This window comes from Nonomuraea sp. NPDC003804 (assembly GCF_040610675.1).
Classification (GTDB): Bacteria; Actinomycetota; Actinomycetes; order Streptosporangiales; family Streptosporangiaceae; genus Nonomuraea.
The window spans coordinates 1-112,921 of sequence record NZ_JBEXMT010000009.1 but is presented as its reverse complement, the minus strand read 5'-3'; the positions used below and the strand labels follow the sequence as shown (position 1 = coordinate 112,921).

General features: G+C 69.9%; 109 protein-coding genes and 2 pseudogenes (1 of these 111 cut by a window edge). 61 read left to right on the top strand and 50 right to left on the bottom strand.

Going from position 1 to position 112,921, the window contains the following annotated elements; all coding sequences use genetic code 11:
• Positions 1-517 carry the start of an FAD-dependent oxidoreductase gene (locus ABZX22_RS14630; protein WP_354908569.1) on the bottom strand. The gene continues 1,043 nt to the left of window position 1, outside the view, so only the first 517 of its 1,560 coding nucleotides appear in the window; the start codon lies at positions 515-517; the stop codon falls past the left edge of the window.
• Positions 518-627: 110 nt separating this feature from the next.
• A complete protein-coding gene (locus tag ABZX22_RS14625) occupies positions 628-1,644 on the bottom strand; it encodes a hypothetical protein (protein WP_354908566.1) in 1,017 nt (338 codons plus the stop codon).
• A gap of 97 nt (positions 1,645-1,741) precedes the next feature.
• On the opposite strand from ABZX22_RS14625, the gene ABZX22_RS14620 reads away from it, so the two are divergent.
• The 4 genes from ABZX22_RS14620 to ABZX22_RS14605 all read left to right on the top strand — a co-directional run bounded on the left by ABZX22_RS14620 (position 1,742) and on the right by ABZX22_RS14605 (position 7,139).
• The gene (locus ABZX22_RS14620; RefSeq protein ID WP_354908563.1) at positions 1,742-2,395 is read left to right on the top strand and encodes a helix-turn-helix domain-containing protein; all 654 of its coding nucleotides are present in this window, start codon (positions 1,742-1,744) and stop codon (positions 2,393-2,395) included.
• 746 nt (positions 2,396-3,141) lie between these two features.
• Positions 3,142-4,566 (top strand): rifampin monooxygenase, encoded by a 1,425-nt coding sequence (gene rox, locus ABZX22_RS14615; RefSeq protein WP_354908882.1) that lies wholly within the window; start codon positions 3,142-3,144, stop codon positions 4,564-4,566.
• A gap of 171 nt (positions 4,567-4,737) precedes the next feature.
• Positions 4,738-4,941: an ArsR family transcriptional regulator gene (locus ABZX22_RS14610; RefSeq protein ID WP_354908560.1), complete on the top strand. Its 204-nt coding sequence runs from the start codon at positions 4,738-4,740 to the stop codon at positions 4,939-4,941.
• A 113-nt stretch (positions 4,942-5,054) separates the two neighbouring features.
• The gene (locus tag ABZX22_RS14605) at positions 5,055-7,139 is read left to right on the top strand and encodes a prolyl oligopeptidase family serine peptidase (RefSeq protein ID WP_354908559.1); all 2,085 of its coding nucleotides are present in this window, start codon (positions 5,055-5,057) and stop codon (positions 7,137-7,139) included.
• Between the two features lie 417 nt (positions 7,140-7,556).
• Here ABZX22_RS14605 and ABZX22_RS14600 read toward each other — a convergent pair whose 3' ends face one another.
• Positions 7,557-7,844 (bottom strand): Tn3 family transposase, encoded by a 288-nt coding sequence (locus ABZX22_RS14600; protein ID WP_354908557.1) that lies wholly within the window; start codon positions 7,842-7,844, stop codon positions 7,557-7,559.
• 310 nt (positions 7,845-8,154) lie between these two features.
• Between ABZX22_RS14600 and ABZX22_RS14595 the strand changes: the two genes are divergently transcribed.
• On the top strand, positions 8,155-8,739 hold the full coding sequence (locus tag ABZX22_RS14595) for a dihydrofolate reductase family protein (protein WP_354908555.1): 585 nt from the start codon (positions 8,155-8,157) through the stop codon (positions 8,737-8,739).
• 249 nt (positions 8,740-8,988) lie between these two features.
• On the opposite strand, the gene ABZX22_RS14590 is transcribed toward ABZX22_RS14595, so the two are convergent.
• Positions 8,989-9,996 (bottom strand): RNA polymerase subunit sigma-70, encoded by a 1,008-nt coding sequence (locus tag ABZX22_RS14590; protein ID WP_354908552.1) that lies wholly within the window; start codon positions 9,994-9,996, stop codon positions 8,989-8,991.
• A gap of 304 nt (positions 9,997-10,300) precedes the next feature.
• Here ABZX22_RS14590 and ABZX22_RS14585 point away from each other — a divergent pair, with 304 nt between their 5' ends.
• Positions 10,301-11,656 (top strand): hypothetical protein, encoded by a 1,356-nt coding sequence (locus ABZX22_RS14585; RefSeq protein WP_354908549.1) that lies wholly within the window; start codon positions 10,301-10,303, stop codon positions 11,654-11,656.
• Between the two features lie 150 nt (positions 11,657-11,806).
• Positions 11,807-12,628, top strand: coding sequence for a DUF4158 domain-containing protein (locus ABZX22_RS14580; RefSeq protein WP_354908547.1), 822 nt, complete (start codon positions 11,807-11,809; stop codon positions 12,626-12,628).
• Between the two features lie 105 nt (positions 12,629-12,733).
• Here the strand turns inward: ABZX22_RS14580 and ABZX22_RS14575 are convergent, their stop codons facing one another.
• Complete coding sequence (locus ABZX22_RS14575) at positions 12,734-13,786, bottom strand: hypothetical protein (protein WP_354908544.1); 1,053 nt, start codon at positions 13,784-13,786, stop codon at positions 12,734-12,736.
• Entirely contained in the window at positions 13,783-15,936 is a 2,154-nt protein-coding gene (locus ABZX22_RS14570; RefSeq protein ID WP_354908542.1) for a recombinase family protein, read from the bottom strand. Before ABZX22_RS14570 ends, ABZX22_RS14575 begins: the two co-directional genes overlap by 4 nt.
• On the opposite strand from ABZX22_RS14570, the gene ABZX22_RS14565 reads away from it, so the two are divergent.
• The 3 genes and pseudogenes from ABZX22_RS14565 to ABZX22_RS14555 form a co-directional block, all read left to right on the top strand.
• On the top strand, positions 15,912-16,394 hold the full coding sequence (locus tag ABZX22_RS14565; protein ID WP_354908539.1) for a hypothetical protein: 483 nt from the start codon (positions 15,912-15,914) through the stop codon (positions 16,392-16,394). The two genes, ABZX22_RS14570 and ABZX22_RS14565, sit on opposite strands and share 25 nt — an antisense overlap.
• A 53-nt stretch (positions 16,395-16,447) precedes the next feature.
• Positions 16,448-18,157, top strand: coding sequence for a chondroitinase-B domain-containing protein (locus ABZX22_RS14560; RefSeq protein WP_354908536.1), 1,710 nt, complete (start codon positions 16,448-16,450; stop codon positions 18,155-18,157).
• A 42-nt stretch (positions 18,158-18,199) separates the two neighbouring features.
• Positions 18,200-18,337: pseudogene (locus ABZX22_RS14555) on the top strand (recombinase family protein); the annotation flags it as partial.
• A gap of 119 nt (positions 18,338-18,456) precedes the next feature.
• Here the strand turns inward: ABZX22_RS14555 and ABZX22_RS14550 are convergent.
• Entirely contained in the window at positions 18,457-18,810 is a 354-nt protein-coding gene (locus ABZX22_RS14550; RefSeq protein ID WP_354908535.1) for a VOC family protein, read from the bottom strand.
• Between the two features lie 384 nt (positions 18,811-19,194).
• Here ABZX22_RS14550 and ABZX22_RS14545 point away from each other — a divergent pair, with 384 nt between their 5' ends.
• The gene (locus ABZX22_RS14545; RefSeq protein WP_354908533.1) at positions 19,195-19,422 is read left to right on the top strand and encodes a plasmid pRiA4b ORF-3 family protein; all 228 of its coding nucleotides are present in this window, start codon (positions 19,195-19,197) and stop codon (positions 19,420-19,422) included.
• A 320-nt stretch (positions 19,423-19,742) separates the two neighbouring features.
• Here the strand turns inward: ABZX22_RS14545 and ABZX22_RS14540 are convergent, their stop codons facing one another.
• Positions 19,743-20,702 (bottom strand): SDR family NAD(P)-dependent oxidoreductase, encoded by a 960-nt coding sequence (locus tag ABZX22_RS14540; protein WP_354908532.1) that lies wholly within the window; start codon positions 20,700-20,702, stop codon positions 19,743-19,745.
• Here ABZX22_RS14540 and ABZX22_RS14535 point away from each other — a divergent pair.
• From ABZX22_RS14535 to ABZX22_RS14525, 3 genes are read left to right on the top strand one after another with little or no spacing between them, the layout of a single operon-like run.
• A complete protein-coding gene (locus tag ABZX22_RS14535; RefSeq protein ID WP_354908530.1) occupies positions 20,695-21,306 on the top strand; it encodes a CGNR zinc finger domain-containing protein in 612 nt (203 codons plus the stop codon). The two genes, ABZX22_RS14540 and ABZX22_RS14535, sit on opposite strands and share 8 nt — an antisense overlap.
• A gap of 22 nt (positions 21,307-21,328) precedes the next feature.
• Positions 21,329-21,493 carry a hypothetical protein gene (locus ABZX22_RS14530; protein WP_354908527.1) on the top strand — a complete coding sequence of 55 codons (165 nt, stop codon included), beginning with the start codon at positions 21,329-21,331 and terminating at the stop codon, positions 21,491-21,493.
• Positions 21,453-21,734: a tyrosine-type recombinase/integrase gene (locus tag ABZX22_RS14525; protein ID WP_354908525.1), complete on the top strand. Its 282-nt coding sequence runs from the start codon at positions 21,453-21,455 to the stop codon at positions 21,732-21,734. Before ABZX22_RS14530 ends, ABZX22_RS14525 begins: the two co-directional genes overlap by 41 nt.
• A 135-nt stretch (positions 21,735-21,869) precedes the next feature.
• On the opposite strand, the gene ABZX22_RS14520 is transcribed toward ABZX22_RS14525, so the two are convergent.
• Positions 21,870-23,822 carry a serine/threonine-protein kinase gene (locus ABZX22_RS14520; protein ID WP_354908523.1) on the bottom strand — a complete coding sequence of 651 codons (1,953 nt, stop codon included), beginning with the start codon at positions 23,820-23,822 and terminating at the stop codon, positions 21,870-21,872.
• A gap of 508 nt (positions 23,823-24,330) precedes the next feature.
• Here ABZX22_RS14520 and ABZX22_RS14515 point away from each other — a divergent pair.
• The 3 genes from ABZX22_RS14515 to ABZX22_RS14505 all read left to right on the top strand — a co-directional run bounded on the left by ABZX22_RS14515 (position 24,331) and on the right by ABZX22_RS14505 (position 26,417).
• Positions 24,331-24,522, top strand: a complete 192-nt coding sequence (locus tag ABZX22_RS14515) for a hypothetical protein (protein WP_354908521.1) — start codon at positions 24,331-24,333, stop codon at positions 24,520-24,522.
• Between the two features lie 287 nt (positions 24,523-24,809).
• On the top strand, positions 24,810-25,016 hold the full coding sequence (locus ABZX22_RS14510) for a hypothetical protein (protein WP_354908519.1): 207 nt from the start codon (positions 24,810-24,812) through the stop codon (positions 25,014-25,016).
• A gap of 138 nt (positions 25,017-25,154) precedes the next feature.
• Positions 25,155-26,417, top strand: coding sequence for an MFS transporter (locus ABZX22_RS14505; protein ID WP_354908516.1), 1,263 nt, complete (start codon positions 25,155-25,157; stop codon positions 26,415-26,417).
• On the opposite strand, the gene ABZX22_RS14500 is transcribed toward ABZX22_RS14505, so the two are convergent.
• A complete protein-coding gene (locus tag ABZX22_RS14500) occupies positions 26,408-26,680 on the bottom strand; it encodes a hypothetical protein (protein WP_354908514.1) in 273 nt (90 codons plus the stop codon). The genes ABZX22_RS14505 and ABZX22_RS14500 overlap by 10 nt on opposite strands.
• A gap of 155 nt (positions 26,681-26,835) precedes the next feature.
• Between ABZX22_RS14500 and ABZX22_RS14495 the strand changes: the two genes are divergently transcribed.
• Entirely contained in the window at positions 26,836-29,478 is a 2,643-nt protein-coding gene (locus ABZX22_RS14495) for a Tn3 family transposase (RefSeq protein ID WP_354908512.1), read from the top strand.
• 69 nt (positions 29,479-29,547) lie between these two features.
• Here ABZX22_RS14495 and ABZX22_RS14490 read toward each other — a convergent pair whose 3' ends face one another.
• From ABZX22_RS14490 to ABZX22_RS14465, 6 genes are all read right to left on the bottom strand, one after another.
• On the bottom strand, positions 29,548-30,312 hold the full coding sequence (locus ABZX22_RS14490) for a recombinase family protein (protein ID WP_354908509.1): 765 nt from the start codon (positions 30,310-30,312) through the stop codon (positions 29,548-29,550).
• 273 nt (positions 30,313-30,585) lie between these two features.
• Positions 30,586-30,918, bottom strand: a complete 333-nt coding sequence (locus ABZX22_RS14485; RefSeq protein WP_354908507.1) for a YnfA family protein — start codon at positions 30,916-30,918, stop codon at positions 30,586-30,588.
• A gap of 73 nt (positions 30,919-30,991) precedes the next feature.
• Positions 30,992-31,366: a hypothetical protein gene (locus tag ABZX22_RS14480; RefSeq protein WP_354908505.1), complete on the bottom strand. Its 375-nt coding sequence runs from the start codon at positions 31,364-31,366 to the stop codon at positions 30,992-30,994.
• A 5-nt stretch (positions 31,367-31,371) separates the two neighbouring features.
• Positions 31,372-31,833: a MerR family transcriptional regulator gene (locus tag ABZX22_RS14475; RefSeq protein ID WP_354908503.1), complete on the bottom strand. Its 462-nt coding sequence runs from the start codon at positions 31,831-31,833 to the stop codon at positions 31,372-31,374.
• Positions 31,830-32,186 (bottom strand): rhodanese-like domain-containing protein, encoded by a 357-nt coding sequence (locus ABZX22_RS14470; protein WP_354908500.1) that lies wholly within the window; start codon positions 32,184-32,186, stop codon positions 31,830-31,832. The genes ABZX22_RS14475 and ABZX22_RS14470 overlap by 4 nt, the downstream gene beginning before the upstream one ends.
• An 11-nt stretch (positions 32,187-32,197) precedes the next feature.
• Positions 32,198-32,545, bottom strand: a complete 348-nt coding sequence (locus tag ABZX22_RS14465; protein WP_354908498.1) for a hypothetical protein — start codon at positions 32,543-32,545, stop codon at positions 32,198-32,200.
• Positions 32,546-32,652: 107 nt separating this feature from the next.
• Between ABZX22_RS14465 and ABZX22_RS14460 the strand changes: the two genes are divergently transcribed.
• The 3 genes from ABZX22_RS14460 to ABZX22_RS14450 all read left to right on the top strand — a co-directional run bounded on the left by ABZX22_RS14460 (position 32,653) and on the right by ABZX22_RS14450 (position 34,540).
• Positions 32,653-32,943 (top strand): hypothetical protein, encoded by a 291-nt coding sequence (locus ABZX22_RS14460; RefSeq protein ID WP_354908495.1) that lies wholly within the window; start codon positions 32,653-32,655, stop codon positions 32,941-32,943.
• A 347-nt stretch (positions 32,944-33,290) separates the two neighbouring features.
• Positions 33,291-34,121 carry an IS5 family transposase gene (locus ABZX22_RS14455; protein ID WP_354908493.1) on the top strand — a complete coding sequence of 277 codons (831 nt, stop codon included), beginning with the start codon at positions 33,291-33,293 and terminating at the stop codon, positions 34,119-34,121.
• Complete coding sequence (locus ABZX22_RS14450; protein WP_354908490.1) at positions 34,118-34,540, top strand: hypothetical protein; 423 nt, start codon at positions 34,118-34,120, stop codon at positions 34,538-34,540. Before ABZX22_RS14455 ends, ABZX22_RS14450 begins: the two co-directional genes overlap by 4 nt.
• A gap of 698 nt (positions 34,541-35,238) precedes the next feature.
• Here the strand turns inward: ABZX22_RS14450 and ABZX22_RS14445 are convergent.
• On the bottom strand, positions 35,239-35,376 hold the full coding sequence (locus ABZX22_RS14445; RefSeq protein ID WP_354908489.1) for a hypothetical protein: 138 nt from the start codon (positions 35,374-35,376) through the stop codon (positions 35,239-35,241).
• 513 nt (positions 35,377-35,889) lie between these two features.
• On the opposite strand from ABZX22_RS14445, the gene lanL reads away from it, so the two are divergent.
• From lanL to ABZX22_RS14415, 6 genes are all read left to right on the top strand, one after another.
• Positions 35,890-38,511, top strand: coding sequence for a class IV lanthionine synthetase LanL (gene lanL / locus ABZX22_RS14440; RefSeq protein ID WP_354908486.1), 2,622 nt, complete (start codon positions 35,890-35,892; stop codon positions 38,509-38,511).
• Between the two features lie 54 nt (positions 38,512-38,565).
• Positions 38,566-38,694, top strand: coding sequence for a hypothetical protein (locus tag ABZX22_RS14435; RefSeq protein ID WP_354908484.1), 129 nt, complete (start codon positions 38,566-38,568; stop codon positions 38,692-38,694).
• Positions 38,695-38,716: 22 nt separating this feature from the next.
• Positions 38,717-38,842: a hypothetical protein gene (locus ABZX22_RS14430; protein WP_354908483.1), complete on the top strand. Its 126-nt coding sequence runs from the start codon at positions 38,717-38,719 to the stop codon at positions 38,840-38,842.
• Between the two features lie 36 nt (positions 38,843-38,878).
• Positions 38,879-39,004: a hypothetical protein gene (locus tag ABZX22_RS14425; RefSeq protein ID WP_354908481.1), complete on the top strand. Its 126-nt coding sequence runs from the start codon at positions 38,879-38,881 to the stop codon at positions 39,002-39,004.
• A 76-nt stretch (positions 39,005-39,080) separates the two neighbouring features.
• Positions 39,081-40,757: an ABC transporter ATP-binding protein gene (locus ABZX22_RS14420; RefSeq protein ID WP_354908478.1), complete on the top strand. Its 1,677-nt coding sequence runs from the start codon at positions 39,081-39,083 to the stop codon at positions 40,755-40,757.
• Positions 40,754-42,439: an ABC transporter ATP-binding protein gene (locus tag ABZX22_RS14415; RefSeq protein WP_354908475.1), complete on the top strand. Its 1,686-nt coding sequence runs from the start codon at positions 40,754-40,756 to the stop codon at positions 42,437-42,439. Before ABZX22_RS14420 ends, ABZX22_RS14415 begins: the two co-directional genes overlap by 4 nt.
• 204 nt (positions 42,440-42,643) lie before the next feature.
• Here the strand turns inward: ABZX22_RS14415 and ABZX22_RS14410 are convergent, their stop codons facing one another.
• On the bottom strand, positions 42,644-43,585 hold the full coding sequence (locus ABZX22_RS14410; RefSeq protein ID WP_354908472.1) for a LysR family transcriptional regulator: 942 nt from the start codon (positions 43,583-43,585) through the stop codon (positions 42,644-42,646).
• Between the two features lie 115 nt (positions 43,586-43,700).
• Between ABZX22_RS14410 and ABZX22_RS14405 the strand changes: the two genes are divergently transcribed.
• From ABZX22_RS14405 to ABZX22_RS14385, 5 genes are all read left to right on the top strand, one after another.
• Positions 43,701-44,618 carry an NAD(P)H-binding protein gene (locus ABZX22_RS14405; protein ID WP_354908470.1) on the top strand — a complete coding sequence of 306 codons (918 nt, stop codon included), beginning with the start codon at positions 43,701-43,703 and terminating at the stop codon, positions 44,616-44,618.
• The gene (locus tag ABZX22_RS14400; RefSeq protein ID WP_354908468.1) at positions 44,608-44,973 is read left to right on the top strand and encodes a darcynin family protein; all 366 of its coding nucleotides are present in this window, start codon (positions 44,608-44,610) and stop codon (positions 44,971-44,973) included. Before ABZX22_RS14405 ends, ABZX22_RS14400 begins: the two co-directional genes overlap by 11 nt.
• Before the next feature lie 386 nt (positions 44,974-45,359).
• Positions 45,360-46,349 (top strand): MFS transporter, encoded by a 990-nt coding sequence (locus ABZX22_RS14395; RefSeq protein ID WP_354908466.1) that lies wholly within the window; start codon positions 45,360-45,362, stop codon positions 46,347-46,349.
• A 444-nt stretch (positions 46,350-46,793) separates the two neighbouring features.
• Positions 46,794-48,359 carry a serine hydrolase domain-containing protein gene (locus ABZX22_RS14390; protein ID WP_354908464.1) on the top strand — a complete coding sequence of 522 codons (1,566 nt, stop codon included), beginning with the start codon at positions 46,794-46,796 and terminating at the stop codon, positions 48,357-48,359.
• A gap of 153 nt (positions 48,360-48,512) precedes the next feature.
• Complete coding sequence (locus ABZX22_RS14385; protein WP_354908462.1) at positions 48,513-49,298, top strand: MerR family DNA-binding transcriptional regulator; 786 nt, start codon at positions 48,513-48,515, stop codon at positions 49,296-49,298.
• Positions 49,299-49,904: 606 nt separating this feature from the next.
• On the opposite strand, the gene ABZX22_RS14380 is transcribed toward ABZX22_RS14385, so the two are convergent.
• On the bottom strand, positions 49,905-50,438 hold the full coding sequence (locus ABZX22_RS14380) for a DUF1062 domain-containing protein (RefSeq protein WP_354908460.1): 534 nt from the start codon (positions 50,436-50,438) through the stop codon (positions 49,905-49,907).
• A gap of 612 nt (positions 50,439-51,050) precedes the next feature.
• On the opposite strand from ABZX22_RS14380, the gene ABZX22_RS14375 reads away from it, so the two are divergent.
• Together ABZX22_RS14375 and ABZX22_RS14370 are read left to right on the top strand one after the other, a co-directional pair.
• Positions 51,051-51,920 carry a GNAT family N-acetyltransferase gene (locus ABZX22_RS14375; RefSeq protein ID WP_354908458.1) on the top strand — a complete coding sequence of 290 codons (870 nt, stop codon included), beginning with the start codon at positions 51,051-51,053 and terminating at the stop codon, positions 51,918-51,920.
• A gap of 106 nt (positions 51,921-52,026) precedes the next feature.
• Positions 52,027-52,767, top strand: a complete 741-nt coding sequence (locus tag ABZX22_RS14370; protein ID WP_354908455.1) for an NUDIX domain-containing protein — start codon at positions 52,027-52,029, stop codon at positions 52,765-52,767.
• Between the two features lie 551 nt (positions 52,768-53,318).
• On the opposite strand, the gene ABZX22_RS14365 is transcribed toward ABZX22_RS14370, so the two are convergent.
• The 7 genes from ABZX22_RS14365 to ABZX22_RS14335 all read right to left on the bottom strand — a co-directional run bounded on the left by ABZX22_RS14365 (position 53,319) and on the right by ABZX22_RS14335 (position 60,680).
• Complete coding sequence (locus ABZX22_RS14365) at positions 53,319-53,597, bottom strand: prevent-host-death family protein (protein ID WP_354908453.1); 279 nt, start codon at positions 53,595-53,597, stop codon at positions 53,319-53,321.
• A gap of 25 nt (positions 53,598-53,622) precedes the next feature.
• Positions 53,623-54,375 carry a class I SAM-dependent methyltransferase gene (locus ABZX22_RS14360; RefSeq protein WP_354908451.1) on the bottom strand — a complete coding sequence of 251 codons (753 nt, stop codon included), beginning with the start codon at positions 54,373-54,375 and terminating at the stop codon, positions 53,623-53,625.
• A gap of 370 nt (positions 54,376-54,745) precedes the next feature.
• Positions 54,746-55,612, bottom strand: a complete 867-nt coding sequence (locus ABZX22_RS14355; protein WP_354908448.1) for an alpha/beta hydrolase — start codon at positions 55,610-55,612, stop codon at positions 54,746-54,748.
• A gap of 368 nt (positions 55,613-55,980) precedes the next feature.
• On the bottom strand, positions 55,981-56,748 hold the full coding sequence (locus ABZX22_RS14350) for a class I SAM-dependent methyltransferase (protein WP_354908447.1): 768 nt from the start codon (positions 56,746-56,748) through the stop codon (positions 55,981-55,983).
• 481 nt (positions 56,749-57,229) lie between these two features.
• On the bottom strand, positions 57,230-58,147 hold the full coding sequence (locus ABZX22_RS14345) for an alpha/beta hydrolase (protein ID WP_354908445.1): 918 nt from the start codon (positions 58,145-58,147) through the stop codon (positions 57,230-57,232).
• Between the two features lie 265 nt (positions 58,148-58,412).
• Positions 58,413-58,871, bottom strand: coding sequence for a hypothetical protein (locus tag ABZX22_RS14340; RefSeq protein WP_354908443.1), 459 nt, complete (start codon positions 58,869-58,871; stop codon positions 58,413-58,415).
• A gap of 672 nt (positions 58,872-59,543) precedes the next feature.
• A complete protein-coding gene (locus tag ABZX22_RS14335) occupies positions 59,544-60,680 on the bottom strand; it encodes an alkene reductase (RefSeq protein ID WP_354908440.1) in 1,137 nt (378 codons plus the stop codon).
• A gap of 118 nt (positions 60,681-60,798) precedes the next feature.
• Here ABZX22_RS14335 and ABZX22_RS14330 point away from each other — a divergent pair, with 118 nt between their 5' ends.
• Positions 60,799-64,239, top strand: a complete 3,441-nt coding sequence (locus ABZX22_RS14330) for a BTAD domain-containing putative transcriptional regulator (RefSeq protein WP_354908439.1) — start codon at positions 60,799-60,801, stop codon at positions 64,237-64,239.
• A gap of 336 nt (positions 64,240-64,575) precedes the next feature.
• Here the strand turns inward: ABZX22_RS14330 and ABZX22_RS14325 are convergent, their stop codons facing one another.
• Complete coding sequence (locus ABZX22_RS14325) at positions 64,576-67,293, bottom strand: TIR domain-containing protein (RefSeq protein WP_354908437.1); 2,718 nt, start codon at positions 67,291-67,293, stop codon at positions 64,576-64,578.
• Between the two features lie 114 nt (positions 67,294-67,407).
• On the opposite strand from ABZX22_RS14325, the gene ABZX22_RS14320 reads away from it, so the two are divergent.
• From ABZX22_RS14320 to ABZX22_RS14310, 3 genes are all read left to right on the top strand, one after another.
• Positions 67,408-70,245 carry a hypothetical protein gene (locus ABZX22_RS14320; RefSeq protein WP_354908434.1) on the top strand — a complete coding sequence of 946 codons (2,838 nt, stop codon included), beginning with the start codon at positions 67,408-67,410 and terminating at the stop codon, positions 70,243-70,245.
• Between the two features lie 131 nt (positions 70,246-70,376).
• The gene (locus tag ABZX22_RS14315; RefSeq protein WP_354908432.1) at positions 70,377-70,736 is read left to right on the top strand and encodes an ATP-binding protein; all 360 of its coding nucleotides are present in this window, start codon (positions 70,377-70,379) and stop codon (positions 70,734-70,736) included.
• Complete coding sequence (locus tag ABZX22_RS14310) at positions 70,733-71,407, top strand: response regulator transcription factor (protein WP_354908429.1); 675 nt, start codon at positions 70,733-70,735, stop codon at positions 71,405-71,407. The genes ABZX22_RS14315 and ABZX22_RS14310 overlap by 4 nt, the downstream gene beginning before the upstream one ends.
• Before the next feature lie 86 nt (positions 71,408-71,493).
• On the opposite strand, the gene ABZX22_RS14305 is transcribed toward ABZX22_RS14310, so the two are convergent.
• On the bottom strand, positions 71,494-72,240 hold the full coding sequence (locus ABZX22_RS14305; protein ID WP_354908427.1) for a class I SAM-dependent methyltransferase: 747 nt from the start codon (positions 72,238-72,240) through the stop codon (positions 71,494-71,496).
• Positions 72,241-72,523: 283 nt separating this feature from the next.
• Positions 72,524-73,291: an MBL fold metallo-hydrolase gene (locus ABZX22_RS14300; RefSeq protein ID WP_354908425.1), complete on the bottom strand. Its 768-nt coding sequence runs from the start codon at positions 73,289-73,291 to the stop codon at positions 72,524-72,526.
• A gap of 75 nt (positions 73,292-73,366) precedes the next feature.
• Between ABZX22_RS14300 and ABZX22_RS14295 the strand changes: the two genes are divergently transcribed.
• On the top strand, positions 73,367-73,864 hold the full coding sequence (locus ABZX22_RS14295) for a helix-turn-helix domain-containing protein (protein ID WP_354908423.1): 498 nt from the start codon (positions 73,367-73,369) through the stop codon (positions 73,862-73,864).
• 345 nt (positions 73,865-74,209) lie between these two features.
• Here the strand turns inward: ABZX22_RS14295 and ABZX22_RS14290 are convergent, their stop codons facing one another.
• The 3 genes from ABZX22_RS14290 to ABZX22_RS14280 form a co-directional block, all read right to left on the bottom strand.
• A complete protein-coding gene (locus tag ABZX22_RS14290; protein WP_354908421.1) occupies positions 74,210-75,196 on the bottom strand; it encodes a hypothetical protein in 987 nt (328 codons plus the stop codon).
• Positions 75,193-75,741 (bottom strand): sigma-70 family RNA polymerase sigma factor, encoded by a 549-nt coding sequence (locus ABZX22_RS14285; RefSeq protein WP_354908419.1) that lies wholly within the window; start codon positions 75,739-75,741, stop codon positions 75,193-75,195. Before ABZX22_RS14285 ends, ABZX22_RS14290 begins: the two co-directional genes overlap by 4 nt.
• A 630-nt stretch (positions 75,742-76,371) precedes the next feature.
• Entirely contained in the window at positions 76,372-76,890 is a 519-nt protein-coding gene (locus ABZX22_RS14280; RefSeq protein WP_354908417.1) for a pyridoxamine 5'-phosphate oxidase family protein, read from the bottom strand.
• A 269-nt stretch (positions 76,891-77,159) separates the two neighbouring features.
• On the opposite strand from ABZX22_RS14280, the gene ABZX22_RS14275 reads away from it, so the two are divergent.
• The gene (locus ABZX22_RS14275) at positions 77,160-78,209 is read left to right on the top strand and encodes a cobalamin-independent methionine synthase II family protein (RefSeq protein WP_354908415.1); all 1,050 of its coding nucleotides are present in this window, start codon (positions 77,160-77,162) and stop codon (positions 78,207-78,209) included.
• A 22-nt stretch (positions 78,210-78,231) separates the two neighbouring features.
• Complete coding sequence (locus ABZX22_RS14270) at positions 78,232-78,786, top strand: peroxidase-related enzyme (protein WP_354908412.1); 555 nt, start codon at positions 78,232-78,234, stop codon at positions 78,784-78,786.
• Between the two features lie 88 nt (positions 78,787-78,874).
• On the opposite strand, the gene ABZX22_RS14265 is transcribed toward ABZX22_RS14270, so the two are convergent.
• The gene (locus tag ABZX22_RS14265) at positions 78,875-79,264 is read right to left on the bottom strand and encodes a VOC family protein (protein ID WP_354908410.1); all 390 of its coding nucleotides are present in this window, start codon (positions 79,262-79,264) and stop codon (positions 78,875-78,877) included.
• A gap of 296 nt (positions 79,265-79,560) precedes the next feature.
• On the opposite strand from ABZX22_RS14265, the gene ABZX22_RS14260 reads away from it, so the two are divergent.
• The 6 genes from ABZX22_RS14260 to ABZX22_RS14235 are packed head-to-tail and all read left to right on the top strand — an operon-like array spanning position 79,561 to position 85,840.
• On the top strand, positions 79,561-80,346 hold the full coding sequence (locus tag ABZX22_RS14260; RefSeq protein WP_354908408.1) for a hypothetical protein: 786 nt from the start codon (positions 79,561-79,563) through the stop codon (positions 80,344-80,346).
• Positions 80,346-82,061, top strand: coding sequence for a peptidoglycan-binding protein (locus tag ABZX22_RS14255; RefSeq protein WP_354908406.1), 1,716 nt, complete (start codon positions 80,346-80,348; stop codon positions 82,059-82,061). The genes ABZX22_RS14260 and ABZX22_RS14255 overlap by 1 nt, the downstream gene beginning before the upstream one ends.
• Positions 82,054-82,728, top strand: a complete 675-nt coding sequence (locus tag ABZX22_RS14250; RefSeq protein ID WP_354908404.1) for an ABC transporter ATP-binding protein — start codon at positions 82,054-82,056, stop codon at positions 82,726-82,728. The genes ABZX22_RS14255 and ABZX22_RS14250 overlap by 8 nt, the downstream gene beginning before the upstream one ends.
• A 2-nt stretch (positions 82,729-82,730) precedes the next feature.
• Complete coding sequence (locus tag ABZX22_RS14245; protein ID WP_354908401.1) at positions 82,731-83,906, top strand: ABC transporter permease; 1,176 nt, start codon at positions 82,731-82,733, stop codon at positions 83,904-83,906.
• A gap of 15 nt (positions 83,907-83,921) precedes the next feature.
• Positions 83,922-84,611: a two-component system response regulator CseB gene (gene cseB / locus ABZX22_RS14240; protein WP_354908399.1), complete on the top strand. Its 690-nt coding sequence runs from the start codon at positions 83,922-83,924 to the stop codon at positions 84,609-84,611.
• Positions 84,608-85,840: a HAMP domain-containing sensor histidine kinase gene (locus tag ABZX22_RS14235; protein WP_354908397.1), complete on the top strand. Its 1,233-nt coding sequence runs from the start codon at positions 84,608-84,610 to the stop codon at positions 85,838-85,840. Before cseB ends, ABZX22_RS14235 begins: the two co-directional genes overlap by 4 nt.
• A 92-nt stretch (positions 85,841-85,932) precedes the next feature.
• Here ABZX22_RS14235 and ABZX22_RS14230 read toward each other — a convergent pair.
• The 3 genes and pseudogenes from ABZX22_RS14230 to ABZX22_RS14220 all read right to left on the bottom strand — a co-directional run.
• Positions 85,933-86,085 (bottom strand): annotated as a pseudogene (locus ABZX22_RS14230) (ABC transporter); the annotation flags it as partial.
• Positions 86,086-86,108: 23 nt separating this feature from the next.
• Positions 86,109-86,930, bottom strand: a complete 822-nt coding sequence (locus tag ABZX22_RS14225) for an ABC transporter permease (RefSeq protein ID WP_354908395.1) — start codon at positions 86,928-86,930, stop codon at positions 86,109-86,111.
• The gene (locus ABZX22_RS14220) at positions 86,927-87,871 is read right to left on the bottom strand and encodes an ATP-binding cassette domain-containing protein (protein WP_354908392.1); all 945 of its coding nucleotides are present in this window, start codon (positions 87,869-87,871) and stop codon (positions 86,927-86,929) included. Before ABZX22_RS14220 ends, ABZX22_RS14225 begins: the two co-directional genes overlap by 4 nt.
• A gap of 58 nt (positions 87,872-87,929) precedes the next feature.
• Here ABZX22_RS14220 and ABZX22_RS14215 point away from each other — a divergent pair, with 58 nt between their 5' ends.
• Positions 87,930-88,742 (top strand): TetR/AcrR family transcriptional regulator, encoded by an 813-nt coding sequence (locus tag ABZX22_RS14215; protein WP_354908391.1) that lies wholly within the window; start codon positions 87,930-87,932, stop codon positions 88,740-88,742.
• 201 nt (positions 88,743-88,943) lie between these two features.
• On the opposite strand, the gene helR is transcribed toward ABZX22_RS14215, so the two are convergent.
• From helR to ABZX22_RS14200, 3 genes are all read right to left on the bottom strand, one after another.
• Positions 88,944-91,094, bottom strand: a complete 2,151-nt coding sequence (gene helR / locus ABZX22_RS14210; RefSeq protein WP_354908388.1) for an RNA polymerase recycling motor ATPase HelR — start codon at positions 91,092-91,094, stop codon at positions 88,944-88,946.
• A 35-nt stretch (positions 91,095-91,129) separates the two neighbouring features.
• A complete protein-coding gene (locus tag ABZX22_RS14205) occupies positions 91,130-92,368 on the bottom strand; it encodes a glycosyltransferase (RefSeq protein WP_354908387.1) in 1,239 nt (412 codons plus the stop codon).
• Positions 92,369-92,580: 212 nt separating this feature from the next.
• A complete protein-coding gene (locus ABZX22_RS14200; protein WP_354908386.1) occupies positions 92,581-92,973 on the bottom strand; it encodes a VOC family protein in 393 nt (130 codons plus the stop codon).
• 80 nt (positions 92,974-93,053) lie between these two features.
• Here ABZX22_RS14200 and ABZX22_RS14195 point away from each other — a divergent pair, with 80 nt between their 5' ends.
• From ABZX22_RS14195 to ABZX22_RS14185, 3 genes are all read left to right on the top strand, one after another.
• On the top strand, positions 93,054-93,506 hold the full coding sequence (locus ABZX22_RS14195) for a MarR family transcriptional regulator (protein WP_354908384.1): 453 nt from the start codon (positions 93,054-93,056) through the stop codon (positions 93,504-93,506).
• A 1-nt stretch (position 93,507) separates the two neighbouring features.
• Complete coding sequence (locus ABZX22_RS14190) at positions 93,508-93,648, top strand: hypothetical protein (protein WP_354908383.1); 141 nt, start codon at positions 93,508-93,510, stop codon at positions 93,646-93,648.
• A 152-nt stretch (positions 93,649-93,800) separates the two neighbouring features.
• Positions 93,801-94,130: an STAS domain-containing protein gene (locus ABZX22_RS14185; protein WP_354908382.1), complete on the top strand. Its 330-nt coding sequence runs from the start codon at positions 93,801-93,803 to the stop codon at positions 94,128-94,130.
• Positions 94,131-94,203: 73 nt separating this feature from the next.
• On the opposite strand, the gene ABZX22_RS14180 is transcribed toward ABZX22_RS14185, so the two are convergent.
• On the bottom strand, positions 94,204-94,797 hold the full coding sequence (locus ABZX22_RS14180; RefSeq protein ID WP_354908381.1) for a histidine phosphatase family protein: 594 nt from the start codon (positions 94,795-94,797) through the stop codon (positions 94,204-94,206).
• A 34-nt stretch (positions 94,798-94,831) separates the two neighbouring features.
• A complete protein-coding gene (locus ABZX22_RS14175; RefSeq protein WP_354908380.1) occupies positions 94,832-96,028 on the bottom strand; it encodes a PEP/pyruvate-binding domain-containing protein in 1,197 nt (398 codons plus the stop codon).
• 57 nt (positions 96,029-96,085) lie between these two features.
• On the opposite strand from ABZX22_RS14175, the gene ABZX22_RS14170 reads away from it, so the two are divergent.
• Positions 96,086-96,481: a DNA-binding protein gene (locus tag ABZX22_RS14170; RefSeq protein WP_354908378.1), complete on the top strand. Its 396-nt coding sequence runs from the start codon at positions 96,086-96,088 to the stop codon at positions 96,479-96,481.
• Positions 96,478-97,113: a transcriptional regulator gene (locus ABZX22_RS14165; RefSeq protein ID WP_354908377.1), complete on the top strand. Its 636-nt coding sequence runs from the start codon at positions 96,478-96,480 to the stop codon at positions 97,111-97,113. The genes ABZX22_RS14170 and ABZX22_RS14165 overlap by 4 nt, the downstream gene beginning before the upstream one ends.
• A 100-nt stretch (positions 97,114-97,213) precedes the next feature.
• On the opposite strand, the gene ABZX22_RS14160 is transcribed toward ABZX22_RS14165, so the two are convergent.
• The gene (locus ABZX22_RS14160) at positions 97,214-97,699 is read right to left on the bottom strand and encodes a hypothetical protein (protein WP_354908376.1); all 486 of its coding nucleotides are present in this window, start codon (positions 97,697-97,699) and stop codon (positions 97,214-97,216) included.
• 76 nt (positions 97,700-97,775) lie between these two features.
• Positions 97,776-98,417: a TMEM175 family protein gene (locus ABZX22_RS14155; protein ID WP_354908374.1), complete on the bottom strand. Its 642-nt coding sequence runs from the start codon at positions 98,415-98,417 to the stop codon at positions 97,776-97,778.
• Positions 98,418-98,590: 173 nt separating this feature from the next.
• Here ABZX22_RS14155 and ABZX22_RS14150 point away from each other — a divergent pair, with 173 nt between their 5' ends.
• Positions 98,591-99,808, top strand: a complete 1,218-nt coding sequence (locus tag ABZX22_RS14150; protein WP_354908373.1) for an FAD-dependent monooxygenase — start codon at positions 98,591-98,593, stop codon at positions 99,806-99,808.
• A gap of 98 nt (positions 99,809-99,906) precedes the next feature.
• On the opposite strand, the gene ABZX22_RS14145 is transcribed toward ABZX22_RS14150, so the two are convergent.
• The gene (locus ABZX22_RS14145; RefSeq protein WP_354908372.1) at positions 99,907-100,527 is read right to left on the bottom strand and encodes a TetR/AcrR family transcriptional regulator; all 621 of its coding nucleotides are present in this window, start codon (positions 100,525-100,527) and stop codon (positions 99,907-99,909) included.
• A gap of 57 nt (positions 100,528-100,584) precedes the next feature.
• On the opposite strand from ABZX22_RS14145, the gene ABZX22_RS14140 reads away from it, so the two are divergent.
• Positions 100,585-101,238, top strand: a complete 654-nt coding sequence (locus ABZX22_RS14140) for a DUF4386 family protein (protein ID WP_354908370.1) — start codon at positions 100,585-100,587, stop codon at positions 101,236-101,238.
• Between the two features lie 231 nt (positions 101,239-101,469).
• On the opposite strand, the gene ABZX22_RS14135 is transcribed toward ABZX22_RS14140, so the two are convergent.
• Genes ABZX22_RS14135 through ABZX22_RS14125 form a run of 3 tightly spaced genes read right to left on the bottom strand, consistent with a single transcriptional unit; the run spans position 101,470 to position 102,998 of the window.
• Positions 101,470-101,652 carry a hypothetical protein gene (locus ABZX22_RS14135; protein WP_354908369.1) on the bottom strand — a complete coding sequence of 61 codons (183 nt, stop codon included), beginning with the start codon at positions 101,650-101,652 and terminating at the stop codon, positions 101,470-101,472.
• Positions 101,649-102,254 (bottom strand): GNAT family N-acetyltransferase, encoded by a 606-nt coding sequence (locus ABZX22_RS14130; RefSeq protein WP_354908368.1) that lies wholly within the window; start codon positions 102,252-102,254, stop codon positions 101,649-101,651. The genes ABZX22_RS14135 and ABZX22_RS14130 overlap by 4 nt, the downstream gene beginning before the upstream one ends.
• Before the next feature lie 3 nt (positions 102,255-102,257).
• Positions 102,258-102,998, bottom strand: a complete 741-nt coding sequence (locus ABZX22_RS14125; protein ID WP_354908367.1) for a TetR/AcrR family transcriptional regulator C-terminal domain-containing protein — start codon at positions 102,996-102,998, stop codon at positions 102,258-102,260.
• 261 nt (positions 102,999-103,259) lie between these two features.
• Here ABZX22_RS14125 and ABZX22_RS14120 point away from each other — a divergent pair, with 261 nt between their 5' ends.
• Both ABZX22_RS14120 and ABZX22_RS14115 read left to right on the top strand, forming a co-directional pair.
• Entirely contained in the window at positions 103,260-104,141 is an 882-nt protein-coding gene (locus tag ABZX22_RS14120; protein WP_354908880.1) for a helix-turn-helix transcriptional regulator, read from the top strand.
• Between the two features lie 431 nt (positions 104,142-104,572).
• Entirely contained in the window at positions 104,573-105,610 is a 1,038-nt protein-coding gene (locus ABZX22_RS14115) for a zinc-dependent alcohol dehydrogenase family protein (protein WP_354908365.1), read from the top strand.
• A 207-nt stretch (positions 105,611-105,817) separates the two neighbouring features.
• Here the strand turns inward: ABZX22_RS14115 and ABZX22_RS14110 are convergent, their stop codons facing one another.
• The 3 genes from ABZX22_RS14110 to ABZX22_RS14100 all read right to left on the bottom strand — a co-directional run bounded on the left by ABZX22_RS14110 (position 105,818) and on the right by ABZX22_RS14100 (position 108,981).
• Positions 105,818-106,357 carry a hypothetical protein gene (locus tag ABZX22_RS14110; RefSeq protein ID WP_354908364.1) on the bottom strand — a complete coding sequence of 180 codons (540 nt, stop codon included), beginning with the start codon at positions 106,355-106,357 and terminating at the stop codon, positions 105,818-105,820.
• Positions 106,358-106,618: 261 nt separating this feature from the next.
• Entirely contained in the window at positions 106,619-107,590 is a 972-nt protein-coding gene (gene cydB / locus ABZX22_RS14105; protein ID WP_354908362.1) for a cytochrome d ubiquinol oxidase subunit II, read from the bottom strand.
• An 8-nt stretch (positions 107,591-107,598) separates the two neighbouring features.
• The gene (locus ABZX22_RS14100; protein ID WP_354908360.1) at positions 107,599-108,981 is read right to left on the bottom strand and encodes a cytochrome ubiquinol oxidase subunit I; all 1,383 of its coding nucleotides are present in this window, start codon (positions 108,979-108,981) and stop codon (positions 107,599-107,601) included.
• Between the two features lie 372 nt (positions 108,982-109,353).
• On the opposite strand from ABZX22_RS14100, the gene ABZX22_RS14095 reads away from it, so the two are divergent.
• The 4 genes from ABZX22_RS14095 to ABZX22_RS14080 all read left to right on the top strand — a co-directional run bounded on the left by ABZX22_RS14095 (position 109,354) and on the right by ABZX22_RS14080 (position 112,637).
• Positions 109,354-110,442, top strand: a complete 1,089-nt coding sequence (locus tag ABZX22_RS14095) for a TetR/AcrR family transcriptional regulator (RefSeq protein WP_354908359.1) — start codon at positions 109,354-109,356, stop codon at positions 110,440-110,442.
• Between the two features lie 47 nt (positions 110,443-110,489).
• The gene (locus ABZX22_RS14090; protein ID WP_354908357.1) at positions 110,490-111,203 is read left to right on the top strand and encodes a helix-turn-helix domain-containing protein; all 714 of its coding nucleotides are present in this window, start codon (positions 110,490-110,492) and stop codon (positions 111,201-111,203) included.
• Positions 111,200-112,150, top strand: a complete 951-nt coding sequence (locus ABZX22_RS14085) for a VOC family protein (RefSeq protein WP_354908356.1) — start codon at positions 111,200-111,202, stop codon at positions 112,148-112,150. The genes ABZX22_RS14090 and ABZX22_RS14085 overlap by 4 nt, the downstream gene beginning before the upstream one ends.
• Positions 112,151-112,286: 136 nt before the next feature.
• Entirely contained in the window at positions 112,287-112,637 is a 351-nt protein-coding gene (locus tag ABZX22_RS14080) for a hypothetical protein (RefSeq protein WP_354908355.1), read from the top strand.
• The last annotated feature ends 284 nt before the right edge of the window (positions 112,638-112,921 follow it).

The following is a 112,921-nucleotide window of genomic DNA, read 5'->3' as shown; positions in this document are numbered from 1 at the left end:
CGGGGAATGTGATGCCGGAGAGCTTGCGCGTGGTGCTGTGTGCGCCATCCGCGCCGACGAGGTACCGCGCCCGCAATTGGTAGGTCTCGCCCGGGCTCGCGACGTCGATGGTCACCGCGTCGTCGTCCTGCGACAGGCCGACGACCTCGTGTCCTCGCCGGATTTCCACGCCAAGTTCGATGGCGCGCTCCTGCAGGACCTGCACTATGCGTCGCTGCGGCACCGGCAGGGCATAGACGGGGCTGTCCTGCAGCAGGCTCAGGTCCAGGCCCATCGCGCCGAACATGAAGTATCCGGAGTTCGGCTGCGGAGGTTGTGGGCTGCCACTGAGACGTTCATGCAGCCCCCGGTGGTCGAGCATTTTCACCACCTGGCCGAGCAATCCGTTCGCTTTCGGTTCCTCGCTGGGCTCAACCAGCCGCTCCAGCACGACCGGCCGGGCCCCTGCCAGGCTCAGTTCGCAGGCCAGCATCAGCCCGTTCGGGCCGCCGCCGGCGATGACGACATCTGTGATCACGTGTTCTCCTTGATTCTTACGGAAGGGGGCGGGACGGATGGAGCGCTGAAGCGCAGGGCCGTGGGCGGTACCGGTGCGGCTCGCTCCGGGTTGCGGTCTTTGGGACGTGGTCAGCCGCGGTAGTACTCGGCGAGGGTGGTGAAGGCGGCCTTGGGTTCCCAGGGCATGTCGGGGTAGGCGGCTCCGAGCCGGTCCTCGTAGACCTTGACGATGCCGTAACTGGCCAGGTCCAGGTCGTCGCGGGGTGCGCCGTCGGGGCGGTGCACATGGTCGTACAGCGCGAAGGTGAACACGAACGTGCTGTCGACGCCGCCGGCGTCGAATGCCTCCAGCAGCTCACGCACATGCCTGGCCTGCCCGTCCTCGTCCCGGGCGTACTCACCGTTCAACCGGACAGGGCCGTCTTCGTCGTACTCGACGATCTCCAGACCGAGAGCGCCCCTGTCGCCGGCACCCTGGTAGCAGGCCGCGCCGAACTCGGTGATCGCGACCGGCTTGCCCTGCGCGACCAGGCCACGGACGCCTTCGGCGAAACGGTCGGCGATCTCGGCCGACCGATACAGATCCACGGACATGATGTCGAAGAGTGCCCAGTCGACGCGCTCAAGCGGCACGGAGGCGTAGGTCACCCTGCCGCCGAAGCGCTCGCGGACCAGTGCCACGGCTGTGCCGAGGAATTCGTTGACCCGTGCGCTGACCTCGCCGATCTGCTCCCGCACGCGATCCGGCTGGCGCAGCAACGCGACCCGCTCGTCGGTGCTGTCGCCGGGCAGGAAGCCCGGATTCATCAGGCTCAGCTCGGCACCGGTGACGAACACCACCTCGGCTCCCCGCCGCCTCAGCCGCTCCGCGCGTTCGGCACAGTCGGCGAACAGCGACAACATCTCATCGGCGGTCAGTTCGAGGGGATAGGGGGAGAACCAGACCTCCAGGCCCAGCTCGGCGGCGTGGGCCGCCGCCAGCTCGATCCGATCGGCGTCACCGCCCATGACACGGACCGCGGTGCAGTGCAGGTCGTCGCGGATGATGCGCAACTCGCGCCTGACCGCGTCCGGGTCGAAGTGCTTCCGGGAGATCGCTCCGTTCTTGACGAAGCCGGTGTCGTAGCTGATGCCCTTGGCCCTCATCGTTCTGGTCCTTCCTGACGGAGTGAGGCCGCCAGGCTAGGCCAAAAAAGTGCGTGCACGCAAATTTGCGCGCACGCACTCACGTTATGCTGACACGGTGACGACACGACGAACGGGGTTGCGCGAGCAGAAGAAGCAGGCCACCCGAGAGGCATTGAGCGCGGCGGCACTGCGGCTGGCTCTTGAGCGTGGACCGGACAACGTGCGCGTCGATGACATCGCCGAGGCCGCCGGCGTCTCGCCGAGGACGTACAACAACTACTTCTCCAGCCGGGAGCAGGCGATCGTCGCCGCCGTCACCAGCGAACGGGAAGCGCGGGTCGCGGCGGCAGTGGCCGACCGGCCCGATGGCGTCGGCCTCGCGGACGCCGTCGTCGAGGCGATCGTGGATCAGTACACCGCCCCAGGCGAGCCCGGCCGGGACGCGCTGCTGCTGATCACCACCCGCCCCGCGCTGCGCGACGCGTTCATCGAAACCACCACCGCGATCGAACATCCCCTCACCGACGCGATCGCCGAACGCCTCGGCGACACCGACCCGCACACCGCCCGTGTGCTCGCCGCGAGCGTGGCCGCCGCCGTTCGCGTGGCGCTCCAGCAGTGGCTGCAGACGACTGCCGCGTCCTCCACAACCAGCGGGCTCGTCGTGCCGTCCAGCTCGCTCCCGGATCTCCTTCGCACCACGCTCGCACCCCTCACACCCGCACTCGACGCCGCCGAGCAACGAGCACTCCGCCACCGGCATCCGTGAACTCCCCGCCGCAAGAGCCCTCCGCTCCCGAACCCCAGCTGTCGGGTAGCCGGGTGAGAGATCGCGATCGCGGCTCGTGGCCGTTGCGGACGGGTGGATGTGGTGTTCATCAACACTCTGCTCGTCCAGTCCGTCCTCACCGACCCTGCCTGGCAGCAGAAGCTGGCCGACGCCGACAAGCGGGGCCTGTCGCCGCTGTTCTGTCCAACGCCAACCTCTACGGCAACATGGGCCGCCGCCTCGACCTCGGACTCGCCTACGCGCAGTTCGCGTAGTGGCCACGAGCGAACCTCAGCAGGGCAGCGACTACGGAGATCCGGTCCGCCTCAGGGGCAGCCAGGATCAGACCGTCTACCGTGACCGGGACCAGCCGGGCCGCCACGCCGGATTCGCCCTGCAGCCGCACGAGCCCGTTTGGAGTCGTGATCACGTGGCTGGGAAAGGATTGGACGGGATGATCCTCGGGCTTGTAGCTTGCAGTTGATCGTGACGCCGCCCGAGGAGGTGAGACCCATGAACGCTGTATCGATGTGGGTGCTCCCCCTTCCCGTCACGGTCGGGCGATTGAGGTAGGTGTCGCCGGGAGCGCCTCGCCAACAAGGCACTCCCGAAAGGCAACACCTATGCACTCTTCGCAATTCACCGCCGAGCTGTCGTCGAACGACAGGGTCGAGCGTGACTCCACGGTGGGCGAGGTACCCGGAGTCCTCTGGTCGCCGGCCTCCGGCGCCGATCGCGCGCCCCTCATGTTCGATGTGATCATTGCCGGGTGCGGGCCGACCGGTGCGATGCTGGCCGCCGAGCTGCGGCTGCACGATGTGCGGGTACTCGTTCTGGAGAAGGAAACCGAGCCCGCGTCGTTCGTCCGCATCGTCGGTCTGCATATTCGCAGTCTCGAGCTGATGGCGATGCGCGGACTGCTGGAGCGCATTCTCCAGCATGGAAGACAGCGTCCGGCCGGTGGCTTCTTCGCCGCCATCAACAAACCCGCGCCCGAGGGCCTGGATTCCGCGTACGCCTATCTGCTGGGTATCCCGCAGCCGGTCATCGAACGTCTGCTTGAAGAACACGCGATCGAACTGGGTGCGCAGGTCCGGCGCGGTTGTGCGGTGGCCGGTTTCGAGCAGGACGACGAGGGGGTGACCGTCGAGCTGGCCGACGGGGAACAGCTGCGTTCGCGCTTTCTCGTCGGCTGTGACGGCGGGCGCAGTACGGTGCGCAAACTGCTCGGTGTCGGCTTCCCCGGCGAGCCCTCGCGGACCGACACGCTGATGGGCGAGATGGGAGTGGGTGTGCCGCAGGAGGAGATCGCCGCCAAGGTGACCGAAATCCGCGAGACCCATCAGCGATTGTGGCTCCGGCCCTTCGGCGAAGGGGTCTACAGCGTCGTAGTCCCCGCCGCGGGAGTCGGCGATCGCGCGGAACCGCCCACCCTCGAGGATTTCAAACAACAGTTGCGCACCATCGCCGGAACCGATTTCGGCGTGCACTCCCCGCGCTGGATGTCCCGCTTCGGGGATGCCACCCGGCTGGCCGAACGGTATCGGGTCGGGCGGGTGCTACTGGCCGGCGATGCGGCACACATCCATCCACCCATCGGCGGACAGGGCCTCAATCTGGGCGTTCAGGACGCATTCAACCTCGGCTGGAAACTGGCCGCACAGATCCGCGGCTGGGCCCCGGAAACACTGCTGGACACCTACCAGGCCGAACGTCATCCGGTCGCCGAGGACGTGCTGGACAACACCCGCGCCCAGATGGAACTGCTGTCCACCGAACCGGGCCCGCAGGCCGTACGCAGGCTGCTCACCGAACTGATGGACTTCGACGAGGTGAACCGCCATCTGATCGAGAAGATCACCGCGATCGGCATCCGCTACGACTTCGGCGAAGGCCCCGACCTGCTCGGCCGCCGCCTGCCCGACATCGACGTGAAACAGGGCCACCTCTACGGTCTGCTGCACCGCGGCCGCGGCCTGCTGCTGGACCGCACCGAACGCCTGACCGTCGGCGGCTGGTCAGACCGGGTCGATTACCTTGCGGATCGCACTGCGGAACTGGATGTCCCGTGCGTCCTGCTACGCCCCGACGGCCACGTCGCCTGGATCGGCGACGATCAGCAGGACCTGGACGACCACCTCTCCCGCTGGTTCGGCAAGCCCGCCAACTGATGTCGCCTGAGCAACCGAAAAGGTCCGTGAGAAGGATCGGAACGGCCAGCAGCGACTGACCATCGGAAGGCTGAAGGCAGCATCTACCGCGGTGCTCTGGCGCCAGGGTCGGCCTGCGAGGAGGGTAAGCCTCCGAGTGACGACCGGAAGACGGCGGCAGAGCACCGCGGGGTGCATCAAGCGGCGGCCGGCCCCACTGTGGTCACGCCTGAACTGCTGCGGGCGGCCCGGGACCTGCTGCCCAACCCCGAACACTCCATCACCTCGATCGCGCGCCTGCTCGGCGTGAGCCCCGGCACGCTCTCCAACCACATCCCGGACCTGCGCGAGCTGCGAGCCAGCCGACCGCAGACCAAGTACGCCGGAAAGGGCTAATAGGGCTCGTGACTGTTGCTTATTCGGCATGGCCCGTCAGGCGAGCCCGGCGGAGGGGCGCGTGATCCAATGTCCGATAAGTCACTGGATCTCCGGCATATGATCATGCGCATATGAGCGACATCACCGAACCCCCGATCGCCCGGGTGGACGTCGTGCGCGAGACCCTCCACGGCATCACACTCGAGGACCCCTACCGGTGGATGGAAACCGAAGGTGAGGAGTTCCAGCACTGGCTGGACGGCCAGGCCAGGCACGCCCGCGAGCACCTGGACGCCCTGCCGCACCGCGCCGGCCTGCTGACCCGGATGCGCGAACTGGGCAGCGCGCTCACGCAGTACTTCGGCCTCGCGATGGCAGCCGACAAGGCCTTCGCCCTGGTGCGCGAGCCGGACGCCCGCGTGCCGGTGCTGACGGTGACCGAGGCCGACGGAGCGAGCAGGGTCCTGTTCGACCCCGGCACGGTGCCCGGCGACGGGCACCACGCCATCGACTGGTACGTGCCCTCCCCCGACGGCCGCCACGTCGCCTGCGCCGTCTCCGACTCCGGGTCGGAAGACAGCTCCATCCACGTGATCGACGCCGACTCCGGAGTCCTCCGGGAGACGATCCCACCCACGACGCGTTTCGCCTTCCTGAGCTGGCTGGAGGACAGCCGGTCGTTCGTCTATCACCGCTACGCAGAGCAGAACCGCTTGGACAGCCGCTCCTTCCTGCATCACCTGGGCGCCGACCCGGCGCAGGACACGGTGGTGCTGGCCCGCGGCCTCAACCCCCACATCGAGTTGACCCCGCAGGACCGGCCTTTCCTGGTGGTGCCGCCGCACGGCGAGTGGATGCTGGCGATCGTCTCCCACGGCGCGCTCAGCCCCTGGCCCTGGACCAGCGAGCAGCTGAGCGACTGCACGATATACGTGGCGCCGCGCGCCGGGCTGGCCGACCCGGCCACCTGCCCGTGGCGGAAGGTCGCGGGCGCAGCCGACGGCGTGACCACCTTCACCACCAGCCACGACACCCTCTACCTGGTCTCCCACCGGGACGCGCCGCGCTCCCGCGTGCTGGCCGTTCCGCTTGCCGCACCCGATCTGTCCCGAGCCCGGGTGGTCGTGCCCGCGGGTGAGCGGGCGGTGGAGTCGGTGCGGGTGGTGGGCGACCGGCTGCTGGTGCGCGATCTCGACGGTGGCGTCAGCCGGATACGGCACGTACCCCTGTCCGGCGGCGAGCCCGCCGACCTCCCGATGCCGGTGGACGGCACCATCCTGGAGTGGACCACCCACCCGACGCGGACCGAAGTCCTGCTGCTGGTGGCCGGCTGGACCGACGCGCCGCGGCTCTACCGCTACGACGGCCAGTCCCTCCAGGACACCGGGCTGGCGCCCCGCTCACCGGTGGACTTCGGCGACGTGCACGTCCGTACTCTGCACGTGCCCGCGAGGGACGGGACGCCGATCCCGCTCACGGTCATCCATCACAAGGACCTGGAGCTGGACGGCGACAACCCGGCCGTGCTCACCGGCTACGGCTCCCACGGGTTCATCGACTGGCCGGAGTTCCGTCCCGAGATGCTCGCCTGGTACGAGCGTGGCGGCGTCTACGCCGTCGCGCACCTGCGCGGCGGCGGCGCCTACGGCCGGGAGTGGCACGAGGCCGGGCGCGGCGAGCGCAAGGAGGCCACCATCACGGACTTCATCGACTGCGCCGAGCATCTCATCGCCCTCGGCTACACCCGCCCGGGGCGGCTGGCTGCCGAGGGCGCCAGCAGCGGCGGCATCCCCACCGGCGGCGCGCTGGTGCGCCGCCCCGATCTGTGGGCGGCCATGGCGATGCACGTGCCGACGGTGAACGCCACGCGCAACGAGTTCACCGAGAGCGGGCCGATCAACGTGCCCGAGTTCGGCAGCGTCGCCACAGAGGAGGGCCTGCGTGCCCTGCTGATCATCGACACCTACCTGCGGGTCCGGGACGGCGTGCCGTACCCGGCGGTGCTGCTGACCGCCGGCCTGCGCGACGCGCGGGTGCCGCCGTGGCAGCCGGCGAAGCTGGCTGCTCGCCTGCAGGCGGCCACGGCCTCCGGCCGGCCGGTGCTGATGCGCGTCGAGGAGCACGGCTGGCATGGCGCCGGCTCGACCAGAGACCAGGAGCAGGCACTGCTCGCCGATGTGCTGGCCTTCGTCCTGCACGCGTCCGACGGGTCATGATGACGACAGACATGCCGGGTACGGCACACGCACGCGCCCTCAGCCACGTCGCGGCCCGGTTGATCCCGGCCTGCGTGTGACGCTCAACTTCCATCCCGACCGCCCGGTGGGCGAGCTGGCGGTCCTCGACAGGCCGGCAAGGACCGCGTCTACCTGTCCCAGTTCGTCACCGGGACCGGCCACGGGGGCCTGACCGCCCGTCCCGGCGGGGACAGGTGGCGCTGGAAGAGCCGCATCTTCGCGCGGGCGCCTACGACGAGGCGCCCGCGCGACAAGGTGGAGCAAGCCGTCACCGCGTGGGTGGCGGCGCGCCGTCACGACGTCGTCTACCGCGGCAAAGCCGTCAAAGGGTCGTGGTGGCGGGTGCTCGGGCGGCGGCCGGGCGGTGACGAGGGCCAGGAGGACCAGGAGCTGCGTTCAGGCGACGCCGGACAGGTCCAGACGCTTGTCCATGTCGAGGTGGAAGCGGCCGTAGGGGTTGATGTGCGACCAGAACAGCGGCGATAGGCCGCGCCGGTCCTCTGCCGTGAGCCGCTCGGCCCAGGCCGGGTCGGCCGGCACCGCCTGCAGCAGCAGGGTGTTGACGTAGACCAGGCAGGACTGCAGCAGGTGCGGCGCCAGCATGCAGACCTCGGCGTGCTCGCGGTCGGGGCCGGTGAGCACGCCGGCGGCATCGGTGATCGCCTCGGTCCAGGCCTTGGGCACATGCGTCGGCGCTGGTAGAGAGGTAGGTACTCGCGGATCTTGCGGCCGCTGGTCGCCGAGCGAGATGCCCAGCGTCGGGAACTGCTTGGCGATCTCCGGCGCGGTGAGAGGGCCCGGCGCTGTGAGCTGTGTGACCAGGCGTTCGCGAGGGTGAAATCGAGATCCGGTCGGTGGTGCTCGAGCCCGCCGAGTACGCCGGGTGCTGCGTCAGGAACGCGAGGACTACCTGCGGACGCAGATCGCGCACCGATTAGGTTTCCGCGCCGCGCCCGTCTGTACGTGTGAGATCGACTCACAGGAGGCTGGCAGGATGCGGAAACTGATCTTCGGCATGAACGTGACCCTGGACGGCTACATCGCCGCGACCGGCGACGACATCGGCTGGAGTGGGGGAGAGGGGCCGGACTCATCGCCGAGCGCCGAGCTGTTCCAGTGGTGGTATGACCAGATGCGGGTGAGCGATCTGTCGCTGTACGGGCGCAAGCTGTGGGAGGCGATGAGCTCCCACTGGCCGACCGGCGACCAGCGGCCCAACGCCACCCCGGCGGAGATCGCGTTCGCGCGCCTCTGGCGGGACATGCCGAAGGTGGTGTTCTCATCGACGATCGACAAGGTCGACTGGAACACCCGCCTGGTCACCGGCGACGCGGTCGCCGAGATCGCCCGGCTCAGGGCCGAGGACGGCGGCCCGATGGACATCGGCGGCGCGACGCTCGCCGGGGCGGCCATGCGGGCCGGGCTGATCGACGAGTACGCGCTGGTCACCTTGCCGGTCCTGGTGGGCGGCGGCACGCCGTTCTTCACCGCGCTGGACAGCTGGGTGAACCTGAAGCTGGTCGAGACGCGGACATTTCCCGGCGGCGTGGTGCTGACCCGATACGAGACGCGGCGATGAGGGAACCTTCTCCCGGCGCTTCCTTGCGTTCCGAGTGAGTTGTCGACCGACTCGCTGAAGATGAGGACGACGGCGTCGTTGATCGTGACGATGTTCTTCGGGCATGAAGATGCCCCGCCGGCAACGCCGGCGGGGCGGTGGTGTTCGCGTTGCCGCGTTCGTGTTCAGCTGGTCGGGGTGCTCATTCCGCGGTGACTTCGGTGACGCCGGCCCGTGCGCTGGACTCGTCGACGATGGGGACTTGCCTGATCACAGCGTCGCGGGCAGGCTCAGCCATGGTTTGTCGGTGGCGTCGAATCCGGTGAGCTCGGCGATCTTCCCGTCGACGATGTGCAGGACCGCGATGGTGAACAAACGGTATTCCGGGTCGTCGGGGGTGCGGAGGTACAGCGCGGCGGCAGGCATGCGGTTGACCGTCGTGGCGATGCAGCGCCAGTCGTCGTAGCCGCGATGGAAGAGCCCACTGGAGACCCAGCCGTCCACCGCGTCCTTGGCCGTGACGATCAAGGTGCCCGGATCGGGCAGCATCGCGAAGCGCAGGTCGTCGCGCAGCAGGGCCATCAGCCCGTCGAGGTCGTTGCGCTCATGGGCGTCGATGTACGACTTCACCACGCCGCGCTCGTCATCCGACAGCTCGTGCGTGACTGGGCGCCGCCAGTCGAGACGGCGGTCGGGCAGTTGCTCGCGCATCGTCACGCGCGCCCGCTGCAGTGCGCTGGTCACCGATGCGACGGTCAGATCGAGGGCGTCGGCGGCCTTCGACGCCGGCCAGCCGAGGACGTCGCGCACGATGAACACCGCCCGCTGCCGCGGCGGCAGGTGCTGGACAGCGACGATGAACGCCAGCTCGATCGTCTCCCGCGCCACCACCGATTCCTGCGGATCCTCCGGGAGCATCCGGTCCGGGTAGGGCTGCAGGTAGTGCACTTCCGAGCCCGCTCCCGGCAGCTCGGCAGGCACGGGTGTGCGGTCGTTGCGCTTGCCCAGGAAGTCGAGGCAGGCGTTCGTCGCAATCCGGTACAGCCAGGTCCGCAGCGCAGCGTGGCCCTTGAACGACTCCCGCTTGTTCCACACCCGCAGGAACGTCTCCTGCGTCATGTCCTGGGCGTCCTCGTAGTTCGCGAGCATCCGGTAGCAGTGCACCTGCAGCTCACGCCGGTAGCGCTCCGTGATGAGCGCGAACTGTGCTGCGTCATTCGAGCGGGCCGCCGCGATGAACGCGGCCTCGTCGTCGCCTGGCAGTCTGGCGTCGGTCATGGTCGTCAATCCTTCCGCGGGTGGCGAGGGGACACCAGAACAGACGACGTGACGGAGGATTTCTGAGCGGTGAAGCCGCTGACACCGGGCCGTTCGTCAGGCCGGATGGGTCGGGTCGGCACACCCTCGATGTCGAGGTGGGGGTCCCCGCATGTCGACGAGGTCGCGGCCCAACGCGTTGAGCACGCCGCCCCTTCCCTTCGGGAACTGCACTTCTCGCAAGTTTCGTCGCGACCATGGAACACAACAGATCTCATTTTCTGATTTATATTTTCTAGAAAATCAATAATGCTAAGCTGTTTCCGTGACAGCGGAGACAACAGTCGTGACGCCTTGTGTGCACTGTGGGGCGCCGATCGAGCAGCGCAAGGGGAGAGGCCGTCCCCGGGCGTACTGTGCGGGCACCGACTGCCAGGCGGCGGCCAAGCGTGAACGCGAGCTCCGCCGAGCCACCCCCGGTCTTGAGGGCGCGCTGGCCAGGGCCGAACAGTTGTACGAACGCATGGAGACGGGGCTGGCGGCCGCTATCGAACCGCTGGCGCGGGCGCTGGCCGAGGAGCTGAGCCCGGCGGGTGTGGAGGCGAAGCTGAGCGCCGTGCAGGCCGAGGCGCACACCAGGGTGGCCATCGCGCGGACCGAGCGAGAGCAGGCCTTCGAACAGGTACGGCTGGCCAGGGAAGCGGCCGAGCACGCACGCAAGCAGACCGCGGAGATGCGTCAGGTGGCCGAGGAAGCGCAGGCCGAGCGCGACACGGCGCTGGCCGACGCGGAGACCGCGCGCGAGCAGGCACTGGCCGCATTGCGGGAGGCGGCGACGACCGAACGCGTGGCCAGGCAGGCGGCGGCCGCGGCGGAACAGCGGGCGGAGCAGGCCGAGCAGGCGCGCGACCAGGCGGCCAGAGAACTGGCCGAGCGCGTAGAAGCGGCTGAGACGATGGTGCGCGAGGAGCAGACGCGGGCCACGGAGGCCCAGGAGGAAGCGCGGGCACAGGTCGAGACGGCCCGCGCTGAGGCGAAGGCCCAGGTCAAGAAGGTTCGGGAGGAAGCGAAGGCACAGGTCAGCGCGTCTCAGCAGGACGTGGAGCGGGCCGAGCTCGCCGTACGGCACGCGCAAGAAGAGGCGGAACGAGCGGTCACGACCGCACGGGCGGAACGTGACGCCGCCAGAGCAGACGCTGTCCAGGCCGCGAAGGCGCGGGAGCGAGCCGAGCGGGACGTCGCGGCAGCGCAGGCACGGGCCGCGGCGGCGGAGGCCGAACGTGATCGGATCGCCGAGCGTGTGGAGGCCGAGCGGCGGCGGGCGGTCGAGCGTGCCGAGGCCGCCGAGGCGCGCGCGGCTCAGGCGGGGGAGGCGAACGCCAGGCTGGCAGCCGAGGTCGAGGCGCGGATCCAGGCGGTGGAAAGGGAGCGTGGTCTGACGGTCGCAGCAGTCCGGAAAGAGCGGGAGGCGGCGGTCAAGGCGGCCGAGCGCGACCGCGACCTCGCGGTGGCGGCTGCGCAGCAGGGCGGCGCGCTGGCGGAGGAGCGGGATCAGCTACGGCTGGAACTCCGGCTCGAGCAGGCGCGGATCATGGACCTCCGTGCCGAGTTGGAGGCGGTGCGAGCGGAGGCAGCCCAACTGCGTGAACGGGCAGTGGCGGCAGAGCTCAGGCTTCGTTGACGGCCTCGGTGCTGGTGGAGTCGCGTAATCAACTGCCGTACTGGCCTTCGGGGAGGATCGGACCGGATTTTGGCGCTAGAGAGTCGATCTTGACGACGATTCAGTGACGACGGCTGTTTGTCCTGGTCGAGCGCCCTAGCGTGCCTGCTCATGCCTGTGGATTTCCTCTCAGATGAGCAAGTAGCCCGCTATCGCCGATTCCGGCCTGAGGTGTCGGTGGCCGAGCTCGAACAGTTTTTTCGGCTGGACGCCAAGGCGCTGCAGGCGCTGGCCGGTAGGCGCCGCCCGGCGACGAAGCTGGGGTGGGCGGTGCAGTGGGGCACCGTACGGATGCTTGGCACCTTCCTGGCCGAAGACCCACTGGATGTACCGGGACAGGTGCTGGAGTTCATCGCCGAGCAGCTCGGCATCGACTCCGCGTGCGCGCCGGAGTACCTGACCCGGCCGAAGACCGCCTACGAGCACGCCTGGGAGATCCGGGATCTGCTGGAGCTGTCGGAATTCTCCAAACGCGAGCAGGAGGTCCGCGACTACCTGGCGGCCCGGGTGTGGTCGACGATCGAGGGACCGCGGGCGCTGTTCGACCGCGCCGTGGTGCACATGCTGCGCGAAGGCATTCTGCTGCCCGCGGGGATCACCACGCTGACCCGGCTGATCAGCGAGGTACGCCGGGCCGAACACGCGCGGCTGTATCGCACGCTGGCCGAGCGCGCCGGCCCGCAGCTGCGGGCGCGGCTGGCCGAACTGCTGCAGGTGCCTGCCGATCGGCGGGTCTCGGAGCTGGAGCGGCTGCGCACCGCGCCGACGCGCGCCTCGGGCCGGGTGATGGTGGCGGAGTTGCATCGGGTGGCCGAGATCGGCGGGCTGGGGGCCGGGGCGGTGGTCACCGAGCCGGTGCCGGCGGTGAAGCTGACCGCGCTGGCCCGTTACGGGTGCCACCGGAATACGGCAGAAACGGGCCGCGGCGAGTAACTCTGCAGATCAGCGTAAGCACGTGAGGCGTGTTGGCAGCCGCCTCTTCATACGCACCTTGCAGGCGATGCCCGGCAGAAGCGATGCCCGCTTTCCCGCCGGCCCTTAGAAGGGCGCTGCGTAGGGGCGGTCCCTCACGTGATCGTAGATGGCGCGGAGCCAGGGCTGACGGACCTGAGGCAGTCGCGCCAGGGTGTGGAGGAAGATCCCCCAGTCTGGCCGGAACGGACCGATCGGCAGCAGGGGCGGTGGATCGTCGCGGTAGACAATGTCGGGAATCGCGCGCCCTCCGGCAGCAGGAGCGCGGTCGCGAGGGGCTGCCAAGTATGTCCACACCTCGGCATCGAGTGAGACCACGTCCCCAGCGCCGGATTGCTGCCAGGTCTCGCCGGTGTGGGGATGCCGAAGAGCCAGAGCGATGGCGTCGGCAGCGACCGGCAGACCCGGTTCGGCCAAGGTCAGATGCTTGGAGGGTGTTCGCTGAGGAAGTAGGGCATCGAGCGGTCGACGGAAGATCTCGGCGAGGAGGCCGTCGGCAACAGTGACCCGGGTACCGGCCGAAACCGCCAGCACATGGGACAGGGCCGCGCCGACCGCGGCCGCCCACCGCGGGCTCCAAAAGCCTGCCGGCTCCACCGGCGGAGTGCCCGGCCAGCGTTCCCGCACATGCTCCCAGCCGACACTGTCAGGAACGAGATCTTGTCCAGGGAGTTCGCGCACGCCTCGTGGGTCCAGCCACACGGCCTGCCAGCACCCGCAATCATCGATGCGGGTGGCCACCTCGGCTCCGCACCGCGCGCAAGCCAGGTTCGGGCCGCTGCGCCCGTCTGGCCCGCAGCAGCCGCCGTCACAGCGCTCGGGGATCAGAACGGTTCCACGGATGTCGCCCGGCGCGATGACGATCGCGTCCCGTGGACCGTGGGACAGCGCGTAGACCGGCGCGTACACGCCGCGGGCCTGTACTTCTTCTGAACTGTGCTCGGCCCACGGTCGCCACGGCGGCCCGAAGGGCTCGGGGTTAACGGCGTAGGTGCCGGGTTCCATGAGGACGCCGATGAGGTCATGGCCGTACTTCTGGCCGGAGTGGACGGGGAGCGCTACCGGTGACAACGGCGCGGTCAGTACGGCGTCGCACCCTGCGCACGCGAAGATCGTCATGCGTTCTCCGTGCCTTCCGGACGCGATCTGTCGTGATGCGGTGTCGCGGTCAGCGCCTGGTAGGCGGTGGAGCGGCCGATCTTGAGGGTGCGGGCGGCTTCGGTCACCGAGACGCCGTCGCCGACCAGGCGGCGCAGGGTAGCGAGTTCGGCGGGGCCCAGAACTCGGGGACGACCCATCCTCTGCTTGCCGGGGAGCATCGCGCCCTCGCTCTGGCGTCGCTTGGCGGCCGCGATCCCCTCGGCCTGTCGCTCGGCGCGTAGCTCCAGCTCGTATTCGGCGGCTGCGGCCAGGACCGCGAACATGAAGCGCCCCTCCTTGGTGCCCAGGTCGAAGTTCTCGGTCAGGGACACGACCTTGACGCCGCGTTCGCGCAGGTCGTTGACGGTGGTCAGCACGTGCCCGGCCGAGCGGCCCCACCGGTCGGACTTCCAGAACTTGAGGGTGTCGCCGGGCCGCGGCCGCGACACGAGCGTCTGCCATTCGGGCCGGGCGACCCCGCGCTTGCCGGATTCCTTCTCCATCACCAGTTCGTCGTAGCCGCTGGCGTGCAGGGCATCGAGCTGGAGCTGAGGGTTCTGATCGCGGGTGGACACCCGCGCGTAGGCATAGACCCGGGCACTCGCATGAGAGGCTGGCTCGGTGAGCAGCACCTCGGGATACAGCTGCCTGTAGCGCTCGGCGTTGGCGCGCACATGCGCCCGCCCAGCCTCGTTCACCGTCACGCTCACCGGGACGCCGTCCGGGCCCTCTCGCTCCACCGTGATCCGCTCGGGGACGAACGCGGCACGGGCACCGCGCTGAGCCTGCAGGTACTCCACCGCCTCCAGAACACTGCGGTCGGCGTTGGTCGACTCCAGCTCGATCGAGTCCACCAGGGTGAACAAGGCCGAGCGGTGCGAGCGGTAGTGCTGATCCAGCAGCGGAAGGTAGTTGTTGCCGTGATGGGCCGACACCGCCTCGTGCGCCGCCGCCAGTGCGTCCACCCCGCCGCCTTGCTGGAGAGCCTTGAGCACCAGACGACCCGCCCGCTTGGCCACCTCCTCTTGAACGTCCTCCTGGCCGTCGTCGCCAGCAGCTACCCGCACGTTCGCCACGGCGCCCATGTCGTCGGCTCCGGGCTGCTCCGATTCGGAGGTGAAGGCCTCGCGTACACCGTCCAGGACGTCGCCGAACACGCCGAGCAGCCGCTCGGACTCGGCCCGATGCTTCTCCCGCAGGGCCTCCAATTGGTCACGACCCTTCTTGTGGATCGCGGCCATCCGCTTGCAGAACATCGTCACCACATCGTCACGGACTCCGCTGCGGACCGTGTGCAGCAGGCCGACGATCAGCGTCAGCCGCTTGTCCTCATCGATCACCTTGCGCAGGTCGGCGACGTCCGTCACCCGCGCCTCACCCGCAAAATGCGCGATCTTCGCAGGCGGAACGCCCTCCAGCCAAGCCTCGGTTGGGCCGAGCGCGTCCAGGTCCTGCAAGAACGCCAGCCGCCGCTTGAACTTACCCAGCGACGCGGCCTGGGCCACGTCCTTCAACCCATCGAAGTCACTGCGCCGCGTGACCGGATCAACCACCAGCAACCTGGCCAGCCTCGCCCGAGCGGCAGCATCGACCCGGCCCGCCACGAGCGTGAAGAAGCCGCGGTTCACCTCGGTCCGGATCGTCTTGGTCAATTCATCCAACGTCGTGTAACCGGGCAGCTCACACCGTGCCCGGACCAGTTCTTCCAACGCCACGTTGATCAGATCGGCTGGATTGTCCTTGGCCTGGGCCGCCTTGCGGATCGCCTCGGCGGCCACCGCCCTGACACCTTCCGGGTCGTAGTCCACACCCAGACGTGCACGGACGAAGCTACGGTGGCGCTTGGCCGACCGCTCCGCAGCCTCGGCCAGCACCATGTCGTCAGACAGCCCGACGACGGAACGCACGTGCTGGGTCACCACGGCCGGAACATCCGCCAGCTTGGGGAAGTAGCCCAGCCGCTGGTAGGCCTTCAACCACACCAGCAACGCCAGGAAATGCTGATCATCCTGTGTCTTACTGCGGGCCCACTCCATCTCGTCAGTGGACGGGGTGAACACCTCCGCCAGCTCTCGCGCCGCCACGGCACGTGCGAACCTCGGGTATGCCGTCCGGTCGATGGACGCCACCCGAAACCCCCGGAAACCGTCACAACTGGCGCGAACACCTAGACCCTACTGACCGTGATCAAACACGCGGCCCGTTTCTGCCGTATTCCGGTGGCACCCGTAAGGGTGACGTCGTCCCCGTGGCGGCGTGCGGCCGGGAGTTCCAGCGCTGGGGGGCGCTCCAGCGGCGCCTGCTCGCCTCTGCGCTCGACGCCGTCCGGGCAGGCGGTGTCGTCGCCTACGTGACCTGCTCGCCGCACCTGGCCGAGACCGGCGTCGTGGTCGCCGACGTGCTCAAGGGCCGGGACGACATTGAGACCCTCGATGCCCGCGCGTATCTGCCAGAGGTCGGAGGACTGGGCGTCGGCTCTTACGTGCAGCTCTTGCCCCACCGGCACAATACCCACGCCATTTTCCTGGCACTTCTCCAGAAAGGGTTTTGGCGCGGGGCCCTTGCCCTCACAGACGTTTGCCTCTAGCCTCCGTGAGCGTCGGGCGGATTGCGTAATCCTCCTACGTCTATGGAGTGCGTGTGCGACGTTTACTGGCTCTGTGCGTCCTGTCCACCATGCTCGTGGCGGCCCCGGCCCACGCGGAGACGCAGACGCTGTACGAGGCAGAGGACGCGACGCTGGTCAAGGCGGTCGTCTCCAACAGGTCGCCCGGCTACAGCGGCTCGGGCTTCGCCGACTACGACTCCACGACGGGCGCCTACGTCGAGTTCGCCGTCCCCGCCGACGCGCCCGCCGAGGTCGACCTGATCTTCAGGTACTCCAACGGCAGCACCGTCGATCGCCCGCTGGACGTCGCGGTGAACGGCGTCAAGATCGCCACCCGGCCCTTCTCGCCCTCCACCGACTGGGCCACCTGGCGCTCCACGACCGTGCGCGCCACCCTGAAGGCTGGCGCCAACACCGTACGCCTGACCACCACCATCGCGAACGGGCCCAACCTCGACAAGGTGACGGTGCGCCCAGTGGTGGAGGAGCCGGGCGGCACCGTGGTCACCTCGATGGCCGCCCTCACCGAGGCCATCACGACCGCGCAGCCCGGACAGCGCATCGTGCTGGCCAACGGAACCTACGCCGTCGACGCCGCCATCCCGATCGCCGGCAAGAGCGGCGTCACCATCGCCGCCCAGTCCGTCGGCGGCGTCACCCTCACCGGGTCCAGAACCTTCACCTTCAACAGCTCCGCGAATGTGGCCGTCGAGGGCTTCGTCTTCAAGCAGCGGACCGGCATCGTCGTCCCGTCGAACTCCACCGGCATCCGCATCGCCAGGAACACCTTCCAGCTCGCCGAGGTCGACGGCGCCGAGACCCACTTCCTGGACGTCCAGGGAGACGACGCGGAGGTGGCCAACAACCTGTTCGCGGGCAAGACAGAGCACGGCGTCTTCCTGCAGGTCGGCGGCGCGACGATGCCGCTGCGCGTGGCGATCAGGCGCAACCACTTCCGCGACAACACCTCCACCGTCAACGGCAGCGAGGGCATCAGGCTCGGCCTCGGCGCCCTCGGGCAGGTCTCGGCGCGCGCGGTGGTGGAGCACAACCTGTTCGAGAACGTCGTGGGCGACGACGAGGTGATCTCGGTGAAGGCCTCGGACTCCGTCGTACGGCACAACACCATCCGAGGCGGTGCCAAGGGTGTGCTGACGCTGCGCTTCGGCTCGCGCAACACCGTCGAGGGCAACCACATCATCGGCGGAGACAGGGGGATGCGCGTCTACGGCGCCGAGCACACCATCGTCAACAACCACATCCAGGGCGTGCGGCGGGACGGTGTCTACCTCGGAGCCGGTTACGACGCCATCCACGACGCGGCCGTCAGGGTCAAGGTGCTGCTCAACACCGTCGTGAACGCCGGTGGCGCGGCCATCTCCGCGCAGGGCGGCTCCAACCCCGCCACCTCCCCGCTGGTCGCCGACAACCTGTTCGCCCGCGCCTCCCAGGGAACGCTGATCTCGCTCGGCAACGCCGTCACCCCCACCGTGCGCGGCAACCTGTCGTGGGACACCGTCTCGGGCACCAACCCCAAGCTGGTCCAGGACGCCAACGGGATCCTTCGTCTCAGCTCCGGCAGCCCGGCCGTCAACGCGGCCAAGGGCGGCTACCCGGCCGTCTCGCGCGACCTGGACGGCCAGACCCGCCAGGGCGCCGCCGACGTGGGTTCCGACGAGTACGCGCCGGAGATCGGCCCCGGCCCGCTGACCGCCGCCCAGGTCGGCCCCAAGGCGGGCTAGCAAGTCGCCCTCAGCCTGCTCGGCGAGGTGCCCACCGGCAAGATCCGAACCACCACCCCCGACGGACGACTCGTCTTCCACATCTTCGCCGCCCTGGCCGAGTTCATCCGCGAGCTCATCGCCGCCGGCACTCACGAGGGCTTGGCCGCCGCGAAAGCCCGCGGCCGCACTGCGGGTCGAGCCGAGATAACGGGAGTTCCGGCCATGGGTGGATCTTGAGCGCTCTGACCTGCTGTAACGTCGAGAGGGTTCGAGCTCCGCCGTACGACTCGGGGCCTCGAATAACTGCCGGCCTCCGCTCAGCGCTTCCGCTCACCCAGGACGCAGAACTCGTTGCCCTCCGGGTCGAGGAGGGTCACCCAGTGCTGCTCGTCCTGCACGGTGTCGACGCGCCGGGCACCGAGGGAGAGCAGCCGGGCGACCTCGGCCTCCTGGTCCTCGGGGCGGAAGTCGGGGTGGAGCCGGTTCTTCGACGTCTTGCCCTCGGCGACAGGCACGAAGAGCAGCCCCGGCATCCGGTCCGGCTCAGGCCGGATCTCGATGATCTCCTCAGATTCGTCGACCACAACCCAGCCGAGAGCCTCGGCCCACCAGCGCCCGAGAGCGATAGGGTCGGCGGAGTCGACGATGATCTGTTCCCATTCCAGTGACATGGGCTTGAGCATAGACAGGACCGGTGGCCCGGCCCCGGAGGGGTCGAGCCGAGATAGGAGCAGAAGCGGCCAACGGTCGATCATGTTCGTGATCTCGGAAGTGGACTGGGCGAGTTTCGGAGTCCTGGAGTGCGAAATCTCGGAAGTACGGCCTGGAATCCACTTCCGAGATTGGCTCATCCCGGCTGGCCCCGCGTCGTACGGCGGAGCTCGAACCCCCTCGACGTTACAGCAGATCAGAGCGCTCAAGATCCACCCATGGCCGGAACTCCCGTTATCTCGGCTCGACCCGGCCAAGCGGCCTGCACGGGGCAGTGCGGTGCAGGCCTGGACCGCTACGGTGGCGCCCACCGCCGTCCGGGCACCGCCGAGGGAAGGGCCGCCGTGAGCGCCGTCGTGAACACCGTCACCGTGGGCACCGTTCACCAGCTGAAGGTCACCTTGCGCGGGGTCCGCCCGCCGGTCTGGCGGCGCGTCCACGTGCCGTCCACGGCCACCCTCGACCAGCTGCACGAGGTGATCCAGGTCGCGTTCGGCTGGGAGCAGCACCACCTGCACCTGTTGGCCCTGTCCTCCCGAAGCTCCGGCGAAGTGACAAGTAGCTCTCTGTAGCCGAGGTGGGTCGAGCGCCTCGGCGACGCCGATCGGCGCGCTGTCCCCGCTGTTCTGGACCCATGTCAACCCCTACGGCCGGTTCGAGCTCGACATGGGCAACCGGATCGACCTCCACTCGGCTGCGACCATCCCAGGCCAGCGGGCGGACGAACCGCGGCCGACGCCCGCCGGGGAGAGCGCGAAGCGGTGGTAGTACAGGGGTCTGGGTCGAAGCCATCTGCCGTGGCTTCGACCCAGACCCACTGGTCATGGCCGGGCGGTGAGGAGGGCCGGGCCGCCTCCGCCATGGCCATGTTCCCGGCGGGATTCGTGGCTTACTACCTGTCGACGGCGTCGGTCACACGCTGCCAGCTGTCCAGGTCTGCGATCCGTGCCTCCAAAGCGGGGCGCATGCCTGTCGCGCTGGAGGCGCCAAGGGCCAGGCGCAGCGGAGGGTTGGGGCTGTCGACCGCGGTCCGGATGCCTGCGGCGATCCGCGCCGCGGCGGAGAACGCGGACGCCGGCAGCTCTCCGATGCCCTTCTGAACCTCGCGGACGGTCTGGTCGTAGTCGCCCAGGCCGGCTGCGACATCGAGGTTGGCAAGGAAGGGGGTCGCGGTCAGTCCGGGCTGGATGATCGTGACCTTGATGCCGAGCGGTGCGACCTCGGCCGCGAGCGCGTCCGACAGCCCCTCGACCGCGTACTTGGTGGCGGCCAGCAGACCCACGCCGGGATGGGCGGACTGCCCGTAGACCGACGAGCCCTGGAGGATGTGCCCGGACCGCTGGGCGCGGAGCACCGGCAGCGTTGCGCGGAGCACGTTGAGCACTCCGAAGACATTGGTGTCGAACACGGCACGGACCTGCGTGTCGGATGCCTCCTCAACGGCTCCGAACAGTCCGTATCCCGCGTTGTTGGCCACGACGTCGATACGGCCGAACCGTGCGAGCGTGCCTTCCACTGCGTCCCGGACGGCTCGCTCGTCACGTACGTCCGCCTGGATGAGAAGCAGGCGTTCACCGTGCGCTTGCACCAGTTCGTCCAGGGAGGAGGTGTCGCGGGCGAGGGCCGAGACGGTGTCGCCGTTCTCCAGTGCCTGGAGCGTCAGTTCGCGGCCGATGCCGGACGTCGCGCCGGTGATCAGCCATGTGCGGAGGTGGGTCTGGTGGTTGGATGTCCCGTTCACGTTGCGACCGTAAGCCGTTAGGTCGCAACGAGTCAAGTCGGATCGGCTGAGGTGTTGCTCACTAGTTGGATTAGCACCGCTCACGCTGATGTACTGTGGGAGGATGATCACTGCGGCAGCCGGATCCCCCAAACCCAGCCCACGCACCGTCACGCCGACGGTGGAGACCGTTCTCGCGTTCGTGAACACGCGCGCGGACGGATCGGGTCGCCGAGAGTTGTTCGGGGACGGGGATTCGTTCGCGGCGTGGCTGGCGGAGCGCGACGAGTTCGGTGGCGAAACCGTGGTGACCGACGCTGACGCCGCGGTCGCGCGCGAGCTGCGTGATGCCCTGGTGACTGTGCTGCTCGCGCACTCGGGCGATGAGGAAGGTCTGGGTGAGCCGCTGCTGCGTGCCGAGCGGCACCTGCGACGTGTGGGTTCGCTCTACCCGCTGGCGACGGTGGTCACGGCCGGCGGTGTAGAGCTGGCCTCGCCGCAGGCGGGGGTGCCGCGCGTGTTCGGAACCGTACTGGCCGCGGTGACGACCTTCGCTCAGAGCAGCGACTGGGGGCGCATCAAGGCGTGCCGGAACCCCCCATGCCATTTCGGTTTCTTCGACCGCACCCGCAATGGGGGAGGGCTGTACTGCAGTCCCGGCTGCGGCTCCCAGGTGTCCATGCGCAAACACCGCCAGCGGCAGCGCCATGGCAGTGGTGCGCCGTCCGAGGCGTGAGATCACCCTTCCAGCGAGGAGGGTGATCATCCCCACCGGCAGGCGCAAGGGCCAGAACCCTGGCCTGGCCAGCATCTACCGGGCACTCGCCGAGCACGAGAAGCGCCAGGCGTATCCCGAAGCCGTCGAAGCGGCCCACGCCGACTTTGCCACCCTCCAGGCCGAAGGCAACGACCGGTCACTCTGAGCTACTTGTCACTTCGCCGGAGCTTCGGGAGGACAGGGCCCAGACGGCCGGGCTGGATGATCCCACCACCGCGCACGTCCTGCGCTACACGCTCGCCACGACCCTGGTCCGCGGCAAGACCGACCTAGTCCTGGTCGCCGAGATCCTTGGCCACGCCCGCCTGGAGACCACCCGCCGCTACAGCTTGCCGTCCGACAAGGACAAGGAAGACGCCCTCAGACTGATCACGGTTGGCCGCTGACCGCATGCCTGCCTGTCGAAATGGGGCTCCAAGATCGACTCATGGCCGGTTCTACCCGTATCTCGGCTGGACCCGAGGTAGGCGAGGGCGAGCTGGCGTAGCAACTCGTCATCCAGCAGGTATTTGGCCAGTTGGTCACTCCGAGCTCAACGGCCACAGGGTCGCGGAGGTCGATTCCCGCGCCAGGACCATCGGCTTGCCCCTCACGGTGCCCACGGCCAGCGAGTTGGTGGTGTCAGTGCCGATCAGGTCACCCACCTTTTCGCCGGTGCGCAGGTCCCATGCCTGAATCCCCTGTCGCTCCACGTCCGCGCCCTGGACGGTGGAGACGATCACCGGCGTCTGGCCGATCCGGGTGACCGCCACGACATTGGGCCAGGTGTCGCCCGGCGCGTCTATCTGGCGCAGCAGCTTCCGGCTCTTCAGGTCCCAGACCGCCAGATTGCTGGAGACGACGACCGGCCGCCCGTCCAGATCACCGACGGTGATGCCGTTGCCCGCTTCCCGGGCCAGCGGCTTGCCAAGCTGTTGCCCGGTCCGCAGGTCCCACAGCCTCAGAACGTTGTCGGAGCCGTCCAGGGAGACTGCCACGGGAGTGCCGCCGAGTTCGGTGACGGCCAGGGCGCGAACCTCATCGATCTGGCCAGAGATCGTGCGGATGGAGGTCCTCGCCTCCAGGTCCCACACGCGGATAGTGTGGTCGGCGCCACCGCTCAGCCCCACAGGCTTGCCGTCGAGCGTGCCGATCGCTACCGCGTGGACCCGCTTGGTGTGCCCCTCGAGTGCGGTGTCGTAGTGGGACCCGCCGACCCGCCACAGGCCGACCACCCCGTCAGCGTGGCCGGTGAGGGCGAAGTCCCCGGAGGCAGTCATGGAGACGATGTCAGCGACCTGGCTGGGGACGTGGGACAGCGACAGATGCCGGTCTTCGGCCACATCCCAGAAGGTCACCGCATTCTCTTCGGCCACCAGCGCCGTCTCCCCGGATAACGCCACGGCCACGGCGTCAGTGTCCCCGAGGTCGATGACGAGCCCACCCCGTGTCGAGGTCAGCAACACCACGACGGCGAGCATGGCGACGACCACCGCCGCCGTCGCCGAAGCCAGCCGCAGGCCCAGCCGCTTGCGGGGCGCGGGCTCGATCGGCCCTGAACTCGGGATGTCGTCCTCGGGTGGCTCCACGACGGCGATCGAATGTCCGACCTCCCCCAGAGACGCGCCGTCCCACGAAGCGCCCTCCGTCGACTCGCCCCCCAGCGGGGACAGGGCAGCTGCCTGGGGATCGTGACCGACCAAGGTCAGGACGACCTCGTGGGCCTCCGGGCGCCGCCGCGGGTCCTTGGCCAGCGCCCGGGCGACAAGCCCGCCCAGCGGCTCGCTCAACGGCGGCAACTCGGGCTCGTGGTGCAGGACCCGGTGCAGCACCGCAGGCACGTTGTCGGCGCCGAACATGACTCGCCCCGTGGCGGCGAACACCAGAGTGGCCGCCCAGGAGAACATGTCAGAGGCGGGCCCCACCTCCTGCCCGACGATCTGCTCGGGCGACATGTACGCGGGCGTGCCGACGATCATGCCCTGAGTGGACGCCGAAGCGTCGGACATCTTGGCGATGCCGAAGTCGATCACACGGACCCCGTCAGGGCCGAGCATCACATTCTGCGGCTTGAAATCACGGTGGACGACGCCCGCCCGGTGGATGGCGACCAACGCGGTAGCGGTACTCACGGCCAGCCGTTCCACAGCGCCGGCGTCGCGGGGGCCGTCACGTCGCACCAGCCGCTCCAGGGACTCGCCCTCTACGAGCTCACTGACGATGTAGGAGATTCCTTCGTGCACCCCCGCGTCCAGGACTCGCGCGGTGCAGAACTGGGCGACGCGGGCGGCCGCTTTGGCTTCCCGCAGGAAGCGCGCCGATGCGTCAGCATCGCTGCTGAGCCGCGTGTGCAGCAGCTTGACTGCGACATTCCGCCCAGCGGCGTCGGTGCCCTGGTAGACCGCGCCCTGGCCGCCCTCGCCGAGGCAGCCCAGAAGCCGGTAAGGCCCGACGCGCCGGGGCTCGCCTGAACGCAGGGGACGCAGGTGGGGCATGCCAGCTCCAGAAATGCGGCGAGAGGTGAGCGCCATCGTAGATCACCCTGAAACGGGATGTCGGAGGGCTCTGACACTGCAATCTCTGACGGCCCGCGCTGTGTGAGCGAGGCGGGCCAGCGTGATGCGCTGACCGCTGTGCGTTCGGCTCAGTTCCTTAGAAGGCCCTCAGCCCACATACGCCCAGAACCCACATTGAGTGGATCTTGGTTCGTGTTTCACCTGGTCAGGGCGCGGCCGGAATCCGCTGGGAAGGGGCCGCGGTCTCGGGGGGTTCCGGCTCGAACATGGGGGGATAAGTCCGGCGCGATAACGATCGATGCCGTGTTTCCGCAGGTCGGAGTGCCTGGTAAGTAGCTTTATGTCAACCCGCGCCCGGCCTGTCGGCTCCACGTCAAGATCGTGAATGTGGGTTCTGGGCGTATGTGGGCTGAACCCCCTGCAGGAGGTGCGGCGGTTTGAGGAAGCGATCACCGCTCACTAGGACGATCTGCAGATCTGCCGGGAGTTGGGGGACCGGCACGGCGAAGGCCAGGCGCTGAACAACCTGGGGATCGCCCTGCGGGAGGTGCGGCGGTTTGAGGAGGCGATCACCGCCCACCAGGACGCCGCCGTGATCTTCGCCGAGATGGGGGACACCTACAGCTTGGGTGTCGCCCGGGCCAATCTGGAGGACCTCCGGCAGCGTGATGAGGGGTGATCGGGTCGTCTTACCCGACAGTGCACTGATTCTGTCGGCCTTGGATCATCATCACGAAACGACTCCACCTGGTGCTCTGGTGGTGTGGATCCGTCATCGTGGAACGATGACGCCTTCTTCCCCCGATGATGGGGTGCCTCGGCGGCGACGGTGGGTCGGCTGGGTGCTGCTGGTGGCGGTACTGCTGCTGGTCGCTGGGGCGCTGGTGTTCTTTCTGGGCGACCCGGGGAAAATGCGGTGCGGGCGTGAGGCACGTCCCCCGCCTCTCCCCTCCAGTAGGCGAGGTTATGCCGGGCTCCCTGAGCCAGGCGGTGATCGCCACAGCGGAGGCGCTGCGCCGCCGCGGCATGACCGAGCGAATCTCGGACATCATCGGCGGCGCCATGCCTCTCCAGCCGCCAGACGAGGAGAAAGCGGCACGGCGGGAGACGATCAGCCAGGCCCACGACCCGGACGACAGCCTGGATCCCCGCGCAGATTCGGCAACGTCGTGACCCGGGATGAACACCTGACAGGTCGGCAGCACGGCGCCGACCCGTTGCGGTCCAAGCGATTCAGGATCGGCCGGCCGCGATGTGCCTAAGTCGGCATACGCACGGGACACCGGCCGCATTCTCACCTCTGGAGGAGACATGGTGCGAACGGGACTTCTGGACATCAGCCCGCTGCGGACGTCGCCAGCGTTCCGCCGACTTTGGATCGGCACGGCGGCGATCCGGTTCAGCGGACAGATGGCCGTGGTCGCAGTGCTCTATCAGGTGTGGGAGCTGACCCACAATCCACTGTGGACAGGCGCGATCGGGGTGGCGACGGCCGTTCCGACGACCGTGCTCGGCCTCTTCGGCGGAACGATCGCCGACACCTTCGACCGCCGCCCTGTGGTGTTGCTGACGAGCTTGGGCGCGATCGTCGCCGCGGCGTTGCTAGCTGTGCAGGCGATAGCCGGGATCGGGTCGGCGCCCCTGGTCCTGGCCCTGGTCGCCGTGCAAACGTCCTGCACCGCGCTGGGCTGGGCGTCGCGGCGGGCGTTCATCCCCACGCTGCTGCCGAAGTCCCAGGTCTCGGCCGGCGTGGCGCTCGACCTCCTCGCGTTCCAGGTGGCGATGCTGGGCGGCCCGGCACTGGCCGGTGTTCTGCTGGCTACCTGGGGTCCGACCTGGGTCTACGCCGTCGATGCCCTCGCGATTCTGCTATCGCTCTACGGGGTGGCCCGGCTGCCCTCGATGCGCCCCGAGGGCGGCTCGGCACGGGCCGGACTGCGCGCCACTGGCGCCGGAGTCGTTTTCCTCTGGCGACGCCCGGCACTGCGCGGGGTACTGGCGGCCGACCTGGCCGCGACCGTCCTCGCGATCCCGGTCGCGCTGTTCCCGATCATCAACCAGGAGCGGTTCGGCGGTGACCCGCACACCCTCGGCCTGTTCCTCACCGCGGTCGCGGTCGGCGGCACGGCGTCCGCGATGCTATCCGGCGCGGTTACCAACGCCACCCGGCCCGGCGCGGTGATGCTTGGCGCGGTCGGGATCTGGGGGCTGGCCATGGCTGGCTTCGGTCTGTTCGACAGCCTCGCCGGGACCCTGATCTGCCTGGCCATCGCGGGCGCCGCGGACAACGTGTCGGTGACATCGGGCGGAACGCTCGTGCAGCTGGAGACACCAGACGGATTCCGCGGCCGGATCAACTCGGCCCAGTACGCGGTCGGTGCTGGTGGACCAGGAATCGGCGACGCACGCGCCGGGCTCGTCGCCAGCCTGACGTCGGCGTCGGCCGCGGCCATCAGCGGTGGACTGGCGTGCGTGTTGGCGGTCGCCGTGATCGCGGTAACGCATCCCGCAATGCGGCGGTGGCGCCAGGACGCTGCTGTCAACCAGGAGGCTGTCAACCTCGGCTATTCATAGGCCTTGAGGAGATTCGAGACGAAGTGACCCGATAGACAACGAAGAGTGCCCCTGATCTGGAAGATTACGGATTGTCGCGCGCCTTCGGCGTTGGCACCAAACTCGATCACCGTGGTCAGCGTCTTGAGGAACCCCGACACGGTGGCGATCCGCGAGGCCAGCAGCGCCCGCATCTCACCGTCGGCATCGACGTCGGGCGGCGGTACCATCTCCGTCACCGCCGCGACGGCCTCGGACCGGTCGAGGTGGCGCTCATCGCGCACCGCCCGGCGTGGTGGCCGGTGACGTCGACGGGGCGGCTTCGTCGCTCGAGCTCGCGTCCTCGAGCACCCGACGAAACGCGGGGTGAGCGGCCGGGGTTTCGTCGCGGCGGCCGCCGAAGGCCTTCACACGACGGAACGCGGGGGCGGTCATCGGGGTGTGGTCGACGATCGAGGGACCGCGGGCGCTGTTCGACCGCGCCGTGGTGCACATGCTGCGCGAAGGCATTCTGCTGCCCGCGAGGATCACCACGCTGACCCGGCTGATCAGCGAGGTACGCCGGGCCGAACACGCGCGGCTGTATCGCACGCTGGCCGAGCGCGCCGGCCCGCAGCTGCGGGCGCGGCTGGCCGAACTGCTGCAGGTGCCTGCCGATCGGCGGGTCTCGGAGCTGGAGCGGCTGCGCACCGCGCCGACGCGCGCCTCGGGCCGGGTGATGGTGGCGGAGTTGCATCGGGTGGCCGAGATCGGCGGGCTGGGGGCCGGGGCGGTGGTCACCGAGCCGGTGCCGGCGGTGAAGCTGACCGCGCTGGCCCGTTACGGCCTGGCCTCCAAGGCGCCGACGCTGCGGGATCTGGAAGGCGATCGGCAGGCGGCCACGCTGCTGGCCACGGTGCGGCACCTGGAGACTTCCTCAGTTGACGACGCCCTCGATGTGCTGGACTTGTTGATCACCTCCAACCTGCTGGCCCGGGCGGAGCGGGCGGGCAAGGCCGAGCAGCTGCGTACCTTCCCCAGGCTGCGCAAGGCGGCGCGCACGATGGCCTCGGCGGTGGAGGTGCTGATGTCGGCCCCGGAGGCGACCGAGGATCGGCTGGTGTCGCTGGTGGAGGTGTGGAAGGCGATCGAGGAGGTGGTGCCGCGCGAGAAGCTGGCCTCGGCGGTGGAGACGGTCGCGGCCTTCGTGCCCACGACCGACGATGACGCGGCCGCCGAATGGCGGGCCGAACTGGTCAAGCGCTACCGCACTGTGCAGGGCTTCATTGAGCTGCTGCTGGAGGTGATCCGTTTCCGCGCGGTCGAGGCCGGCACCGGTGTGCTGGCCATGGTGCGCGCCGCGGCGGCGATGGCCAAGAGCCGCCGCCGCTACAGCCCCGGCGACATCACCGCGCATGATGCGTTGATCACCGGGTCGTGGCGGCCGCTGGTCTACCGCAACCCCGACGTCCCGGAGGGGCAGATCGACAAGGCCGCGTTCGTCCTGTGCGCGGTCATGCACCTGCATCACGCGCTGCGCCGACGCGATGTGTTCGCCGAAGGATCCGAGCGCTGGAGCGACCCGCGCGCCCGGCTCCTGGACGGGGATGCGTGGCAGCAGGCACGGCCGCGCATCCTCACCTCGCTGGAGCTGGAGGTCGAACCGGCCGGGCACCTGGCCGAGCTCGCCGGCGCGCTGGAGGGCGCCTACACGCGGGTGCTGGACGGGCTCGGCGCCAACACCGCGGTGCAGTTCGTCGGCGGCCGGCTGCAGCTGGAAAAGCTCGGTGCGGCCGAGGAGCCGCCGCTGATGAAGGAGTTGCGGAGCCTGGTCGACGGCATGCTGCCCCGGCTGGACTTCCCCGAGCTGCTGCTGGAGGTCTTCGACCGCACCGGCCTGCCGGACGATTTCACTCACATCTCCGGTGCCGATGCGTCGATGGAGGACTTCGGGGTCAGCCTGGCCGCGCTGATCGTGGCCGAGGCGTGCAACGTCGGCCTGGTGCCGATCGAGAAGCCGAACGTGCCCGCGCTGACCCGGGCCCGGCTGCTGCAGGTCGACCAGGGCTACCTGCGTGGCGAGACGATCGCGGCGGCCAACGCCCGCCTGATTGCCGCCCAGGCCGAACTCGACATCGTCGCCTGCTGGGGCGGCGGGCACATCGCCTCGGCCGATGGGCTGCGCTTCGTGGTGCCGGTGCAGAACTTGCACACCGGCCACAACCCCGTCTACTTCGGCCGTCAGCGCGGCGCGACCTGGCTGAACGTGGTCAACGATCAGGTGATGGGCATCGGCGGGCTGGTGGTGCCGGGCACGCTGCGCGACTCGTTGTTCATCCTGGACGCCATCCACAATCTGGATGGCGGTCCCAAGCCGGAGACGGTGGTCACCGACACCGCCAGCTATTCCGACATCGTCTCGGGCCTGTTCGCGATCTGCGGTTACCAGTTCTCCCCGCGCATCGCCGATCTGGCCGACACCCGGCTGTGGCGTACCAACACCCGCGCCGTCTACGGGCCCCTGGAGCACATGTCCCGCCATACCGTGCGGCTGGACAAGATCCGCGCGCACTGGGGCGACATGCTGCGGGTGGCGGGCTCGCTGACGATGGGCACGGTGCGCGCCTACGACCTGATCCGGATGTTGTCGGCCGATGGCCGGACCACCGGCCTGGGCGAGGCGTTCGCCCACTACGGCCGTATCTTCAAGACGCTGCATCTTCTGCAGTTCATCGCCGACGAAGGCTATCGGCGGATGATCGGCACCCAGTTGAACGTGCAGGAGGCCCGCCACCGGCTGGCGCGGAAGATCGCCTTCGGCAACCGGGGCCAGCTGCGCCAGCGCTACCGCGAGGGCCTGGAGGACCAGCTGGGCAGTCTGGGTCTGGCGTTGAACGCGGTCATCTGGTGGAACAGCCTGTATCTGGACGCTACCGTCAAGCACCTGCGCGAGCAGGGGTTCCCGGTGACCGATGAGATGTGCGCGCGGCTGTCACCGATCCAATACGACCACATCAACTTCCTGGGCCGCTACGCCTTCTCCCGCGCCGACGTCGCCGGGGGCTTGCGTCCCTTCCATGACGGTACTCACCAAAGCGCCTGAGCCTGGGCAGGGCCGTGGAGCAGGCGATGGGCAGGCCCAGCCCCGGGCGTGCTCCGGCCGCCGGGAAAGTCAGGCACCGACGCCGGGACCGGCGTCCTCGGCCAGCACCCGATAGACGCTGGCCAGCGACGGGTGGCGGCCCTTGTTCTTGCCGGTGGGGATGACCAGCTTGGCCGCGATCTCCGGCACAGACACGCCCCGGGCGCGCAGGCTGCGGGCGTAGGCCGTCATGTCGTCGTCGAACACCTTCGGGCGGCCGCCGTGGCGTCCGCGCTCGCGTGCCGAGGCCTGGCCCTCCAAGGACTTCTCCCGGATGTACTCGCGTTCGGATTCGGCCATCCCGGCGAAGAACGCGAACAGCGCCGCCCCGTGCCCGCTCGGGTCGTACACGCCCTGCAGCGGGCCGGTGAGCAGTTCCAGCTGGATGTCGGCCCGCCGCAACTGTTCGGCGATGGTCAGCAGTTCGGCCGCGCCTCGCCCCAGGCGCTTCATCTCATGCACCGTGAAGATCACCCGCTGATGCGGAACCGCCTGCTTGATGGTGCGGGCGAAGTCCATCGCCTTGGCGAACTCCGGCCGCATCTTCACGCGCGTGCTGATCTTCTCCGAGAAGATCGGCTCACACCCCGCCTGGTGCAGGGCGTCAATCTGGCTCTGCAGTTCCTGTTGCGCGGTACTGCACCGGGCGTAACCGACCCGGGTGGGCTTGGCCCCCGCCTGGGTGGCATCGGCGTCGGCGGCCTCACGGGAGGGGCCCGCCGCCCATGGCCGGCCGGGACCGCGGTCGACGGGCGTCTTCACCTCCAGCTCCGCTCGCAGTTGCGGCACCAGCATGAAGCGCGGCGTGTGGTACTTCGGCGCGACCTTCCCGCCCCGCGTCCGGCAGGCGCTTCCCGCCGGTGCCTTGCACGTCGGACAACCGAAGTTCTCGACCAGGGCCGCCGGACCGGCAAGTCATTCATGTCGCAGAACCTACCGTGCGCGTCGTTGTGAGAACACGGTTTTGCGAGAGGTTATGAGAACGACGGGCCAGGACAAACCGGACACCGTCCGGCGGGTCAGCGCGGCGTGTCAGAACTCCTCATTTCTGAGAACGCGACAGGTGGTTCAGCCGCGGGGCGCGTACATGATCACCAGGACGCCGGCCAGGCAGACCAGCGCGCCGATGACATCCCAGCGATCGGGCCGGAAGCCGTCGACGACCATCCCCCAGGCCAGCGATCCGGCGACGAACACGCCGCCGTAGGCGGCCAGGATGCGGCCGAAGTTCGCATCCGGCTGCAGTGTGGCGACGAACCCGTACAACCCCAGGGCGATGACGCCGGTACCGATCCAGACCAGGCCGCGCTGCTCGCGCACGCCTTGCCAGATCAGCCAGACTCCGCCGATCTCGGCGAGCGCGGCCAGGACGAACAACACCAGGGAGCGGACGATCGTCATGGCAGGTAGTACAACGCATCCCGGCAACCGGCTCGTCGCCGGGCCGCCGGGGCTGGTGCAGCGTGGCGGGTGTTCAGCATCCGCAACTGTTCCGGCCGCATCCGCAGCTTCCGGCCGCGGCGGACCCGCCGACCCCGCGCGAGACGCGACGGCGGTGCAGCCACCACATGCCCGCCGCGGCGGCGACCAGTAGCCCGGAGGTGGCCAGCAGCGTCTGTTCGGCCAGCGCGGCGCCGGCGCCCGTGAGCAGTCCGGCGCCGATCAGCACCGGCAACGCGCAGCAGGCGGCGCACGCCAGTACGGCCAGGGCCGCGGTGACCTTGCTGCGTAGCGGTGGCCCGCCGCCGTCGGTGTCCGGGTCGCCCGCCGCTCCAGGCTGTCGGCCGGGAGCAGAAAGGGTCACCGGGACGGGCCCGGCGGAGGCGCGATGGTCATGGTGGGCGCTCACAGCGGTCAGTTCTCCTCGGGGGTACGGCTCGTGGCCAGGTCGGCAAACGGCAGCGGGCAGTCAGGGCAGGTGCAGTTGGTCAGGCTGTCGCAACCGGCGCTGACCACCGCGCTGAGCGCGCTCCGGATGGTGGTCAGGTCGGCGATCCGCGCGTCCACCTCGGCGATCTTTTCCTGGGCGCGCTCGCGCAGGTCCGGGGTGGGGTGACCGCGCCGGCCGGTGTCGATCAGCTCGGCCACCTCCTCCAGGGTGAAGCCGAGCCGCTGCGCCGCTTTGATCACCGTCAGCAGGGTGACGGTCTCGGGTGGGTAGGCGCGGTGCCCGCCCGGGCTGCGCGCCGGTTCGGCGATCAGCCCGCGCCGCTCGTAGTAGCGCAGCGTCTGCAGGTTGACGCCGGCCTGCGCGGCCACCTGCCCGCTGCGCAAGTATGGCCTGCCTGAGTCCTGGAGCTCGATGTGCTGTCTCACGCCGGCCGCCCCGCCCCGACGCTCGCGCGGCTGCCGTCGAAGGCCAGCCCGGCCTCGGCCCAGTCGGCCTTGCCTCCGGCGTAGACGCGCACGTCGGCGTAGCCGAGCCGGGCGAACGCAGCAGCGGCGATCTTTGAACGGTTGCAGTACGGGCCCGAGCAGTAGACCACCACCGTGGCCCCCCGATCAGGGGCGACCTGCGCAGCCAGCTCGGCTGACACCTGGCCGGGCACGTTGCGGGCACCGGGCAGGTGCTCGGCGGCGAAGGCGGCGGCCGGCAGCGCCTCCACCAGTTGCACGGTCCCGGCCTCCAAGAGTACGAGCAGGTCCTCGCGGTTGATGCGGTTCACCATCGTCTCCGGACTCAACGGGCGACCGCAGCGACCGCCCGGCCCTCCAGCGCATCCAGCACCTCGACGTGCTGCGCCGGCACCGTCACCTCCAGCGCCAGGCTGCCGTCGGCGATGGCGAGGGTGAAGGTGAAGAAGGAGCAGCAGCCGTTCTCCCGGGCGGCCAGCTCTGCCGTACGGGCGGCGTTGTCCGGGCTGAAGACGAGCTCCAGCCGCAGCCGGGTGTGGTCGGGCCGTGCCACGCCCTGCACCGCCTCGGCGAACAAGGTGTCGAACTCGACCACGCGCAGTGGCTGCTCAGCGGTAGGCAGCGTGCAGGCGGAAGGGGCCCATCCCAGGTCAAGGGCAACGTTCTGTGTCATACCTCGACGGTAAACCTGTACCTAGGTACCTAATGCAAGCCCCTGGTGGCGTAGCGCCAAAATCCGGTCCGGTCCTCCCCGAAGGCCTACTGGGGCATGCTGGAGTCATGACTGGTGATCAGGTAGCCGCCGCAGTCCGTGCATTGATCAATCGGTACGACCCCGAGGGTCTGTTGGGCATGGGGGCTCCTGAGGACGAATATGACCCCGAGGTGGGTGATCTCGCCACTCTCGTCTGCGGTGGAGACGAGATCACTGCTGATGCTGTCGGCTTCGTCTGGAACCGATGGTTCAACGATGTCTCCGATTGGTGCACCCGGCAGCCTGAGCAGGTTCGTGAGGTCGCGGCCGCGCTGGAGAAACTTCGTGGCCAACGACAGCGCTCGGATCTTCCCTGAGCAGGCGGTTTGCTGGCTCGCCTGTTCAACTCTCGCGAGTCGTCATTCCGGTAGGGGTTGATGGTGACGTTCCGTGATCTCCTGCGGCGTAGCGGCTCCATGCTCCAGCGCCTTCCCGAAGGAGCCGGGCGGTGGTCTTGTCGTGGTAGCCGAGGGCGTCGGCGACGACAGGGGCAGGCATCTCCAGGAGTTGCTGCCGGACGGCGGCGCCGCGGCCCGCGGCCGCTGGGATGCCGATCTCTCTGAGAGGGCGGTTCGCGAGTTGATGCCCGAACTGTCGCAGCGTGATCGGGTGGATCTGCGGCGTTACGGCCGGTCGGCGGGCTTGGGTGTGCTGGGATGGCCGGGTGAGCGAGCGCAAGCCGTACCCGAGCGACTTATCCGACGACCGGTGGGCGTTGATTGAGCCGGTGATCACGGCGTGGAAGGCCGCGCACCCGTCGGTCAGCGGCCACCAGGGTGGCTACGCGATGAGGGAGAGCGTCAACGCGATCCTCTACCAGGGCCGGACCGGCTGTCAGTGGGACTTCCTGCCGCACGACCTGCCGCCCCGCAGCGCGGTGTACGACTACTTCGCCAAGTGGCGCGACGACGGTACCGACCAGACGATCCATGACCTGCTGCGCTGGCACGCGCGGGAGAAACGGGGCCGATTAGCCGACCCGAGCCTGGTCGTGTTGGACACCCAGAGTGTGCACGCGGCGGCCGGGGTACCGGCATCCACGACGGGCAAGGACGCGGGTAAGCGGGTGCCCGGGCGCAAGCGCGGCCTGACCGTGGACATGCTGGGCCTGGTCATCGCGGTGGTGGTGTTGGCCGCCTCCGCACACGAGAACGCCGCCGGAATCGCGCTGCTGGACCGGGTCGCCGCCCAGACCGACACCGTGCGCACGGCGCTGGTCGACCAGGGATTCAAGAACGCGGTCGTCGCCCACGGCGCCACGCTCGGCATCGACGTGGAGATCGTCGAACGCAACCCTGCCGGCAAGGGATTCGTCCCCCAGCCCAAGCGATGGGTCGTCGAGCAGACCTATGGCATCCTCGCCCTGCATCGTCGCCTGGTCCGCGACTACGAGCACCGCCCCGCCAGCTCCGAATCGCGCGTGTACTGGGCGATGAGCGACGTGATGGCCAGGCGGCTGACCAGCGCCTTCACCTCATCCTGGCGCAGCGTATGACCGGCCACGAGCTGAGCAGGCCGCTGCTGGACAAGATCGACGCGCGAGGCGCTCCTGGCCCGCGAGGCCGAGCAGACACAGGCCCGGATCGACGAACTCTCCGCAACCTGCGCGAACTCGACGAGGCGATCGATCATCTACGGATCACCCGCACGACCCTTCTCTCGCTCGCTGACGAGGACGACGCAGAACCGGTCGCACCGCCTCCCGCGCTGCCAGACCACCCCGCCTACCAGCAGATTCTGGCCGTCTTCGCCGACGTCGGCGGCCCCCTGCGCGCTCGCGACCTGTGCGAGGCTCTGGACCTGCCCATTGTGTCGAAGAACACCGAAAACATCCGTTCCAAACTCAAACGCCTGGTCAGCCGCGGCATCCTCGTCGAGACCGAACCGGGATTGTTCACTCAGCCGCGCCCATAGCCCGGCAGCGACTCTCCGACCAGCGCGCCTCACCCAACCCCAGCGACGAAAAGGACGTCAACTCGCGAACCGCCCTCTGAGAAGCGCAGACAAATGGTCGGGGCGGCAGGGCTGGCCTGCTCGCGGCGCAGCGGGAGCAGTTGAATGTCTGGGAGAAGCCCGCGCAGGTGGCGCAGATTGCGGCGCCGTCGCAGCTTCGACGTCCAGGAAGCGCGCGGGCCTGGCCGCATTCGGGACAGGTGCCCCGGGTTCGGAGCGAGCGATCGGCGCAGGGCCGGCAGATGTAGCCGTCCGGCCAACGTCCGGATTTGGGACCGCAGCGGCAGCACTCGGCGTGCCACCGCTCGTGCTGCTTCTCGTTTGCGTAGGTGCGGGTCATGCGTCGGGGAGGATGCGCGCCCGCCGTGGCCGGAGCTTCTCGATTCCGGCGGGCGGGGTGGCAGGTCGCTGGTGGCGGTCTTGCGGACGCCGGCGTTCTCGGCGGTGGTGGCGACCAGGTCGGCCGGGGTGCAGGAGAGGATGTCGCAGAGCGCGGACAGTCGACCTGGAGGGCGTCAACACCTGGGGTTTCGACGGGTTGCGCCGAGTGGACGCCGATCTCGTGCTCTCCCGACCTTTTTGCGATCGCTGAGGTCACCCGATGCGTCGATCGACGAGATTGCGGCGCGATCGACGCCGGATCACGGTCCTGGGTAGGCTCATTCCGCCGGCGGGTGTTCGAGTTCGTCGCTGAGCAGGTGGGCCCGCCAGGTCAGCGCCATCCGCGCGGTCGGCGTCCCGACACAGCAGATCAGTTCACCACCGATCGCGCCCAGGCCATCCCATCGCTCCTGCACCGGCTCCCGCGAGCCGCTCTTCGGTAACGATCGGCCCCTGCTGACCGGCGCTCCTCAGACCGACTGAGGCCTCGTTGCGGACACCGTCTCCAACGAGGCCGCCCAGGTCAGAGGCTCCGCAACGATCAGCGGCTCAAGATAACGGTCGCTTATGAAACAGCTCTGCCGGTTCACGGACGAATGTTGATCTCACGGGCGGCTTCGCACGCTTGGCCGCCCGCGAGCGTCGTTCAGCCGACGGGCGGCCGCAGTGATGGCCTGGGTCAGATAGTCGGCATGCTTCGCGGGCACGAGCCGGCCGGCGCCCCCGGCGGGCACCTTACGCCCGCCGAGCCGGTTCATCTCCCGTGTGCGCCCAGCGCCTGGATGGTCTCGACTGCCTGACCGAGACCGAGGTCGCGCACGGCTCGTGTAAGCATTTACTTTCCATCGTCGGATCGTCCATCACACGTCAATTGACGGTCCCTAGCTTCGTCGACGTGCCGCTGATCAGCGGGCGCGAAGGTGGAGGCGATGAGGGAATTGCAGTCCTCGGAGTACGGGCGGATCGTCGAAAAGGCTCTGGTCGGAGCGGGACGTCGTGATTGGGAGGTGATAGGGGGCGATTACTGGTGCCAGGTCGAGCCCTCCGGCCACCTGAATCGGCTGCAGGGCTGGAAAATCCACGTGTCCGCGCGGGCCGACAACGCGGTGGCAGTGCTGGAGGCCGCGGCCGGAGTGCTGGTCGGAGAATCGTGCCCGTTCAAGTTCGTGGTCTCTCCTGACCGGCTCGCCCGGTCGTTGTCGAGGGAGAACGATCGCGCGTTCAGCGGGAAGTTCATCACGGCGTACCCGGACGACGACGAGCAGTTCGTCCGTCTTCTTGAGGTCCTTCATCAGGCGACCAGAGGGCTGCCCGGGCCGCAGATCCTTTCCGATCGCCGGTACCGCGATGGCATCGTGCAGTACCGCTACGGCTCGTTCGCCAGCGTGCGCATGCTCGGCGACAACGGCGTCCATCGCGACATGCTCGTCGCTCCGGACGGGTCGCTGGTTCCGGACCTCCGGGTGGCGTGGTTCGCGCCTCCGCCGTGGGCGCGGGATCCGGTGGTGGCGCGGGAGGAGGTCGTGGCCGACATCGAGCCGTTGATCGGTCGCTATCGCGTCACCGGGGCCATCCGGCATTCCAACAAAGGTGGCGTCTTCCGGGCGGTCGCCGAGGACACCGGTCAGCGAGTGATCATCAAGCAGGGCCGTCCGCACATCGATGTCAACGTTCACGGCGACGTGCGCGACCTGCTTCGCAACGAAGCCGAGATGCTCACCAGGCTGACTCCGTCGGGACTCGTCCCACGGTTCGTGGAGATGTTCGAGCTGGAGGATCACCTTTTCCTCGTCGAGGAAGAGATCCCCTGGCGATCACTCCAGGACTGGGTGGCGGGGGCCAAGGGCGGGCGGCTGCCGGACGAACGTGTGGTCGAGGTGGCTCACGCCGCTGTCGAGCTGGTGGCCGAGATCCACCGTGCGGGTGTGGTGATCCGCGATCTGACTCCCGCCAACGTGCTGCTCAGTGACGCGGGGGAGCTGCGTCTCATCGATCTGGAGGCGGCGACCGTAGCAGGCAGTGAGGCGGTGCGGCTCGGCACGCCCGGTTACGCCGCTCCGGAGACCGCGGGTGAGGTTCCACCTCCCGCTGACCAGGCCGGGGACCTGTTCGGCCTGGGCGCGGTGCTGGCGTTCGCCGCGTTGCGGCAAGATCCCCTCCTGGTCGCCGATGACCGTCCGACAGACGGCCGGATGGCGGCTTGGCTGAAGCAGGCGGCGTCGTGGCATCCCTCCGCGGGCCTTCTCGCTCCGTTGATCTGCGGGCTCATGAAGGACGATCCCGCAGCGCGCTGGTCCTTGAACCGTGCACGCCGCTTCCTGAACGCGTCCGCGGCGCGGGATGCTCCGGCGTCGGCCATTTCGACTCCCGATGCCGACGCGATGATTCGCTCCTCGCTGGAGCATCTGCTGGACACGATGGCCCCGCGCGAGTCGTGGCTGTGGCCGGCCGAACCCGGGCTGGACCACGCCGACCCCGCTCTCGTGCAGTGGGGAGCCGGCGGCGGCCTGTCCGCTCTCGCCGCCGCCTGGGCTGTGCGCGATCAGGTGGAAGTGGACCAAGGGCGGCTGCTGGAGGCGATGCGCCACGGCTGTCGCTGGCTCGATCGCTACCTGGACACGGTCTCGCGCGTCATCCCCGGCCTGTACGTGGGTCACGCGGGCGTCGCCTGGACCGCGTGGGAGGTGGCCACCGTCGTCGGTGACCAGCGGGTCGCCGACAGAGCGCTACGGCTCGCGCGCCGCCTGCCCATGCGCTGGCCCATTCCCGATGTGGTGCACGGCCTGGCCGGCGGCGGACTGGCGTTGGTCCACCTGTGGCGAAGAACGGGTCAGGCCGAGCTCTCGCACCGTGGCCAGATCCTCGCCGACGGCCTGGTCGAGTCGGCCCAGCCGATCAAGGATGCGGTCTGCTGGCCGCTCACGGTCGATGTCGCCTCGGAACTGGAGAAGGGCTCCTATCTGGGGTTCGCGCACGGCAACGCGGGAGTCGGGGCCTTTCTCGTCGCGGCCGCGGCGGCCTGGAACCGGCCCGACTATCTGGAGACCGCCGTCGCCGCGGCCGACCTGCTCGTGACCACCGCCCAGATCGACGGCGAGGCGGCCTGGTGGAGCGACCGGCTGGACCGCCAAGATCGGCGCCTGCCCAACTGGTGCCACGGTTCCTCCGGCATCGGAACCTTTCTCCTGCGCCTGTGGCGTGCCACCGGCCGGGACGTCTATCTCGATCTCGCGCGAAAAGCCGCCGTCGCCGTGCGAGAAGACACCGCGCGTTCCTGTCCGGGGGCGTGCCACGGGCTGGCGGCGGAGGGACACTTCCTCCTCGATCTCGCCGACGTCCTGGAGGAGGAGAAGTACCGCGCGTGGGCCGGTGAACACGCCACCGGGCTGGCCGTACGCTCCGTCGAACGAGATGGACGCCACCTGATCGGGGACGCCTCCGGCCGTCAGGTGAGCGCCGGCTACGCCGGCGGACTCGCCGGATCCCTGAGCTTCCTTCTTCGCCTGCGACACGGGGGAGCGCGCCCGTTCATGCCGGACGGGCCTCACTGACCCACGGCGACAGCCGTGCCGATCCTTCTCCCACCGGAAGGAGGTGGAACCACTATGACCGCTCCCCAGACTCTGACCGCTCCGCAGCGGATGCGAGACGAGCAGGGGCCTTCGACCGACGCCCGGGAGGCGTGCATCAACTGGGCCTGCGTGTCCGACAGCAGCCGCCCGCACACCATCTAACAGCTGCTTCATAGGAGAAACGATGAGCAACGACATCAAGCTGGAAGCCCTGCAGCGTCTCCCGCAGGAGCAGGCGTCGTCCGCGCACGGACAGCGTCCCTGCGGCAGCGCCACCATCCTCAACAGCAGCCGCCCGCACACCATCTAACAGCTACTTCCTAACAGCTACTTCATAGGAGAAACGATGAGCAACGACATCAAGCTGGAAGCCCTGCAGCGTCTCCCGCAGGAGCAGGGGTCGTCCGCGCACGGACAGCGTCCCTGCGTCACCGCTACCCTCATCAACGGTAGCCGCCCGTGGACCATCTGATCCCTGCGTGATCCAGCGAAGGCGCGGGCCCAGGCCCGCGCCTTCGCGCATAACCAGCGCTCGATTCGGGAAATCAATGATCGGTTCAACAGGAACCCGGCGCCTGCTTTGGGGATCGGCACGGGCCGCCCGCCGCGACACGGCCGTCTTCGCGATCGCGGCGGCAACAGGGATCATCGTCGCCCTGGCGCTGCCCGCCACGCTCAGCTCCATCGTCGATGCGATAGCGCGAGGCGGCAGCCCCGCGCCTGCGATCGTGCAACTGGCCTGCCTGGCCGCCCTCGACCTGTGTGCCACCGTCGTGACGAGTTCCACCAAGAACGCCTCGGTCGCCAGATCAGGGGCCTGGCTGCGGCGCAGCATGGTCGATCACATACTCGCCGTAGGCCTGCCGGTCACCCGGCGCTGGGCCGCGGGAGATCTGGCGGCCAGGATGGTGGGCGGGGCGTCGGCCGCCGCCGACGGCTCCTTCACCGCGGTCACGGTAGCTCTCACCGCCGTCACCGCGGCCGGCGCGGCCATCGCGTTGTGGCTGGTGGTCCCCTTCGGCGCGCTTGTCTTCCTTGCCGCCGCAGCCGGTGCGATGTATGTCCTGCGCCGGGGGACGAAGGCGGTCGGCAGGACCTCGGCCGACTACCAGAGCGCGCAGGGGCGCATCTCGGCCAGACTCAGCGAGACGCTCACCGGCGCACGGACGATCGAGGCCAGCGGCACCCAGGCCAGAGAGGTCGACCGCATCCTCGCCTCACTGCCTGAGCTGACCGCGGCAGGCCGCGCGAACTGGCGCACACAGGGGAGCGTCGGCCAGGCTCTGAGCCTGCTGACCGCGGCCGCCCAAGTCGCCATGCTGGCGCTGACCGGTCTCGGGATCGCCGCCGGATGGCTGCAGCCCGGCGACATGGTCGCGGCCGTCGCCTACGTCACGCTGGGCATCAACGCGGTGCATCAGCTCTCCGCGGTGACCTACCTCAGCCATGTGCGCGGCGCCGCAGACCGTATCTCACAGGTGCTCGACACTGCCCGGCCGCAGTTCCGCACGCCGCTCACCACCGCACCACAGGCACTCCTCCTCAGCGGGATCATCGTGCTGGACGAGGGCCGCCGGGTGCTCGACGGCCTCGATCTCGCCGTGCCCGTGGGCAGCACGGTCGCGATCGTGGGCCGGTCCGGGTCGGGCAAGTCGGCGCTCGCCCGAGTCGCCGGAGGGCTGCTCGTACCGGATGAGGGAAGTGTCACCTTTCTCGGACAGCCCGTCCTGCCCGGTGACGCCGCCTATGCCTTCGAGCAGCCGGAGCTGGTCGGCGACACCATCGGCCAGGCCTTGGCGCTGGGACGACCGCAGGCAAGCCCCGCCCAGATCGCGCGTGCGGCCGAGGCCGCCTGCGCGGCGGGATTCATCCGGCGCCTACCGGACGGCTACGCCACGCCGCTGACAGGGCTGGCGCTTTCCGCCGGGGAAACCCAACGCCTCGGCGTCGCCCGCGCCATTGTTCACGACAGCCCCATCGTCATCCTCGACGAGGCCACCTCCAGCCTCGACACCGCGACAGAAGCCGCGGTGTCGGACGCGCTGCGAACCGCCTTCGCCGGCAAGACCCGCCTGGTCATCGCCCACCGCCCCGCTGCCGCGGCAGCGGCCGACCTGGTCGTCTGGCTACAGGACGGCACGATCCACGCCGTCGGCACGCACCGTGACCTGTGGGCCGAGGCCCACTACCGGCAGCTGTTCAGGACGCCGGAGGACAGAGCATGATCGGCCCGTTTCTGCGCAACCGGAACACCGCTGCCCTCTTGGCCTGGTCCGCGCTCGACAGCCTGCCCGTCCTGCTGTCGGGAATCTGCGTCACCATGGCGCTGGATCGCGGCTTCCTGGCCGGACGCCGGGACGTCGGGCTGGTGTGGATCGCCGCCCTCGGCGCGGCTCTCGCCGTGCGCGCCATCACGGCCCGGCGGATCAACGAACGGCTTGCCGATCTTGTCGAGCCGATCCGGGTAGACCTGGTCCGCCGCGTCGTCCGCGCGACCGTGAGCAAGGCGGTGCGTGAACCGGGCAGGACCCGGCACTCGGCGATCGCCCAGATCACCTCGCAGGTGGATGCGGTGTGCGCCTTGACCGGGGCAGCCGTTCTCGCGGTCAGGGACACGGTCCTCATCACGGGCGCGGTCCTGATCGGCCTGACCGCGCTCAAGCCCGTGCTGGCCCTGGCCACGGCGGTCCCGGTGACCGCCGCCTTGTTACTGCTCATCGCCTCGCTGCGGACTCTGGCGGCCCGGCAGGCGGCGACGATCACGGCCAACGAGGAGGTCGCGCAGGAGTCCACCGCGCTCCTGCTAGGGCTGCGCGACATCCTCGCCTGCGGGGCGCAGCCGCTCGCGGCCGAACGGATGTACGCGGCCGTCGAACGGCTGGCCGGCGCCACTCGGGGCCTGTCCAGGAGCGGCACGGTGCGCGCCGCCGTTCTCGCCATCGGCGGCTACCTGCCCCTGCTGGCCCTGGTGGGGTTGGCGGCCTGGCAGCACGCCACCGGCGGGATGCAGACGGGCGTGCTGCTGGGCGTGGCGACCTACATCTTCGCCCATCTGCTGCCCATGCTGCGCGCCACGGTCCAGAACGCCAACTCCGTCGGCCTGCCCCTGCTCATCACCGTGCGCCGCCTGCGCGAGGCGACCCGCGTCGACGAGGTCACCTCATGCCGTGGCGTCGCCGTACCAGCTGAACCGGATCTGCGGCTGGAGCGGATTGCCTTCACCTACGGTCGTGTCGCCGAGCCCATCGTCTGTGATCTGAGCGTCACGGTGCCCTTCGGCCGTCACGTCGCCATCGTCGGGCCGAGCGGTGTCGGAAAGTCGACCCTGGCCCGGCTCATGTGCGGTCTGTCGCGGCCCAGCGCCGGCGCGGTTCTGCTCGGCGAGCAGCCCATACAACGCCTCGATGGCGCCGAGCTGTCCCAGGCGATCACCCTGGTGCCGCAGGACGCCTACATCTTCACCGGAACGGTCCGGGAGAACCTGGCCTATCTGGCGCCGCAGGCGAGCACCACCACGCTGACGCGGTCGGCCGAGGCTGTGGGCGCCGCCGCGCTCATCGAACGGCTTGGCGGTCTGGACGCAGCCCTTGAGCCGATCCGGCTGTCGGAGGGGGAGCGGCAGCTCATCGCGCTGACCCGAGCCCATGCGAGCGCCGCCCGCATGGTCATCCTCGACGAGGCCACCAACCATCTCGACACAGCGGCCGAGGAGCAAGCCGAAGACGCCTTCGCCAAGCGCGGCGGAACGCTCATCGTCATAGCCCATCGCCTCAGCTCGGCACTGCGCGCCGACATGGTCATCGTCATTGACGACGCGCAGGTGCAGTGGGGCACCCATGAAGAGCTGCGCACAGCCTCCCCCTGCTACGCCCGGCTGCTGCGCTACTGGAACACATCCGTTAATTGACACTCACAAACGGAACAGGTATTGCCGCTGCTGATTCCCGACGACACCTTCTTCGCCACCACATGGCAGCGGGGAATGCCGCTGCCCCGATGACGCTGGACGACGTCGCCGAGGCACTGTCCACCGGGCTCATGCGCCCCCTCCATCGAGCCGGTCACCGAGGAGGGCAGCCTCCCCCTTGACGCCTCTTGCCCGCCCCGCCGGCTACGCCACGACACGGGCCGGACGGAGTACCCGGCGCACGGCGCCACGCAGCCACTGGTGGGCCCCGTCGGCGGTGTGGCGCGGGTGCCAGGCCATGCCGATCGTCAGTGGTGGCAGCGGCAGCGGGATTTCGAGAAGGCGCAGTCCCAGCGCGTGTGCCGCGTCGCCGAGTGGTGAAGGGGGCTCGCCCGGCAGCGCGGTCGGCACCAGGCAGACCACGTCGCCGACTGCGGCCAGCGCCATCGCCGCCAGATGTCCGGGCAGAACGGCGCTGACCCGCCGGCTGTGCCCTTGCTCGGCCAAGGCCGCGTCAAGCGGGCCGGTGAAGCGTCCCCGGCGGCTGACCGCCACGTGCTCGGCCGCGGCCAGCCTGGCGGGCGTCAGGGTTCCTTCGGCGAGCGGGTGCCCGGCCCTGACGCCGGCCGCCATCCGCAGCGTGACCAGCTCCTCGACCCGGGTCTCCGGGTCGACGTGGTCGATGGCCCCGATCTCCAGATCGACTCGGCCCTCGCGCAGCGCGGGGCCCGCCTCCCACTCCTCGGCCAGCACCCGCAGCGAGACGCCCGGCGCCCGGCGCCGGGCCAGCCCGAGCAGACCCGGCGCCAGCGCCGCGCCGACCAGGTCCGAGGTCTGGACGGTGAAGGTGCGCCGAAGCGCGGCGGGGTCGATCCCGCCGCTCGGGGTGAGCAATGACTCCAGCCGGCGCACCACCGCGGCGGCCTCGTCCCGCAGCGCCTCGGCTCGGGGTGTAGGCACCATGGCCTGTCCTGCCCGCACCAGTAGCGGGTCCTGGAGCACCCGGCGCAGCCGGGCCAGGGTGCGGCTCATCGCCGCGGGGGAGGTCTGCAGCCGCGCGGCGGCACGGGTGACGCTCTGCTCGGTCAGCAGGGCGTCGAGGGCGACGGCGAGGTTGGCGTCGAGGTTCGGGGCTGGGCTGCTCACCTGCATGATTCCGTTTCGGGCAATGATTGGATGCTGAAGTTCCCATTGTGGCAATGCAGGCCGGGTCTGCACGATCAAGAGGCTGTACCGATCCGACACACACCGCGAGGTTTTCATGATCGTCATTACCGCCCCCACCGGGAACATCGGCCGGCTGCTGCTGTCGCTGCTGGTCGAGGCCGCGCCCGCACGCGGAGAGGAGTTGCGCGTCGTGGTCCGCGATCCTGCCCGGCTTCCCGAGGCCGTGCGCGGACGGGTCGAGGTGGTCACCGGCTCGCACGGCGACGCCGCGACCGTCGAGCGCGCCTTCACCGGGGCCGACGCCGTTTTCTGGCTGGTACCGCCGGACGCCTCGGCCACGCCAGACGAGGCGTTCAGCGGCTTCACCCGCCCGGCCGCGCGGGCGTTCGCCGCCCACGGCGTCGGCCATGTCGTCGGCGTCTCGGCGCTCGGCCGTGGCACCCCGCAGGCCGCCCAGGCCGGGCTGGTCACCGCCTCCCTGGCCATGGACGACCTGATCGCCGGCTCCGGCGTCGCCTACCGCGCCCTGACCAGCCCGTCCTTCTTCGAGAACCTGCTGGAGGAGGCCGACTCGATCCGCGAGAACGGCGTCTTCACCGACACCGTCGCCGCGGATCGTCCGGCCCCGCTGGTGGCCGTCGCCGACATCGCCGCGGCGGCGGCCGGGTTGCTGCTGGACCGCTCCTGGACCGGCGTCGGCAGTGTTCCGGTGCTCGGCCCGCAGGACCTGTCGCCCAACGACCTGGCCCGCATCATGACCGAGGAGCTGGGCCGTCCGGTCCGCTACCAGCGCCAGTCGCTCGACGAGTTGCGGTCCACCCTGCTCGGCTACGGCCTCAACGAGGCGTTCGTCGAGGGCATCGTCGACATGAAGCGCGCCAAAGATCAGGGCCTGGACTCGGGCGTCGACCGCTCACCGCAGGCGGGCCCGGCCACCGGATTCGCGCAGTGGTGCGCGCAGACTCTCAAGCCCGCCGTCCTCGCCACGCCGGAGGCAGTCGATGCCCACTGACCGAACCGAGCCGCCGGTCACCGCGTTCATGCTGGTCAAGACAACGCCCGAGTGGCTGGCGATGACCGTGGCCGAACGCGTCCAGGCCTTCACCACCCACGTCGTCCCGGTGATCGAGGCCCGCACCCGCGGCGTCCGCTCCCGCTTCTACGACACGGAGTTCTACTCGGCGCGGGTCACCGACATCTGGGTCTGGGAGGCGGACGACCACGACGCCTACCGGCTGCTGATCGACGCGCTGCGCGAGACCCCCTTCTGGGACCGCTACTTCGACGTGGTGGACCTGCTCGTGGGCACCGAGAACGGCTACGCCCGCACCTACGACCTGGAGCCGGTGGCCACCCTCACCACCTGACGCTCCTCCCTGACCGGCCGGTGCCTCCACCGCCCTGCGGAAGCACCGGCCGGCAGTTCAGCTGAGCAGACGGCCCCTCAAAACACCTCCGTACGGGTGCCACCGGAATGCGGCAGAAACGGGCCGCAGGACGGCGTAGCCACTGTTCAGAGATTGTCTTGATCTCAAACCGTCGCGAATCGCGGAGACGTGAACTCGCGACGGCTCTGATACTCGCCGCGAGAATTCCGAGGGTGAATCCCGTTGCGGCGGGACTTGTGCGCCTGGTGAGGTCCCCGCATGGACGGTGCCACTGAGCAAGTACAACGCGCGAGGACAGGAACAGACACTACGATCACGCGGCAACCGGCTCCATGGCACAGGCTGGCGGTACTCGGGGGGCCCTGATGCTGGCCGCCCTCACCTTCAACACCGCGGAGAACCTGCCGGTTGGCCTCCTGGAGCTCATCTCCGAAGACCTACGGGTGTCCCTGTCGGCGGTCGGTCTCCTGGTCACCGGTTACGGCGTGACGGTGGCCATCGCATCTGTGCCGATTGCCCATGTCGTGCGGGCCGTGCCCCGACGTCACGTGCTCACGGGACTGCTGGCCGCGCTTGTGGTGTCCAGTCTCATTGCGGCGCTGGCCACCTCGTACTGGCTTCTCCTCGGCGCGCGACTGCTGACCGCGCTCGCCCAGGCGCTGTTCTGGGCCGTGATGGGGCCGGTCGCGGTGGGCCTGTTCGCGCCCAAGGTCCGGGGGCGTGTGGTCGGGGCGCTGTCCGTGGCTGGTTCGCTCGCCCTCGTGCTTGGCGTTCCCGCTGGGAGCTGGCTGGGCCAGCAGAGCAACTGGCAGGTACCCATCGCCACGCTGGCGGCTCTGGGGCTCGTCTGTCTGGTGACGGTCTCCGTTCTGCTGCCGACTTCGCGTCCGGAAGAAGAGCCCGCCGCCTACGCGAGCAGTCCCGACGTGCGGCGGTTCAGGACGGTGCCGGCGGCCGGGACCTTGTCCGCCACCGGGGCGTTCACGGGATACACCTACATCGTCACGTTCCTTGGCGACGTGAGCGGCTTCTCCCCGCGCGCGGTGAGCGCCCTGTTCGTGGTTTTCGGCGTCGCGTGTCTGGCCGGGGTGAGCATCACCGGGGCGTTCCTGGACCGCTTTCCGCAGACCGCGCTGGCCGCCGCGGTGGCCACGCAGGCGGTGGGCATGCTCGCCCTGTACGCGTTCGGCGCTCATCCGGTGGCGGCGGTGGTGTTTCTGATGCTGATGGGCGGTGCACTCGGGCCGGTGTTCATGACCACGCAGAACGCGATGCTGCACTGCGCGCCGGGCCGCACGGACATCGCACGGACATCGCCCTGGCGGCGAACTCCGGCGCCTACAACGCCGGGATAGCGGCGGGTGCCGCGCTTGGGGGACTGGTCCTGCCGCTCGCCGATGTACGGGACACCTTCCTCGCCGGCGGGTTGCTGACCGTCGAGATCGAGCTGGTCAACGCCCCCTCCTGAGAGCGCCACCCGCATCGTTCGGCTCAACCCGGAGACGGTCCTGCATCCACCGAGTGCGATGGAACGGGAACGTACGCCAAGGCCTCACCGGCGAATGCCTTCGGTGCCACTGTTTCGTTCCGCCACACTCTGACCCCCACCCTGACCTGGGGACTGCGCCACCCGGATGGTGTTCCGTTGGGCGCCTTACGGAACACCACCGAACCCGTGCGAGATGCACCCGCCGTTGTGAGCCAGGTCACGGTTGAGGTTGACCTTGGGTCAAGGTGCAAGCTCGCCGCAGCGGCACGACGCCGACCCAGACACAACAGATTCGACGGAGCAAACCACCATGACGATCACCCTTTCCGATCAGGACAAGAGCATCCTGCGGACCGCCGCGTACGGCGCCGTGTCGCTGATGGCCGCCGCCGGTGCCGCCGGCAAGCCCCACACGATCGCGACCAACGGCAGCATCGCACTAGGCTCGGCCACCGGCCTGGTCGGGCATGTGCTCGCCGAGTACCCCAAAGGCAAGGACCTGGGCGGCAAATCCGTGGCCGAGATCGCCGACCGCGTGCTGCCGGCCCTGACCGCGGCCATGAACCTGCTGAAGAAGCAGGATCCGGCCGAGGCCGACAACTTCCGCAGCACCGTCCTCGTCGCTGTCGAAACCGCCCAGGTTCACCAGGGCCGGCCGAGCCCCACTACGGCCGAGATGGCCCGCAAGATCACCGAAGCCCTCGACGCCGCCAGGGCAGCCGCTGCCGACAGCAAGGCCGTACAGGAGGCGGCTGCCGGGCAGGATCGTCCGGAGCTGCAGAAGGCGATTGAAGAGATCGTCGACTCCGGTTTCGTCGGGGTGTCGCTGCGCGTGCACGACGAGCGAGGGGAGTGGGTCGGCAGCGCCGGGGTGGCCGAGCTGGGCGGGACCGCCAAGCCGCCGATCAACGGACACGTCCGGATCGGCAGCAACACCAAGACCTTCACCGCGACCCTGGTGCTGCGACTGGTGGCCGAGGGCAAGCTCGGGCTGGACATCCCGGCGGCCGACTATCTGCCCGAGTTCGCGCTGGACCGGCGGATCACGGTGCGGATGCTGTTGCAGCACACCAGCGGGGTGTTCAACTTCAGCGGCGAGGTCTACGACGACGGGACGGTCGCGCCGGGGATCCCCATCCCCTACAGCACCACGGGCAACGAGTGGGCGGACAACCGGTTCAAGACCTACCAGCCGGAGGAGCTGGTACGGCTGGCGTTGTCCAAGCCGGCGCGGTTCGAGCCGGGCACGGGCTGGAGCTACTCCAACACCAACTACGTGCTGGCCAGGCTGCTGATCGAGAAGGTCACCGGCCGCTCGCTCGCCGAGGAGATGCAGCGGCTGATCCTGGGGCCGCTCGGGCTGTCGGGCACCGTGGTGCCGGACGCCTCGCCGGAGATCCCCGAGCCGCACGCCCACGCCTACTACAGGTACGAGGACGCCGGCCGGCAGCAGACGGTCGACGTCACCCGCCACAACCCCTCCTGGATCTCCACCGGCGGCGACATGATCTCGACCACCCGGGACCTGCACACGTTCATCTCCGCGCTGATGGGCGGCAAGCTCCTGCCGGCCGAGCTGCTGGCCGAGATGTGCGCGCCGTACCCCACGGTCATTCCGGACATGGGTTACGGCTTGGGGGTGTTCGTACAGCAAACGGACCGCGGCGGCACCGTCATCACCCACAACGGCGGCATGGCCGGCTACGCGACGCTGATGTACAGCACGCCCGACGGCAGCAAGACCCTGACCGCCGCGCTGAACTGTGTGGACGACGCCGACCTGTCCGTGGCAACAGCGTTCCAGAACGCCCGACAGAGGCTCGTCAACGAGGTGTTCTGTGGCGGGCAGGCCGATCCGGCCCAGCCGACGGGCTGAACCCCTGTGGCCTGTACGCCTCGCGGGTCGCCCCCCTTCCGGTCGTGCATCAGGCAGAACGCGAACCGGGCCACGCCGAGCTCGACGAGTCCACATGGCCGGCCGTGGTGGACGAATTCGTGGCCGGGCTCGAGCACAAGGCAGGCTGAGCAGATGATGAACGGAGTCACGATCGGGCAGGCGGCGGCATTCGTCGGCGTCACGGTGAAGACGGTGCGGCACTACCACAAGCTCGGCCTGGTCGCGGAGCCCGAACGCGACAGCTCCGGCTACCGGCGGTACGGATCGGCCGAGTTGCTGCGGCTGGTGCAGGTCCGGACGCTGGCCGCCGCCGGGGTGCCGCTGGCCGAGATCGGGCCCCTGCTCGATGCCGACGCCGCGCTGTTCGCCGCCGCGCTCGCCGACATCGAGCGGCAACTCACCGAACGGATCGAGGAGTTGATCACGAGGCGGGACACGCTGCACCGGCTCGCTGACGGCGACCGGGCCCTGCTGCCCGACCGCGCTGTGGCGCTGCTGGAACGGCTGTCCGGCCTCGGCTTCCCCGCGGACGAGGTGGCGGCCACCAGGGAGGGCTGGGTGCTGGCCAGGGCCCTGGTCCCAGAGGGCTTCGACGACTACCTGACCCATGTCGAGCACGCCCTGCAAGACACCCGGTTCGTCGCCTTGATCAAGCGCGCCGCCGAAGCTGCGGCCTGGGAACCGGACGACCCGCGCATCGCCGAGCTCGCCACCGCCGTTGCCGACCACTTCCTCGCCAATCCCGCACATCTGAAGATCGTGACCGGTCTGCAAGCACGTACCGAGGCCGCGACCCGGTACAAGCTGATCGCCCTCCACGGCGAGGAGCAGGGATCGGCCGCGGCCCGGGGGGTCGCGCTCGTCGAGACCAAGCTCCGCGCCGCCGGCATCCATATCCCCAGACCGGACTCCTACTGACCGCGCCGTGTTCCGGTCCTTCGGCCCGGCGACCCGCCGGTCCGCCAGGCCAGAGCATCCCCATCGAATCCGGCTGCCCGAGTCGCCCAGAGAAGCAGCCCCCGCCTGGCCGACTCGCCTGCCGTCCCGATGCCGGCGACAGTGCCACGCACACCGCAGCAGAGCGACGGCCTATGCCACGTTCATCCTGGACTGGCCTGGTGAGCAGACGAGCGGCGTCAGCTCTCGATGCCCGTCTACTCACCAGGTCACCCGCAGCGCGTGCACGCCGTACACGGCGCTGAAGACACGGAAGCCGACCTGCTCGTACGGTTCGGCGAGGGCGACGCAGGGGAAGCGCCGCAGCAGGGCGGCGGAAGGCGATGCGCATCTCCGTCCGTGCCAGTGGCGCCCCGAGACAGTGGTGCACGCCGTCGCCGAAGGCGACTTCTCTGCGCTTCCCGACAGGTGAAAGGCGGTGGGTGACTGGCAGGCGGCTATCATCGACGCGTACGGCCGGTTCCGCGCGGGAGACGCAGGTCGAGCGGGGCCGAGGCGGTCGTCGTGACGGCAAGCAGAAGCACCGCACCGCCAGTCGTAACCTCGGTCCCGCCATTCCTCCTGACCTTAAACAGCGGGCATGACGACGAACGAGAAACCCGTGCTCGTTGTGCGGTTGAGGGGGAGATCGCACTTGATCCGGCGCTCGACCTCGCCCCTGCTGATCCCGAGCCCCTGGGCGATCAGCCGCTCCGGGCGGACAGGCACGGGATCGAGGAAACCGACGTCCACCCGGTACGGCCAAGCCGCATCGACGGCCGATGACTCCAGCTGCCACGCGCCACGCCAGTCGAGGGTGAACCGGTTGCGCCGTGCGACCGCGGGGTCCAGGAGCGCGTGCGCGACGAGCTCCTGATCGTTGTTCTCGAAGGCGCACAGCCTGGCCGGATCCACCGATCGGACCGGCACCCGCTCATGGACTGTGATCTTCGAGGTCCGATCGCAGCAGACACATCGGACGAGCAGCCACACGTCAAGCAGCTTGCCGTTGGCGTTGATCCGGAACCTGCCCTCGCCGACGGTGGCCGCCTCCGCGCGGCAGTCCAGGCAACGCATGGCGAGCAGCGGCAGCCGAGTCCTCCGCACGGACCAGGGCAGCACGAAATGATCTCTATGGGATTGTGAAGACATGATCTCTCTAAGACCTGACACAGAACGCTGAGCAGCCAGGGCGACTCAGAGATTCAGAGCAGCCCGGCGAGACCGGCCACGAGGCCGGTGAGAAAGCGCAGAAGAAGATGTCAGGCAGCGAGAGCAGGCGGCGTCACGCGACAGTCCCCACGACGAGTCCGATAGTGCTTGCCGCACGCTAGTGGTTCACGGGCAGCGCCACAATCGAATTTGTTTCCTGCCGATCGTCGGCGACAGGGTGGCAGCGCGACGGTGCCGGCCGGGGCGGTGCCGGCCAAGCGGGTTGGATCCGCGCAGCCGGGCGGTGATCGTGTTCCCTCGCGGCAGCCTGCTGTCATCTGGGCAGCGCCCGGGAAACGGAACTGTCGGCACGAGATGACCGACCCCGACCTGCACTTTTGCCGCTCCACCGTGGTCGTTTCCGGGTAGGCATGTGCCGTCAAAAACTTGTCACCGGCCGCAACCGAGCATGTTCGTGCAGGTCAGCGGCAGGCTGCGTACATGGTCACGGCGACGCCGATTACTGACTGCCGGCGGGAAAAGCGGGTGCGGCGGGCCGGTGGGGTGGTGTGTGATCGAGGGATGGCGATCGAGATGGGTAGGCCGGGGATCGACGGGCTCGGCGACGTGGTGCGGGTGTTGGGGGAGTGGCAGTACGACGGAGGGCCCGTGCAGTTGCATCCAGGGGATGTGGGGTGGTTCTGGCGGTTCGGTGTGGACCGGACTGCGGAGGCTACGCGGACCTGGAGTCGGGCTGGGGAGGTTCTGGCGGTCGGGCTGCTGGATGGTGCGGAGTTGCTGAGGTTGGCGTTCGCGCCGGAGGCGTTGCGGGAGGAGGAGTTGGCGCAGCAGGTGGTCGACGACGTGTCGGCACCTGAACGCGGTGTGCTCCTCGATGGCAGGGTGTACGTCGAGGCGCCGATGGGTGCGCTGGTCCAGGACCTGCTGTTCAAGGACGGCTGGGGGAGTGGCGAGCCGTGGACACTACTTCGGCGTGACCTCGGCGCGCCTGTGCCGGATCCCGGCGTTCGCGTCGAGGTGATCGGGCCGGAACGGGCACATGAGTGGGCCGCGGTCCTGCGGGCGTCGTTCGACGGGTCGACGTTCACCGACGAGCGCTGGCACGCGATGGCGGCAGGTGCGCCGTATGGCGACGCGCGGTGCCTGGTCGTTCGCGATGAGCAGGGCGAGGCGGTGGCGGCCGTGACGGTGTGGTCGGCGGGTGAGGGCAAGCCAGGGCTGATCGAGCCGATGGGGGTGCACCGGGCACACCGCGGTCACGGTTACGGTCGAGCCATCACGGTCGCCGCAGCGCGCGCACTCCAGGAGTTGGGTTCGTCCAGCGTGATCGTGTGCTGCCCGAGCTCCAACGTCGGCGCCGTCGCCACCTACCAGTCGGCCGGCCTCCAGCAGTTGAACGAGAGACGGGACCTGTACCGCAACGCTTCCTGAGGCCTTCGGTGTGGGGGCGGGTGCGGAACGCGAGACACAATCCGGGGTGCCGTTAACGGCTGTGTCACCAGCCCCAAACGCGGATGATCATCCTTGATGCTGCGGTGTGTCATGGTCCATCCGCTGTAGTGGGTCACCTGCCCTGGAGCGCACGCCGTTAGGCATTGACGACCTGGCCGAGCACTGGACGATTCTCGAGGAGGAGATGCTCCTCGTATCAGGCAAGCGCGGCGCGACGCGGCTGGGGTTGTATGAGGGGAGCGGCAGCACGATCGAGTGCCACCGCACCCAGATACGGGGTCATCTGGACTACCGGGTGAGGTTGTCGGTGGCGTCTGCGACCGTCTGCTGCGTGGGTGAGCTGATCGAGCGGGTGGATGAACAGGACCGCGTGCTGGAAGTCGTGGAGCGCGCGGAGGCGGTGCGTCGGCGGTGGATGCATCGGATCGCGACGACGATCTGCCGCGATCGGAGGGGGCGGATCCTCGTGCTGCGCCGAGCCGAGGGGCATGTTCGCTTTCCCGGCCACTATGACGTGATGGTCGGCGGCGCGGTGGGCGTAGGCGAATCGTATGAGGACGCGGCGGCCCGCGAACTGGTCGAGGAACTGGGCGCCGGCGTCCCGGTCCGCTTCTTGTTCAAGTTCCTGTGCCAGGACGGGATCAGCCCTGTCTGGTTCGGGGTGCACGAGGCCTTGATCGCCGAGCCATTGGCTCCAGATCCGTCCGAGATCGCTTGGCATGCCTGGCTCACGGAGCTCGAACTGCGGAAGGTGGTCAATCGAGGGCCCTTCGTTCCAGGTGGGCGAGAAGCCCTGCGCCGATATCTTGGCCGCTCGGCTCAGTGACGAACGGCCGCTCCCTGGCTGATGCTTGCTCAGGTACAGGACGGGTTAGCGGCGTCAGCACATTCGTGACCAGCTCCGCCACGGGCCGCTGCCTCAACCCGCTCGCCAGGTGGAAGTGTGCCGGAGGTGTCCTTGCCCTCCACGTAGGCCAGCACGTGCAGGCGCTTGCGGGCGAACCGCTCGGCCATCAGCAGCAGGAAGCCGGCCACGGCGCCGCGGCTGGGAACCTCGGCAAAGATCGCCCGTTTGAGGCTGGTGACATGGGCGTTACCGGCCCCCCAATCCCGCCGGCAGGCCACCTCGCCGGGCTCTCAGCCCACCTGGTCTCAGGTCAGGTGTCGATGTGCGGGACCCAGACCGACGCGTACTCCAGGTCTGGGCCGTACGAGTAGATCGCCCGGAAGGCGGGCGTGACCAATGTCGGTGTAAGGGACGGCGCCCGGCGGCATCGGATCGTCGGCCAGTCCAGCACAGCGACGATCAACGCCCGCAGGGCCAGCACCGCCAGGCGCAGGGCGTCCTGACTTCGGGGGCGAAATGGACAGGGCGCTTCACTGGTGGGTGCCGTCGTCCAACCCGCGATCGGCGTAGTTAGGGGAGGTGTGGACCGTCATCTCGATCTCACCGCGGCCGGCGGTGGTCTCGCGCTCCCGCTTCAGTTGCACATACCCCGCGAAGTCCGCTTCGCAGATGAGCACCGCGCGTTCTTTGTCGGAGCGAGAGTCGGGTGAGGCGGTGGCCGTAACCGCGCGGGACACGAGCGGGCCGAGCTGATAGCTGTGACTGAGCGCTTCAGTTGGCGGGAATCGCCCGCTGAAACGCTCAGTCACCACAATTGATTGTTACGAGGCGCCGTTAGCCGGCTTCCAGAACGAAGAACAAGAAGGCCAGGATCCTCGTGCCCGCGAACTCGCGAAATTCGGGGAACACATCGCGTGCTTCCGGCACGGGCGGCGGTTCGCTGATGACGCTGACGCGAAAGCCGGCCGCGGTGAAGGCGTCTGTCATCGCGTGCAGCGGCCGGTCCCAGAAGCGCATCTGCGCGGTCTGCCCACCCATGGTCCATTCTTCGGTCCGGTTACGGGTCTCGAAATAGTGGATCTTGTCGCCCGCCGAGTGACGCATGAGGGCGATGGCGAAAGGATGCTCGACCGAGACGAGGAGTCTGCCACCAGGCCTCAGCACGCGTCGCAGCTCGGCCAGCGTCGGTCCCCAGTCTTCCAGGTAGTGCAGCACCAGGGACGCGATGACGTCGTCGAACGCGTCGTCGGGGAAGGGCAGTGGGCTGGCCAGGTCGGCGACCTGCAGGTCCGCGTCGGCGCCCAGCCGCCGTCGGGCCAGCTCCAGCATCCCGGCGCTCGCGTCGACGCCGGTCACGATGGCGCCTCGATCGCGCAGCTCGGAGAACAGGGGGCCTGAGCCGCAGCCGGCGTCGAGGATGCGCCGCCCGGTCACGTCCCCGGCGAGCTCCAGCATCGCGGGCCGCTCGTAGTACGCGTTCAGGAGGCTGGTCTCGTTCTCGGCCGTGTACCCCTCGGCGATTCTGTCGTAGTCGTTGAATCGGGACGGATGTGCGGTCTCAACGTGATTTTCCGGCACGGTAGGCATGCGGGCCATTTTGGCCCACCAGTCTCGGGCGGCACAGCCGTACGGCGCGTTTGCCGTGGCCGAGCGCTTCGAAATCGCCGCCTTGTTGAGTAACGGTCTGCTCACGTCACGCTGAAGTCCGTGAGGGTGATTCTTTCAGGTCGGTCGGTGTGTTAGAAATTGGCGATGAGGCCACCTGGTCGCATCGGGCGAGGCTGGAGGATGTCCTTCCGGCACGCCGGTTCTCCTGGCGACCCGGCCGGTGGCACCGGCCAGGACTGGCCTGTCTGACCTCCACGGGTCGGGGCCACACCCTGGACCGTGACTGGTACGGCAGGTGGATCCGAGTCGAGGGCCGTGAGGGTGTCCGTCATAGGGGATCGTTGACCCGTCAGCCGGCCCTTTGGGTCTGCCTCTCCACTGCAGCGCGGAGCGCCGCACCGAACTGGTCTGGTGCTTCCAGCCATGGATGGTGCCCCGCGTTTGGGACGATGATGACCTCGCAGTTTAGGCGTGTTCCGAGACGCCGCAGGGCATCAGCAGGGCGGCTGTCGCCGGCCCCGCCGATGATCACCGCGCCGGGCGGCAGGTGCTCGCGAAGCTCGTCCACGTGTGATTCGAGCGGGTCGGCTTTCTTGGCTGCGTTGAGCTGGGTGTTCATCGCGTAGTTGACGGGCCGCAGCGTATGGGCTGATGCCAGCGCCCAATCCCATGCCCGCGTTCGGTCGGCGTGGTCGGTGAACCACGACAGCGTGAGGTACTCGATCTCCTCGGCGTCTGTGCGCGATTCGATCGCATCGAGTTCGTCGAGCCTGGCCTGCTGCTCGTCAGTGCGTCGCGCTCGCTGTGCTGCTCGGTCGGCTTCCCGCCATGGATCCAGGAAGGGCCCAGCGATCTGAATCAGTCCGGCCACGCGCTCGGGATGGGCCAGCAGGAAGTAGCCGGCCATATTGGTTCCGAACGAATGCCCCAGCAGAACGACCCGGTCGTGCTTCCACGCATCGAGCAACAACGCCAAGTCGTGAACGTGGCGGACGATCGTGTGGTCTCCCTGCCAGGACGAGCCGCCGGTGCCGCGCTGGTCGTAGCGGTGGACCAGGCACAGGTCGTCGATGATGCCGGCGACCGGGGCGAGATAGTCGGGGACTCCTGGACCGCCGTGCACCATGACCACGGGAAACCTCTGCGGAATCACCGAGCCTGTGGTCCACGTACGTAGCTGTGCACCGTCGTCCAACTCGATCATGGTCGCGGTCATGGACGTGAGTGTAATGCGGCCGGGTCCGATAAGACGATCTTTCAACGGACACTCGCCGGGCTGGACGCGGGAAGCTTCTTCCCCAGGTCAGGGCCTATATAGCGGCTGGTGTCACGTTGGTTGACGGCGCCACGGGAACCACCGTGATCGCGGCGGCCGACGCGTTAGCAGGATCGCTGCGCAGTCCTCCTACCATCCGCAACCACGGCATAGGGGCCGGCAACGGGTGCCACCTGAATGCGGCAGAAACGGTCCACGGGCTTGACCACGGGTCGGTGAGATCTGAGGTTCGCGCTGATCGAGTCGATCGACTCGGAGTCGACCGACGCCGAGCGCAGCCTCCTGGACGCGGTGGAGTACGTGATGCACTACTGTTCGCGGCGCCGGCGCGCGACATGGACGGTGATGTCGGCGGTGATCTCCACCGTCGCGGGCAGAACCTGCATGATCCGGCCGAACACCTGCTCTTGCTCCAAGGTCGGCAACATGAGATAAGCCGAGACCGTCGAGAGATAGCCGACGTACTCGCGAGCACTCATCGTCAGGCGCCGCTCGACCACGGACTGCTGAACATCAGCGAACCACTCCGACCGCTGGAGCTCCGTACCCGGCCACTGCATGTCATGCTCCGGAGGCGTCCCATCCGGAGACGGAATCTCGTCGCTCGCCAAAAACGGTGACCGTGCCACGCGAACAGCTTCTTCCACAGCGGGGTCACCCAGCTGGACCGGCCCGCCGAACGAAGCAAAAACGCCACCAGGCTCCAGGAGCGCCGCCATGCGTGACCACCGCCCCTCCGGTTTTGTCCAATGCAGCGCCGCTGCCGCATAAACCAGTCCGTATCTCTCGCCCGGCCGCAAGTCCTCGAACAGGGCTTGTACGGTCCTGACGTTCGCCGGCACGTGCTTACGCAACTCGGCGAGCATGGCCCTATCAGGCTCGGTCGCGGTGACCGTGACTCCTTGCTGAGCAAACAGGCGGGTGGCTTTGCCTGTCCCGGCGCCGATTTCGAGGGCAGTCCGAACCGGCTGAGCCGCGTATGCCATCACTCTGTGGAAAACCTCCACGGGATACCCCGGCCGGAACTGTTCGTATGCTTCCGCCATCACTCCGAAACTCAGTGCGCGACTCGACATGCGGAGCATCTTGACACGAGCTGCGCCGTCAATGCTTGATCTTTTCGCTTGGCCTCGCCACCCGATCGTGGGCAGCAGAAGCCTGAAGCCACAACGATGAAGCGCAAGCCGCTGACGTGACCGGACCCTGAAGGAGGGGCATGCCCGAACGGCTCATGACGTAGATCACGAGAGCGACCCCGCCGCACAGATCTGCTGTACTGAGCAAGCCGGTATGCCGATGCTCGCGTCTGACGCCCTGACGCCCTGACGCCCTGATGTCTGCTGCGCCGGCTGCGACGCGCGCAAGGGCCCACGGGCACGAACGCTCCCGGCGCCCCGCTCCGCCCCGCCCCGGCCGCCGACGAAGCGTGGTGTGGCAGCTAACGTGCGTACGCGGTCCGGACGCTTGTGGTGGCGGCCCCGCCGGCACCGGAGCGGATGCGCACCGCGTGAACCAAGGCGGTGATGCCGCACATGACCGTGTGGCCCCGGCCGTACGTCAGCGTCGACGACTGGTGATGCCGTCAGCCATGGCGCGCTCGGCGGTGACATCGGTGATGAAGGCCCTCATTGCCGCGGCGCACTCGGGCGCGTGGGTCTCGAGCAGGAGGTGGCCGGCGTCGTAGACGTGCATCTCGAGCCGGTCGAGCGTACGCGCGTAGCCCATGATCTCGGACAGGTCGAAGAACGGGTCGTGGCGGCCCCAGAGCAGCAGACACGGTGGCTGGCGGGTCCGGTGGTAGTCGGCCAGCTCGCCGAAGCGGGCGACGTGGCTGGCGTAGTCGCAGAACAACTGGAACTGGGCTTCGACGTTGCCCGGCCGCGACATCCGCTCCCAGTCCAGGTGCCACGTCTCCGGCGGGTGGAGGTCGCGCACCCGCTCCGGCAGCCCGCCCAGGTACTGCTCGCGGGCGCCCTCGAAGTTCAGCCACTCGGGCAGCCGGGCACGGTTGGCCTCCGAAGGATCGGCCCAGAAGGCCCGTGTGCTGTCCCACTGGCTACCCAGACCATCCTCGTGGGCGTTGCCGTTCTGCACGATGAGCCCGAGGATGCGCTCGGGACGCCGGGTGGCGAGGTGGTAGCCGACCGGGGCGCCGAAATCGTGCAGGTAGACGAAGAACTCGTCGACGCCGATCTGCTCCAGGAACGCCTCGACGGTGTCGGCCAGGTTGGCGAACGTGTACGCGTACTCATCGACGCCGGGCGCCGCGGAGAACCCGAAGCCCGGCAGGTCCGGGGCGATGACCCGGCTCACCTCGGCCAGCGGCGAGAGCACGTGCCGGAAGGTGTGCGATGAGCTGGGGAAGCCGTGCAGCAGCAGTACGCAGGGCTTGTCCGCCGCGCCGGCCTCTCGGTAGAAGACCTCGAGCCCGTCCACGTGGAGGCTGCGGTGGCGTGGCTTGTCGGTCGCCTGCATCTTACGGTCTCCTTGGTTGGCCTATCCCGCCGATTCCATCCAGGCGTCAGAACTACCCAACAGACACTGAACATCCCCGGGTGAGTCTCAGACCCCCTCAGTCCGCATGAACTCCGGGAGATCACCGAGTCCAGCCGAGATGCGGGTAGCGGCACGGTGACGGTTCCCGAGCGCGCAGCACCTTGAAACCGACCTGGTCAGCCCCCTTGGTCACGATCTTGCGAGTGAGATGCAAGAAGCTACGCGCCCACTCCACAAGGACGGCTCAGGCCAGGGCCGAGATCTCGATCCGGGTGGGGTCGGTGGGGGAAACCAGGCAGGAAAGCACGACGTTGCCCCGCTCCAGGCGTTCCCCCATGGACGGGGTGAGCCGGGCCGTGCGCTCGATCTCGTACGGGCTGCCGGCCTGAGGGGTCACGCGGAGCCGCAACAGCCAGATGTAGCGTCCGTTGAGCTTGTTGGACGTCTCCTCGGCCCCCAGGACAGCCGCGTTGCACGGCACCGCCGCCGCGCGCTCCTCCGGTGTGAAGGTCTGCAGCGCAGCCGATTCCAGGCTCGCGAACGAGATGGAGCCCATGGCGAGCACCCCCGCGCCCAGGAGGAGGAACGCCGCGCTGACGTAGGCCCCGACCCGGGTGTGCGGCTTCCGCCGCAGCACGAGGAACAGCACCAAGCCCACGATCAATGCAATGACGGCGAGTGTCCCGAAGACGATCGATGCCATCGTTCTTCCTCACGCTGAAAGGCGGAGCCTGGTGGGCCGGCCTTGTCCGTTCCGATGCCGATAGTTGATCAGGTGTCGCTTGCAGGGCGACTGCAGCCTGCATGATCGCGCTGATCTCTCGCAAGCGGCACAGCCTCGTCGGAGGCGCTCAGCGCCGACTCACCTGCGAAGCGTCCGTCCACGCTCGTCGAGGCGGCCTGCCGGCGGCAGACCGCCTGGGACGGCGTCGGCGCCTGAACGACGACGGAATTCAGGCGGACTCGCTCGCGGATGCACGGCAGGGAAGGGCGCGATGACGAGCAGCACGAGCATGCTGTCCCCGCACAGCGTGGTGCACGTGCTGAGGATGAAGCTTTGCTCCGGCCTGTGGACGGCGGGGTTCCCGCTACCTCGCCACGGGCTTCCGGCGCGCATCCTGCGGTGTGGCGCGACGAAGGCGCGGGTGTGCGTGATCGAGGTGGTGGACCGGTTCGGTCACGCGACCGCTGCCGCCGACGTCGGAGAAGGCGCTCACCGCGCCCCCTCGCGGCCCCCCGACCGCGGACCGCTTCCCCAGGGTCAGATCCATGCCGGACCCGGGGGCCGGTTGGACCCCGAACCGATCCCGCCCGGTCGGGACCCGGACCGATCCCGCCCGGTCGGGACCCGGGTCGGTCCCGACCGGGCGGATGATCAGGCTGCGGCCGGCTCCGGCAGGACCGGGCGGGTGTCGGCCAGCGCCGGGTAGTCGGTGTATCCGGTCTCCCCTCCGACGTACATGAGGTTGTCGCGCAGCGGGTTGAGCGGCGCCCCGGCGCGCAGCCGTTCGACCAGGTCGGGGTTTGCCAGGAAGGCCCGGCCGAGCGAGACGAGGTCGGCTCCGGCGGCCAGCAGCCGCTCGGCTTCCCGCCGGCCGCCGTCGGCCGGAAGCGGGCCGGGCCACGGCAGCATCGGGTTGGCGATGAGCGCGCCCGGCCAGGCCTGGCGGAGCTGGTGGAAGAGCGGCCGGCCGGGTTCGGCGAAGACGACGTGCAGGTAGGCCAGTCGGGCGTCGGCCAGCGCGCCGATCAGCGCCGGGTAGACGGCCTCGATGTCGGCGTCGTCCTCGTGCATGCCGTTGGCGGTGACGCCGGGGGAGACGCGCAGGCCGACCCGCTCGGGGCCGATCGCCTCGGCGACGGCCCGCACCACCTCGACCGCGAACCGGATGCGGCCGGCCACCGAGCCGCCGTAGCCGTCGGTGCGGTGGTTGGTGGCCGCGGACAGGAACTGGTGGATCAGGTAGCCGTTGGCGCCGTGCACCTCCACCCCCTCGAACCCCGCCTCGACGGCCTTGCGGGCGGCGGCGGCGAAGTCGGCGACGGTGGCACGGATCTCGTCCGCGGTCATCTCCCGCGGCACCACGGTGGCCTGGTGCCCGCCGGGCGTGAAGATCGTGCCGGGCATCGGGACCGGCGACGGCGCGACCGGCGTCAGCCCGGTGGTGTCGGGGTGGCCGATCCGGCCGCCGTGCTGCAGTTGCAGGAACATCCGGCCACCGGCGGCCCGTACGGCGCCGGTGACGTTCCGCCATCCGGCCACGTGCGCGTCGTCGTAGATCGCCGGAATGTTGGGATAGGTCCTGCCCACCGCGTTCGGCGTGGCGGCCTCGGCGATGATCAACCCGGCGGAGGCGCGTTGCGCGTAGTAGGTGGCCATCAGCGGCCCGGGCACGCCGTCGGCTCCGGCTCTGGTGCGTGTCATCGGCGCCATCACCAGCCGGTTGGGCAGGCTCAGCGCGCCGAGGCGGGCGGGTTCCAACAGGCGGTGGGTCTGCTCTGCGTCAACCATGATCGTGCCTTCCATCCGGTACTGATGTCCTTGACAGGGATCACTGTGCTCGCCCGCGCTTCGGAGCCGCTGACGGTCCGCTGACGGCCCGCCCATCAGCGATGTGTACGGTGCAGCCATGCGGTTCGGTGTTCTGGGTCCCCTGACGGTGTGGGACGGCGCGGGCAGCCCGGTGAGGGTGCCCGAGGCGAAGGTCAGGGCGCTGCTCGCCGATCTGCTCGTCCACGAGGGGCGGCCGGTCTCGGCCGACCGGCTCATCGACGACCTGTGGGGCGACGACCTGCCGGGCAATCCTGCCAACGCCCTCCAGGCCAAGGTCTCCCAGCTGCGCCGCGCCATCGGCCGCGACCGCGTCGAGCACCAGGCGGCCGGCTACCGGCTGCGTCTCGACCCCGGCACCGACGAGGTCGACGCCGACCGGTTCGGCTCCCTGGTGGCCGCGGCCCGCTCGGCCGGCGACGCCCGCGCGCGGGCCGCGCTGCTCACCGAGGCGCTCCGGCTGTGGCGCGGGCCGGCCTACGCCGACGTCGCCGACCAGGAGTTCGCGCGTACGGCGGCGCAGCGCCTGGCCGAGCAGCGGCTGGCCGTCCTGGAGGAGCAGGCCGAGGCCCGCCTGGAGTCCGGCGAGCACATCCTGCTGACCGGCGAGCTCGCCGACCTGGTGGCCCGCCATCCGTTGCGGGAACGGCTGCGCGCCGTCCAGCTGCGCGCTCTGTACCTGGCCGGTCGCCAGAGCGAGGCACTGGCCTCGTACGCCGACCTGCGCGACCGCCTGGCCGACGAGCTCGGCCTCGACCCGGGCCCCGAGCTGGCCGCGCTCCACCGTGCGATCCTGCGTCAGGACGCCTCGCTGATCCCGGAGCAGGCCCGGGATTCCTGGCTGTCCCCGGCCCGGGCCCGGTCCGCCTTGCTGTCCCCGGCTGGGGGCGGGGACGATGTGCGCGCGTCGGCACCGAGTGTCGAGGCTTCGCCCGCTCCGGCACCGGACCGGCAGCCCACGGACGCCGTGAGTCCTGCCGTGGCGGGGGAGGCCCGCCCGTGCTCGAACCTGCCCACCCCGTTCACCGCCCTGATCGGTCGCGAGCGATCCCTGGACGAGGTCGGCGAGCTGCTCGGCGGCGCCCGCCTGGTCACCCTCACCGGGCCAGGGGGAGTCGGCAAGACCCGGCTCGCGGTGGCGGCCGGGACCAGGCTCGGATCGGCCACGCCCGATGGGGTGTGGCTGGTCGAGCTGGCCGCGCAGCACGGCGGCGTGGCCGACGTCGCTCAGCTGGTCGCCGACGTGCTCGGCGTGAGGGACGACACACCGCCGGGCTCCGGGCCGGGCGCGGACGCCGCGCCCGCCGACCAGCCCGCCCCCGACCAGCCCACCGCCGTCCAACCAGCCGTCATCCAGCCGGCCGCCGTCCAGGCCGCCGACCGCGTCGTCTACCGGCTGGCCGCCGCCCTGCGTGACCGGCGGATCCTGCTCGTCCTGGACAACTGCGAGCACATCGTCGAGCCGGTGGCCGCCCTCGCGCACGCGCTGCTCGGCGCCGCGCCCGGCCTGCGCGTCCTTGCCACCAGCCGGGAACCGCTCGGCGTGCCCGGCGAGGCCGTGTTCGTCGTCGAACCGCTCCCGCCCGCCGACGCCGTACGGCTGTTCGCGGAACGGGCCGCCGCCGCCGACCCCGGCTTCTCGCTGGGCGAGGACACCCGCGAGCCCGTGTCGGAGATCTGCCGCCGGCTCGACGGCATCCCGCTCGCCCTCGAACTGGCCGCCACCCGGGTGCGCGGCCTCGGCGTGCGGGAGCTGGCGGCACGCCTGGAGCACCGCTTCCGGTTGCTCGCCTCAGGGCAGCACGGCCTGCCGGCGCGGCAGCAGACTCTGCGGGCGGTGATCGACTGGAGCTGGGAGCTGCTGAGCGCGCCGGAACGCACGGTGCTCAGCCGCCTGGCCGTGCACAGCGACGGCTGCGACCTGGACGCCGCCGAGGCGGTCTGCGCAGGGGCCGGCGTGGCCGCCGAAGACGTTGTCGAGCTGGTGCTCCGCCTCGTCGACCGGTCACTCGTCGTGAGGGTCGACGGTCCCGCCGGCCCTCGCTACCGGCTCCTGGAGTCGGTGGCCGCCTACGCGCGCGACCGCCTGGCCGAGACGGACGAGACCGCCGAGGTGCGCGACCGGCACCTGCGGCACTACCTCGACCTGGCCGAACGGGCCGAGCCGCGGCTGCGCGACGCCGGGCAGCGGGCATGGCTCGGCCGCCTCGACGCCGAGGCCGCCAACCTGCGCGCGGCGCTGGAAGAGGCGGTACGGCAGGCCGCGGCGGGCGAGGGAAGCAGCCGGGCCGTCCGTCTCGCCACCGCGCTGTCGTGGTGGTGGCTGCTGCGCGGACGGCTGGGCGAGGGGCACCGCACCCTGGCGCCCGTTCTCGCCGTCGCGCCCGACGCCGCCGAGCTCCACCTGGCGCAGCACGCTTTCACACTGCTGACCGGCGGGCGGCCCGCGGCACCGGCACCTGACGAGGCGGCGATCGAGGACCCCGTACGGCGCGGCCGCGCGCTCTGGCTGTACGCCTACGCCCTGTTCCACGCCGGTGACCCCGCCGCCGGCGAGAAGGTCAACGCACGGGCGCTCGACCTGTTCGCCGTCACCGGTGACCGGTGGGGTGGCGCCGCCGTGCTCGGGCTGCGCGCCATGCACGCGCTGGTGGGCGGCGACCTCGACGGCATCGAGGCCGACGGCCTGCGCAGCGCCGCGACCTTCCGCGAGCTCGGCGACCGCTGGGGCGAGCTGCAGGCGGTCACTCCGCTGTCCACGCTGGCCGAGATCAGGGGCGACTACGCCGAGGCCGCGCGCCTGCAGTACGACGGGCTGCGCATCGCGCAGGAGCTGGACCTGGCGGGCGAGGTCTCCGCCCGGCACTCCGGGCTTGGCCGGCTGGCGTTGCTCGCGCACGAGTGGGACCGGGCGCACGACCTGCACGAGCGGGCCCGGCAACTGGCCGCCGAGCAGGGACACCTCTACGACGAGGTCCACGCTCTCATGGGGCTCGCGCTCGGGGCACGCCGTTCGGGCGACCTGGACGCGGCGCGGTCCTACCTCGTCCGCCTGCGCGACGAGTACCCGTCCTCGCAGATCGGGGAGCATCTGGTGCTCGCCGAGCTCGGCTTCACCGCCGAACTCCGTGGCGACGCGGCCGAGGCGACCGCCTGCCACCTACGTGGCCTGGAGATCGCCGCCTCCCTCGGCGAGCCGCGGGCCCTCGCCCTGTCCTTCGAGGGGCTGGCGGGAGCCGCGGCACTGCCGACGGGCAGCCCCGCTGACGATGCCGCGGACGGTGTCGCGGCCGGGCGCGCGGCGCTGCTGCTCGGCGCGGCGGACGCGGCGCGCCGGAGCGTCGGCGCCCCGTTGCCCGAGGCCGAGCGCGGTGATGTCGACCGGATCACCGCGGCGGCGACCGCCATCCTGGGCGAGGCGGCGTTCGCCGCGGCGTTCCAGCGGGGCGCGACGCTGGCGCCGGGAGAGGCCGGCCGCGTGGCCGGGGCGGTGCCGTCCCCGGCCATCGCATGCCGATGATCCCGACAAGGATCATCCCGAACTCCAGGATGAGCGCGCCGAACGTCAGGGCCCAGAACGCGTCCCAGAAGCTGAGGCCGAAGCCGAGGGCGGCGCCCAGCATGAACTGGGTCAGCGCGGACACCTGCCCGAAGCGCTGAACGGCTACCGACCACCAGGGGTAGCGGGCAGTCGTAGGTACTCGGCTGAGTGAGTAGTCGTCGACGGCAGAGGCCACGGTGTCCTCCCAAGAGACCAGGTTGGGAGAACGCTAAGGACGGCACGCGCATCTGAACAGATGCGGAGCGCACCATGCGTCCCCGTATGTGCGGCAGTCTGCACCACCGCCCGGCGGCTTCAGCAGATCTTCTGGAAGGGCTCTCCGCCTGGGAGGTAGCGGGTCCACTCCTCCTTGGTGAGCGAACGGCCGGCCATCGCGCAGACCGTTGTCATCGGCTCCGACGGAATGCCCGGCTTCCACAGCAGGATGGTTCCGGCGTTGTCGGAGCTGGCCAGGGTCTGGCCGTCGGGGCTGAACGCCAGCGCCACGACGTCCTCGGTGTGGCCCTTGAGCGGGTTGCCGATCGGCCTCCTGGTTGGCACGTCCCACAGTTGGACGCCGCTGTCCTCGCCCTCGGTGGCCAGGGTCTGGCCGTCAGGGCTGAACGCCACCGCGCCATGGCCCTTGACCGGATCTCCCGACGGCTGCTGGGTCCTGGTGTCCCACAGCCGGGTGGTCCCGTCGTCACTGAGGGCGGCCAGGAGCTTTCCGTCCGGACTGAACGCCATCGACGTAAGGCCCTCCATGGGGTTTCCGATCTGCCGCCGGGTCGCCGTGTCCCACAGCCGGATGGTTCCGTCGCAGGCGGTGGCCAGGCTCTTGCCGTCCCTGCTGTAGACGACCGCCTGGACGGGGGCGGTCCCGGCCCGGATCGGCGCCCCGATCGGTCGCCGGGTGGCTGGATCCCACAGTGAGACGGTCCCGTTGCCGCCGCCGACGGCCAGGATCTTGTCGTCCGGGCTGAACGCCACCGAATCGACGCTGTGCCCGGCCTGGATCGGCTCTCCGGTCGGCTGCCGGTCCGCCATGCCCCACTGCTGGATCTCTCCGTCGGGATCGGCGATGGCCAAGGTCTCGCCGTCCGCGCTGAGCGCCATGGGCCAGGCGTTGTTGCCGTAGGCGTTCGGCGTCCCGATCGGCTTGCCGAGCTGCCGGCCGGTCGCCGGGTCCCACAGCCGGACGGTCTCCTCCATACCGCTGCTGATCAGCGTCTTGCCGTCCGGGCTGAACAGCAGTGGCGTGACCTCCTCGGTGTGGCCCTTGAGCGGGTCTCCGATCGGCCGCCGCGCCGCCGGATCCCACAGTCTGACGGTCCGGTCCGAGCTGCGGGTGACCAGGAGTCCGCCGTCCGGGCTGAAGGCCACCGCCGAGACGCTGTAGGTGTGGCCGGTGAGCGTGTCCCCGACCTGACGGCCGGTCGCCGGGTCCCACAGCCGGACGGTCTGGTCCCAGCTTCCGGTGGCCAGGGTCTTGCCGTCCGGGCTGAACGCGATGGCGCTGACGGGCCCGTCATGACCTCGCAGCGGGCTGCTGATGGCGTCGCCCGTGACGGAGTTCCACAACCGGACCTCTCCGTCGTCCTCTCCGGTGGCCAGGATCCCGCCATCCGCGCTGAACACGACCGACCGGACAGCGCCGGTGCGGCCGCCGAGCGGCTTCCCCTTCCCGGTGGCGAGGTTCCAGAGCCAGGCCCCGTCGCGACCCGCGCTGGCGAGTGTCGTGCCGTCCGGCCTGATCCGCAGAGACTCGACGTCGTCGGCGTGACCGGTGAGCGGAGCCCCGATCTGCCGCCAGGTCGCCGTGTCCCACCGCCGGATCTTCTCGTCGGACCCGACGGTGACCAGGGTCGCGCGGTCCGGGCTCAGCTCCAGGGCCGCGATCACGTCGCCCGGGCCGGTGAAAGTGGTCCCGATCTGCCGCCAGGTCGTGGTGTCCCACAGCCGGACGGTTCCGTCCTCCCCGAGGGTGACCAGGGTCCGGCCGTCGTGGCCGAACGTCACCAACCGGAAATCCGCGGTGAACGGGCTCCCGATCCAGCGGCGGGTCACCGGGTCCCACAGGCGCATGGTCCGGTCGTCGCCGGCCAGGACCTTGCCGTCCGGGCCGAGCGCTTTGATGTCGCCGAGGCCGTTCAGGACAGCCCTGGCGGGGGTCGCCAGGGAGGCGAGCATGCCGTGGCGCGCCTCGGCGGTCGCCTTGAAACGCGAGGCCGCGGCGGCCAGGAGCCCGGCCACCACTGGGTCACGGACCTGTTCCCGGCGCGTGACCAGCAGGCTGGACACCGCGCTCCGGTGTTGCGCCTCCGCCCTGTCCCGCTGTGCCCGCGCGAGGTTGGCCGAGCCGACCGCGGCCACCGCGCTGACCACCGCCGCCGCGGTCAGGAGGGACAGCCCCGTCCAGGAGAACCGCCGGAACCGCCGGGCCCGACGGTGCTGGCGGACGTCCTCGCCGACGAGCTCGTCCTTGGGGCGGTGGTGCAGGGCGGAGGCGAGCGTCGCGACGGCGTCGAGGAAGGCGGGGTTGCCGAGGGACAGGTCGGTCTGGGTGCGGATCGAGCGCAGGTCCACCCAGAGCGGCACCTCGGAAAAGCCCCGGAGCAGCGACTCGGGCAGGGCCGTGGTCAGGGTGTCGTCGAAGTGCCCCGCCTCGTGGTCCCAGACGAGCTCGCCGTCGGTGAGCACGATGAGCATGGGCCGTTGCGCCGCGAGCGAGCGCCAGTGCTCGACCTCCCGCCGGACCCAGACGGAGCGCGCCGAGTCGGGCGAGGCCAGCAGGATGAAGCAGCGCGAGGCGTCCAGCGCGGCGTCGATCGTCGTCCACAGGCCCGGCGAGGCGGACAGGCTTCGGGCGTCGCAGAAGACGCGCAGGGCACGCAGGCGGTACCAGGGGCGGGCGAACTGGTGGAGGGCGTCGCGCAGGGCGGGGCCGAGGCGGCCGTCGGCGGCACGGCTGTAGGAGATGAACCCGTCGTAGTGACCCGGAGATGGCTTCTCGCGCTTACCGAGGAGATCCACACACCCGATTCTGAGGCTTCGGGAGTGCTTCGGGATTGAGTATGGGCCTACTCATGCCGCAAGGGTCCGTTCGGGCGATCATCGGGATCCGGACAGTTCGGAGAGGACCGCGCCATGAGATGGTTGGCTCGATCGCTGGTCGCGTTGCTCGTGGTGCTGGCGTATCTCGCGCCCGCCGCGGCCCAGGCCGAGGATGTGACGGTCACCGTCCACCTGTACCGGGTGGTCGAGGTGGAGTGCGGCGAGGGGGCAGGCGAGTCGTGCCCGAACGACTACTACCCGAAGTTCCGGATCGACGGCAAGAACTTCGACGGCAAGGCCGACTTCTGCTGCGCCCACGGTCCCGACTTCAGGACCAACTGGGTCCACAGCGAGAAGGTCGACAGCACCCACAACCCCATCGACATCCACCTGGAACTGTGGGACCAGGACGACGCGACCCCTGACGACCCCATCGACTGGGGCCAGCCAGGAGATGACCTGGACATCACGTTCGATCTGAACACCTGCGTCTTCACCGGTGGCGGCCTGACCGCCCAGCAGGGGGCGGGCATCCTGTCTCTGGCGGGGCAGAGCGAGGCCGGCGGCGTCGACTCGGCTCGCGGCTACTTCACCATCACCACCCCGCACTGCCTCGACCTGGCGAGGAACGCGGGCGGCGACAGCGACGGCGACGGCATACAGAACGCCTGGGAGACACCCGGTCTGGGTCTCGACGCCAACATCGACGGCACCGTTGACCTGCCGCTGGGCGACCCGCCGTACAACGCCCTGCCGTACCGGAAGGACCTGTTCGTCGAGGTCGACTACATGACCGGATTCCGGCCCGACTACCTGGGCCTCCTGGACGTGGTCGGCGCGTTCGACCGCGCGCCGGTCGATCCGTACCCGGGCGGCAAATACCTGGGCGTCGGGCTCCACATGCTGGACATCGACGAGGAACTGCCGCACGTGCCCGTGCTCCGCTTCGTCCCGGACAACGACGGACAACCGGACAACTTCAGCTTCATCAAGAACGGCGCGCGGAACAGCACCTGCGCGGGCGCCTTCGGCACCGCCGCCGACCGCTCCAGCCCGAACTGCGCGAACATCCTGAAGGCCAAGAACATGGTGTACCGCTACATGATCTTCGGCGACCGCGTCGAGGACGAGGACGGGAACACCAACGGATCGGGCATAGCCGAGTGGGACCCCACCAGCCCCCGAGGTGGCAACGACTTCGTCGTCACGATGGGCGCGTTCACCCCCAAGGAGTTCCAGGAACTGGGCGGGCGGGTGAACGCCGAGAAGTCCACCTTCATGCACGAGCTGGGACACACGCTGGGCCTGGGCCATGGCGGCGACGAAAAGGTCAACTGCAAACCCAACTACCTCAGCGTGATGAACTACTCCTACCAGTTCCAGGACTACGACCCCATCCGGCCGCTGGACTACAGCAGCTCGGCCAGGGGCACGGCTCTCACCGTGTCGTTGCCGGAGAGCGAACTCGACGAGAACTCCGGGGTGTACGCCAGCCCCGATCGCCAGATCGTGTACGGCGTCGGCGGCAAGCCCAGAACGGTGGCCGCCACCAACGGATTCATCGACTGGAACGGAAACGGCACAAGACAGGGCGAGACCGCCGCCAACATCACCCGCATCATGGACGAGTGCCCCGACAAGGACCTGGAAGTCCTGCACGGCTTCGACGACTGGTCCAACATCCAGTACAACCCCCGCCTCAACGCCAGGTTCTTCGGCGACGGCGCGCGCCGCGGCCTGCCGCAGGAACTCACCGCGCAGATGATCCGCGCCAGGTCCCAGCAGGCCGACGTCAAGCTCACCAAGTCCGCCGACCGGACCGAGGCCGTCGGCGGCGACACCGTGACCTACACGGTGACCGTGACCGACCTCGGCCCCGGCACCGCTACCGCCCTCTCGGTGACCGACACGCTTCCCGACGGCACCGCGCACCACCGTTCGCTCCCGGACCTGGCCAACGGCGCCGTCCACACCGTCACACCCCCGTTCACCTACCAGGTGCCCTGCGCCACGACCGACGGCACCGTGGTCACCAACACCGCCACGGTCACCGGCAAGGACACCGACGGCATCCCCGACCCGTACACCGACGACAACACCGACCGCGCCACCACCACGGTCCGCGCCCCGGTCCTGACCGTGAACCAGACCGCGACCCCCACGGTCAACGCCGGCGAGGCCGTCACCTACACCGTCACGTACGCGAACACGGGTGGCGGCGCCGCGTCCGACACCGTCGTCACCGCCACGCTCCCGTCCGGCGTCTACTACAGCCAGGCGCTCGACCTGGGAACGGGCCCCCGACCCGACTCGGTGACGCTCAACGACGACGGCACCCGGACCCTGGTCTGGAACGTGGGCGCCGTCCCTGCCAGGTCCGGCGACCGCGCGATCGTCTTCACCGCGCGGCCGACGCTGCTGGCCCCGGCGGGCACGACGTACACGAGCGACGTGTCCGTGCGCTACAAGAACGCCGGCGGGGCGTGCACCTTCGCCCCGGTCACCGCCTCGGCGACCACCGGGGTCACGGTCGTGCCGCCCACCCGCGATCCGCGTTCCAAGGGCTTCTGGAAGAACCACGCCGGCCAGTGGACGGCCGAGTTCCTCGCCCGTATCCAGGCCACCGACCAGCGCTACGACACCGACCGCGGCGGAGCCCTGACCGCCGCCGAGATCACGGTGGCCTTCACCGCCGACAACTCGCCGAAGAGCGTGCTCACCGAGCACCTGCTGGGCACGTACTTCAACCTGGCGACCAGGCGCATCAACGCCGACACCGCGATCAGCTCCAGCCCCGGCACCGTGCGCGCCGCGGTGCTCTACGCCCAGGACACGGCCGCGCTGCCGGTCGGCTCCGACACCGCCGAGCGGTACAGCAGAAGCATCCGCCTACTGGACGACATCAACGCCAACAGGATCGAGGTGTACTGAGGGTCAGGCCGGCGGGCAGACCTCCGGAAGCACCGGGCCGGCCTCCTCGGTCAGCCCGGAGGAGGCGCCCGCCGAGTTCGCGCACGTACTGGTGGAACACCGGCGCACCACGCCCTCACCTGGAGCTGGCTGTGGAAGCTCATCGCGGCAACCATTCAGCGGTCGTTCACGCCGAGGTCGGCGGGACGCCGCGCTCATTGCCGCCGGCCGTCACCGTCTGCCTGGTGCGCACCGCGCGGGAGGCGCTCACCAATGCCGCCAAGCACGCCCCGCACGCCGCGATCACGGTTCGGCTCGACTACCACGTCGATACCGTGAACCTCGTGGTCCGTAACGAGTCCGTTCCCGAACCGGCTGAAGGCGACCGCAGCGCGCGCCCTGTGGGGTACGGACTGACCGGCATGCGCGAACGGCTCGCCCTCGTGGGTGGCCAACTCACCGCTGCGGAGAAGTGGGGTGGCTGGCAGGTGGTCGCGGAGGTACCGGCGTGAGCGACACCACGATGATCCGCGTGATCGTTGTCGATGACCAGCAGATCGTCAGGGAAGGCCTGGTGGCCCTGCTCGGGCTGCTGGACGACGTCGAGGTCGTCGGTTCGGCGGGCGACGGCGAGGGCGCGCTTCGGCTGCTGGAGGAAACCTCTGCTGACGTTGTGCTGATGGACCTGCGGATGCCGGTGATGGACGGGGTGGAAGCCACGCAGCGCATCACCCGGCAGCATTCACAGGTCGCGGTCTTGGTCCTGACCACGTACGCCGACGATGACTCGATCGCGGCGGCCCTTCGTTCAGGTGCCCGCGGCTATCTGACCAAGGACGCCGGCCGAGCCGAGATCGCGGCGGCTCTCCGCGCCACCGCGTCTGGTCAGTCCACCTTCGACACCGCCGTCTCCCGGCGCCTTGTGGCGGCCATGCTACGGCCGGGCCCGCTCCACCCCGCACCGCCAGATCGCTGGGGCAACCCCGACGGGCTCACCCCCCGGGAGGTCGAGATTCTGAAGCTCATCGCACAAGGCATGACGAACCAGCAGATCGCCACGTCGCTGTTCATCGGAGAGTCGACGGTCAAAACGCACATCAACCACGCCTTCGCCAAGATCGGAGCGCGTAGCCGCAGCGACGCGACACGCTACGCCTACCGGCACGGGCTGGCAGAAGGCTGACAACGGTCCTCGGGACGAAGAGCCAACCGCAATTGCCCGTGCTTCGGGGTTCAAGGACCGTTGACCGGTGCGAGCCGGTGGCGGGTTCAGGCGATCAGCAGGCGAAGCCCAAGCTCTGCCGCGTCGAGATCGACGAGGTCGTGGTTGCGGTCGGCCCACCGACCGGATGCGAGGTCGTCGCGGAGGCTGCGCACTGCCCGCTGCTCGGCGTCCGGCCCGACTCTGGCCCAGACCGATATCCCGCGACGGACATTCTCGTCCAGGTACGCCTCCGGCCGACGCCAGTAGGCCTCCAAGAAGCCGTCAGCGCAGTCCCACGGGACGAGCACCGGTTCCATCCGGGCTCCGATCGCGCCGGCCTGCTCGGACACCGAAGGCCGGCCGGCGAGGAGGTCCGCGACCTCAGGCAGGTAGTCGCGAGTAAGCCAGAACCGATGAAGCCATCCGGTGTCGCTGGTGTCGTGCGTGAACACCACCACGCGGCGAGCAACCCGCCGCAGCTCGCGCAGGCCGGCAATCGGGTCCTGCCAGTGATGAACGGAGGAAACAGCCATCGCGGCGTCGAAGGACTGGTCATCGAACGGCAGGCTCTCGGCAGATCCGACCAGGCACGGCGCCGCGCCCGGGAGACGCTGCGAACGCATGAGCGCCGACGGTTCCACCGCGAGGACGTGGCGGTCGGGGGGCTCGTACGACCCGGTGCCCGCCCCGACGTTCAGTATGGTCCGGGCATCGCCGAGCGCGGCCCAGATCCGCGCGGCGATGCGCGGTTCCGTGCGCCGTGTCACGGTGTAGGTGGCTCCGATGGTGTCGTACAACTGCGCGCTGGACATTGACACTGCCTTTCCGGCTGTCACCCATCGTCCCCGCACAGTGCCGGTGGCCTGGGTAGCGTGTCACTACGCGGGCGGTCGCTTGATCGCCATTCCACCATATTGATCGGCATGTGAGGAGCTGTCGTTGAGCGGCGCTCATGTCGCGCGGTGGACGATGTCATGGGGCGGAATTGTCGGTCCCCCTTGCGGCTGAGCTGCGGCACTACCGCGAGCTAGCCGGGCGTCCCGTCGCGCTAGCTCTGTCGGGCGAGGCGATGGGCTTGCCCGTTGTGCACATCGCTTACCCATTCCCAGCCGGGCGTAGCCGATGGGCCGACCCGGGCGTCACGGGGACATGGCCCTCACGCAAGGCGAGCACGTACGCCCGATCCCGCTCGATCCGTGCGTGTACCTGATCGGCTCCGCCGACTGACCCGTGGCCGGGGATGAGGACATCGGCATCGCCCGCCACGCCCTCCAGCAGCCGCAGCGCGGCGAGGTGGTCCTCGATCGGGTCCGCGGTGCCGTTCAAGTCGAGCATCGGAATCAGGACATCAGAGAGCATGTCGCCGGCGACGAGAACGCCGCGCTCCTCGATCAACAGCGCCGCATGGCCCGGGGCATGCGCCTGATGCTCGATGATCCTGACTTGAGGACCATCCCAAGGAATCCGCACGGTGTCGGCGGGCAAGCCGGTGATGAGGCCGAGCAGGTCCAGCGGTACCTGCTCGGCGATGTCCGGCGGTATCAGTTGAGCGGCGATGCGGGCCTTCGCGCCCGGGTCCGACAGCCGATCTCGGACAGTGGCCGCGCAGCGGGCCGTGCCGTAGCGAGGCGCCGCGCCGAGCCCGGCGTGCCAGAGCAGGTGATCCCAATGCGGATGCGTCGAGAAACCCGCCACAACGGGCTGGCCCAGTTCGCGAAGGTCGTTCGCGAGGCAGGCCATTTCGTGGCCCTGCACCCCGGGGTCGATGAGCAGCACGCCAGCGCGGCCTTGCACGACCACGGCGTTGCTTTGGCAGAACTCGCTCTCGTGGATCAGCACGCCCTCCGCGACCTGCCTCAGCACGGCGGCCCCTTCCGCTTGTGATGTGCAACCGCTCGTCGAGACGGTAGTACCGGGCGGTGGTAGATTGCAAGCAGTATGCGCGAAGCAAATGAGCCGCGGTCGGAGTGCCCGATCAACGCCGCCATCGAGGCGTTCGGCGATCGCTGGAGTCTGATCGTCCTCCGCGACATCGTCTTCGGAGACCGCCGCTATTTCCGAGAGCTGCAGGCCAACTCGATCGAGGGGATCGCCTCGAATATTCTCGCCGACCGACTCAAACGACTCGTCAAGTCGGGACTGCTCACCCGCGAGGACACGCGACCCGGGCAGCGGGCACGCTACAGCCTGACCGAACCCGCGATCCAACTCGTACCCGTGTTCGCGCAGCTGGGCAGCTGGGGACTTCGCCACCGACCCACGAGCAGCGCGCTGAACGCTCGCGCCGTGCTGCTTGAACAAGGCGGCCCCGCGCTCTGGCACGAGTTCATGGACGAGCTTCGCCGCGAGCACCTTGGCTCCGAACTCCCAGCGCGATCACCGAGTGTTCGCGAGCGCCTGAACGCGGCCTACCGCGCCGCCACCAACTCCTCGTAGCTGCCAGCCCGTCGGCCACGTCCCAAGGCGCCAACGGACGTCGCCCGAGATGATGTCTCACATAGGAACGGCATGCGGGACACTCCGCGCGGCCGCCCGAGCGCGCACGGCTGTCGCGGAACCTTGGTTTCGGGAGTGGCCGCTCGGCCCGTCAGGCGGAGGGTCCGCCGGGGAACAGGGCGCGGTCCGAGATCCAGCCGGGTGGTCGGCACCACGTCGGCCGCCTCACCGATCACCTCGACGTCGGGCCGGCCGTCCAGTGTCACGCGCAGTGCGTCACGTGAGTATTGATCAAACGGACGGCTCCCGCCCCGTTGCGGGGCGGGAGCCGAGTTGCGCACGTGATCAGGATGCGGGCGGTGGCGCGCTTCCGTTGTAGAACGGGTTCTCGGGTAGACGCTCGGGTGTGACGAGCAGCCGGATCACGCCGGCCTTCACCTGCCATGCGTTCCAGACGGTCCAGCCGGGTCCGACCCGGTCGGCAGGTAGCGGCTCGAAGGACAGGCCGCCCGTTTTCTTATCCGTCCGAATGAGGCTGAACACCGCGGTCAGGTTACGCTTGCGCGCCTCAGCCAGGATGTCGTCCACGGGGCGGCCGTCTCTCAGCCGGACCCCGCCGAACATCTCGCCTGGCGCCATGGCCGAGTCGAAGTTCGCGTATTCCTCTCCCGGCTTCGCCTGGCGTCCCAGCTTGACGTCTACATGGCCGGTGAAACCGGCGGGGATTCGCATCACCATGACGCAGTGTCTGTCCTGTCCTGGCTGGCATCCTTTGGGTGTCGCCTCCATCGAGAGGGGGACACCGTTGATCCGAGGGCCGGAGGGGTCTGGCTTGGCTTCCGGGGCGGGGCGAGAGGAACCCTTGTCTGCGATGATCATGCCGAGGATCTTTCCCACGCCGCCTGGCGAGACGGGCACCGGGCGTAGATCGACGTTCAGGCCGACCGCGTGGAACGCCTGGGTGTACTTGTCGTGGTCAGCGAACGGGTCCTTGATGCGGGCGACGTACTGGTCGCCTTCCCGGTGGATCTCCACCGCGGAGTTGGCGTAGGACACCGCCACGCCACGTCCGTCCTCCAGTAGGCTCGGCCCTACTACGATGCCTGTTGCGAGCATGGCCGCAGCGGTCAGGCCCAGCGCAAGACGTCGAGGACTGCGCGAAGCGGACCGGTGAGCACGTCCCAGCGTCCTGGCGGCACTGCCGGGCTCCTGGGCCGCGATCGAGGCCAGCAACGCGCGCGCCCCCGTACCGGACGCGTGGCTGTTCGGCTGTCCGGGCTCGACTCGGGCCAGTGGTCTCAGAAGTTCGTTGATCTCATCGACGTTCCTCACAACGACCTCCCCGCCGGAATCATCCGGCTTTCTGCTGTGAACGGGACACTGGCTTCGTCGAGTGCGCGCGAGAAGCGCCTGCGGGCGCGATAAAGCCTGATGCGCACGGCGTTGCGGGACAGTCCCAGCATCGCGGCGATCTCATCGCGCCCCAGCCCCTCCCAGGCGACCAGCGAGAGAAGCTCACGGTCGTCGTCGGGCAGGCTGCGAAACACCGCGCCGATCACGCTCAGCTCCACGCTGCTGCCGGGAGAGTCCCCATAAAGATCGGCCATCTCGGCGTCAAGCTCCACGCTGCGCAGCCGCTGCCGGGCTGTGCTCCGGCTGTGATCGGCCAGCACCTTGCGCGCTACGCCATACAGCCAGAGCTTGGCCTCCTGCCCCGGCGGCAGATCAGCCACCCGGCGCCAGGCAATGGTGAAGGTCTCCGCCACGACATCGGCCGCATCCTGCGGAGAGTCACAGCGGCGTGCGGCGTAGGCTGCGATCTGGTCGTATGTCCCCCTGTAGACGGCCTCGAACCTGGCCGCTTCATCGTCATCCACGGGCGATTCCCATGGCCGATCTCCTTGTCAGTACGAAACGCGGACATCCCCATACATGGCGAAAGGTGCCCCACCATTTCATGTGAATCTTGGAAATCTTCAGCGCTTTCGGACTCCAGCGCCTTCACAGAAGCTTTTTCGAAGTCGGCGGGCAGGTCCTCGTCCGGGTTGCGCCACCGGTCGGCGCCGACCACCCAGATCTCCTTGCAGCGCAGCTGCTCGCGCAGGGTCTGGAAGGTGGCCACCTCATACACCATGCGCGCCACCGGCCGCCGACCGCGGGTGTCGGTGCGATGGACCAGGTCGGCCCAGTCCTCGAGCGTGCCCGTGTGCTCGGGCGGGGTCTCACCGAGCGGGTAGTAGGTGGTGTCGCCAGCCCTGGCGTAGCGCTGGACGAGCTTGAGCGCGTCGATGAGGGGCTGGATCGCGCCGGCGCTGGACACCGCGGCGGGGGACCAGGCGCAGTAGCCCGGCGGCGCGCGCGTCGATCCGGCGCTCCAAGGAGGCCCGGTCGCTCGGCCGGTTCGAGGGTGGTCACGGCCCCGGATCGGGTCAGCCGCGCCAGCCGCCTCGATGCCGCGAGACGACGACCCGAACAGCGCGCCCGGGGCCTCCTTCATGGGCCTGCGGTCACGTGGCGGTGAGCTTGTCGACGTCGGGGGCGTAGACGGTCATCCAGTGCGGGTGCAGCCGGTAGTAGACCACCTCGTTCTCCCAGTCGAAGGCGCCTTCGCCGTAGAAGTCCTTGAAGTACGCGAGCAGGTCCGGCCAGTCCGCGGCGGGCTCGCCGTCCTCGGGGTTGAGGATCTCCACCGTGCCGTGGGTGAACACGCCCAGGTCCTCGCCGCGCATGTGCGCGACGCTGGCGGCCGGGCGGGTGGTCAGGTGGCGGGCCTTGGCGGCGCTGCGTGCCGTTCCGAAATGCCACCTGCCGTGAAGGAAATGTCCGTCCACGCCGCTGATCCGCGGCTCGCCCTTCGCCGTCACCGTGGACAGTGCGAGGGTGCACATGCCGGTGAGGACCTGGGTGAGCTGCTCCGCGGTCAGGGTGCGCTCGGTGACGATCGAGCGGAGATGCGAGGTGGAGCGGGACAGGGAGGAGTCCAGGAGGCTCTGGAGCTCTTTGAGATCTTCTTGCGTTTCGCGCATTGCTTTCCTTGTCTATCCGTACGACCGGTTCGCGGCCACCTTCGGCGCTGACCGGTGAAAGCCATGTTCGATCAAAAACCTGACACCTTGTGTCTTGTTTCTTCGCCCGGTGGTGGTCATGGACTCGGCCGTCACACCCGCGAAGGCAGGAGCGGGCAGTCACACCAGGTCACGTCCCCGAGGCTTGGGCCGTGCCCAGGTGGTTACGCCAGCCGGGGTGGTTACTTGGGGTCGTTGAACCATTGCAGGGAGCGATATACCGTCGCGGCATGGGCATCCCGACCGAGCCGATCGGCAGCATTCCCCGTTCACCCGAATTCCTGGCCGCGATGCGCTCCGGCGACGCCGCCGAGCTGGCGCGCGCCCAGGAATCGGCCGTGCGGGACACGATCGCGCGCATGGAGCAGGCCGGCTCGCCGGTCGTCACCGACGGTGAGCAGGCCAAGCCGAGCTTCGCCACCTACCCGATCGCGGGCTTGGCGCACCTGGCGCCCGATGGCGCCGTGATCCCGTTCGCGGACGGGCACACCCGGCAGCTGCCCCGATTGACCGCGGGGCCGTTCCGCTACGCCGTACGCGCCGAGCAGTACCTGCGGGCCGCCCAGCGGCACGCGACCGTCCCGGTCAAGCAGGCGGTCATCGCGCCGTCCGCGCTCAGCCTGCTCTACCCCGCCACCGGCATCGACGGCTACCCGCGCGAGCGCTTCCTGGACGACCTGGCCGACGAGGCCGAGGCCGACATTCGCGGCTGCCTGGACGCCGGAGCGCACGCCGTCCAGCTCGACTTCACCGAAGGGCGGCTGTCGCTCAAGCTCGACCCCAGCGGCGGCGTGCTGGAGGAGTTCGTCGCGCTGAACAACAGGGTGCTGGAACGGTTCTCTCCCGAGGAGCGGTCGCGGATCGGGGTGCACACCTGCCCGGGCGGCGACCAGGATTCCACCCACAGCGCCGATGTTGACTACGCCGGGCTGCTGCCCCACCTGTTCCAGCTCAAGGCCGGCAACTTCTACGTCCAGCTGGCCAGCGAACCCGAGCCCGACAAGGTTCTGGCCGTCATCGCCGAACACCTGCCGGCCACCGCCCGGATCTTCGTCGGCGTGATCGACCCGATCGATCCGCAGGTGGAAACCCCCGAGCAGGTACGCGACCGCGTGCTCGCCGCGGCCCGCCACCTGCCTCCCGACCGCCTGGGAACCTGCGACGACTGCGGGTTCTCCCCGTTCGCCGACGACACCTCCACCTCCCGCGAGGTGGCGTTCGCCAAGATCAGGGCGCGGCTGGAGGGCACCGCCTCGGCCGCGGCCGAGCTGGGCGTCTGACCCTCACACCAAGGAGCCCGCAATGCCGCACATCCACCTGAACACCGACCTGCCGGGAATCCTCTCCCTGTTCGCGTTCCGGCCCGAGACGGCGCGACCGCTCAGCGAACTGGCCGAGGTCCTGCTGCGTGGCCCCAGCACGTTGACGCGGGGCGAACGCGAGCTGATCGCCGCCTACGTCTCCGCGCTCAACGACTGCCAGTTCTGCACCAGCTCGCACGCGGCCTTCGCGGCGGCGCAACTGCCCGAGGGGATGGCGCTGATCGATCACGTCCGCGCCGACCCGGCCACCGCGCCGATCTCCGCCAAGCTGCGGGCACTGCTGGCCGTCGCGTCCGCGGTCCAGCGCGGCGGACGCCAGGTCCAGACCATCCAGATCGAGGCCGCCAGGGAGGCCGGCGCCAGCGACGTCGAGATCCACGACACGGTGCTCATCGCGGCCGCGTTCTGCATGTTCAACCGCTACGTCGACGGGCTGGCCACCGTCACTCCCGACGACCCTGCCGCCTACGAACAGAGCGCCGCTCGCATCGTGACCGATGGCTACCTGGCCGCGCTGCTGGAGCCGACGACCTGACGCCCGAGAACGCGCCGTGCCCGGCCACGCCCACCTCGGCCGGCAGGACGCGAAGGGGGTACGGCACGCGGTGCCGTACCCCCTTCCGCTATTCCATCGCGAACAGCTCGAGCGCGATGCCGTCCGGGTCGCGGAACGACAGCACGGCGCCGAACGGCGACTCGACCACGGACGAGTAGGTGACGCCGAACTGCTCGAACCTGCGCGCCCACGCGTCGAGCGCCGCGCGCGACGGCACCGCGAACGCGACGTGGTCGATGCCCACCCTGCGGTGGTCGAAGTCGTCCTCGCGCACGTCGAGGTGCTGGGTGAAGCCGACGATGGCGAGGCTGTCGTGCAGGCAGACGGTGCGCAGCCAGCGCTCCTCGTCCATCGTGGCGAACTCCTTGAAGCCGAGGACCTCGGTGTACCAGCGCACGCTGGCGTCCCTGTCCTTCACCGACAGCGAGATGTGCGAGACGCCCATGAGCTCGGACATGGACCTTGCCTCCTTGATCTTGCCGGACACTGTCTGGACACTCTGTCGGAGTGAGGCCAAGCCAAGCAAGCATTCGGTCGGCTCGCACCGCGCCTTCCCCGCCTTCGGCGGCGATCCGCCGGCGGCGAGTCGCGGTGAGGGGCGCAGCACGCAAGGCGGCCGGCGGCCTTGATACGCGGCTGATACACGGCTGAGCACCCGCGGATACCCGGCGAACACAGAGCGGACGGAAACGGGCTCCAAAGTGGCCACGGCGTCGTGAAGGGCGGCGCGATCCCGCTGAGAAGGAGTCCTTGATGCGTGTGTTGGCGTGCGGTCTGCTCGGTCTGGCGGTGTTGACCGGCTGCGGGGGAGCCCCGACCCCCGCGGCCGACGGCGGCGGGGCCACGGTGGACAGGGCTCGCGAGCGGGAGACCGTCATCGCCACCTGCATGAAGCAGAAGGGTTTCCCCTACACCGCCTCGGTCAGCCGGCCCAAGAAGTCCGATGCGAACCCCGCCGACTACGCGGTGATGAAGGCGGACCGCAGCAAGTACGGCTTCGGCGTCTTCTCCGCCGTCGTCTATCCGAAGCCGCGGGAAACGCGGGCGCCGGACCCCAACCAGGCGACGATGGAGGGCCTGTCCGGCGCCAAGCGGGACGCCTACGTCAAGACCTTGAACGAGTGCAGGGTCACCGCCCTCCAGCAGGTGGACGGCCTGAAAGTCACCTCGGTCGCCGACTATCAGGACCAGATGAGCACGGCGATCGAGAACATCGACAAGACGCTCGACGGCGATCCCAAGCTTGTGGAGCTCGCCGCGCCGTTCGCCGAGTGTCTGAAGTCGAAAGGCGAGCGGGTGACCTCCGCGAAGCCGCTCGCGCTGAGCGCCCGCGGCATGCAGGTGTGGGGCGAGCAGGCTGACCAGCTCGGCAAGGCGGGCAAGGTCACGGCGGAGGCGGCCAGGCCGTACCTCGCCAAGGAGATCAAGTCGGCGCTGGTCGACCTGGAGTGCGGCAAGGACTTCTACGCCGCCTTCGCCCCCCTGCAAAGGCGGCTGACCAACGAGGCCAGGGTGAAGTACGGGTTCCAAGAGCAGTGATGCGTACCCCTCGCGGCAAGCTGCTGCTCGTGCTGGCCGTGGTCCTGGTGGTCGCGGGGACCGGCTGGGGAGTGGGCACCCTGCTGCGTTCCCCGGCCGACGAGGCGGCGGCGCGCAGGCCGCCCCAACCGTCGCTCGTCACCGCCGCGGTCGAGCGGCGCAAACTGGTCGCCACCGTCGTGGTCAGCGGCACGCTGGAGTACGGCTCGCCGTATCCGGTGTCGCTGGCCGGGGTGGTGGGCGGCAGCGAAACGGTTCAGCGCGCCACCCGCGCTCCCCGGCGGGGCACTCTCGCGGAGGGCGCGGTGCTGATGGAGGTGAACGGGCGCCCGGTGTTCGTCTTCTCCGGCAAGGTGCCGATGCACCGCAGCATCGTCCCCGGCGCCGAGGGGGCCGACGTCACGCAGCTGCAGAAGGCGCTGCGCAGGCTGGGCTACCGCGCACCCGCGACCGGCGTGTTCGACCAGGCGACCGTCGCCGCGGTGTCGCGCTTCTACGCCAAGCGGGGCTACGAGGCGCAGCAGCCCACCTTGGAACTGCGGCGGCAGCGCGACGAACTGCGCCGGGCCGTACGGACCGCGCAGGAAGTGCTCGCGGCCGAGCGCAAGGCTCTTGACCAGGGCAGGGATGTGCTCCCGATGAAAGTCAGGCTCACCAACGCCCGGCTGGATCTGAAGGCGGCCGAACAGGCGTTGCAGAGCGCGCGGGCACAGGACCACACCACCGAGGACGAGGCCAAGGTCGAGGCCGCCGAGAGCGCCGTACGGGCGGCCGAGGAGAAGCTGCTGGCGGCCCAGCAGGAGCTCGACCAGGCCACGGCGCCGTCCACCCCCGCGCCCAGCCCCAGCTCCACCGCGGGCCCGACCACAGGTGCCACGCCCGGACCGCCCGCCGACACCCGCCTGCTCGAACTCCGGGTCGCCAACGCCGACGCGGAGCTGGCTGCCGCCAGGTCGGCGCTGGAGCGCGTACGGGAGGAGGCCGGGACCACGCGGGCCAAGCGGCTGGCCGAGCTGAGGAAGAACGTCCGGGTGGCGCGCGAGGTCGTCGTCACCGCCGAGCAGGCGCTCCGCCAGGCCAGGCAGCTCTCGCCCGTCAAGCTGAAGGCGGCCAACGCCCAGCGTGATCTGGCCGCGGCGCAGGCGCTGCTGGCCGAGTTCTCCCGGACCTACGGCACCACCGTCCCGCCGGGAGAGGTCGTCTTCCTGCCCAGGCTGCCCGCCCGGCTGCACAAGCCGGCCGTCAAGGCGGGCGAGCCGGTGGACAAGTCGGTCGCCACGGTGACCAGCTCCGCCTTCATGGTCTCGGGCTCGGTGGACGTGGCCGAGGCCGAGCGGGTGAAGACGGGTCTGAACGCGAGCATCGAGACCGAGGCCGGCAGGACCGTCCCCGGCACGGTGACCGCCATCGGCGGACGCGACGCGAAGGGCGCCGTGCCGGTGACGATCACGCCCGCCTCGATGAAGGGCCTCAAGAAGCTCGCCGGGGCGCCCGTCACGGTGCGCGTGACCATCGGCGCCACCGACCAGGAGGTGCTCGTGGTCCCCGCCGCGGCGGTCGTCACGGCCGCGGACGGCAAGGCCCGCGTGCAGGTGGAGGTCGCGCCCGACCGGACCAAGGAGGTCGAGGTACGCACCGGCCTGTCCGCCGACGGAGCCGTGGAGGTGACCGGCGACCTCAAGCCGGGCGACATGGTGGTGATCAACAGTGCCTGAGCCGGTCATCCTGCTCCACGACCTGACCAGGGAGTTCCCCGCCGATCCACCTGTCAGGGCGCTGTCCGCCGTCAACCTGAGAGTCGACCGGTCCGACTACGTCGCCATCGTCGGCCCCTCGGGGTCGGGGAAGTCCACCCTGCTCAACACGCTCGGTCTGCTCGACCGGCCGACCAGCGGCAGCTACCGGCTCGACGGCATCGAGACCGCCTCCCTGAAGGACAGCGTGCGGACCACCATCCGCGGCAGCCGCATCGGCTTCGTCTTCCAGTCCTTCCACCTGTTGCCGCACCGCAGCGTGCTGGAGAACGTCATGCTGGCCGAGGTCTACGGCGCGGTACCGCGCGCGGGGCGGCGGGAGCGCGCGATGCGGGCTCTGGAGCGGGTACGGCTGTCGCACCGGGTGGACTTCCTGCCCGGCAGGCTGTCCGGCGGTGAGCGGCAACGCGCCGCCATCGCCCGCGCGCTCCTGGGCGAGCCGTCGCTGCTGCTGTGCGACGAACCCACCGGCAACCTCGACAGCAAGAACACCGACGCCGTGCTCGACCTGTTCGACGAACTGCGCGCCCAGGGGATGACCATCGTGGTCATCACTCACGAGACCGAGGTGAGCGACCGGGCCGGGCGCCGGGTGCGCATCACCGACGGCGTCCTCACAGAGGAGTAGACGTGCACCCTCGCGACCTGCTGGACGAGGCCCTGGCGGGTCTGCTGGCCCGCCCGGTGCGTTCGGCGCTGACCACGCTGGGCACCGTGCTGGGCATCACCACGCTCGTCGTCACCCTGGGCATCGCCGCGACGGCGGGCAACCAGATCGTCGGCCGCTTCGACGAGCTCACCGCCACCTCCGTCACGGTCGAAGTCCCGGAGAACCCCGTCCCCCTGGTCGACTGGGCCGGCGTCGACCGGGTGACCCGGCTGCGCGGGGTGGTCTCCGCCGCCGCGCTCGCCGAGTCGGAACAGAGCACCAATCTCAGCGTCCGCTCCAACGACATCGTGGACCCGACCCGGGTCACCGACCAGACGCTGACCGTGGTCTCCAGCAGCCCCGGCCTTCCCGCCGCGGTCAAGGGCAGGATGATCGAGGGCCGCTACTTCGACGCCGGGCACATCGCCCGTGGGGACAAGGTCGTCGTACTGGGCCAGCACGCGGCCAAGCTGCTGGGCATCACCGGGCTGACCCGTGCCCCGGCCGTCTTCATCGGCACCCAGGCGTACACCGTCATCGGCGTGCTCGGCGACCTGAAACGCGAAAAGAGCCTCGCGGGTGCGGTCATGCTGCCGCCGTCCGTCGGCAAGCGCTACGGCCTGAGCGACGTGACCCGGGTTCTGGTCAACACCGGCCTCGGCGCCGCGGAACTGATCGCCGATCAGGCGCCGACCGCGCTCAGCCCCGGCAATGAGGCCCGCCTCCAGGTCATCTCGCCGCCCAGCCCCACCAGAGCGCGCGATGCGGTGGAAGGCGACGTCGACGCCCTCTTCCTGATCCTCGGGCTGGTCTCCCTGGTCGTCGGCGCGGTCGGCATCGCCAACGTCACGCTGGTGACCGTGATGGAGCGCATCGCCGAGATCGGTCTGCGCCGCGCGCTCGGCGCCGCCCGCCGCCACATCGCCGCGCAGTTCCTGCTGGAGTCCACCCTCACCGGGCTGACCGGCGGCGTCATCGGTGCTTCCGGGGGAATCGTCGTGATCGTCGTGGTCTGCGCGGCCAAGCAGTGGACTCCGGTCCTGGACGTACGGCTGGCCGTCATGGCTCCTGCCGCCGGTGCCGTCGTCGGGCTGCTGGCGGGCCTGTACCCGGCCCTGCGGGCCGCCCGCATGGAACCGGTCGCCGCGCTTCGGTAGATATGGTGCACCTTCATGACATCCCTGCTGCTCGTCGAGGACGACGCGGTGATCCGCGCGTCGGTCAGCCTGGCCCTGGAACGCTACGGCTATCGCATGACCACCGCGGCTGACGGACTGAGCGGCCTGGAGGCGGCCCAGGCAGGCGGCCACGACCTCCTGCTGCTCGATGTGATGCTGCCCGGCCTGGACGGCATCAGCGTGTGCCGCAGGATCAGGGAGACCAGCCAGGTGCCGATCCTCATGATGTCGGCCCGCGGTGACGGCCTGGACATCGTCGCCGGGCTGGAGGGCGGCGCCGACGACTATGTGGTCAAGCCGGTCGATCTGCCGGTGCTGGTGGCCAGGATCCGCTCGCTGCTGCGCCGGGCCAGTATCGCGCAGCCCCCGCCCACGACCGGGCGGGCCGCCGAGAGTGCGGTGCTCACCTTCGGCGAGCTGAGCATCGACACCGGTTCGCTGGAGGTACGGCGGGCTGGGCGACGCGTCGAGCTGAGCCCGACCGAGTTGCGGCTGCTACTGGAGTTCGCCGCCCATCCCGGCATCGTGCTGGAACGGGCGACGCTGCTGCGCACCGTGTGGGACTACGGGTGGGACGGCGACAGCCGCGTGGTCGACCTGTGCGTCCAGCGCCTGCGCAAGAAGGTCGGCGCCGAGCGCATCGAGACGGTCCGCGGGTTCGGCTACAAGTTGAGCGCCACATGAACCCGGCTTCGCTGCGATGGAAGATCGCCGCCCTCGTCACGCTCGCCTCCACCGTCGTCGCCGCCGTGGTCGGGCTCCTGGTTCACCGGGCGACCTGGCAGCGTGCCCTGGACATCGGCGCGGCTCGGGCCAGGACCGCCCTCGACAGCTCACTGGCCCCCGCTGAGCGGCCCGGCGGCACGCCCGACGACGTGGTGACCGTCGAGGAGCTCCCTGACGCTCTGGCCGCCCAGCTGCGGCCGGGCCGGCCGGTGATCTGGTACGGGCTCGATCACCGGGACGAGCCGTGGATGTGGGCCGCCCAGCCGTACGGCAGCGACGGCAGCCAGGCGGTGAGCGTACAGATCTCGATGGGCTCGGAACTGCTCGACCTGTACGCGCTGGACCGAGACATGGTCAAGGCCGCACTGCTGGCCCTGTCCGGGGTGGTACCGCTGTCGGTGCTGGCGGCCGAACTCCCCAACCGGCGGCTTCGGCGCATGGCCCGTACCGCCCGCGAGATCGCCGACGGCAACCTGGCCGCTCGCACCGATGCGGGCGGCCGGGACGAGATCGCCGAGATCGGCGCCGGGCTCAACTCCATGGCCGCCAGCCTGCAGCGGCGACTGCTGGCCGAGCAGCGCTTCACGGCCGATGTCGCGCACGATCTGCGCACCCCGCTGATGGGGCTGCTGACCGCCGGCCAGTTGCTGCCCGACGGGCAAGCCACCGACATGGTCCGCGACCGGATCGGCGTCCTGCGCGGCCTGGTTGACGACCTGCTGGAGATCTCCCGCCTGGACGCCACCGACGAACAACCGGACCGCCGGCCGGTGCCGCTGGCCGACCTGGTCCGCGAGTCGCTGCACCGTGTCGACGTGCCCGCCGAGCTGCATGTCGTCCCCGACCAGGGCGACCCGACAGCCGTCACCGATGCGCGCCGCCTGGAGCGCATCGTCGCCAACCTGCTCCTCAACGCCCGCACGCACGGCGCCGGCCCGGTCACGATCACCGTGGGCTCCCGCCGGATCGTCATCCGCGATCACGGGCCGGGTTTCCCGCCGGACCTGCTCGCGAACCTGAACGAGGGACAGGCGCAGCGCTTCCGCACCGGACGGACCGAGCGCGGCCGCGGGCACGGGCTCGGCCTGACCATCGTGCTCGGCCACGCCCGCATCATCGGGGCGACCCTCCAGTTCGCCAACCCGGTCAACGGCGGTGCGAGCGTCACCATCACCCTGCCCGACTGATGTGCCCGATGGCCGGCCCCTCCCTGCCGTCTCCAGGTAGCCGCGCGGCGTCTCCCCGACGACGGACCATTGTGATGCCCCCCTTGTGAGATCTTGCCCGCGCCGTTGGGGCCGAGCAGGGAGAAGATCGTGCCCTGCGGCATGGCGAGGTCGATGCCGTCCAGGACGCGGTGCGCGCCGTACGACTTGGTCACCGAGATGGCGGGGACGGCGTGGATCAGCAGCGCGGGGAAGGCGACGCGCATCTCGATGCAGATGCCTGGAGCGTTCAGCGTCCTCTGCGCATGTAGGCGCGGAGCGACAGCGGGACGAAGATCACCAGCAGCGCGGCCGACCAGAGCAGGACGGTGGTCACCGGATGCGCGAGTGGCCAGGTCACGTTTCCGGACGGGGCGCCCGGGTTGCCGAACAGCTCCCGTGAGGCGGCGGTGAGCGCGCTCACCGGGTTCCAGTCGGCCAGGAAGCGCAGCCAGCCCGGCATGCCGGCGGTCGGGACGAACGCGTTCGACAGCATCGTGAACGGCAGGAACAGCGGCACCATCGCGTCGGCGACCTGGTCGTTCTTCACCGCCAGGCCCACATAGACGCCCACCCAGCTCAGCGCGTACCGCAGCACGATCATCAGCAGGAACGCCTGGGCCGTGGGGATCAGGCCGCGATGCGGCTGCCAGCCCACCAGCAGGCCCGCGCCCACCATGATGGCCAGCATCAGCAGGCCGGTCAGCAGGTCGGCGCCGGTCTGCCCGAACGGCACCGCCGAGCGCGCCATCGGCATGGAGCGGAACCGGTCCATCACGCCGCGGGAGGCGTCGGTGGCCATCCGCGTCATGACCCCCATCACCGCGGAGAAGGTCACCATCGCGAACAGGCCGGGCATGAGGTACTCGCGGTAGTCGCCGCCGTTCGGCACCTGGATCGCGCTGCCGAAGACGTACCCGAACAGCACCACCATGACGGCCGGGAAGATCAGCGCCGCGACGAGTTCGCCGGGATTGTGTCGCAGCCGTCCCAGCTCGCGGCCGACCAGGGTCAGGCCGTCGGTGAACGTCCACCGCAGGCGGCGGCCCAGCGGCGGGGCGAGGTCGGTCATCGGACCAGTTCCTTCCGGTCGGTGAGGCGCAGGAACACCTCGTCGAGGGTGGGGCGGCGCAGCCGCACGTCGGCCACGGCGACCCCGGCGCGGTCGAGCTCGCGCACGATGTCGGCGAGCCGGAAGCCGCCGCCCGGCAGGGCGACGCTGAGCCGGTCGGCGCCGGTCATCGTGGGATCGGTCCCGGTCAGGGCTTTCAGCACGGTCGCCGCCGGAGGCAGGGCGGCGGGGTCTTCGAGGACGACGTCGAGGCGGTCGCCGATCGTGGCCTTCAGCTCGTCGGGTGTGCCCGTGGCGATCACCTGTCCGTGGTCGACGACGGCGATGTCGTCGGCCAGCTGGTCGGCCTCGTCCAGGTACTGCGTGGTGAGCAGCACCGTGGTGCCGTCCGCCACCAGCTCGCGGACGTTGTCCCAGATCTCGCCGCGGCTGCGCGGGTCCAGGCCGGTGGTCGGCTCGTCCAGGAAGAGCACCTCGGGGCGCAGGATGAGGCTGGTGATCAGGTCGAGGCGGCGCCGCATGCCGCCGGAGTAGCCGGTGACCTGCCGGTCGGCGGCGTCCATCAGACCAAAGCGTTCGAGCAGCTCGTCGGCCCGCCGGCGCGCCTCGCGCCGGGACAGGTGGGAGAGGCGTCCGAACATGCGCAGGTTGCCACGGCCGGTGAGCTTCTCGTCCACGGCGGCGTACTGGCCCGCGAGCCCGATCCTGGCGCGTACCTTGCCGGCCTCGCGGACGACGTCGTATCCGGCGATGCGGGCGTGCCCGGCATCGGGGTCGGACAAGGTCGCCAGGATGCGCACGGCGGTCGTCTTCCCCGCGCCGTTGGGCCCCAGCACGCCGCAGACCGTGCCTTTCGGAACGCTCAGGTCCAGCCCCCGCAGCGCATGGGTGTCGCCGAAGGACTTGTGCAGCCCCTCGGCGACCACGATCGGATCAGGCATGACCCCTCCACTGGGTACGTTGTACGCGGTTGCGGGTCAGGTTAGGTTACTGGGTACCATGTACGCAACCGGGGAGGGGGAGACGGTGGCCGACGCCGAGTACGTGAACATCTGGATGCGGCCCGAGCGCCCCGCCCGTGGGCCGAAGCCGGTCTACAGCCGCGCGCAGATCACCGAGGCGGCCGTCCGGATCGCCGACGCCGAGGGGTTGGAGGCCGCCACCATGCGGCGGATCGCCGCCGAGGTCGGCGCCGGCACGATGTCCCTCTACCGGTACGTCCCGAGCCGCGACAACCTGGTCGAGCTCATGGCCGACCGGCTGATGGGCGAGATCGACGTCACGGGCATGCCCTCGGGCGACTGGCGCGCCGACCTGACCCGCTACGCCGACGGGCTGCGGGCCATGTGGCTGAGGCACCCGTGGATCGCCACCGTGCAGCGGTCACTCCCCAGCTTCGGCCCCAACCAGCTGCTCTTGATCGAAGCGCTGATGGGAGTGCTCGACGCCTTCGTCTCCATCGACGAGAACCTCGGCCTCATGGCCATGCTGCACGGCTACATCGAGGGCACCGTCCGCGAGGAGATCAGCTCGGCCGAGGAAATCCGCCGCAGCGGGCTCAGCGAGTCGGAGTGGATGGCGCGGAGCTACCCGTACGTCGACCGGCTGGTGAAGAGCGGGGAGTACCCGATCTTCACCAAGATCGTGATGGAGGCGCGCCAGCCGCACCTGAGCCGCGACGACCAGTTCCGGTACGGGCTCCAGCGCGTCCTCGACTGCATCGCCGCGGCCCTCCCGTCAACGGCCGAGTCTCCGATGCCGGCGCACCGAGAGGGGCGGGAAGAACAGGATGGGCCAGGGGCAGGCTCGTAGTCGCCCCTCCGAGAGGGCATCAAGAGCGAAACAGACGCACAGGCGGGTCTTGGCGACCGGTTCGCGCCGCTGGACCGCACATGGCCGCCGCGCGTGTTTCATGGGTGGTCGTCTTTCATGGGTGATCGTCCATGAGACACGCGCGGCCGTCTCCAGGGAGCGCGATGATGCGCCACGTGCGGTCGCGTTCGGCGGCCGGGGTCAGGAGCTGGTGAGGATGACGAGTCGCTGGGTCGCTCGCGTCATCGCGACATAGCGGTCGACCGCTGCTTCGATGCCCTCGCCGAACCTGTCCGGGTCGATGAGGACGACCAGGTCGAACTCGAGCCCCTTCGACAGCTCCGGAGTCAGCGACCGGACGCGTGGCGTCGACCGGAACGTGGGATCGCCGATGACGCAGGCGATGCCGTCGGCATTCCCGGCGAGCCAGGTGTCGAGAATGGAGCCCAGATCCGAAGCGGATCCGTGGACGACCGGGACGCCGCTGCTACGGATGGAGGTCGGCACGTTGGCGTCAGGGAGCACGGCCCGGATGACCGGCTCGGCCTCCGCCATGACCTCTTCCGGCGTACGGTAGTTGACGCTCAGCGAGGCCAGGTCGATCCGGTCGAGCCCGATCCGCTCGAGCCGTTCCTGCCACGACTCGGTGAACCCGTGCCTGGCCTGGGCGCGGTCGCCGACGATGGTGAAGCTCCGGGACGGGCAGCGGAGCAGCAACATCTGCCACTCCGCGTCGGTCAGTTCCTGAGCCTCGTCCACGACGATGTGCGCGAACGGTCCGGCGAGCCGGTCCGGCTCGATGCCGGGCGATGCGCTCTCGTCGACCAGGGCGTCCTGCATGTCGCGTCCGAGGAGCATCGTCACCACCCCTTCACCGTCGTCGTCGGCCTCGAGCAGGTTGTCGACGACCTGCGCCATGCGCTCGCGCTGCGCGGCGACAGAGGCGTCGTGCCGACGCTTACGCCGCGACGCCTCCGGGTCGCCGAGCCGCTGCCGTGCCGCGTCCAGGAACGGCAGGTCGGACACCGTCCAGGCCTGGGCGTTCTCGCGCTGAAGCTTCCGAACCTCGTCGGGGCTGAGCCAGGGAGCGCACATCCGCAGGTAGGCGGGCACCGACCACAGGTCTCCGACGAGGTCGGCCGCTTCGAGCAGCGGCCACGCGCGGTTGAAGGTGGTGAGCAGCTCCCTGTTCCGCAGCAGCGACTTGCGGAGCAGGTCAGCCGGGACTTCGTCGTCGTCGTGCTTGTCCGCCAGGATCGTGAGCAGTTCCTCCCAGATCTGGTCGCGCGCCTCGTTGTGCGGAGTGCCGGGTTCTGCCGCTTCGAACGCCTCGGCCCAGTCGTCGGCGCTCAGCCAGATGTCGGACCAGTGGGTCGTGACCGTCATGCCCTTGGCGGGCGGGTTCTCGTAGAACCTGACGGCGAGTTCGATCGCCTTCACCAGGTCCGCGGACGACTTCAGGCGGGCCACGTCCGGGTCGGTCTCGATCGCTGCCGCGGCTCCCTCGGCGACCAGGTCTCGCAGGGTGCAGGTCTGCACGCCCTCCTCACCGAGGCTGGGCAGGACGTCGGCGACGTAGGCCAGGTACGGCTGGTGCGGACCGACGAACAGCACGCCGCCCCGGCGGTGACCGAGGCGCGGGTCGGAGTAGAGCAGGTAGGCGGAGCGGTGTAGAGCGACGACGGTCTTGCCCGTACCCGGACCGCCGTCGACGACGAGAGCGCCACGCGATCCCGCGCGGATGATGGCGTCCTGGTCGGCCTGGATGGTGCCGAGCACGTCCCGCATGCGTGACGACCGGCTGCTGCCCAGGCTGGCGATGAAGGCGGACTGGTCGTCGAGCGCGGCGTGCCCTTCGAACCCGTCCGCGGTGAACACCTCGTCCCAGTAGTCGCTGATCCGGCCACGGGTCCAGCGATACCTGCGCCGGCTTGCCAGTCCCATCGGGTTGCCGTGGGTGGCTCCGAAGAACGGCTCAGCCGCGGGGGAGCGCCAGTCGAGCAGCAGCCGGCGACCCTCGCTGTCCGTGAGGCCAAGCCGTCCGATGTACACGGGCTCGGGGTTGTCCGCGCTGACCACGCGTCCGAGGCACAGGTCCAGACCGAAGCGGCGCAAGGCGCGCAGGCGAGCGCTCAGCCGGTGGACCTCAAGGTCCCGGTCCATCGCCTGCCGCCCTTTGCCGCCGGGCGCCTTGCGCGCGGCGGCGAGGCGGTCGGACAGCTCGGCGATCGACTGCTCGAGGCTCTCCGCGATGGCCGCGAAGTGCTTTTCGTCGTCGGCGATCAGCGCCGGGTCGGCCTTGGGGGCAAGGTGGTCGGGAAGGTCGAACGCGCTGGTGGTCAAGGGGTTCACGTCATCAGCTCCGATCTGGGGTCCTGGCTCGGCGATCACGCGTGGTTCACGCGGACACGGGTGGCCTTTTCTCCGCTGACCACGTCGAGCAGGAGCTTCGCGGCCACCGTCGCCCCGTCGGTGCGGATCGCGCCGGCCACGGCGGTGGCTCGGGCGCGGGTCTCGTGGGCCAGGGCCGTCCTGAGGGCGGCTGACAGGGAGTCGAAGGTCGGAGCCGGACCGTCGTGTGCCACCCCGATGCCGAGCTCGGCCACCCGGCCCGCCCAGTACGGCTGGTCCGCCGCCTGGGGCACGACCACCTGAGGCGCGCCGGCCCGGGTGGCCGTCGTCGTGGTGCCCGCGCCGCCATGGTGCACGACGGCGACCACCCGGCCGAACAGGGCCTGCTGGTTGACATCGCCCACGACGAAGCAGTCGTCCCGGTCGTCGATCAGGGCCAGGTCGGCCCAGCCGCGGGCCACGACCGCGCGACGGCCCTGCGCGCGGACCGCCTCGATGGCCGCCTGGGCGACGTCCGTCGAGGCGCGCATGGGCATGCTGCCGAAGCCCACGTACACCGGTGGTGTGCCAGCGTCCAGGAACGCCCCCAGCTCGGCCGGGAGGGGGCGGACGTCGGGCACGATCCACGCGCCGGTCTGGACGACGTCGAAATCCGGCGTCTCCTGCCACGGGTCCAGGATCGGGTCCGTCGCCAGCCACGGCTGGTCGCCGATGACGTAGTCGCGGACGTTGTCCACCGGCGGCAGGCCGTTCGACGCCCGGTTCGTGTTGAGCGCCGCCCCGAACAACGCGTTGATGCTCTGGGCGTCCAGCTCCCACAGCGCCCGGTTGTCGGTCACCCCCGGCGGGAACGGCCGGCCCGGATACGCCAGCGGCCGGTGGCGCGGCGACGGCAGGGTGAGCTGCTGGAAGGTCACGGAAACGGAGCGGATGCCCAGTTTCTCGGCCACCGACAGCGCGCCGGCCGCGGCCGGGATCATGCCGGTGGCCACCAGCACGTCACATCCCTCGGCCGCCGCGGTGACCGCGTCGAACTGGCCGGCGATCAACTCAGCCGCACGGTCGGGCAGGGACGACGGCGGCGGCGCCGCGGTCATCAGCGCGCGAGCCGACCGGCCGACCGGCACCAACGGCACGCCGACACCGGCCAGCCGCTGCGCGAACTCCTCGTCCGGCGGCGCGCACACCCGCACCTCCGCACCGAGTTCCCGCAACCGCACCGCGAGTCCCGCCAGCGGTTCGACATCCCCGCGCGACCCATACGTCGACAACACCACGCGCACTCTCGCGTCCCCCGTTTCCGCAGCTTCTGCCTTCGGCCGACGATTCTGCGGCATACCCAGGGTCTTGCCGCAAGTCCCCCGGTGCGCTATACGTTGAGAGTGGAAAGGAGCGGGTAGCCCCCTTTCCCTTTTTGTTGTGGACGGATCACCTCCTCACGAAGCGGCGGCACGCCGCGTTTCGTGGGTTCAAGAGGACGCGAAGGTCACCGAATCTGACCGTGACCGCTGTCTCCATGCGCGGTGAGCGTGTAGCCCTCAGGGCCCTCGAAGGAGAACATCGGGCCGAAGGGGCTGTCCGCCATCGGGGTGAGGATCTTGATCCCGGCGGCGGTGAGCTGGTCGCGCAGCTTGTGGGCGTCCGAGGTCTGGAACCAGAGCGCGACGCCGAGCCCGGGCCGCGCGGTGTCGTCGAGGTCGACGCCCGGGAGGAGCTCGCGGACGGCGAACGGGGTCGGCTCGGTGTCGAAGACGACCGCGTGGGGCGGCGAGACGGCGGCCCGGCGCAGGCCCAGGTGCTGCTCACAGAAGGCGGCTGCCGCGGCCACGTCGCGAACTTGCAGGGCGACGAAGTCGGGGCCGTTGACGGTGATGGACATGGGTCTTCCTCGATCCTGTATGTCAGAACTTTGACATAGCCCAGGCTAGAACCGCGGGATTCCTATGTCAAAATACTGACATGAAGGAGAGCTTGCCGACCGCGCCGGCGAAGGACGTCACCGGACACGTGGGATACCTGCTCAAGCGTGCCCAGGCCGCCTTGCGTGGCGCCATGGACAAGGCCCTGCGCGAGCACGGGCTGACCGTGCCGCAGTACGCCACCCTCGAGCTCCTGGCCCTGCACCCCGGCATGTCCAACGCCGACCTCGCCCGTGCGACCTTCGTCACCCGGCAGTCCGGAAACGTCGTCCTGCGGGGTCTGCAGGAGGCGGGACTGATCACCCGGCCCGCCATCGCCGACCACGGCCGCGCCCGGCCCGCCCACCTCACCGAAGAGGGCCACGCACGCCTGGAGGCGGTCCAGACCGCCGTCTACGCCATCGAGCAGCGCATGGTCGAAGCGATCCCGCCCCAACGGATGGCAGTGCTCCTCACCGACCTCGACCGCATAGCGGCGGCCCTGGAGGAATAGGATGCTCGCCACCCTGCGCGACTGGAGCGCCCGCCGCTCGGCCAGCAGCCGCGCCATGCTCGCCGGTGCCGCCGCCCTGGACGCCTACCTCGCCTTCCTGCCTGCTCCGCCCGGAGACGGCCGAGTGCCACAGCCGGCCTGAGCGGGACTTTCCTGTGCGGGTTCGGCCGGTTGGAGAGGTTGTTGCCGGGGATTTGCCTTGTGGAGGGGACGCGGCGCAGCCAGATGTGGTCAGCTTCCACCACACACGTGACATTTCGGGCACCCCGTTAGGCGGGTTGATGGAGGTTCGTGATGGAACGGCTGAAAGTGACGTCCGCTGATCAGGGCGACCGCGTGGTCATCTCTCCGTGCGGGGAGATCGACATGGCGACCGCGGGCTGCCTGCGGACCGAACTGGTGGAGGCTGAGGTCGACCTGGTGAGGCGTGGAACGGCGCCTGTCATCGAGATCGACATGAGCCAGGTGACCTTCATGGACTGCTCCGGACTACGCGTGCTCGTGCCGTTCCGGTGGCGTCTCATGGACGCGGGCGGCTCTCTCTGCCTGACCCACGTGCCTCCACGGGTGCATCGGGTGCTCGTCCCGCTGGGACTCGACCGCCTGCTGGAGGCGCCGGCCTGAACGTCGGCCTCCGAGGAGGATGAGTACGCCGGCCTGCTCGCCGAAGCGGTGGTCCGGCTCGCCGTACTGGGTGTCACGGTCTGGTGCTGGTGGGGAAGCCGGTCCAGCGTAGGTCGGGTGGGAGGTGGCTCAGGTCGTTGAACATCACCAGGGTGGGGGGCAGGCCGGGGCGGTATTCGATGATCGTGAGGGCGGTGTTGGCGCTGTTCAGACCGAGCCAGCGGTACGGCGGAGCCTCCAGCGCGTGCCGTACGAGCCACGCGATCGGGTAGGCGTGGGTGATCAGGACCTCGTGGGTGTCGGTGTCGGGGAGCTGTGTGAAGCGGGCGACGAGTGCGTCGGCGAGGCGGTGGCCGTGGGCCGCTTCGGTGGCGTCGTAGCCGTCGAAGAAGCCGGTCCACGACGGGGGCGTCTCGGCGGGGCGGGGGACATAGGGCACGTGGTCGATGAGTTCGGGGGCCTCGGCGACTGACGCGGTCGGGAGGTGGCGGGCGAGTTCGTGGGCGCTCGCGGTGACGCGGGGGAGTGGGGAGTGCCATACGGTGTCGATCGGTAGGTGGGCCAGGCGCTCGCCGAGTAGGGCCGATTGCCGGCGGCCGGTGTCGGTGAGGTTCCCGAAGGGGTCGGACGCGCCGTGGCGGGTCAGGTAGAGGTGGCGAGTCGGCATCGGGCGGACCGTCTCCTTTCCGTTCGGTCGGCGATCAGGGGTAGGTGATGGTGCCGGTGGAGCCGTTGATGGTGATGGTGGTGCCGTCGCGGAGCTTGGTCGTCGCGGCCGGGGTTCCGAGGACGGCGGGGATGCCGTGTTCGCGGGCCACGATGGCGGCGTGGGAGAGCATGCCGCCGGTTTCGGTGACGACGCCGGCGGCTATGCGCAGCAGCGGTGTCCAGGCGGGGTCGGTGAAGGGGCAGATGAGGATGTCGCCGGGGCGCACGCGGGAGAAGTCTCCGGGGCCGCGGACGATCCTGGCGGTGCCGGTCGCCGTCCCTTGACTGCCCGGGGTTCCGATGAGCGTGCCGACCGGAGTGCCGGACTGCCGGGAAGGCTCGGTTCGTTGGGGAAGGGCGGCGGTGATCGGGCGGGCTTGGAGTACCCAGAGGCGGCCGTCGGCGATGGCCCATTCGATGTCCTGCGGTCCGCCCTGGAGTGCGGCGATCTCCTCGCCCAGTTCGGCGAGCCGGGTGGCGGTCGCGTCGTCGATCGTGGGGTGTTGACGCGCGGAGGCCGGTACGTCGCCGAGCACGAGCCGGTCGCCGTGCCGGTCGAGGCGGGTGTGTTTGTCGGCGATGGTGCGGTGGATCGTCCCGTCGCCGGTGACGCGGTAGGAGTCCGGGGTGACCTTGCCCTCGACGACGCTGGGGCCGAGGCCCCAGGACGCCTCGATCTCGGTCGGGCCGTCGGGGCTTGAGGGCGTGAACATGACTCCGGAGACCTCGGCGTCCAGATGGCGCTGGACGATGACGGCCATCGCGAGATCATGATGGCCCCGGTAGCCGACGGCTCGGGAGGTGAAGAGCGAGGCCCAGCAGGCGCGTACGGCATCGGCGACCTCGACGGCTCCGCGCACGGCCAGGAAGCTCTCGTGCTGGCCGGCCGCCGAGGACTGGCCGGTGTCCTCGTTCGCGGCCGAGGATCGCACCGCGACGGGTGGATCGCCGAGCCCGGCGAGCGCGTGCCTGAGCTCGGCGGTGTCGAGCGGGTGGGCCTTGAGCGCCTGCCGTACCGCGTCCAGGTCGTACGGCCCGCCGAGGTCCAGATCGCGGGCGGCGGTGAGGTAGGTGGCGAACGGGACGACGAAGCCGTCGGGGACCGGTAGTCCCGCGCGGAGCAGGGCGCCGAGCGCCCCGGCCTTGCCGCCGCAGGTGTCGGAGACGGCCTCCGCCAAGGCTATGATCACTCGCCCGCCTTTCAATGTTTTATTGACAACGTTTTGTTGATTGTGCACGATGGGTCCATGCCGCGCAAGCAGGACATCGCCCACACGGCTCAAGCCGACAGCGCCCAGGCGGACCGTGAGAAGGAGGCGCGTGAGCGCCTGCTCGACCGGGGCGCGGACGCGCTCGACCCTCGCCCGTGGCGGCCGCCGCCCGTCCCGCCTTCGGCGATCGACCTCGTCCAGTTCGCCGTCTGGCGACAGGCCGAGCTGAGCCCGGAGGACACCCTGAGCGCGCTCGCCCTTCTTCCCGCCGCGCGGGCCGAGGTCGACGGGCTCGAATCCGCCCTGCTGTTCATCGCCCGCAGCGCGGGACTGACCTGGGCGCAGATGGCGCAGGCCATGGGGTTCAACTCCCCGCAGGCCTGCCAGCAGCACTACAACCGCCTCACGGCACGACAGGACGCCGACACATGACGCACGATTCCGCCCCTGACCTGCTGGTGCTGCATGCCGTACGCATCACCGGGTTCGCCGACACGCCGGTGATCGCCCGGCGGTACGGGCTCGATGCGGCCGAGACGAAGGAGACGCTGTACGACGCGGAGGCGCGCGGCTGGGTCCAGCACTCCGCGTTCGCCGGCACCGGGGGCTGGTCGCTGACCGAGCGAGGGCGCACCGAGAACGAGCGCCTGCTCGCGGCCGACCTCGCCGCCGCCGGGGGCGGTGGCGAGGTCCGTGACGTCTACCGCGAGTTCCTGCCGCTCAACGCGTTGCTGCAGCGAGCCTGCACCGACTGGCAGATCCGGCCCACCGACGGTGACCGGCTCGCCGGCAACGACCACTCCGACCCCTCCTGGGACGCCAGAGTTCTGGACGACCTCGCGGTGGTCGGGCGTGGGCTCTTGCCGCTCTCTGATCGGCTCGGGAGGGTTCTCGCCCGGTTCCGTGGCTACGACGCGCGGTTCGCCTCCGCCCTGGCGCGCGCTCGGGCTGGGGAGGTCGCCTGGGTCGATCGCACCGACGTGGACTCCTGCCACCGGGTCTGGTTCGAGCTCCACGAAGACCTGATCGCCACCCTCGGCATCGACCGCCACACGGAACCGTGACGCGCATCGGGGGCCGGCCGAAGGTCGTGGTGAGGCGCAGGAACCCCCACCCGTCATCGGTAGGTACGGCCCGCGACCCGGACGAGCCGGAATCGGCCGGTCAACGGCAGCGGCGGTCGGTCCTCTTGCCTATGCGGACGGTGGTGCGGGGGCGCCTGGTGGTGGTCGTGCCGAAGGGGTCGTCCGTGGTCGTCTCCTCCTCGTCCTCCGGCTCCTCGTCTTCCAGGTCCTCGGGCGTGTAGTCCAAGGCGGCGTCCTTCGCCTGGCCACCTTTGCGGCGGGCGCGGTAAGTCGTGGCGTAATCCGTGGTGAAGCGGAAGGAACCGCCCTCGGCCTGGCCGCCGATGCTCGGAATGGCCCTGTCGAAGGGGATGTAGTACCAGGCGTGCCGGGGTTTCCGGCGGTCGCAGAAGGTGTAGGCCACGCGGATGCGGCTGGGCTTGCGCACGCATATCTCCACCCGGTCGTCGATGTCGACGGTCTTGACGGACTCGCCCGGGCCGCCCTTGGCCGGCACCCAGCCCTGCAGGCAGCACCACGACAGGAACTCGCCGACCGTCCCCATGATCGCGTTCGCTCCTGGCATGCGCGACGGCCTGCCGCCGGAAGGCGGGCGGGGGCCGGACGAACCCGGTCCGCGGACGTGACGCCGCACGTGCCGGTCAGCGGCGGCGTCCGGTGAGGGTGTGGGCGACGTGGCCGACCACCGGGGAGGCGAGCCACAGGTAGGGGACGACGCCGGCGATCCAGACGCAGGCGACGGTGGTCGCGGCCCAGTAGAGACCGATCGTCCACCCCACCCAGGCGTCCGAGCGCAGGCGGGCCAGGTCGGTGCCGGGGCGGCGCAACCCCTGGCGGAGCACGAGGCTGACCAGCAGGGCCTGGCTCACCAGCACGGCGGTCACGTTGCCGGCGAGCAGCCCGACCGCGAGGGCGGTCCCCGCGTCCTGCCCGGTGGCTTCGTCCGCCAGCCCGAAGACCGTCGTGCCGTACGGCAGGAGCACGGCGAAGATCAGCAGCGGGACGTGCGCCGCCACCAGCGGACCGGACAGGCGCTCGATCTGGTCGAAGAGCCGGTGATGGGCCCGCCACACCTGCCACAGGACGAGGAAGGTGACCACGAAGGCGAAGAACGAGCTGACCTGCTCGGCGAGGAACCCTGCCAGGTCGGGGAGGTCGCTCGCTCCAGGGCGCGGTATCTCCAGGACGAGCAGCGTGATCGCGATCGCGAGGATCGCGTCGGTGAAGGCGGCCACCCGTTCCCTGCCGAGCCCGGACGGCACGTCCGGAGTTTGGGCGGCCACGGCGGATCTCCATGTCAGAAGGACTGGACGGTCAGCGTGTCACGCGGCCGGACATCGCAGCGGCGCGCCGTCTCGATCCTTGGTCATCTTCTGACCGGCGGCTCAGAGACAGAAAACCGTCCAGGCGCATAGCATTGTTACTCAATGCAACAGATCATTTACTTTGCGCTACAATGGGAGTTCGTGTGAAGGTCGCCTGCGTCGGCGGCGGGCCCGCCAGCCTGTACTTCTCGATCCTGATGAAGCGGGTGGACCCGTCCCATGACATCACCGTCTACGAGCGGAACCCGGCCGGGGCGACGGACGGCTGGGGCGTGACCTACTGGGACGACCTGCTCTACGACCTCCACCGGGCCGACGCCGAGTCCGCGGAGGCCATCATCGCCAACTCGGTCCGCTGGGACAGCTGGGTCGCCCACGTCGGCGACAGCGAGCCCGTGACGGTGGATCACTGGGACGAGGGCTTCGGCATCGGCAGGCGTGAGCTGATGGGCATCCTCTCCGACCGGGCCCGTTCCCTCGGCGTGCACATCGAGTTCGAGCGCGAGATCACCGACGAGGCCGAACTGGCCGGCGCCGACCTCGTCGTGGCCGGCGACGGCATCAACAGCGTGCTGCGCGAACGCCACAGCGACCACTTCGGCACCGAGGTCGCCGTCGGGCGGAACATGTACATCTGGCTCGGCACGACCAGGGTGTTCGGCCCTTTCACCTTCGCCTTCACCGAGACCGCGTACGGCTGGATCTGGTGCTACGGCTACGGCTACGGCAAGACCAACAGCACCTGCGTCATCGAGTGCTCACCCGAGACGTGGAAGGGGCTCGGGTTCGACGAGGCGAGCGAGGCCGACTGCCTGACCATGCTGGAGAAGCTCTTCGCCGACGTCCTGGACGGCCACCCGCTGATCGGCCGGGCGCACTCCGGCGGCAGCGCGCGCTGGCTGAACTTCCGCACCCTGACCAACCGGACGTGGTCCCGCGGCAACCTCGTGCTGGTGGGCGACGCCGCGCACACCACGCACTTCTCCATCGGCGCGGGCACCGCCCTCGCGCTCGGGGACGCCGCGATCCTGACCGCCGCGCTGCACGAGAAGCCGGATCTCGAGACCGCCCTCGCCCGCTACGAGCGGGCACGCAAGTCCGCGATCCGGCCCACCCAGAGATCGGCCCGCTACAGCGCCCAGTGGTACGAGAACCTTCCGCGCTATGTCGGCCTTCCGCCCGCGCACATGTTCACACTGCTCAGCCAGCGCCACTCCCGGCTGCTCCCGCACGTCCCGCCACGGCTGTACTACCGGATCGACAAGGCGGTGGAACGGCTCATCCTGGGGGTGAGCCGGGCGGCGGCCCGGATGCGCGGCCATGACGACGAGGGCCCGCCGACGAACTGAGCAGGCGCCGGGCGCCGGCGCCCCTGGCGGTTCGCCGCCTGAAGGCCCGGCTGGATCGTGCGTCCTTCACGGCCTGGCCACCCCCAGGGCGGGGATGCCTAGAGCGCGGACAGAACCCGCTCGAGGCCCCAGCGGAACTGTTCGGTGGAGACGTACGCGGCGATGACGTCCGCCGCCGCGTGTGTACGCGGGAAGGCCTCGGGATCGACGACGAAGGCGGACCTGCGGGCGGCGATCCGCTGGGCCTCCGGTGCGACGGCGTCGGGGCCCGCTTCCTCGATCTCGGCGGCTTCCAGCGCGATCGCGCCCAGCACGTAGACCATGACGGTGTAGGCGGCGCGCGGATCCGGCAGCGCCCCGAGCAGGCTTTCGCCGACCCGCAGCGCGACGGGGCCGGTGAACGCGGCGCCGAGGATCGAGGGCACCGCCCTGGGATGGCGCATCAGCACCTCGCGCAGATTCAGCGCGAACGTGACGATTCGCTCGTCCCGCGTCCTGGTCGTGTCCTCCAGCAGGCCGAGGTCGGCGGCGCCGAGCAGCCGGTCGGTCAGCGCCGTCACGATCGCCGCACGGTCGGGGAAGTAGGTGTAGAGCGCGCCGGGCGTCAGGTTCACCTGGGCGGCCAGCGCCCGCATCGTCAGCCGGCCGGCGTCGATCAACTCCAGGGCGGCGTCCAGCAGAGCCTCGGGGTTCGCCGAACGTTGCGGTCCTCTCTTCACAAGCTAACTCTAAACGGTGTTTAATGCTGAACATCGTTCAGAGTTAGGAGTGGCGCCATGAGATGGTTCCTCACCGCGGGTGTGCTCGCGGCCAACACCGCCTTCGTCGGTCTGGGAGTCGCGTTCGGCTATCCGGACGTCCTGGCCGAACCGCCGGCGGAGATCCTCGCCAGGTTCGCCGCCGACCAGGCGACGATCTCCGCCTGGTTCCTGCTGCTGGCGCTGGGGGCGGGCGCGCTCATCCCCGCGGCGGTCCTGCTCGGCAGGAGGCTGCCGCCCAGCGCGGCCGCCACCCTGTCGGTGCACGCGGGCGTGCTGGCCGGGCTGGTCCAGGTACTCGGCCTGCTCCGCTGGCCGTTCGCCGTACCAGGGCTGGCCCACGCGGGGCAGCCAGAGGTGGCGGAGACCGTTTTCTCCGCGCTCCACGGCTACCTCGGCACCGGGATCGGCGAGACTCTCGGCTACCTGTTCACGGCAGCGTGGACCGTCCTCCTGCTGGTCGCGCTGCCGGGGTCGCCGCGCTGGTTCGGTGTCCTGGGCATGGGCTCGGCCCTGGCCATCGCGGCGGGGGTGTTCGTACCGCTCGGTCTTCCCGGCGCCGACCTGGCCAACTTCGCGGGCTATGTCGCCTGGAGCGGATGGGCGCTGTGCCTTGCCTTCCTTCCGGCGCGGACCACCGGCCTGACCGCCGGTGTCCCCTCCCTGACCTGATCGGAACCTTCCCGTGGAGGAGCCTGGGCCTCTCCAGGGCGGATCGATCACGACGATCTCCGTCGCCGCGGGGACCCGGGTTTCCTGCTCCCCGCCTGCGTGCCGCGCGCTACCGCCCCGTGGTCCGATGGTGACGTGGGCGGTGTGGTCGACGATCAGCAGGAGCCCTCCGGGGGCGACCTCGGCGGCCGACTGGCGCAGTACCGGCCGGCGCCGGGCGGTCGGCGTCCTTCACCGTCCATGTCTCCGATCGCTCGTGACCCGCGCGCTTTCCTCGGCCACGGTCCGGGCCGAGAACGGCACCTCGGCCTCGATCCGGGCCGAGGATGTCTCTCCGGCCCGGCGGTGCTCGACGACCGCGCGTTCGATCTCCTCGGCGATGAGGGAGGCGTTGCGCGCCGCCGCCGTCGTCACCCCGGCAGCGACGGCCTCGTGGCCAGACGCATGCCCACGTAGGCCCCGATCCCGGTGATCATCGCGTGATGCGTCCTGACCCGCCTGAACTCGGCGAAGCCCAACTTCTCGTACAGGCGCAGGGCCGGGCGGTTGTTGTCGGCGACGGGGTCGAGCACGTACTCGTCGTACTGCGGCAGGGTGAGCAGGTGGCGGATGACGGCCGTCGCCACGCCCTGGCCGCGGAAGTTCAGGCCGGTCGCGACGAACTCCAGCGAGGCCATCCCCTCCCTGGCGTACGGCAGGGCCTTCTCGAATTCCCGCTTGAACGAGATGTCGGCGATCGTCCCCTTCAACCAACCTAAATGCCTGCGCAGCTCGCGCCGGTCGTGCCGGACCGCCCGCTGCCGCCCGTCGGTGCACGCGACGATGCCCGCCGGCTCCCCGTCGACCAGCCCGACGTAGAACAGGTCGAGCACCAGCATGTGCGCCAGGGCGTCGGTGAGCTTCTCCGGATCCTTGGAGAAATACGACAGATCTGGACCGAAGCCGTCAACGAAGATCCTCGTGATCGCCTTGCGGTAACTCTCACCCAGGTCCGCGGCCCGCTTGACCTCGATCATGGTTCAGCCTTCCTTCCGTCGGGTGATGAGCGCCTCGACGCCGTCGAGGAGCAGGGTGAGTCCGAAGACGAAGTCGGCGTCCTCGACCCACTCAGGCGCGGCGCCGAACGCGCCGGACTCCAGCGCCGCCGCCAGCCCCGGATACCCGTCGGCGTCGACCAGCTGGGAGAGCATCGCGGCGTAGCCGGCCGGGCCTTCGGGTCCCGCCTCGTCGACCGTCCCGCTCATGGCGACGGCGAGCGTGGCGGCGCTGACGGCGTAGGCCGACAGGGTGGTGGTGATGTTGACGGCCTCCGCCGCCGCCAGCCCGGCACCGGTCAGCATCGTCAGCGACCGGTCCAGCCAGCGCAGGGCGCGCGGGCCGACGGGCGGGGTGAGCGGCGCGACCTCCAGCAACCACGGGTGGCTCGCCAGGAAGTCGCGGTGGGCGCGGGTCCACGCGGCCAGGTACGCGCGCCAGGAGAGGTCGCCCGGCTCGGGCGGGTCCGGGGCCGCCGTGTCCACCATCGCGGCGAGCAGGTCGTCCTTGCTTTCGACGTAGCCGTACAGCGCCATCGTGGACACGCCCAGCCGGGCGGCCACGCTGCTCATCCGCACGCCGGCCAGACCTTCCGCGTCCGCGATCACGATCGCGGCGTCGGCGATCCGGCCGAGCGTCAGGCCGGGGCGGGGACCGCGGCGCGACGCCGGTTCCCGCCCCCACATCCGCGCGACCACCGTGGGCAACTCCCGCTCTGCTTCCATCACTCACCTCTCCAATACCGTACGAGATACATTGTATCGCGTACGGAGAAGGGTGTCCTTCCTGTCCCCGATCGAACAGCAGGTCCTGCACGCGCCTGCCCGCCACGACACCGGCGAGACCGCGGCACGCGCCCACGTCGCCGACCTGCCGGCTCGCCTGGGCAAGGAGGAGGCGGTGTCCCTGGGAGTGCCGCTCGTTCGGGGTACTGGCCTGACCTCCTTCACCGTCGTCACCCTGCCTACCCTGGGGTTATGGGCCAGATCGACCACCGCGCCGAGGTCCGCGAGTTTCTCAGCTCACGCCGGGCGCGCATCACTCCGGAGCAGGCGGGGCTGCCCGCCTACGGCGGCAACCGTCGCGTCCAGGGGCTGCGGCGGGAGGAGGTCGCGATGCTCGCCGGCGTCTCCATCGACTACTACGTCCGCATGGAGCGCGGGAACCTCTCCGGCGCCTCCGACAGCGTGCTGGACGCTCTGGCCCGCGCCCTGCAGCTGGACGAGGCCGAGCGTGAGCACCTGTTCTCTCTCGCCCGGACCGCCGGCCCAGGCTCTCGCCGCCGCCGTACGCCCCCGGCCACGGTGCGGCCGGTGATCCAGCAGGTGCTGGATGCCATCACCGACGCCCCGGCCTGGGTGCGCAACGGCCGCCACGACATCGTCGCCACGAACCGCCTGGCCCGCGCCCTCTACGCCCCCGTCCTGGCCGACCCGCGCCGCCCGGCGAACACCACCCGGTTCGTCTACCTCGATCCGGCCGCGCGGGAGTTCTTCGTCGACTGGGACCGGATCGCCAACGACGCCGCCGCCATGCTCCGGCTGGAGGTGGGCCGCAACCCGTACGACCGGGCGCTGATCGAGCTCGTCGGTGAGCTGTCGACGCGGAGCGAGGTCTTCCGGCAGCGCTGGGCCTCCCACGACGTGCAGTTCCACCGCAGCGGCCAGAAGCGGCTGCGCCACCCGGTGGTCGGGCAGCTCGACCTGAACTTCGAATCGATGGAGCTGCCGTCCGAGCCCGGCCTGACCCTCAACGTCTACACCGCCGCCCCGGGCAGCCCCGCCGCCGACGGCCTGAAGATGCTCGCCAGCTGGGCGGCCACCCAGGACCTCGCCGAGGCACAGCCGACGGCCCCGGACCAGAGCTGACCCACGCTCCCGGCATTCTGACTCCACCTCCCCGAGCGCGCGATCCGCTGCGCGAAACCATCCCCGCACCGCGCAGTGGGCCCGTCACCCCTGGCTGGGGGGTTCTGCCATTACCTGTAACAGCAGGCCCTGCCGCATGTCATAGCGGGCCTGTTTGATGGAGCTGACCAGGGAAGCCCGAAGCCGCGCCGGCCGCACATCGGCCGGATCGGCCACGAGTTTCCCTGGCTGCCGGTCCGATCGGTGCCGATGCGTCCCGGTGCGCAGCCCGGTCTGAGGGTGGCGCCGCCCGTGCAGGCGGACGACACCCGCGACTTCCGCCGCCCGATCTCTGCGGCGGCACGGATTCACCTGTAACGGACCTGGCCTGGGACGGCCGGACGATCGGCCCCGGGCAGGCCCGACGACGAAGACAAGAGACGGAAACCCCGATGCGAGCTACCTTCCTGTACGGCGCCGGTGACGTGCGCGTGGAGACCGCGCCCGATCCGGCGATCCAGCAGCCCACCGACGCCCTCGTGCGCATCGTGCGCTCATGCGTCTGCGGCAGCGACCTGCACCCGTACCACAACCTGCCGGCCGCCGAGCAGGGCACCCCGATGGGGCACGAGTTCCTCGGCGTGGTCGAGGATCTCGGCGCCGAAGTGTCCGGGCTCAGGCGTGGTGATCTGGTGGTGGCGCCGTTCGCCTACTCCGACAACAGGTGCGCCTTCTGCCGCGAGGGCCTGCACACCTCCTGCCCCAACGGCGGCTTCTGGGCTTCCGGCGGCGTCGGCGGCGGCCAGGCCGAGGCGATCCGCGTCCCGCAGGCGCAGGGCACCCTGGTCAAGCTGCCCGTCGGCGAGGACAGCGAGCTGCTGCCGTCGCTGCTGACGCTGGCGGATGTGTACGGCACCGGCTACCACGCCGCCAAGCGGGCCCACGTCACCCCGCGCACCACGGTGGCGGTCATCGGGGACGGCGCGGTCGGGCTGATGGCGGTGCTGTCGGCCCGGCGGCTCGGCGCCGAGCGGATCATCCTGATGGGCCGCCACGGCGAGCGCACCAAGCTCGGCCTCGACTTCGGCGCCACTGACGTCGTGCCCGAGCGCGGCGCCGAAGGCGTCGAGAAGGTGCGCGAGCTGACCGGCGGCCAGGGCGTCCACGCGGTCCTGGAGGCGGTCGGCTACATGAACGCCTACGAGACGGCATTCGGCATCGTCCGTCCCGGCGGTGTCATCAGCCGCGTCGGCGTGCCGCAGTACGAGGACGCGCCGATCGGGTTCGGCAGCCTGTTCGGCTCCAACATCACGCTGACCGGCGGCCCCGCCCCGGTGCGCGCCTACATCGAGAACCTGCTGCCCGACGTGCTGAGCGGCGCGGTCGAGCCTGGCCGGGTGTTCGACCGGACCATCGGCCTGGAGCAGGTGCCCGACGGCTACCGCGCGATGAACGACCGCACCGCGCTGAAGGTCCTCATCCAGCCCTGACCGAAGGAGCACGATGGCCGCCACGCCGGGCAGCATGACCTGCCTGGTCCACGGCACGGCGGCCGTGGGATTCGAGGGGATTCGAGGGGATCCGAGAACGTCAGCGGTCTGCCACCACGGCCACCGGGTGGTCGATCTGCGGGCGGGGGAGCAGACAGCGCGGGCCCGCCCCCGGTTCCAGGGGCGGGCCCGACGGCGCGGCGGTCGCTACTTCAGGTAGGGGTTGCGGCGGACGATGTCCAGGCCGCCCCACCACGTGCCGAGGCCGAGGGTGTTGCCGGCGCCGGCCATGGCCAGGCCGATCAGCACGATGGTGTAGACGATGTGGTCGTCCATGAAGGGGTTGGTGGCCAGCGGCAGTTGCGCGGCCCACATCAGCATCAGCATCAGGCCGCCGGCGGCCGCCGCGACACGGGTGCCGATCCCCAGGACGAGCGCCAGGCCGATGCCGAGCAGGCCGGCCATGAAGTGCCAGTCGACCCAGGCCTGTCCGGCGAGGCCGGCGAAGAGCCCGCCGAGCGCGTTCTCGCCCGTGCCCTTCAGGAAGCCGGTGGTGGGGCTGCCGCCGTTGATCCAGGCCTTGGCGGCGGGGGTGGCGAACCCGAAACCGAAGGTCTTGTCCAGGAACGCCCACAGGAACACCCAGCCGAGCGCGATGCGCGCGACGGCCCACACGTAGTCCACCGGGCGCTTCTTCGGCGTCGCGGGGGCGGGGGCGGTGATGCGCTGTGCGTGGATGGCGGTCATCGCTGCACTCCTTGTTTTGGGGTGCTTCCAGCACACCGCCTGCGCGCTCCGCGGGGCAGTGCCGGAAGGACTCGCTGCGGAAGGACCTTCGGCCCGTTCGGTCCGGGACTTCCGCCGCACCCCGCTCCTCTCCAGCCGGAACGCCAGGCCCCGGCAACGCGCAGGGCCGCCCCGGGTGGGGGCGGCCCAGACGTCAGCCGGGCCAGGCGGCCAGGCCCTCGCGGCGGCGCTGATGGACCGGCGCCGGCTGTTCCAGACGCGTCAGGAGGTGACGGCTCCGGTCAGGCGCCGGCGGAAGACCCAGTACGTCCAGGCCTGGTAGGCCAGCACGACAGGGGTGAAGACGGCCGCGACCCACGTCATCACCGTCAGGGTGTAGGGGCTGGAGGCGGCATTGGTCACGGTCAGGCTGTTGGCCGGGTCCAGCGCGGGCATCACGTCGGGGAACAGGTTGCCGAACAGCGTGACCACCAGGGCGACGATGGCGAGCGCGGTGCCGGTGAAGGCCCAGCCGTCCCGGCCGCGCAGGGTCGCGCCGACCGCGGTCACCAGGCCGCCCGCCGCGACCACCACGGCGATCCAGGTCAGCGGGTTGTCCACGGTGAGGACCAGGAACAGCCCCGCCAGGACGGCGGCCACCGGGCCGAGCAGCCGGGTCACCCGCGTGGCCCGCTGCCGCAGCTCTCCGGTCGTCCGCAGGGCCAGGAACGTGGCCCCGTGAAGGGCGAACAGCGCCGCCGTGGCGATACCGCCGAGCAGGGCGTAGGGGTTGAGCAGCGTGAGGAGGGTGCCGGTGTACTCGTGGTCGGCGTCCAGCGGCACGCCGCGCACGACGTTGGCCAGCGCCACGCCCCACAGCACGGCCGGGCCGAGGGAACCCCAGAAGAACGCGCGGTCCCAGCCCTTGGTCGAGGTGGACTTGTTGCGGTACTCCAGCGCCACGCCGCGCACGATCAGCGCCAGCAGGATGAGGAACAGCGGCAGGTAGAAGCCGCTGAACAGGGTGGCGTACCACTCGGGGAAGGCGGCGAAGGTGGCGCCGCCGGCCACCAGCACCCACACCTCGTTGCCGTCCCACACCGGTCCGATGGTGGCGACCATGGTCCTGCGGTCGGCCGCGCTCCGTCCCAGCACCGGCATGAGCATGCCGACGCCGAAGTCGAAGCCTTCCAAGACGAAGTAGCCGGTCCACAGCACGGCGATGAGCAGGAACCAGACGGTGGTGAGTTCCATGGTGTTCCTCAGTAGCTCGGGGCGGGGACGGCGTCGGGGTCGGACTCGAGCGCGGGCTGCTCGTGCGGGCCGATCCTGATGAACTTGAGCAGCAGCCTGATCTCGATCACCGCGAGGATCGCGTAGGCCAGGGTGAAGCCGACCAGCGTGATGGCCACCTCGGCCACGTCCACGCCGGGCGAGACGGCGGCGGCGGTGCGCATGATCCCGAAGACCGTCCACGGCTGGCGGCCCACCTCGGTGAAGATCCACCCCATCGTGTTGGCCGCGAACGGCAGCGCGATCCCGACGAGCGCGACGCGGTAGAACCAGCGCGACTCCGGCAGCCGTCCGCGCCGCGTCAGCCACAACCCGGCCAGCGCCAGCAGCGCCGCCAGCATGCCGAAACCGATCATCAGCCGGAAGGTCCAGTACGCGACGCCCACCACCGGCCGGTAGTCGCCGGGGCCGTACTGCCGCTCGTAGCGGGCCTGGATGTCGTTGATGCCCTCGACCTCGCCGTCGAGGGTGTCGGTGGCCAGCAGGCTCAGGCCGTACGGGATCTGGATGTTGATGTGGTTGCGGCCGTTCTCCACGTCGCCCACGGCGAACAGCGAGAAGCCGGCGGCGCGCTCGTCCTCCCACAGCGCCTCGGCGGCCGCCATCTTCATCGGCTGCTGCTCGGTCATGATCTGCGCCTGCCAGTGGCCGGAGAAGGCCACCCCGATCGAGGAGATCATGGTGACGACCATGGCGAACCTGGCGGAGGTGCGGAACAGGTCGACGTCTCGCCCGCGCATCAGGAACCAGGCGCTCACGCCGAGGACGAAGGCGCCGGCGGTGACGAACGCGCCGAAGATGACGTGCGGGAAGGTGACCAGGGTGGTGGAGTTGGTCAGCACCGCCCAGATATCGGTCAGCTCGGCGCGGCCGTTGTTGATGCGGTAGCCGACCGGGTGCTGCATCCAGGAGTTGGCCGCCAGGATGAAGTAGGCGGAGATGTTCGTGCCGATCGCGGCCACCCAGATGGTCGCCAGGTGCAGCCGTGGCGACAGCCGGTCCCACCCGAAGATCCACAGGCCGAGGAAGGTCGATTCCAGGAAGAAGGCCATGAGCCCTTCCATGGCCAGCGGCGCGCCGAACACGTCCCCGACGAAGCGGGAGTAGTCACTCCAGTTCATCCCGAACTGGAACTCCTGCACGATGCCGGTGACCACCCCCATCGCGAAGTTGATCAGGAACAGCTTGCCCCAGAACTTCGTCAGCTTGAGGTACTTCTCCTTGCCGGTGCGGTGCCAGGCGGTCTGCAACCCGGCCACGAGGATCGACAGGCCGATGGTCAGGGGGACGAACAGGAAGTGGTAGACGGTGGTGATACCGAACTGCCATCGCGACAGATCAAGGACATCCATGCCTGACAGCGTCGAGGTCGCGCCTGGTGCGGGCGTAGGGCCGGCCGACCCTGCGCGCCGGGACCTTGGTCCTTTCCGCCTGATCAGGCGCCATCTGGGCGGGGTGGCGGAGCGAGTGTGCCGGCCACCCTCTGCCGTCTCCCGGCCGCCACGGGCCGTCGCGGGTCAGACGGTCACCGGCAGCGCGGCCAGGCGCCACCTCGCGCGCCCGTAGCGGGGCTGCGGGGTCGCGCAGCAGGTCGGGGTCGGTGAGGTCGATCTCGGGATCACCGCGTCCGCTTTGAGATGTTGGGAACATTCAGATGATGATGTCATCCAGATGGCGACGCTATCGTGGATCTCCCAGGACGGCAACCGCCGACGAGGAGGACGATGGGCCGGCTCAGCAGGGCAGAGACACAGGAACGCAACCGCGCCAAGGTGCTGGCCGCGGCCAGGGAGGAGTTCGCCGAGCGCGGCTTCCGCGACGCCAAGGTCGACGGCATCGCCGAGCGGGCCGAGCTGACCCGCGGCGCGGTCTACTCCAACTTTTCCGGCAAGCGCGCGCTCTACTTCGCGGTCATGGCCGAGCTGGCCGAGCGGCCACCGGACCCGCCGCACCAGGAGCCCGGCCGTACGGCAGGCGAGGCGCTGCGCGCCTTCGCGCGCGCCTGGCTCGCCCGGCTGCCCCTGGCCACCGACGACCCCCGCGGCCAGGCCAGGCTCGGCATGGACGTGCTGCCGGAGGTGCTCGCCGACGAGCGGACCAGGACCGCGTTCGCGCAGCTGATGCGGCTCGACGCGATCCTGCTCGGGCTCGCGCTCGAACGGCTGGACCTGGGGGAGGGCGGGCGCCGGGTGCGCGCGGCCGAGGCCGTCCTGACCACCCTCCACGGCGCGAGCCAGCTGGCCGCCGCCGCGCCCGGCTTCGTGGAGCCCTTCAACGTCGTCACCGCCTGCGAGCGGCTGGCCGGCCTCGACCTCGACGACCGATGGCCGCCACCGCACCTGGCCTGGGCTCCCGAGGCGCGACCGGCCGGCGGGCCGTGGGCGCCTCCGCCTGCGTTCGACGCCGTGACGGGCCGGCCCGTACCGCTGGCCGACGACGGCGTGGTGGCGGTGCTCGGCCTGCACCGGCTCGAGGCCGCTGAGGAGGCGGTGCGGGCGGCGCCGCCGGGAACGCGGATCACCGCCGTGGTGGTCACCGGTGATCCGGCGGAGCTCCTGCCCCTGGCGAGGCTGGCCGTGGCCGAGGTGACCGGCTGCCTGCGCCAGGCGTTTCCCGCCGCGGCCCAGCCGCCGCTGGGCGTCGTCTGCGACGAGTCAGGCGCGCCGGCCGCGGCGGCGGGCGTGCAGGGGGCCGATGACGGGACCGAGGTGGCCGTCCGCGTGGAGGCGGGACGCGTGGTCGCGCGCGCGGAGGGCCGGGGCGCCTGCCATGCCGTCGCCTCCACGGTCCCGTCGCGGACCACACTGTCGTGACCAGTTTGCTAATGTGGTCATGAGTCACTGGTCATCAAGGAGGATTCATGGCCGCACCACCGGGCGCCGCCGAACGGCGGGCGCGCGCCGACCGCATCCTCGACGCCGCCAAGGACCTGCTCCTGCGCTGGGGATACCGCCGGGTGACGATCGACGAGATCGCCAAACGCGCCGGAGTCGGCAAGGGCACGGTCTACCTGCACTGGCGCTCCCGCGAGCAGGTGTTCCTGGCCGTCGGGGCGCGCGAGGCGGTGGCGATGATCACCGAAGTGGTGGCCGCGATGCGCGCCGACGCCGCCGAGGTCGCGCTGCACCGGTACATGCGCAGGTTCTTCGTGACGGCGATGGAGCGGCCGGTGCTGCGGGCCATCTTCACCAGGGACGCCGACACCATGGGCGCCTTCCTCGACAGCCCCGCGCGCGGGCCGCTGGAGGGTGCCAAACTGCTGGCCTCGCGCGACTACCTGGGCGTGCTGGCCGAGCACGGGCTGCTGCGCGAGGGCGTGCGCCAGGAGGACCTGGACTACGCGCTGCCCACGATCGCCTACGGATTCTTCGCCATCGAGCCGCTGCTGCCGCCGCAGCTCACGCTCGGGCTGCAGGACAAGGCCGACCAGCTGGCCGTCACCCTGCACAGGACGTTCGGCCCGGAGCGGACGCCCACCGGAGCCGACTGCGCGCCGGCCGCGGGCAAGGTGATCGAGATCTTCGAGCGGCTCGGCCGCGACTTCGAGCAAGCGGTGTACGGAGGCGACGCATGACCGTGCTGGGCCTGCACCACGTCGGCCACATCGTCAGGGACATGCGGCAGGCGGTCGAGCGGTACGGCACGCTCGGCTTCAGCCTCCCGCCGGCGGCCTACCCCGTCCTGCCCCCGGCGCCCGGCGCGCCCGCCGAGCCGTTCGGCGTGGCCAACACCCACGCCTACTTCCCCGGCGACTTCGTCGAGCTGGTGACGCTTGCGGGCAGCGCGGCCACGGGCGCGATGCCGGACGACGCCCGGCCGATCCCGCTGCGCGTTCCCGACGACCGGCTGCCCGGGATCGTGGCGGCGATCCGCAACACCACCGCGAACCTCACCGCCTGCCTCGACCGGTTCGAGGGCGTGCACATCCTCATGTTCGACACCGACGACGTCGGGCGTGAGGCTGTGCGGCTGGAGGAGCAGGGCGTGGAGCACGGCGGCGTGCATGCCGTACAGCGCCCGGTCGAGACCGAGCACGGCACCAGGATGGAGCCGGTGCGCTTCCTGGAGCTCGACGGCGCCACGCCGGGGCTGGTGGCCGAGGGCAGGGTGGGGCTGGCCGAGAACGGCGGGTCGGACCACGGACCGCACCCGAACGGCGCGGTGGGCCTGGTCGAGTGCGTGCTGTGCGTGGCCGACGCCGAGCTGCCGCAGGCCGAGGAACGGTACGCGCGTTACCTCGGGCTGCCCGCGCGCGGCGATGGCGGGACCAGGGTGTTCGGCCTGCGCGACGCCGACATCACGCTGGTCGGCGCGTCGGCTCTGGGAGAGCTGCTGCCGGGGGAGCGGCCTGCCGCCCTGCCGGGGTTCGCGGCGTACACGGTGGCCACCCGCGATCTCGGCGCGACCGAGCGGCTGCTGCGCGGCAGGGGAGTGCCGCTCGGCAGGACGGCCAGGGGCGAGATCTTCGTCCCCGCCGCCGCCGCGCTCGGCGTCGCCGTCGTCTTCCGCCAGGCGAGCTGACCTTCCACTCACCCGGGTCGGGCTTCGAGGAGGCTGAGCGCAGAAAACAGCGGCAGGGCGCGGATGCTGAAGCGGGCCTGTGTGAGGACCCCGACTGCGACTTCTCTCAGGTGAGGACTATCTGGAACTCCTGCCTGTGAACTGGCAGAAGATCAACGCCTACGGAATCCAGATCGACTACCGTACCTACGACTGCCCGGAGCTGGACCCGTGGCGGACGCAGCACGAGGCTGTCCGCCACGGGGACAGAGAGTTCGCGGAATTCCTGCGCGCGGCGTTCGACAAGGAGGACGATCCGGCCGCGGCGATCGTCGCCTGCACCCGCGACCTGGCCAACGGGCTGCGCGAGTCCGGCTGGCTGGACGGTTGCCCCGTCACGACCACGGCGTTGGAGAGCGCCGGCCGGGCGCCCGAGATCCAGCAGGCCGCAGAGGACGCCGCTCCCACGGGTCGTCTTCGTCGCCACTCCGTGCAGCAGCTCCTGTAGGTGCTGCTCGTCACCGAGGCGTGGCCAGCGGCGGTGCGTGTCGGCGTGGCGCGCTCCCCCTCGGTACGCAGCCGACATAATAAGGCGAACAGCCTGGTCAGGACGAATTTCCAGGTGTCTTCGCCTGACCTTCCCGGCCGTCCATCATTGCCTGCGTTCCATCACCGGGCAGACAGAACCGCACGACCCTCCAGGTGCTGCCCTATCGGCCACGCCAGAGCGACACGGTCCGGGTATTCGTGCACTGCCCTCCTGCGGCGAACCAAGCGATCATCGGCTCCACC

Coding starts and splice junctions, on each gene's coding strand:
- ABZX22_RS14140 (WP_354908370.1), top strand. CDS start 100,585: ATGAGATGGTTCCTCACCGCGGGTGTGCTCGCGGCCAACACCGCCTTC.
- ABZX22_RS14255 (WP_354908406.1), top strand. CDS start 80,346: ATGCGTACCCCTCGCGGCAAGCTGCTGCTCGTGCTGGCCGTGGTCCTG.
- ABZX22_RS14340 (WP_354908443.1), bottom strand. CDS start 58,871: ATGGCATCGATCGTCTTCGGGACACTCGCCGTCATTGCATTGATCGTG.
- ABZX22_RS14085 (WP_354908356.1), top strand. CDS start 111,200: ATGACCGTGCTGGGCCTGCACCACGTCGGCCACATCGTCAGGGACATG.
- rox (WP_354908882.1), top strand. CDS start 3,142: ATGTTCGATGTGATCATTGCCGGGTGCGGGCCGACCGGTGCGATGCTG.
- ABZX22_RS14295 (WP_354908423.1), top strand. CDS start 73,367: ATGCGCGAAGCAAATGAGCCGCGGTCGGAGTGCCCGATCAACGCCGCC.
- ABZX22_RS14395 (WP_354908466.1), top strand. CDS start 45,360: ATGCTGGCCGCCCTCACCTTCAACACCGCGGAGAACCTGCCGGTTGGC.
- ABZX22_RS14165 (WP_354908377.1), top strand. CDS start 96,478: ATGACGCACGATTCCGCCCCTGACCTGCTGGTGCTGCATGCCGTACGC.
- ABZX22_RS14320 (WP_354908434.1), top strand. CDS start 67,408: ATGAGATGGTTGGCTCGATCGCTGGTCGCGTTGCTCGTGGTGCTGGCG.
- ABZX22_RS14350 (WP_354908447.1), bottom strand. CDS start 56,748: ATGTCGAGTCGCGCACTGAGTTTCGGAGTGATGGCGGAAGCATACGAA.
- ABZX22_RS14425 (WP_354908481.1), top strand. CDS start 38,879: ATGAGCAACGACATCAAGCTGGAAGCCCTGCAGCGTCTCCCGCAGGAG.
- ABZX22_RS14200 (WP_354908386.1), bottom strand. CDS start 92,973: ATGTCCATCACCGTCAACGGCCCCGACTTCGTCGCCCTGCAAGTTCGC.
- cseB (WP_354908399.1), top strand. CDS start 83,922: ATGACATCCCTGCTGCTCGTCGAGGACGACGCGGTGATCCGCGCGTCG.
- ABZX22_RS14590 (WP_354908552.1), bottom strand. CDS start 9,996: ATGACCGACGCCAGACTGCCAGGCGACGACGAGGCCGCGTTCATCGCG.
- ABZX22_RS14305 (WP_354908427.1), bottom strand. CDS start 72,240: ATGTCCAGCGCGCAGTTGTACGACACCATCGGAGCCACCTACACCGTG.
- ABZX22_RS14275 (WP_354908415.1), top strand. CDS start 77,160: ATGGGCATCCCGACCGAGCCGATCGGCAGCATTCCCCGTTCACCCGAA.
- ABZX22_RS14195 (WP_354908384.1), top strand. CDS start 93,054: ATGAAGGAGAGCTTGCCGACCGCGCCGGCGAAGGACGTCACCGGACAC.
- ABZX22_RS14465 (WP_354908498.1), bottom strand. CDS start 32,545: ATGACACAGAACGTTGCCCTTGACCTGGGATGGGCCCCTTCCGCCTGC.
- ABZX22_RS14505 (WP_354908516.1), top strand. CDS start 25,155: ATGGTGCGAACGGGACTTCTGGACATCAGCCCGCTGCGGACGTCGCCA.
- ABZX22_RS14375 (WP_354908458.1), top strand. CDS start 51,051: ATGGCGATCGAGATGGGTAGGCCGGGGATCGACGGGCTCGGCGACGTG.
- ABZX22_RS14390 (WP_354908464.1), top strand. CDS start 46,794: ATGACGATCACCCTTTCCGATCAGGACAAGAGCATCCTGCGGACCGCC.
- ABZX22_RS14185 (WP_354908382.1), top strand. CDS start 93,801: ATGGAACGGCTGAAAGTGACGTCCGCTGATCAGGGCGACCGCGTGGTC.
- ABZX22_RS14160 (WP_354908376.1), bottom strand. CDS start 97,699: ATGCCAGGAGCGAACGCGATCATGGGGACGGTCGGCGAGTTCCTGTCG.
- ABZX22_RS14550 (WP_354908535.1), bottom strand. CDS start 18,810: ATGTCACTGGAATGGGAACAGATCATCGTCGACTCCGCCGACCCTATC.
- ABZX22_RS14110 (WP_354908364.1), bottom strand. CDS start 106,357: ATGACCGCCATCCACGCACAGCGCATCACCGCCCCCGCCCCCGCGACG.
- ABZX22_RS14095 (WP_354908359.1), top strand. CDS start 109,354: ATGGGCCGGCTCAGCAGGGCAGAGACACAGGAACGCAACCGCGCCAAG.
- ABZX22_RS14605 (WP_354908559.1), top strand. CDS start 5,055: ATGAGCGACATCACCGAACCCCCGATCGCCCGGGTGGACGTCGTGCGC.
- ABZX22_RS14345 (WP_354908445.1), bottom strand. CDS start 58,147: ATGCAGGCGACCGACAAGCCACGCCACCGCAGCCTCCACGTGGACGGG.
- ABZX22_RS14225 (WP_354908395.1), bottom strand. CDS start 86,930: ATGACCGACCTCGCCCCGCCGCTGGGCCGCCGCCTGCGGTGGACGTTC.
- ABZX22_RS14450 (WP_354908490.1), top strand. CDS start 34,118: ATGACCGGCCACGAGCTGAGCAGGCCGCTGCTGGACAAGATCGACGCG.
- ABZX22_RS14220 (WP_354908392.1), bottom strand. CDS start 87,871: ATGCCTGATCCGATCGTGGTCGCCGAGGGGCTGCACAAGTCCTTCGGC.
- ABZX22_RS14260 (WP_354908408.1), top strand. CDS start 79,561: ATGCGTGTGTTGGCGTGCGGTCTGCTCGGTCTGGCGGTGTTGACCGGC.
- ABZX22_RS14565 (WP_354908539.1), top strand. CDS start 15,912: ATGCCGTCCGGTCGATGGACGCCACCCGAAACCCCCGGAAACCGTCAC.
- ABZX22_RS14400 (WP_354908468.1), top strand. CDS start 44,608: ATGCCCACTGACCGAACCGAGCCGCCGGTCACCGCGTTCATGCTGGTC.
- ABZX22_RS14335 (WP_354908440.1), bottom strand. CDS start 60,680: ATGGTTGACGCAGAGCAGACCCACCGCCTGTTGGAACCCGCCCGCCTC.
- ABZX22_RS14580 (WP_354908547.1), top strand. CDS start 11,807: ATGCCTGTGGATTTCCTCTCAGATGAGCAAGTAGCCCGCTATCGCCGA.
- ABZX22_RS14405 (WP_354908470.1), top strand. CDS start 43,701: ATGATCGTCATTACCGCCCCCACCGGGAACATCGGCCGGCTGCTGCTG.
- ABZX22_RS14415 (WP_354908475.1), top strand. CDS start 40,754: ATGATCGGCCCGTTTCTGCGCAACCGGAACACCGCTGCCCTCTTGGCC.
- ABZX22_RS14180 (WP_354908381.1), bottom strand. CDS start 94,797: ATGCCGACTCGCCACCTCTACCTGACCCGCCACGGCGCGTCCGACCCC.
- ABZX22_RS14470 (WP_354908500.1), bottom strand. CDS start 32,186: ATGGTGAACCGCATCAACCGCGAGGACCTGCTCGTACTCTTGGAGGCC.
- lanL (WP_354908486.1), top strand. CDS start 35,890: ATGAGGGAATTGCAGTCCTCGGAGTACGGGCGGATCGTCGAAAAGGCT.
- ABZX22_RS14435 (WP_354908484.1), top strand. CDS start 38,566: ATGACCGCTCCCCAGACTCTGACCGCTCCGCAGCGGATGCGAGACGAG.
- ABZX22_RS14535 (WP_354908530.1), top strand. CDS start 20,695: ATGATCACTGCGGCAGCCGGATCCCCCAAACCCAGCCCACGCACCGTC.
- ABZX22_RS14420 (WP_354908478.1), top strand. CDS start 39,081: ATGATCGGTTCAACAGGAACCCGGCGCCTGCTTTGGGGATCGGCACGG.
- ABZX22_RS14265 (WP_354908410.1), bottom strand. CDS start 79,264: ATGTCCGAGCTCATGGGCGTCTCGCACATCTCGCTGTCGGTGAAGGAC.
- ABZX22_RS14385 (WP_354908462.1), top strand. CDS start 48,513: ATGATGAACGGAGTCACGATCGGGCAGGCGGCGGCATTCGTCGGCGTC.
- ABZX22_RS14090 (WP_354908357.1), top strand. CDS start 110,490: ATGGCCGCACCACCGGGCGCCGCCGAACGGCGGGCGCGCGCCGACCGC.
- ABZX22_RS14485 (WP_354908507.1), bottom strand. CDS start 30,918: ATGACGATCGTCCGCTCCCTGGTGTTGTTCGTCCTGGCCGCGCTCGCC.
- ABZX22_RS14190 (WP_354908383.1), top strand. CDS start 93,508: ATGCTCGCCACCCTGCGCGACTGGAGCGCCCGCCGCTCGGCCAGCAGC.
- ABZX22_RS14130 (WP_354908368.1), bottom strand. CDS start 102,254: ATGATCGAGGTCAAGCGGGCCGCGGACCTGGGTGAGAGTTACCGCAAG.
- cydB (WP_354908362.1), bottom strand. CDS start 107,590: ATGGAACTCACCACCGTCTGGTTCCTGCTCATCGCCGTGCTGTGGACC.
- ABZX22_RS14510 (WP_354908519.1), top strand. CDS start 24,810: ATGCCGGGCTCCCTGAGCCAGGCGGTGATCGCCACAGCGGAGGCGCTG.
- ABZX22_RS14460 (WP_354908495.1), top strand. CDS start 32,653: ATGACTGGTGATCAGGTAGCCGCCGCAGTCCGTGCATTGATCAATCGG.
- ABZX22_RS14625 (WP_354908566.1), bottom strand. CDS start 1,644: ATGAGGGCCAAGGGCATCAGCTACGACACCGGCTTCGTCAAGAACGGA.
- ABZX22_RS14520 (WP_354908523.1), bottom strand. CDS start 23,822: ATGCCCCACCTGCGTCCCCTGCGTTCAGGCGAGCCCCGGCGCGTCGGG.
- ABZX22_RS14490 (WP_354908509.1), bottom strand. CDS start 30,312: ATGCTGGTGCCGCAACTGCGAGCGGAGCTGGAGGTGAAGACGCCCGTC.
- ABZX22_RS14170 (WP_354908378.1), top strand. CDS start 96,086: ATGCCGCGCAAGCAGGACATCGCCCACACGGCTCAAGCCGACAGCGCC.
- ABZX22_RS14430 (WP_354908483.1), top strand. CDS start 38,717: ATGAGCAACGACATCAAGCTGGAAGCCCTGCAGCGTCTCCCGCAGGAG.
- ABZX22_RS14270 (WP_354908412.1), top strand. CDS start 78,232: ATGCCGCACATCCACCTGAACACCGACCTGCCGGGAATCCTCTCCCTG.
- ABZX22_RS14150 (WP_354908373.1), top strand. CDS start 98,591: ATGGGAGTTCGTGTGAAGGTCGCCTGCGTCGGCGGCGGGCCCGCCAGC.
- ABZX22_RS14235 (WP_354908397.1), top strand. CDS start 84,608: ATGAACCCGGCTTCGCTGCGATGGAAGATCGCCGCCCTCGTCACGCTC.
- ABZX22_RS14595 (WP_354908555.1), top strand. CDS start 8,155: ATGCGGAAACTGATCTTCGGCATGAACGTGACCCTGGACGGCTACATC.
- ABZX22_RS14330 (WP_354908439.1), top strand. CDS start 60,799: ATGCGGTTCGGTGTTCTGGGTCCCCTGACGGTGTGGGACGGCGCGGGC.
- ABZX22_RS14280 (WP_354908417.1), bottom strand. CDS start 76,890: ATGCGCGAAACGCAAGAAGATCTCAAAGAGCTCCAGAGCCTCCTGGAC.
- ABZX22_RS14215 (WP_354908391.1), top strand. CDS start 87,930: ATGTACGCAACCGGGGAGGGGGAGACGGTGGCCGACGCCGAGTACGTG.
- ABZX22_RS14125 (WP_354908367.1), bottom strand. CDS start 102,998: ATGGAAGCAGAGCGGGAGTTGCCCACGGTGGTCGCGCGGATGTGGGGG.
- ABZX22_RS14115 (WP_354908365.1), top strand. CDS start 104,573: ATGCGAGCTACCTTCCTGTACGGCGCCGGTGACGTGCGCGTGGAGACC.
- ABZX22_RS14100 (WP_354908360.1), bottom strand. CDS start 108,981: ATGGATGTCCTTGATCTGTCGCGATGGCAGTTCGGTATCACCACCGTC.
- ABZX22_RS14360 (WP_354908451.1), bottom strand. CDS start 54,375: ATGCCTACCGTGCCGGAAAATCACGTTGAGACCGCACATCCGTCCCGA.
- ABZX22_RS14355 (WP_354908448.1), bottom strand. CDS start 55,612: ATGACCGCGACCATGATCGAGTTGGACGACGGTGCACAGCTACGTACG.
- ABZX22_RS14575 (WP_354908544.1), bottom strand. CDS start 13,786: ATGACGATCTTCGCGTGCGCAGGGTGCGACGCCGTACTGACCGCGCCG.